Here is a 115,343-nt window from a genome sequence, read left to right on the forward strand (position 1 = left end):
TCACGTTCCTGACGTCGTCGGTTGCGATCCTGCTGGTGGTCATCTTCTTCGTGACCTCCTCGGACTCCGGCTCGCTGGTGATCGACACCATCAGTGCCGGCGGCAAGACCGATGCGCCGGTGGTGCAGCGGTCCTTCTGGGCCATCTTCGAAGGTCTGGTCGCCATCGCCCTGCTGGTCACCGGCGGTATTGCCGCACTGCAGGCGGGGGCCATCGCGCTAGGCTTCCCGTTCGCCATCGTGCTGCTGATCATGGCCGGATGCACGCTGGTCGCCATGTGGAAGGAGGCGCCGAACTACAAGCCTGCGAAGGCCTGAAGCACGGCACTCCAATGTCCCTGAAAAGCCCCGCTCCCGCGGGGCTTTTTTTGTGTTAGGTTCCGGCAAACATCGTGTGAATCCAGGGGACGGGAATGGCGGAAACCGGTAAGGCTGCGTCTGATCACCAGCGCATCGCGGAGTCCCGCATGTGGCACACGCTGGACCCACAGACGGTGGACGCCATGCTGGCGGCCGGAGAAGAAATGCGCCTGGAAGCCGGCCGGTTCCTGTTCCGCGCCGGGAATCCCTACCGCAAGCACATCTACATTCACCTAGAAGGCACCCTGGAGCAGACGGCGGCCAGCGGTGACCACCGTGAGGCGCAACCAGGAGATGTGATTGGCCTGGCCAGCTACCTGGACGGCGACAACTACCGGTCCACGGCCCAGGCACTGACCGATTGCCGGCTGCTGGCACTGGCGGGTGCAACCGTCCAGCGGCTGGAACAGGAATCCCCGTTCTTCTTCGAGGCCATTAACCGTGCCCTGGCGGCCAGGATGCGCAAGGCGCGCCAGGTCCGTGAGACCGTGCGTGGCACGCTGGCACGGCCGGTGCGCCAGTTCATGATCAGCGGACTGCCCTGCTGCCGCCGACAGGACACCATTGCTCAGGCATCCCGCCTGCTGGCCGAGCGGGATGTAGGCAGCCTCGGCCTGCTGGACGACAGCGGCCGGTTGATCGGGCTGATCACCCCCATGACCCTGCTTCTGGCACTGGCCAGCGAGCAGACCGTGCCGTCCGATGCCCTGGAGTCGGTGACCGCCGACGAGGCCCTTGCCGTGACCCCGGACACGCCGCTGTGGCAGGTGGAGGAAATTTTCCGCCGCCACCGGGTGAAAGACGTCGCCGTGGTGGACAGCCAGGAAGCGCCCGTCGGCATCATGTCCGAGACGGCGATGATCCAGGCGCTGTCCCACCCCCCCCAGACGCTGGACAGCGAGATCCGTGACGCCCCTGACGTCGATACGCTGGTCCGTCTGCGCCGCAAGATCCCCATCGCTGCGGGGGCCGTACACGCGAGCCACCGTAGCGTGGGCACCGCCGTGCGCGCCCTCACCGAAATGCATCTGGCACTCCAGCACCGGCTGGTGGAACTGATACTGAGCGCCATGGACCGTGAAGGCCTGGGCCGGCCTCCGGCGCGTTTCGCCGTCATCGTCATGGGCTCCGGCGGCCGCGGTGAAATGCTGCTGCGCCCGGACCAGGACAACGGGCTGATCATCGACGACCGCGTCACCGAGGCGGGGATGGAGTGGTTCCGGGAGTTTTCCGAACGCCTGAACCCGGGGCTGGATGAAATCGGTTATCGGCTGTGCCCGGGCAACGTCATGGCGCGCAACCCGGAGTATCGCTGCACTCTGGGTGAGTGGCAGGCCAAACTGTCCCGCCTGGTGGACAACCCCGGCCGCAAGGAGGCCCGCGCCGCCAATATCGTGCTGGATTTCGCCACCCTGTACGGCGACGACACGTTGACCGCCCGCCTGCGCGGCCATCTGAACCGGCGCCTGGAGGACGGCAGCGGCAAGATGCTGTTCCGCATGATGGTCAGCGACGACGCCAAGATCTCCCAACCCCTGGGGTTTTTCAACCGTCTGGTCACTACGCCGCACAAGGGCAGTCAGGTCATTGACCTGAAGCGCACCGGCTTACGCATCATCGTCGACGCCATGCGCGTCTTTGCACTGCGGGAAGGGATCAGCCGCTGCAAGACCATGGAGCGGATTGCTGCGCTACGGCGACTGGGGGTGTTCGACGCCGACTTCAGCGAGAGCATGCGCATCGCCTTCGAGGAACTCCAGGATCTGCTGTTTACCCATCAGCTGGACCAGGTCGAACGCGGTGAGACGCCGGATCCGCTGGTGCGCATGGAACGGCTGTCCAGCCATGACAAGGAGCGCTTGCGCGTCTCCCTGCGTGCCTGCCGGCGCATGCGCGAGCGATTGCAGTACGCCTTCGGCGTGGTGATGAGCTGACACCATGTCCTTCCGGCAGCTGAGCAAGGAACTCCGGGAAGTTCGTGAGCACCTGGGGGCCGCTCTCCGGCGACGGCTGGGTGCGCCCCTGACGGAGCGCCGGGCACGCCTGTTCCAGCGCTGCCGCGATTTTGATCCCTCTCCCCTACTGGCCACGCCCGTGAACCAGACGCGGATCATCGTCCTCGACACGGAAACCACCGGCCTGCAGCCCTACGCCGGAGACGCGCTGGTGGAGATCGCGATGCTGGAGTACTGCGGACTCGAGTTCACCGGTCAAGAACTGTGTTCGCTGATCCACCCCGGTCGGCACATCCCGACCGCGAGCACCGTCATTCACGGTCTCACGGACATGGACGTGGTTGATGCCCCGTCGCTGGAGCGCATCCTCGACGATATCCTGGAGTTCCTCGACGGTGCCCTGATCGTGGGTCACCATGTCGGCTTCGATCTGCGCTTTCTCAACCGCGCCGCTCTGCGCCACGTGCACTGCCGTCTTCCCAACCCGGCCCTGAACACCATGACGCTCTTCCAGATCTGGACCGGCCGCAGAGGTCTGTTCGGGCTCGACGAAGTGGCCCGGACCTGCGGCGTGCCCATACACGAGCGCCACAACGCGCGTGCTGACGCGGTGGTCTGCGGTGAAGTCTTCCGGCGCCTGGCCACGGAGCTGACCGGGGCGGATGCCACCGTGGGCGATCTGCTTGCGCTCAGCCCGCCTGATCCGGAATATGGCCCCGACTACAGTCGACCGCTGGAACGACCTGGCGCCGGAACGGCTCCAACCCGGGCCCGTGACTAGAAAGGAGACATGACACCGTGCGCAGGACCCTGCTTGTCGCCGAGGGCACCTTCAAGCGCCCCCTGCTCGAGATCTGTATCACCGCCCTGGGTATGAGCATGACCCTGCTGGTGGGCTTCTTCATCCTCAACCTCGGCCTGCCCGGGTGGCTGACGTTGGTGCTGATTGTCGCGCTGCTGGTGGGTGTTGCCCTGCTGAAGGGGCGTTACAGTGGCCCCCGGGAATTTCGGATCGAACGCCCCGCCGACAGCCCGACGCTGCAGCTCACCGGGCGCTTCGACGACGGTGAACTGCCGGTGAAGTCGCCGCAGCAACTCCTTGGTGTGGTGCACGACGATGATGCCCTGGTATTCCACACCCGGACCGCCGACGGTCGTCTGAAGGATTTCCGCATCGGGCGACCGGCCTTTTCCCGGGCGGGCATGGACACACTGATCAGCCTGACCGGCGAATTCCCCGACGTTCCCCAGGAGAGCCTGGAGCAGCGCTACAAGGACGGCAGGGATGGCATCAAGGCGTACCCCGCGCGCAACCTGCTGCTGCTACGCTATGCACAGTCGCCAAATTACATGACACTGACCTGGGGTACCGCTTTCGTCGTGCTGATTGTCTGGATACTGGTTCTCGGCGCAGTGGTCGGGGCGTGAGCATGTACATCGCGCGCCACCAACCTCTCCGGGATTGACTCAAATCAACCCCACCGATGAGCAGGTCACGTACGGTGGTGCAATACAGTGGAAGGAGGCCCATCATGATCAAGAAAATTCTCGTCGCGGTCGACGGCTCCAAGCACTCCGACAAGGCGGTGGACATGGCTTCGCAGATCGCCCAGCGTCTCGGAGCGGACATGGTCATCGCTCACAGTCTGATCCACGGGCCGGTGCCGCAGGAGCTCCGCAAGCTCTCCACGGAGAAGATCCCGGAACTGCCGCCCATGAGCATGGGGGGTGCATCCGTGGACTATCAGGTGCCGCGGGCCGCACTGGAGAGTATTGCCGAAGCGCTGCTCAAGAACGCCTCCGAGCGTGCCCGGGCCACCGGGGTGGCCAACGTGGAGACGCAGTGGGACGACGGTGACCCCGCCCAGGTGCTGGTTCGAATGGCCGAGCAGCAGGGGGCCGACCTGATCGTCATGGGCTCCCGCGGCCTGGGCGACTTCAAGGGCCTGCTGATGGGCAGCGTCTCGCACAAGGTGCAGAACCTGTTTGACGGCAGCGTGCTGACCGTCAAGTAAACCACGCCCCCAGCGCTCCCGGGGCCCCACCCCGGGAGCGCTTTCCTGCCTACCCCTCGCTGCTGCGGTGCCCCGCCCCGGTGGCCGCGAACCGCAAACCGTGACGCTTTTCACACCCGGCATCCTCAAGCTCCCGTGTATCCGGTCGACACAGTCTGTAGACCCGACAGGATCAAACAGGCGTTCCACACAGGGATTGCGGCAGGAGAAGCGGCATGCAGTCAGGATCAACCACGCAGGACAGCCGGCGACTGGGCTTCGGCGCGCGGCTCACTGTCATGATCGCCTCGCTGGTGCTGGGCTCCGTCGCCCTGATCACCAGCATCGTGTATGTCCAGTATCGCAATGCAGAAATCGATTCCGTCCTGCGCCTGCTGGAGGGCAGCACCGAGGCCAACGCCCAGGCATTCGACGACTGGCTGGGGGCGCGCCAGGACGAGATGCGTTATCTGGCTTCCCTGCAACCCGCCGCCGAAATGGAGCCGGACGCCCTGGAGCATCTGCTGGAACGCATTGCTGCGAGTCAGGGCCACTATGACACCATCTTCGTGGTGGATCCGGACGGCAACGGCGTGGTGGGCGTGGACGACAACGGCGAGATCATGTCCCGGGGCGACGCCAACGACTTCCAGGTCCCTGATCGTGCCTGGTTCCAGGCTGCCATTGGTGGTGATCAGGTGTTCTCGGAACCCGTCGTCTCCAGGGCCACCCGCAACCGGGTCAGCACCGTCGCCGTTCCCATCCGGCGCAACGGTGACATCGTCGGCGTCATGCGCGGCGCGGTGGACCTGGATGCCGTGGTGGAGCAGGTCCGCGCCATGGCCGACGATGCCAGTTTCGAGATTTTCCTCGTCGACGGTGATGGCAACGCCGTCACCGATGCGCCCTCGCTGGAGGGTGCCGGCGCTGGGGTGGCCAGCCAGGCCGGCAGCGCGGTCGCTGCCGGAGAGGACGGCGTCGGCCGTTACAGCAACGCCGCCGGGAATGCCGTGGTGGGCAGCTATTCCATGATCCCCCTGATCGGCTGGGGCCTGGTGATGGAGCAGGACGAGTCCACCGCCCTGGCCGAGGTTCAGCGCATTTTCTGGATCCTCCTGGCCCTGGCCAGCGCCATTCTGGTGGTCGCCATCGGCGCCAGCCTGGGCGTGGTCCGGTCGGTGACCCGCACCCTGGGTGGTGACCCCAACTACGCCGCCGATGCAGTACGCCGGGTGGCCGATGGTGACATGACCACGGAAATTCACCTGCGCCAGGGTGACAAGGACAGTCTGCTGGCCTCCATCGCTACCATGCAGGCCAACCTGCACCGGATGCTCAACGACATGAAGAGCCATGCGGACGAGGTGGCATCGGCGGCCACCGAGCTCACCCAGATCAACCAGGAGACCGACGCCGGCATCCAGCGGCAGCGGGATCAGGTCTCCAGTGCGGCCACCGCCATGAACGAAATGACCGCCACGGTGGAGGAGGTCGCCCGTAACGGTCAGTCCGCCGCCGATGGCGCCCAGCAGGCCACCAACGAAGCCAACGACGGCAAGCAGGTGGTGACGGCGACGGTACAGTCCATGGAGACGTTGTCGACGCAGATCAGCGACGCCTCCGACGCCATGAGTGCCTTGAAGCGGGACAGTGACAATATCGGCACGGTGCTGCAGGTCATCCAGGGCGTTGCCGAGCAGACCAACCTGCTGGCGCTGAATGCGGCCATTGAGGCGGCACGCGCCGGAGAACAGGGGCGCGGGTTCGCCGTGGTAGCCGACGAAGTGCGGACCCTGGCCAACCGCACCAAGGAATCCACCAGCGAAATCCAGACCATGATCGAGCAATTGCAGAGCGGCGCCGAGCGGGCTGAACAGGCCATGGTGCAGAGCCGCGAACAGACCACGCAAAGCGCCGAGCAGGCAGAGAAGGCCGGTCACTCGCTGGGGCAGATCACGGAATCAGTGACCAGCATCAACGACATGATCCAGCAGATCGCCAGCGCCGCGGAGCAGCAAAGCGCCACCGCCCGGGAGATCAACGAGAACATCCATGCCATCACGGAAGTGGCCGACGGCAGCGCCCGCAGCGTGGTCCAGTCCCGCGAGGCCAGTGACTCTCTGGCGGAGCTGGCGGAGAAACTGCGGCAGATGACCCACCAGTTCCGGTTGTAGCTAGTGTCCTTTAACCCGAGTTCATCGCATTTTGCCTGTCCTCTGGTCGGCTGAGGCAAGGCCATCGGTCCGAAGGCGTAGCGCCACTACGGCGAGGACCGATAACGCCGGCTCAGCCGACCAGAGGCAGGCCCTGCGGGAGCGGCTGTGCCGTGGGCGCGGGCCCCCGGCAAGGCCGGCATTCAGCCCCAGCCCTTCTCGCGCTTCAGGGTCAGTGGCCCCCCCGTGTAGGCGGGAAAGCCCGACCCGAACAGGGCACCGACGTCCACCAGATCGGCATCCGCAACCACCCCTTCGTCCAGACAGCGTTGCGCTTCCCGCACGATGGGCACCACCAGATCCTCGGCAATGCCCTGCATGGCGTGGTTGCCAGGCGGCACGCTGGCGGTGACGCGACGACCGCGCTTCCAGTCGTGGAACCCCTGGCCCGTGCTCAGCCCGAGCTGGCCAGCCTCCACCCGCTCACGGAGCTGTTCGGGAACGGGATAGCCGAGCCGCTCGGCAAGATGCAGGCAGACATCCAGACCCACGGAGTCGGCCATCTCCAGCGGGCCAATGGGCATGCCGAAGCGCAGCGCCGCTGTATCGATGATTTCCCGACGCGCACGCTCGTACATCTCGGCACCCTTGAGCATGTAGGGGAGTTGCAGACGGTTGATCAGAAATCCGGGCTTGCTGCGCACCGGCAGCGGCAACTTGTCCATGGCCAGGCCCACCACCTGGCCGCTGGCCACCGCCCGGTCGCTGCTGTCCGCGCCGGCCACGATTTCCACTACGGGCATACGCTCCACGGGACGGAAGAAATGCATCCCGATGAGCCGTTCGGGACGTGTCATGTCCGCCGCCAGTTCCTCGATCAGCAGCGTCGAGGTGGTGCTGGCAATCACCGCCTCGTCCGGCACCGCCTCCTCCAGGCTGGCATAGAGCGTTTTCTTCGCGGCCGGATCCTCCTGGATGGCTTCGACGATGAACTCCGCCTGACCCAGCCCCTCTGCCTCGGTGGTCGTGCTCAGCCGCGCGCGCGCCGCCTCCAGCGCGTCACCCTCGCCCAGACGCTGGCGCCACAATGCCTCCGCGCGACGATCAACCCGCTGGAGCGCATTCTCGTCGGCATCCACCAGCGTCACCTCCCGCCCGTGCAGTGCCAGCAGGACCGCAACGCCGGCGCCGATCTCGCCGGCCCCGAACACGTGGACACTCCCGGGAAACGGCACCTGCTGCCCGCGCGCATCCCGCCGCAATCGGTCCTGCAGCAGATAGGTCCGGACCAGATTCAGCGCCCCGGGCTCACTGATCAGCCGCAACAGCGACTCCCGTTCCGCCTTGAGCCGCCGGGTCAGGCCGCCGCCGCCATGATCCCGCCACAGGCGCAGCATGGCATAGGTCGCCGGGAAATTCTCGATGCTGGCCTCGCCGCGCCGCATCTGACTGTCGCGGATCTGGTAGATCAACCAGCGCATGGGCGCCCACAGCAGCGAGCGCGTCCAGATGCCGGGGTAGTGGCGGCCGGGATCGCGCCGCAGGAGTTCGCGCGCCGCATTCCGTAGTTCCTCCATGGGGGCAACGCGGTCGACCAGGCCCAGCTTGAGCGCCCTGGCCGCGTCCACGGATGCTCCGCTGGTGAGCATGTTCAGCGCCTGCCATGCGCCGATCAGCACCGGCAGACGGGCCGTCGCACCATGGCACGGGTGCAGCCCGAGCTTCACGTCCGGCAGGCCGAGTGCCGTATTGGTGCCGGCCTCGGCGACCCTGTAGCGGCACGCCAGGGCGAGCTCCAGGCCGCTGCCCAGGCAGTGGCCGTGAATCAGGGCCACTGTGGGCACCGGCAGGGACGCGATGCGCCCCATCACCGAATGCCCCCACTGCATGAGGCTGTCCACATGCTCCAGGTCGTCCATGACCTCCAGTTCGTCGTTGCTCGCGCCGGCAACAAACCCCGCCTGCTTGGCCGACAGAATGACGAGCCCCTTCAGCCCGTCCCGCGCCTCCAGTTCCTCCACGGCGTGGGTCAGGTCGCGCAGCACCCGCATGGGCACGGTGTTGGTGGAGGCGTCGGCGCAGTCCAGGTAGAGCCAGGCCACGCCTTCCTCGTCGTATTCCAGACGGCAATTGACACCGTTGTGTTCGGCCAATGGTCTCCCCCCGTTTCCGCGCCAGTCAGGGCATCATCCTAACCGCGCCGCGGGCCCGCCGGCGAATCCGGACGCCCGCCACGGGCCCGGGAGTTGACGTCAACGCCCGCGCATACCCACTATTCCGTAACCAGAGAGAGCCGGCCCGGGGAGCCCCATGCGCAGATTCGTGCTCGACACCAGTGTGTTCACCAACCCCCATGTGGCCAATCAGTTCGGCGACACCCACGTGGAGACCCTGCGCACCTTCCTGGGGATTGCGCGGCGCTGCCCGGCGGAGTTCTACATGCCGCTGTCGGTGTACGAGGAATTCCGCACCATGCGGGATCTGGAGCCGGACCTCGCCGGTGACCTGGAGACGGAGATCTGGGTGCGATCACCCCGGCGTTTCACCCTGACCATTCCCAGCGAAGTGCTCTACGAGTTCATCGACGAGGTGCGCGGGCGCATCGATCGCGGGCTGCGCATTGCCGAGGAGCACACCAAGCGTGCCGGCGCCTCGGCGGACATGCCGCCGGAACTGATCACGCACCTGCGCGAGCGCTTCCGTGAGGCCATGCGCAAGGGGCTGGTGGATTCCCGGGAGGACGTGGACGCCGTGCTCCTGGCCATGGAGCTGGACGCCGAGCTGGCCAGCGCCGATGAAGGCATGCGCAAGCTCGGCAACCGCATGGGCGTCAAGCTGGTGACCGCCAATTACCTGCGGCGGGTGATGGAGAATCTGGCCGGCGATCACGGGTAGGCAACCCTGTTTCCGGCTCAGTCGTACTGCGATGCGCCCGCCAGGGTATTGGCCAGCGTGCCGGTCATGCGCTCCAGCACCCGCTCGAACTCCAGCAGCCAGTAACCACTGCTTTCCTGCAGAGGCATGGTTTCGTCGATGAGCACTCGCTGACCGCCAGTGGCCTTGATGTGCTGCATGAACATCTCGGCATGGCGGCGCTCCCGGAAACGGCAGCGAAACCGCCGCCCCACGCGGCCGACACCCCGACTCCGGGCCACGGCCCGGGTGACACCGTCGATGAAGGCGCGCCCCAGACTGCGCTCCAGTTCCGCATCGCCGGCCTGGCCGTGCTCGGCCACGAACAGGCCCAGCCGCAGCAGCCGATTGGTGAAATACTCCGGTGGCAGGTCCAGCAACTGGTCGGCACAGATTTCGATATCGGCCACGCTGGAGCGGCCGGTGACGTACTTGGCGCGCCCCCCGTCCGTCTCGCCCTTGAACACCAGGCCTTCGCTGCCCTCGGCGTCGAGTTTCAGGATCAGCTGCTCCAGTTCTGCGACATCGCCGGGCCGGAACCGCCCGAAAATGCGGGTGGACGGCAGCCCGTAGCGCTCCAGCAGTGCCATCTTTTCCGCCTGCAGCAGAAAGCCGTCCTCCCCCTTGCGCATCATGTCGAACACGAACAGCTGCACGTCCTCGGTGACCCGGGGCGGATGCCCCTCCAGATAGGGGTTGTCCGGGCCGGCGATCTCCGCGCACAGGATCAGTTCGGGATGGTCGTCGAGGGCTGTGGTGTCCAGAAGATCCGGCAGACGGTCGGTGCTGAAGGCGCAGATGAAACCACCACGGCTGAACGCCACCGTGCGATCACCGTCGCGGACGATGCGCACGTTAAAGCCGTCCATCTTCTCCTCCGCCCAGAACGGGCCCTGATAATGGCGCTGCAGCCCCGCCGCCAGGGACTGAACGCGGCCGATGGACGGATACCCGGGAACGACGCCACCGTCAGACAGCACGGCGGAACCGCGGCGGAAGCCAGCCATGCTCTCCACCAGGCGGGCGTAGTCAATACCGTCGAAGTGGCCTTCAACGGCCTTGCCCCGTTCCAGGGCATCTTTGAGAGTCTGTTGATCCATGCCCGCAGGATAACGACTCCCGGCGCCGTACGGCAGAGGCAAAGGGAGATTTCAGCCGTCTTCGGAGAGATCCTGGAGAAGCCGAATGCGCCCGAGAAAGCGCAGATGCCCCGTGGCGTGGTGGAGAGCCTCCACCGTGGGCATTGCACCCGCGTGGGCCACAGCGGACCGCGCCAGGATCACGTCCACATGCAGTTGGCCGCCACTGTAATGCAGCACCAGCTCCGCCTCGGCAATCCCGGGCAGCAAATCCGCCCAGGCGTCTCGCAGGGACGCCTCGGCCTCCGGCCGCAGGGGCAGTTCGGCACTGCGCTGCTGCGCCTCCGGGCCCTCGTGGTCCACATGGACGAACACGTCCGCCACATGGTCGAGTTGCCCACGGACGCGCTCCAGCACGGCGTCACCGATGCGGTGCCCCTCCGAAATGGAGATATCCGGCGGCACCCGCACGCGCACGTCCACCAGCGTCTCGTTGCCCATCTGCCGGGTCCGCAGATCGTCGTGGCGCTGCACGCCGTCCACCTCGTCGATCAACTCGCCGATGGAACGCACTTCCTCGGGGTCCAGCCCGGTGTCGACCAGTTCCTGGGCGGACCGCCATGCCAGGCGCATGCCCACGGCACCGATCATCAGTGCCACCACCAGCGCAGCCACCGCATCCAGCCAGGGCAGACCGGCCATGGCACCGAGCACGCCACCGATGACCACCACCGACGACAACGCATCCGAGCGATGGTGCCAGGCGTTGGCATGCAGCAGGTCGGAACAGCAGTCGTCCGCCACCCGGTGGGTGTAGTGATACAACCCTTCCTTGAACACCACTGACAGGACCGCCACGGACAACGCCAGCAGCCCCGGATCACCCAGCAGTTCCGGGCGCAGCAGGCGCACGATGGCGTCGTAGGCGAAGCCGCCGGCGACCAGCAGCAGCAGCGCACCGACACCAACGGTGGCGGCCGTCTCGAAACGGCCGTGGCCGTAGGGGTGATTGTGGTCCGGGTCCAGCGAGGCCATGCGCGCCGCCCACACCACCAGGGCATCACTGACCAGGTCGGACAGTGAGTGAACACCGTCGACAATCAGCGCCTGGGACTGACCCACCACGCCGGCGGCGATCTTGCCCGCAGCCAGCAGCACATTGACCAGGGCACCCACGATGGTGACATGGCGCTTGGCTGCATACACCTCGTGGCGATCACCCGTGGCCGGGCCGGTTGCACTCATGAATCCGGATCCTGTTGCCCGTTGGCGTACGGCATTCTACCCACCTTGCCGGCAGGACTCACCACGGCAATCGCTCGGCGGAGAATAACGCGCTGCCGTCAGTCGTCGTCCTCCGGCAGGGCGAAGCCGTAGTGCTCCAGAATGTCCCGGGCGGCGTCACCCTGGAGATACTGATAGAAGCGCCGCGCGGTCTCCCCCGCCCCATCAACCAGAGCCATGCGCTGGCGCAGGGGTGTGTGCTGGTCCCGGGGAATCAACGCGTAGTCACTGCGCTCGGCGATCCGCTGCGCCCTGGCCAGGGAATAGGCGACAATCCCCCCCTGGGTTTCGCCGGACAGGGCGAGGCGCGCTGCCTGGGAGACATTCTCACCGAACACCAGCCGCGGCTGGATGGCATCCCACAGGTCGGCGCTCTGCAACGCCTCCATGGCCGCCACGCCATAAGGCGCGTGCTCCGGGTTGGCGATGGCGAAACGGCGGATATCGCCGGCCTGGAGCCGCTCCTGGAGCGGCTCCAGGGACTCACTGACGATCTGCGCAGGATCGCCCCTGGGGGCCATTACCACGATCCGGCCGATGGCGTACAAAACGCCCTCGTCCACCAGATGCCCTTCTCTCTCCAGCGCCAGCACGTACTCCTCGTCCGCCGACAGGTAAAGCTCGAAGGGCGCGCCCTGGGCAATCTGCCGGCGGAAATTGCCGCTGGAGCCGAAGTTGAGCCGCACCGAGAGACCAGTGTCCTCTTCGAACTGCCCGGCAACCTCTTCCAGTGCAAACTGCAGGTCCGATGCCGCGGCAACGATGGGCCGATCAGCATTGGCGACACCGCCGAGAGCGAGCCCCACCAGGACCAGCACCCCTGTCATCAGGCGGCTGCAAAGGCACTTCATCAACATCAACGACTCCGAGACCGGGAGACAAAACAAACCACCGGGTTACTCCTGAATCCTGAAGGCCAGTCCGGCGTGGGCCTCAAGGCGGTGCAGGAGCCGGTCCCCGAAGATCGTCGACGGCGTCCAGAAGCCGCCGGGCACCGAATCCCTGTCCATATCCAGCGCCAGGCAGGCCGCCGCCTGCCCGAGCATCTTGCCGGTGGAGCCATAGCCCGGATCGCGATCGCCCGTCACCTGCACCCGTAATTCCCGGCCGTCGGCGGTGCGGCCATGAAAGCGCAGATCGTAAAAGCCCCGCTCCTGGGCCTCCGGGCTCGGCCCCTCCCCCGGCCCGGGCAGCACGAAGCGTTGCAGGAGCCGGCGCAAGGGCGCCAGGGCCGCCGCCATGGCGAATCCCCCCGTTGCCAGCGCCGTCACCGCCGCCGTGAGCCCACCCCGAACACCACGTCCGGTCATCAATGCCTCGTCGTACTGCAGTCCCGCGACGCCGGCGGCACCGGCCAGCGCGTTGGAGCGCAGCACCACGCGGGTGTTCACCGGCGCCATGATGAACGGCGCCACCCAGGCGCCGAAATCGGGGTCCTGCCCGGCAAACCGAATGCGCGGCTGGGGGACACCCTGACCGTGCCCTTCCGGGCACAGTGAATAAGGGTCCGCCAGTTCCCGGCGAAGCTGACGGTCCCGCCGGGCCTCCTGGATCACGTTCATCAGGCTCGCCACGGTACCCCCGGACATGCCGCCACGGATCGCCCGCACGCGCATCTTCACCCGGGTGGCCGGCTCTCCGAACCGCGCCCGGGCCTGTTGCTGCAGAAAATACACGCCCAGATCCGAGGGGATGGAATCGAACCCGCAGCAGTGCACGATCCGCGCACCGGTCTCGCGGGCGCGCTGCTCGTAGCGGCGCAGCATGCGCCGGATCCACTGGATTTCGCCGGTGAGATCACAGTAGTCCGTGCCCGACTCCACGCAGGCCCGGACCAGCGGTTCGCCGTACAGGGCGTACGGACCCACCGTGGAGACGACAACCCGGCTGTCCGCACACAGGCGCTGCAGGGCCTCCTCGTCGCCGGCGTCGGCAACCACCACGGGCAGGGTCTGACCGCCCTCACCCAGCGCGTCCCTCAGGGCGGCCAGCTTCTCCGGCGACCGCCCGGCGACGGCCCACCGGAGCTGCCTGCCATCGGTGCCGAAGGTGGCGGCGAGATACCGCGTCAATATGCTGCCGACGAAACTCGTGGCACCGAACACCACCAGATCGTACTGCGGATCGCTCATCCTGTTTTCCTTTTGCCAACGACCAGGGCGACGATCCTACCAACCCTGGAAGCCATCATGTCGGCGGCATCGCGCGTCACTCCCGGCGCTGACTCACTTCATCCACCAGCGCCATGATCGAGCGGTACGGGATACCACCGTGCTCGGTCAGGCCGATCTCGCAGGTCCGCGAGTTCGAATAGCCCGCAACGCAGCCCTGCACCTGGCTCCGCAGGGTGCTCAGGGCAGAGGCGTTGAGCTCCGGCGTGCGAAACCCCTTGTCACCGGCGAAGGCACAGCACTGGATGTCCGGCGGCACGGTCACATTGCGCGCGCAGGCGCGGGCCACGGCAACAAACGTTGACCCCAGACCCATGCGGGTGCTGGAGCATGTGACATGCACCGCGATGGGCTCCTCCTTCGGGGTCAAGGTGAGTCGGGGCAGCACCCGTTCGTGGATGAACTCCACCGGTTCGTGCAGGTCGAGTTCGTCACTCAGGGTGGTCTGCATCCGCAGCGTGCAAGGGCTGGTATCGCACAGCACCGGGAAGCGTCCGCCGTCGCTGGCGTCCATGAGCACCTCCCCCAGTTCCTCGGCCTTGCTGTCCGCCTGTTCGAACAGGCCCTTGGACTCGAAGGCCATGCCGCAGCACAGGCCATTGACTCCCCGGGGAACGATTACCCGGAAACCGGCCTTGCGCAGCACCGCCAGGGTCAGCTCCATGGTGGAGCGGGTGTCGGACTCCTGCGTGGAGGCACCGAACATGCGGGTGGCACACGACGGTAGATAGACCACCGTGCCGCCATTCCGGGCGCCCCCGGAGTCGCGGTCCGCTTCTCGCAGCACCGCCATGGACGGCGCCGTGGGCGTTGCCGGCAACCAGTGCGGCAGGCGACCACCGCTGATCCGCCGGGCGATCCCGGTGATACGGTCCATGGACTCGGTGCCCACCAGTCGATGAACCAGGCTGCTGGAGCGCAGAGCGCCCCGGGCCAGCGCGGTGGCACCGGCGAAGTGCCGGGCGGCAAAGGCGGCGCCACGGGTTCTGCCAGCATGCGCCTCCTCCCGCAGCCGGCGCACCAGATCCCCCGTGTTGATATTCACCGGACAGGGCATGGCGCAGAGCCCCGTCGCCGCACAGGTCTCGATGCCGTCGTAGGCATAACCCGTCCGGAGGGCGGCGAGCCGCTCGGGATCGCCGCCATCACGCTCCAGCCGCGCAATCTCGCGGCGGACAACGATACGCTGCCGCGGCGTCAGCGTCAGGTCCCGGGACGGACATACGGGCTCACAGAACCCGCACTCGATGCACTTGTCGACAATGGGGTCCGCCGCCGGCAGGGGCTTGAGATTCTGCAGGTGCAGGTGCGGGTTGCGGCTGAGCATGACCTCGGGGTTCAGCAGCGTCTCCGGATCGAACAGCTCCTTGATCCGCCACATCAGCTGGTAGGCATCGGTGCCCCACTCCAGTTCCACGAACGGCGCCATGTTGCGGCCGGTACCGTGCTCCCCCTTTAACGACCCCCCGTAGCGAACACCGACAAGCTGGGCCAGTTCGTCCATCATGCCCTGATACCGCGCAACCTCGGCGGAATCATCGAACCCCTGCGGGAACACGAAGTGCAGATTGCCCTCCAGGGCGTGACCGAACAGGATGGCGTTGTGGTAACCGTGGCGGCCGAGCATGGCGATGAGTTCGCCAACGCCTTCTTCAAGGCTCTCCATGGGAAACGCCACGTCCTCGATGACCACCGTGGTCCCGGTATCCCGCACTGCACCGACGGCGGGGAACATGCCCTTGCGGATGTTCCAGTACAGCCCGTAGGTCTCGGCATCGCGGGCGAACCGTACCGCATTCACCGTGCTGATGGCATGCAGGGCTTCGTGAACCGCATCACTGCGTGCGGCCAGGGTGTCCTCGTCCTCGGCCCGCACGTCGATCAGCAGCGCCGCCGCACCGTCCGGCAGCCCCTTGAGGGTGGCCTCCATGCCCGGGGTGTCCTCCACCGACCGCAGTGCCGCCCGGTCCATCAGTTCCACCGCGGCCACGGGCGTCGCTTCCAGGCCCTTCAGCGCAGCGGTGGCGCGGCAGGCGGCAGCCATGTCTGGGAAGATCACCAGGGCCGCCGCCTTCAGCGCCTCGTCGGGCACGGTGTGGTAAGTAATGGAGTTGATGAAGCCCAGGGTGCCCTCGGAGCCGATCATCAGGTGCTTGAGAATCTCCACCCCGTCGCTGAAGTCCACCAGACTGTTCAGGGCGTAACCGACGGTGTTCTTAAGCCGGTACTTGTGACGGATCCTCGCGGCGAGTTCATCGTGGGCGCGTGTCTCCCGCCCCAGATCTTCCAGTGCCGCCACCAGATCGGCGCGGTCCCGCCGGAAACGGGAGACGCTGTCCGGATTCGCCGTATCCAGAACGGTGCCGTCCACCAGGGTGACCTTGATGTCCCGGACGGTCCGGTAGCTGTTCTGCGCCGTGCCGCAACACATACCGGAGGCATTGTTGGCGGCAATGCCGCCCACCATGCAGGCGCCGATGGATGCGGGATCCGGCCCGATCTTGCGGCCGTAGGGGGCCAGCAGGCGGTTCGCGTGGGCGCCGATGACGCCGGGATCCAGGCGAATGGCTGCACCCGACTCGAGGATGTCGTGGCTGCGCCAGGTCTGCCCCAGCTGAATCAGAATGGAGTCGCTAACCGCCTGTCCGGAGAGGGACGTCCCGGCGGCGCGGAACGTCATGGGCACCCCGGCTCGCCGACATTCCGCCAGGACCCGGGCGAGTTCATCCCCGGTATTGACGTGCACCACCGCCCGGGGAATCAGCCGATAGAAGCTGGCATCGGTACCGTAGGCCAACAAACGCACCGGGTCGGTGCTCAGACGCCCGGCCGGGACGATACGCCCCAGGGCATCGATCAGGGTGGGATAGGGGTCTTGCATGAGATCGGACTCCTGGCTGGCACGGCGCTCCAGCGATCGCGGGAGATCGGGGAATAGGCGCTCCTGCCATGCCAACGGAATCCCGAAGGGCTTGCTGCCGTGATGTGAATAACAAAGCCGGCCGGCGCCAAACTCCGCCGGCAGACACCGAACAGTCCGCAGAGCGACTCACCGGGGCTGCTCGGCGCCTCACCCGGAACATGCATTGTTACAGGGTGTGGCGCAAGTTCTCTTGACCCGGATCAAGACAGTCCCGCCCTGTCGCCGGGGTCCACAGCATGACTCAGGCGCGCGCCCGGCCTGATCCGGTGAGCGCCGTGACCACCAGGCCCAGCGCCAGGGAAATGCCACCGATCACGAACACCGGCGGGTAGGTCCCGACCACCCCGAACACGCCAGCCAGGGCGTAGCCTCCCACGGCCTGGGCAAGCGCAAAGGACGTGGTCGCCCAACCCCAGGCGCGCTGATGCTGCGCCAGCGGAACCAGCTGCGCGAGATAGCCCGAGGTCATGGAGACCAGCCCGGGCACCATGGCGCCCACCACCAGTGAACACAGCGACACCAGCAGGAACGCCTCGGCGACACTGGACAGGAGCACGGCACCGGCCATCAGGGTCACCGAAACCAACAATGCCCCGTACCAGCCGATGCGTCCGGCGAACCAACCGGAGAAAAACGGTCCGATGATGGCGCCCAGGGCGAAGATGCTCCACTGAACCGAGGCAAATCCGGTCCCGTGCCCCTGCTCCCGGGCGAGAAAATCCACCCAGAACAGTGTATGCGGCACATAGCCCACGGACTGCAATCCGTACCCGACCACCACCAGCAGCACCACCAGCGATAGACCACGCCCGGCGCGCGCCCCCTCGCTGGCTGGCGAGGCCGCGGCGGGAGACGCCTGCTTCCCCGGCCAGGCCCACCAGGTCGCTCCGGCGAGCACCAGGCACAGTGCCCCCTGCGCAGCCCAGGCCCAGCTCACCGACACGGCGGTGAGCCAGGGCACGATGTTGGCCGCAAACAGAATGCCCAGACCAACCCCGCTGAACACCATGGCGCCGGCCATGGGCCGCCGGCTCGGCGGCGTTGTCGTCAACACCGTGGAGGCGCCCACCACCATGAGCACGCCGCCGGCCCAGCCGGAGACAAATCGCCAGACAAAAAACCAGGCGAACGGCGCCGCCCACGCACACAGCAGGAAGCTCAGTGCAATCAACACCAGACTGAACCGGATGGCGGCTGCGGCACCGACGCGCTCGCCGAAGCGTGATGCCGTCAGGGCGCCCACCAGGTACCCCAGCAAATTCGAGGCGCCGAGATAGCCAGCGGCCGCCGCCGAGAACCAGCCAGCCTCCACCATGCCCGGCACCAGCGGTGGGTACCCGAAGCGCGCGAGACCAAGCCCGACCAGAATGGCCACCGAGCCCGACAGCACCCGGTAAACCGGCATTCGCTCGTCACTCACCCACTTCGTCTCCGGTCCGCGTCACTGTGAGGCCTCCGGGCCAGGGATCAGTCCTTGCCCAAGAGGGATTTCAGATCGGCGAACGGGGAATGCGTGGCACCGGGCTTCTCTTTCGTGCTGTCAGCACCAGCCGACCCATTGCCCGCCTCCAGCAATCGTTGGTGCTCATTATCATGGCAGTAAACGCAGAGCAGTTCCCAGTTGCTGCCATCGGGCGGATTATTGTCGTGATTGTGGTCCTTGTGATGCACGGTGAGCTCACGGACATTGCTGCGGTCGAACTCCCGCGCGCAGCGCCCGCACACCCAGGGAAACAGCTTCAGGGCCTGCTCCCGGTAACCACGACCGCGCTCCTCGGCGGCCCGGCGGGCCTCGGCGGAGAGACGATCAAGCTTCGCGGTATCGATTTTTCTGGTCATTCCATCTCCCCCTGCAACGTGCCCGAGCCCAACGCGGAACGGTCATCATGCAGCCATAGTAACCTTCCGGGGAAGATCGCACACACCCGGCCACCGGGGCTTCCCTGTGATTCTGAGACATGGTGCACCGCAAACACCTTGTCTCGCTGCTAACGTCGCAGAAATCGTCACCCATGCGAATGCATCTTTCCACAGACACCATCGGGGCCCTCATGGACGACTTCTCGCAACTGCTGCTGCTCCTGATTCTCGTGGGGGAAGTGGCGTTGATCGCTCTTGTGCTGGGGGCCATCGGTTGGTGGCTGTATCGCAATAAGGCCAGAGAGGCCGCTGTATTCACCTCGGAGAAACTCCATCTGGCCCGCCGCCGTGAGGCGTACTACAGGTTCCTGTCCCAGCGGCTGAACGACCAGGCCCGTCACCGCAGGCGCTCCGGCGGCAAGGAATCCGGCAAGGCGAAACTGGCACGGCGGTTCCTGGAGGAGGAACTGCGACACACCGAAGCGGCCCGGGACCGTGATGCGGAAATCTGGGATCTGCGCATGGCATCAACGCAGGCCCTGATCGGCCTGTTCAGTGACGTCGCCGGATCAGGATTCAGCGATGCGGACGCCCAGTCCGGGCAGCCCCAGGAACCGGGGACGGAAGCCCTGCGGCGTAAACTGCGGGAGCGCGAGCAGGCAGTCTCCCAGCTGCGCCAGGAGATCCAGGAGTTACGGCCGTTCCGGGACGCCTGGATGCGCCTCCACCGGCAGGCATCCCGCGAGAGCAAGGCCAACGCTGAGCTGCACACAGCGCTGCGCAGCGCCGGCACGGACCCCATGACCCGCGACCGCATCGAGACTGCGCTGCAGCGGTACGCCGGCGAGCGCGAAGTGCTGGACGACTACCTGGCCGCCACCGCGGAGAGCTACGAGCAGGCGCAGCCGGAGCAGGTGCGCCGGGAACGCCGGCAGCAGCACCGCATGAACCGCATGCACAGTGTCGTTGACGCGGCCAGCTCACGCGTCGACCGGGCCAGCCGGAAGGCGCCCCAGTTGATGGAAGATCAGCGCCAGGCCATCAGCGAGCTGGAACAGAAGCTGGAGCGAGCTCAGCAGGCGCAGGAGGTGATCAAGCACACCTATTCCCGGGAAATGCAGAAACTGAAGAAGAGCAACCGCGAGGCAAGCGACAATGCACGGATGCTGGAGAAGGAAAACCGGCGGCTACGCCTGCGCGTGCGTAACCTGATCAGTCTCAGCCGCGAGAACGAGAGCACGTTTATCCCCGGCTCCCAGGCAAGCCCGGGACAGGCCGGACGCCCGGATCACCAGACCCGTCAGGCGGAGATCGACGCCCTTGCCGCGCAACTCAAGCGGGAGCAGGCAAAGACCGAGGAGCTGGAGCAGCAGCTCAAGCGTTTCCACGATCTGGAGGCCGCCATCCAGAACACGCTGTCAGGGAACTGAGTCGATGGTCCCTGGTAATTCCCGCCGGGAAGACAGTACTATTCTCGGCCAACACCGACACCACCACACCCAAGGGTTATGACTCAGATGCTTCGTAGATCCGCACTGCTCGCCGCCCTGATGCCGATCGCCACCGGGGTCCTCCAGGCCGACCAGCTTCAGGGCCTCACCCTCCATGATCCGTGGGTCCGTGAAGTCCCTCCGGTTTCCGACCGCTCGGCGGCCTACGTGCGTATCGAGAACAGTGGCTCCGCCGACCGCACGCTGCTCGCAGCCGAAAGCGAGCTGTTCGAGCGCGTGGAACTGCACGAGAGCCGGGAGGGCGACGACGGCACCATGCGCATGATCCACCTGGACGAGATTGCCCTGCCCGCCGGCGACACCACGGTACTGGAGCCCGGCGGCTATCACATCATGCTGATTGACCGTATCGGTGAACCGCTGTCCGAGGCCGACGGTGACGAAGTGCCCATCCGTCTGCACTTCGACAACGGCGAAAATGCCCGCGTTGAAGCCACCGTTCGCAAACATGCCCCCGACAACGGACACGAGGGCCACGACATGGACCACTGAGCACCCGCCCCGGTGGCAGGAATCGTCCTGCCACCGGGGTTACTCGCCGGCTGCGTGTCCAACGCTTGACCTCGCTCAACACCCACTGCGCCGGTTTCCGCTTACTCTAGTTGTCCCCGCAGAGACAACGCCGGAGGCCGGCATGGACAAGCAGGATCACACCATCATCATTCCCGTCGACGGCTCGGAACACGCTGCCCGGGCGGTGGCCCGGGCAGCCGAGCTTGCTGGCCACCTCGGAGCGCACATGCAATTGCTGCATGTCATGCCCGCAGGCCCCGCCGAGCTGTCGGATATTCCCGGGAACCGCAGCGCGACCACCGATGCCGATCTGGCGGCAAAGCGCGACACCGCCAACGAAGTGCTGACAACCGCCCGTCGCGGCCTTGCGGAAACCGTCACCGAGAACACGGAAACGCTCGTACTCGATGACCTGCAACACCACGGCGATCCCGCCACCGTGATCACGGAACAGGCCAACCGGACTCCCGGGGCCATCGTGGTGATGGGAACCCGTGGCCTGGGGGGAATCCGGAAGCTGCTGCTGGGCAGCGTCAGCGATGCCGTGGTCCACCAGGCAGACTGCCCGGTGATGGTAGTGCATGCAGATGAACACCCCGCCAATACCGCGGGTGTGCAGCAGATCCTGGTGCCGGTGGACGGCTCCTCCAGCTGTGATCAGGCTGCACGGCTCGCCGGGGAGATCGCCCGCGGCAGCAATGCAGCGGTCCAGCTGCTGTTTGCCTATGCCCGACATCCGGCGGAAGCCGACGGCGGTTACAGTACCCTTGGCGAGGCGCCGGTCTATACCGAAGCGATGGTGGAAGAGTTCCTGCAGGCGGGACGCGAGGAAGCCGCGCGTACCTTCGCCCGGGCCCGCACCCACCTGGGCGAGATTCCGGCCGGGATTACCGAACATGAACTCGCCGGGCCGGCCGCCGACGCGCTGCTGGACCATGTCAACGATCAGCAGAAGCCGAGCATGGTGATCATGGGCCGGCGCGGCCTGAGCGGCTGGCAGGAGACGCTGGTGGGCAGCGTCAGTCATGCCCTGTTGAGCAAAGCGGCGTGTCCGGTGGCAGTGATCCACTGACGCGGCCTGGCCTTTCCGGTCCCGTTTCGTGCACGATGGCCGCTGACTTCAATCTTCAGACAGGTATAACCATGAACTCCAGTGCTTCCATGGCCCGGCTCATGCTGATCAGCGCCGCGGCGCTGTTTGCCATCGCCCCGGCAGCGGCCAACGCCAGCCTGTTCGGTGGCGCCGGTGTGGTCTACACCGATTTTGACGACGGCGGGAACGACTCCCGGTACGGTACGCGGATCTACGGTGGCTACGACTTCTTCCGCGTGCCGCTGGTATTCCGTCTTGGGCTGGAAGGTGGGTATACCCGCACGGGAAGCTTCGACGATGATGGCGATACCCGCTACAACAACTGGGATGCGGGGCTTCAGGGCACCCTCACCACCCTGCCGTTGGTCAACCTGCACGCCCGGGCGGGTTACGAATGGGGCGACAGCGATGGCGGCATGTACGCCGTTGGCGGGAGCATCGGTGTGCTCCCGCTGACGCGTATCCGCGCTGAGTACCAGGACCGCAACGACTTCCAGGCGGGTATGCTCAGCATCCAGGTGAGCCTGCCCTGACTTGTGTCCCGGCGACAGGGTCGCTACCCTGTCGCACCTGTTGGCGTTGAGGCGCCACAGGACGCACGATTCGCTCAATGGCGGCCCGTGCTGGTCCCCTCGCGACGATACACTGTGAATCCGGTCAGGCCCGGAAGGGAGCAGCCGCAGCAGTGGACTCGGGCGCCGGGGTGCGGCTGGTACGTGCCGCCTCCATCAAGACCAGACCATTCAGCTCCTGCCAGGCCCCGGATTCAGGCCCGGCATGCCGGGAAACGGCGTGACGTTGCCCTCGGCGCTGGTGACTTTCGCGGGTCCGACACGCTCCACTTCATCGATCCGCACCACCGAGTGCATGGGAATGTAGGTGCGTTTGACGCCCTCGAACTCGGACTGGAGTCTTTCCTCCGAGGGATCCACCACGACCTGCGTGCGCTCGCCGAAGCTCAGCGCTTCCACTTCCACGAAGCCCATCAGGCTGCCCTGCTGCACGCCGTGAGCGTAGACTTCGTAAATCTGCCCCTGGTTGACAAAGATGATGCGATAGATGCGTTCATCCGCCATGGTGACTGCCAGCCCTCTGGGTGACCGTTGGGTCGCTGAAACGAAACGAGCCGTGAGGGTACCATAGGTCTTTTCGCCACCATGCAGGACACCGATGTTTCCCTGGGAAGGCATGGAAATCGAGGCCATCGAGGCAATGATGGCAACGCGGGACCCGCGGCGCTACCGGACTGGTCTGGTCACGCGCAACCTGGAATCCGGCCGGCATTATAGTGCCTGGTTTTCCGGGCGCAGCGAACTCGGCCACTACCTGGCGCGCGTGGAGCCGCGGCGCCACGGCATCGAGGGGCTGGATTACGTTCGGATGCGTGACCGCCTTCAGGACACCCTGGCCGCTCTCGAGATCCGTGGCCCCGACCCGCGGCTGCGGGATGCGGTGAATGCGCTTGCCCAACCGGCATTCCAGGTGGCCTGGTGGGGTCCGCTGGAGTCCCTCCGCCACGGCGAGGACACATGGAGTCGACAACTGCTCGACACCCTGGACCCCGCGGCCACACCGCCACTGCCAGCGAAACGGACCGAGGAGTTGATCGCCGCGCTGTACCGGCTGTGCGGGCAGGACGGCGCTCCGTCGCCCTAGCGGCAGCGAGCCGGGTTTCAGCGCCGCAGGGGGACTGCCTTGGGGGCACGCCAACTGCGTACGGCCCGCTCAACCGCACGATCCACTGCATCCTGGCCCAGCGGATGGGTCAGCAGTTCCTGAACCGGAGCTGCCTCACCGACCTGGGCGGCAAGCAGTACGTCCCCGGCATCACCAATGAGCAGACGCCGCACCCCCGGATAGAGCAATCGGGTCCGGTACAGGAACGGCAACGGGTCCATTCCCTTTGGCGCCTGATGCACTACCACGGCAGCCAGCTCGCGGCTGGCCATCTCCTCGAACGCCTCCGCCGCCGTTGTGACAACGATGGGCGCCGGCGCATCGTCGGGCAGCGCGGCTGCGACCTTGCGCGGTAGCCCTGGGTTGCGCCCCACCACCAGCACCACCGGCCCACGGTCGTCCGCGCCCGCCACCCGGGCCAAGGGCCCGTTCTCCTTGACCAGGCCCTCGAACTCGGCGGACGGAAGTGGCCGAGCCAGATAGTAGCCCTGCATCCAGTCGCACCCGGCCCGGCGGAGGAAGCGGAGCTCGCCCAGGGTCTCCACGCCTTCGGCGATGAGCTGACAGCCCAGGCTGTGGCCCATGGCGATGATCGCCCGGATGATCTCCGCAGTATCGGGATCACTGGTGGCCTCGGCCACGAAGGCCTTGTCGATCTTGATGGTGTCCACGGGAAAACGCCGGAAATAACTGAGACTGGAATAGCCCGTGCCGAAATCATCCACGGCGATACTGAGCCCCAGTGCCTTGAGCGCCTCCAGGGTCCGGGCGGCTTGCGCAGGATTGTGGACCAGGGAGCTCTCGGTGATTTCCAGCTCCACACACTCGGGGCTCGCCAGCGTCTCGTCCAGAATGGCGCCGACCCGCTGCAACAGGGCATCATCCTCCAGCTGCCGGGGGGAGAGGTTCACCGAGACACGCACCCGGGAGCCGTGCTGGCGCTCCCAGTAACGCTGCATCTCGCAGGCCCGCCGGAGGACCCAGGCGCCCACGTCCAGGATCAGTTCGCTTTCCTCCAGCAGGGGGATGAAATCCCCCGGCATAATCATGCCTTGCTCGCTGTGATTCCAGCGCAGCAACGCCTCAGAGCCCTTGAGCATGCCGTCGCTCAGCGCCACCTGCGGCTGGAAATAGACCTCGAACTCCCCGCGGCTCAGGGCATGACGCAGGTCAGTCTCCAGCGCCAGCCGCCGCCGGGCCTGCTCATTCAGCCCGGCGGCGTAGTACCGGTAGGCACCGGGCCCGGATTGTTTGGCCGTCTCCAGGGCACTGGCGGCATTACGCAGCAACACCTGCGCGTCGTCACTGTCATCCGGGTACACGGCGATGCCGGCACTGGCGTTGACGAAGAACTCCTGACCGTCCAGGACCAGCGGATCGCGCAGCGCGCCGATGATCGAGCGTACCCCCTGCGGTATGGCATCGGTATCGCCAAGACCGGTGAGCAACACGACGAACTCGTCACCCCCGATCCTGGCGACGATGTCCTCGTCACCCAGTGCGTCCGCAAGCCGCTCGGACACCGCCCGCAGCAGGCGGTCCCCGAGCGCGTGACCATAGCTGTCGTTGAAAATCTGGAAGCGGGTCAGGTTCAGGTAGACCACCGCCAGGGGATTGCGCTGACCGCCATCTGACACGGTCTGCTCAAGGCGGCTGAGAAACAGATCCCGATTGGGCAGGCCGGTGAGCGCATCGAACTCCGCCAGGTACTCGAGCCGGTCCTCCGCGCGCACCCGCTCCGTGACATCCTCGAAGAACGACAGCACCGCGCGATCCCCCTCCCACAGAACGATACTGGCGCGGGCCTTCATATGCCGGACGTCACCATTGACCGTGAGGAAACGGAAGGTGATGCATTCATCCCTGGGCGCACTGTCGCGAATGGCGCGGTACCAATGGCGCACGCGTTCCCGGTCCTCCGGGTGCACAAAATCCATGGAACGGTGGCCAATGTACTCGCGGCCATCGAAACCCAGCAGCGCCGAGAGACGTGGATTGACGTAGCACACGCGGCCCTGCTGTGCGACGGCGATGCCGTCGTGGGTGTTCTCCACCAGTGAGCGGTACTGTTCCCGGGCCGCGTACAGCGCGGCATCCCGCGCTTTCCATTCGCTGATATCCCGCAGAATGAAGGAGAAACTCTCCAGTCGCCCCTGTTCATTCCGGTGTGCGATCAGTGCCTGGGACACCGGAAACTCACGGTCATCAGCGTCCAGCATGCCGGACTCCCCGGCCCAGTCACCCTTCTGCAGCGCCGCGGGCATGGCGCGTTCATCCAGCACCAATTGCGCCCAGCCAGGCATGCGGGCGCGTATATTCGCACTCTCCGGGCCATCGCCGGCGCTGACACCGAGGACCCGCTCACCGGCACGGTTGAGGTAGCTCAGCCGCCCTTTCCGGTCCATGGTGCCCACCATATCGGTGGTTGCTTCCAGCACCGCCGTCAGCCTTCGGCTTTCCGCCGCCGTCTGCTGCCATTCGCTGACATCCGTGAATTCGAACAGCAGATGCACGGTGTCGCCGACATCAAGGAACCGCCAACGGAACTGCAGGTCCACGGGCGCGCCCCGGGGCTGCTGCCCCGCCCGGGCCAGGAACATCCCTTTGCTGTCGACGTCGTTAGTCACCGCCGCACGCAGGGCCCGGCCCATGCAACGGTGCGCTTCCGTACCCTGAAGCCAGTCGCCCAGCTCCGCTCCCTCGAGTTCCTCCGCGGCAGCGCCCAGCAGCGCCTCCGCCTCCCGGTTCGCGAACACCACCCGGCCTCGCTGATCGACTTCCACGACTCCGTGAGACAGGGCATCCACCTGCCCGCGGTAGCGCTGCTCCGCACGCTCCAGATCCTCCTGGGCGCGCTGCTTCTCGGCGGTGACACGGGACAGGATCAAGTACAGCAGGGCCGCGGTAACGCCGACGAAGGCCAGCCCCTTGCCGACACTGACGGCGACCTGGCCGTCCACGTCCAGACCCAGCCACAACAGGAAAGTATCGCTGAACAGAATCCAGACTGCGGCCACGGCGGCATACATCAGGCTCACGCGCACTGGCAGGCGATCTGACCGTTTGCCGGGGAAGGGCGGCATTCTGGACCTCGGGCCGATGGGTTGGAGTCAGCACACTGACCAGTCTGCTTTGTGGCACGAACCCCGGCAGGACGCAACCACAGCCGTCACACAATCGGAAATGCCCCGCTGAACCCTCGACGAATCGCACCAGGTAGCGCTAGGCTTGTGGTGTCACTGGAGTTGTATCAGGAGGCAGGAGAATGGCCCTTTGGCGGTGCCGGGTTCCCGGCCAGAACGAGATCGACGCGGAGGAATCCGGCGTTGTCGTGGAGGCGGAAACGGAGGAACAAGCGCAGACGCTTGCCAAGCGCGAGATGGAGTTCGAAGAAGTCCAGGTGGACGAACAGGGTCACACCATCCAGTTCGAGATCAAGGACATCGTCTGCGAGCGGGTGGATGAAGACTGAGTGCGGGTCGCCGACCTTCACTTCCTGAGTTCCCCGCGCGCCGCACCTGGCGCACGGGGGCTCTGTATAAGAAGGGAGGGGCTGGCACCCCTCCAATTGCCGGTTGCCGGCTATTGCCTGACACCACAATGATGCTTGCTTGATACCGGTATAGCAGAAAGTCGGGGATTTCGCAGCCCTAACCTCCCCCGCGGCGGAAACGCCGATCGAAATGCGCCAGGAAGCTGTCACGCTCGGCGTCCGTGAACCCACGAAAAACAAGCGTCACCGGCAGTCGGGGCAGACGCACGGCGGCAATGGACCGGACGGTCTCCGGACCGTACTGGAGAAGCAGCTCGCGGTCACCGTCCACCGCACGGATCACGCTGGCCTCCCGCCGCTCCCAGACAAATCCACTCAGCACCCGAGGAAGCGTCGCCAGAAACTCGGCCTCCCGTAGCCCCATATCCTTCGCGACCCGGCTCTCACCCTGCGGCGTGCCGCCGTCCTGCGCCATCACCCGCCCGCGACCGGCGGCCATACGGCGAATGCGTCCCCGGGCACGAACACCGGCTGCTCCCGCTGCTCGGGTTTCAGGTAAACACCATTGCACAGCACCAGGTGGGCCAAATCCCGCGGGACATGCAGCCGGTCCAGCAACTCGTTGGGCGTGATCGTCGCCGGCACCTGCAGGTCCACCGCGTTGCGCATGCTGCCTTCCGGCAAATACACGTGCAGGCTGGCGAACAGCTTCACCCGCAGGGTGATCATCTCCTCGCCAGCGTCCACCGGCAACGCTTTGCGTGCATCAGAGGACATGGGCGTTATAGCCAAGCGGCTGGGTGGAGCCGATATACGCTTCCATGAGCCGCATCGGATCCTCGTGCAGGCGTTTCTTCCACTTGCCCAGGCGCACCCGGGTCTGGATCAGTCCGCGGAGGACACCCACGTGCTCCGTGAGCCCCAGGGCGCTTGCACCCACGAGACGGTCATCCTCGAACTGCAGATTCAGGTATCGGTAACGCTCGGCATCATGCAACTGCACGCTGTCGCCACCATCCTTGCCCATCCACAGGCCGAAAGAGCTGGAGATCAGCCCCAGGGTGTCCAGCACGTTCATGTTGACGCTGCCGTGATAGGCCTGGGTGTGGCCGGTCATGTTACTGGCGGCCACCCGGGCGTGGTCTGCAGCCGTGGGCTGGACGGCGTGCACCGCGTACTGCCCGGTGGAGAAATCGACACCCTGGGCCACGTCGCCAGCGGCGTAGATGTTCTCCGCGCTGGTGCGCAAGTGACGGTCCACCAGCAGCCCCGTGTCCATGTCCAGACCGGCACCATCCAGGAAACCGGTATTGGGTTTCACGCCCACCGCCGTAATCACCAGGTCCGCGTCCAGCGTCTGGCCATCGGCCAGATGCACGGAAACCTCGTGGCCGTTCGCCCCATCGTTAATGGCGTCGACGCGGTTCTCCAGGTGGACGGTCACGCCCTTGCTCTCACACCAGCGGCGGATCATGCCTCCGGCGGTATCATCCATCATCCGCGGCACCATGCGGTTATCCGACTCCACGACGGTGACGTCGGTCTTCCGCAGGGCCAGGGCCTCCAGGATGATGCAACCGATAAAGCCCGCCCCGATCAGGACCACCTTGGCACCCGGCGTGGCCAGCCGGATGATCTCCCGCGCATCCGCCAGGGTCCAGCAGGCATGAACTTCAGGGCGGTCTGCCCCGGGGATGGGCGGTTTGAGGGGCTGTGAGCCGGTGGCGATGAGCAGTCGATCGTAGCCGAGGCTTCCCCCCTCCCTGAGGGTCAGCGCATGACCGGCGGGATCGACGCGCTCCACATAGTCATGAACCACCCGGGTACGCTGCTGACTGAAATGCGCCTGGTCCTTGCGCAGATGGGTGCCCGCCTCGCCCACCTGCTCGATCAGATAGTACGGAATGGCCATCCGCGAATACGGCGGCTCCGGTTCGCCGCTGATGAGGGTGATGTCCCCGTCCGGATCCAGATGATGGATCCGATCCGCCGCCACCACACCCGCCGGGCCGGCACCAATGATCACATGTCGCATGGTCGCTTACCTTCGAAAGCTGGAACCCAGCCCCGCACGACACCGGAGACCGGCGCCGCGCGGCACGGTTGCCGTTCGCATTCACAGCCGCAGCCGCTGCCGCGTCTCCTCGGTGAGTTCGCCCTCGGGTGTCCAGCCGCGAACCTGGTAGTAAAGCGGCATCATGGCCTCCACCTCGTTGACCATGCCCTTGGCCGGCCCGACGTTGGCGGCATCCTTGCGCAAGCGCTTGGGCAGGGTGTCGTCCTTGCCGGTGAGCCCCGCCCTGAGGTTGAAGTCCCGCTCCAGGTTCCAGATGCGCTCGCCCACCTCCAGCAGATACTCGGTGGTCCACTCGCCTTCGCAGGCGGCGTCGATCTGCGGGGTGATATCGTCCAGCGTCCAGGCAAAGGTGGTAAACACGCACAGGCCGGCGGAGTCCACCACGGCGGTAGCATCCTGGAAGGCCTTGACCAGCTCCGGCTTGCCCTCGGTGACCAGCGGATCGGTCTTTTCCGGAATGCCCAGCACCTCGGAGGACACGGTGTAGCCCCGCAGGTGACAGGCACCGCGATTGGAGGTGGCGTAGGCCAGCCCCATGCCCTGGATGCCGCGGGGATCATAGGCAGGGAACTCCTGGCTCTTCACGGTCATGGACAGATCCGGGTGGCCGTATTTCTCGCACAGCCGCCGTGACCCCAGGCCGAGTTCCTTGCCGAACCCCTCCCCCCGGGCGGTGAGCTCGGCACAGGTGGTGAGCGCCTCCGCGGAACCGAACTTGAGCTCCACACCACCGGTGTCCTCACTGGTCAACGCCCCCAGTTCGTAGAGTTCCATGGCCGCCGCCACCGTGGAACCGAACGAGATCGGGTCCATGCCGTCCTCGTTGCAGAGGAAGTTGGCATAGGTCAACGCCTCGATGTCATCCACGCCGGTGTCCGAGCCCAGTGCCCAGGCGGCCTCGTACTCCAGCCCTCCGGACGCGTGCCAGTACTCGGGTTTGTTCTGCACCGTGTAGTGGCCCTGATCAATGGTGGCAATCCGGCCACAGGCGATGGTGCAGGCGAAACAGGCGGCGTTGGTGGTCAGGTTGGGCTTGCCGTCGCTCTCCCGGGGCTCGTGCATGGCCTCGCCGGAGATCTTGTGTGCGCCCTCGAACTGGACTTCGCGCATGTTCCGGGTGGGCATGGCGCCCATTTCGTTGATCACGTTCATCAGCACCTGGGTGCCGTACTGGGGCAGGCCGCCACCGGTGACGGCATTGTCCGCCAGCACCTTCTTGCCGGCCTCCGTTGCCTGCATGAAACGCATCGGGTCCTTGATGTTGCCCACACCGCGAGTGCCGCGCACCGCCACCGCCTTGAGGTGCTTGGACGCCATGACGGTGCCGACACCGGAGCGCCCCGCCGCCCGGTGCAGATCATTGACGATGGCGGAGTACAGGTTGCCGGCCTCTGCAGCCCGCCCCACGCAGGAGATACGCATGTCCGGATCCTGGTGGCGGCGATGCAGGATCCCGTCCGCTTCCCAGACCGACTTGCCCCAGATCTCGTCCGCCGGGAGCAGACGCGCCTGGTCGTTCTCGATATGCAGGTACACTGGTTTCTCCGAACGCCCTTCGAAGATCACCATGTCCCAGCCGGCCATTTTCAGTTCGGCACCGATGTAGCCGCCGGAGTTGGAACAGGCGACGGCACCGGTCAACGGACTCTTGGTCACCACGGAATAGCGTCCGCCCGTGGACGCCATGGTGCCCGTCAGCGGGCCGGTGACCATGATCAGCTTGTTCTCCGGCGACAGCGCATCGACCGTCGGGTCCACCTCCTCCGCCAGGTACTTGGTGGCCAGCCCTCGCTGACCCAGATACTCCCGCGCCCACTGCATGTTCAGGGGCTCGCTCTTGACGCTGCCATTGGTGAGATTCACCCGCAGCACGTTTCCAGTCCAGGCCATGTCTTGATCCTCCGCCTCAGCGCTCGAACACCTGCACTTCCTTCGGCTGCGGCGGATTGAATCGCGCCGGCGCCGAGGGTGCCTGCTGGGCCCAGGCCCGCATGCGTTCGTAGGTGGTATCGGTTTCGTCCACGTAGGTAATGGCCCCGGTGGGACACGCCTTGGCGCACCAGGGATCACCGCCGCAGAGGTCGCACTTGATCACCTTGCCGGAGTCGGGTTCGTAGTTGACCGTACCGAAGGGGCAGGCAATGGTGCAGACCTTGCAGCCGACGCAGACATCGGCGAGGACGTTCTTGGCGCCGGTGACCATGTCCACGACAATGGCCTCCACCGGGCAGGCGTGCATGCACCAGGCTTCTTCGCACTGGGTACACGTGTAGGGGGCGAACTTGCCCTCCTCGTGAAAGTTGAACACCTTGATCCGCGATTTGGCCGGGTTGAACACCCCTTCGTTCTCGTACGAGCAGGCCATCTCGCACTGCATGCAGCCGGTACACTTCTCCGGCTCGAGTTTCAGCGCCATTGCCATGCCATTCTCCTCCGCCCTTGTTGTTATCCGCTGCAAATTGAGAATAGGCGGGGATCAGGAGAATGTCATCGGCTTTCGTTGCTGCAACGCGGCAGGCGGGGCAGAGGTATCACCGCCGGGCGCGACGGCCGGCAGGCTGACGCCGGAGCCAGTCGCCGGAGGGAATCTCGGACAGCCGCTGGCCGCCCGGCCGGTACAGGTAGATCCAGGCGGGCCCCCACGGCGTGTCAATGCGCTCCCGGGTGTAACTGCGGGGATAGTCTTCCAGGGCATCCAGCTGGCGGAACTGCGCGGGGGTGACCTCGTAGACCTCCCCGCGGATGGCGACGCCACCGCCGGTGACGACTCCGGGATACGGACCGATATCGAGCATCCGATAGGCGGGGTCAGTGACGTGGTCGCCCAGGCAGCGCGCCCGCCCAAGCAGCCCGTGGTTACTGCCACCGCGGCGCAAGGTGCCGTAGACGAAAACCCGATCCCGCATGCGCCTCACGCTTCCTCACGAAACACAACCACCCGACCACCCTGCCAGTGTCCTTCCACCAACTGGCTCACACGCACGGCCAGTCGCACCCGGGCACCATCCCGTCGCTCCCGGGTCACATGCCAGAGCCCGTCGCCACCACTCCCGCCTTCCGATTCCAGCGCCCCGAGGACGGCACTCAGGGGCCGGCCCATGAGGTCCTCCGGGGCGGCTTCCAGCAGTCTGACGGCACTGCGGTTCACATAGTCGACATTGCCATTGGCATCGGTCACGACAATGCCCTCGGCAACGCTGCGCGTGACGGTGTTCAGGAATTCCAGTTTTTCCCGCTGATCCGCTTCCACCCGGCGCAGGCTATCCAGGGCAGCGGTCTTGTCCAGCACCGCCGCAGCCAGCTGGCCGAGTTGCAGGGCGACGGCTTCGTCGTCTTCGGTAAACGTTCCCTTGAAGCGGTCTGCAAACTGCAACAGGCCCATGAAGCTGCCGTCATGACGCATGAGCGGCACTCCCAGCCAGGTATCCACACCATGCATCGCCGGCACCTGCTCCGCCAACGCATCTCCGGTGAGTACCACGGCGCTGCCGGCCGTTTTCACCAGATTCACCAGGCCCTCGTCAACAACGTCGCCGAAGACTCCATCGTGGGCATACTTCTCCGAACGCGAGACCACATCCAGCGGCTGCTCCGACGGCTCGGCGGAGCCTGGCAGGCTCACCCTGGCAACGTGGGCATTGAGCAGCGTCCGGCCATCGGTCACCAGCGCCTCCAGGGCCCGGCGACGGCTGCGCACGGTATTCAGGGCCAGGGAGATCCTCGCAAGCTCGCGCAGCCGCCCCGCGTGAATCTGCGCGCGGGCCAGCGCCTGCTGCAGGTCGAGTTCGAACTGGAAACGCTCCGAGACGTCCATCACCAGCGCCAGCATGCTGTGCGCGTGGCCTTCGTCATCCCGGGTCAGGGACAGCGAGACCATGGCCATGAACTTGCGCCCGTGCCGGTCCTCCAGCTCCACCTGGGCCTCGTGGGTTCCGCTGCGCATCAAGGGGTCGATGAGCTTCTGGCGCAGGGAAACGTAGTCCGGCCCCGGCCGCAGCCGCCGCAGCGGCTGGCCAATCATTTCGTCACTGGCATAACCGAACAGCCGCTCTGCACCGTGATTCCAGGAACTGATGTTGCCGGCAAGGTCGGCGGCAATGACCGCGTCGTGAATCTGTTCCAGAATCTGTCCCTGGAACAGCAGTTGATCGCGAATGCGCTTGGTCTCCGTGACATCCCGGAAATGCACGGCGAGGCCTTCCTGGACCGGGTCCACCCGGAGCTCGACCCAGCGCTCGAAGCTGGCGTCCAGCACCTCGGTGCGCTCGGGCCGCCCGGTCGCCAGCACGCGCTCGTAGATGGGCCCGTAGACATCCTGATTCTCCGGGAACAGATTCCACAGCAGCTTGCCGATGAGCTGCTCTGCATCGATGCCCACCAGTTCAGCCGTCGCGCGGTTGACGTAGGTGACTCGCAACGTCCGGTCCAGGGTGAAGAAACCATCCGAGAGGGAGTTCAGCGTCTCCTCCAGACGCTGCGCAGTGGCCTGCCGGCGGCGTTCCGCCACCTGGCGTTCCTCCACCTCGCGCTGCAGCGCCTGCGCCTGCGCGGCGGAACTCATGGCCCGGGCCCGGGCCACCAGGGACAGGCGCATCACCAGCAGCGTCGCCAGTGCGAATCCAGCCCCGCCCAACAGCACGGCATCGGCATCGTACGCCTGCCTGCGGGACAGCAGAGCTGCCCCCGGCCAGGTCGCCAGTTGCCAGTGGGCGCCGGCGACATCCACGACCCGGTCCGTGCGGTAGGCACCCCCATCTGCCGGCACCGGGCCGAACAGGGGCTCACCACCGGCATCCACCACCTGATAGACAAAGCCCGGTTCGGCACCGTACTGCGCCCGGCGAAACAAGTGGCCGAGACGCCGAACGGACAGCAACACGGCGTCGGTGTCGCCGTTGCTTTGAAACGCCGTGGCCATGTAGACATACGCCGGACCATAGGGCTCACGCACAGGCAGCGAGAGACGGGTGCCACCCTCGCGGCGCACGCCGTCGATCACGGGAGCCAGGACCGGATGCCCCGAGAACCCGACTGTGGGCATGTCCGCAACCTGGACAAGCCCCTCCAGCCAGCGGGGACGCAGATCGCCATCCAGGACCGCCATGCCCTCCAGACCGCGGAAGTCATCCACATAGCGGCGGGCATCCTGACGCCATTCCGCTTCCGTGAGACCGCCGCGGTATTCCCAGCGCCGCGCCATGCGCTCCAGCGCCTCGGTTCGCAACGCCAGATCATCCAGGATGTGCTGGTGGAAGCGGTCCGCGGCCCGCTGGGAACGCTCCTGCCATAGATTCCGCTGCCCCTCGGCAACCACCTGCCACAGGGTCAGGGTTCCTGCCAGCACCACGCCGAACATGACCAGCGGGCCGACCAGGCTCGCCGTCGCCCCGGGACGTTCCGTCTCCGCTGCGGCATGGGGCCCGGACCAGGCCAGGACCGCCAGCAGGGCCAGCGCGGCAGCGCTCTCCGGTGCGCCGCTCCACGCCAGCGCCGACGCCGCGAGAGCGCCGCCCGCAGCCGCGGTGCGCCACCACCGCAAACGCCCGAACCGGGTCACATGCAGCAGCAGCATCATGGCGCCGACACCGGCAACCACCTCGCCAACCTGATCCGTGACGCCCTCGGCAACGTCGATCAACAGCAACAGGGACAACAGCAGCGCCGACACCCCGCCGGCGAGCGCCAGGCCGGGGCGGTCACAGATGCCGGCAAGAAAACCGCAACCAACCAGCAACAGTGCGACGCCCACGGCAGGGCTCAGGCCCATGAGTCGGGAGTCCATCACCGAGGCACCCGGGAGACCGGGTGAAACCAGGCCCGCCACCAGAATCATGGCGCCGTAGGCGACCAGTGCGGCAGCAAGCAGCAGGCGATAGGTTGTCCAGTCCGACGATGCCACACCACCTCCTGCTTGCAGCGGACTACCAGAAGGCCTCGAGTTCTTCCGACAGCAACTGGTAGTCCATGGCCCCACGGCTGCGAGGTGCATAGTGAATGATGGCAGAGCCCGCTTCGAAGGCCTCCGCGAGGCGTATATCCGCCCGGATGCCCCGCAGTACCCGGAAGCCGCCGAATTGCCGTGCGAGGTCGTCGACCACCCGCCGGTGCAGCCGCACCCGGGCATCGCGCATCACCGGCACGATGGCCAGATGCTGCAGCCCCGGGTTGACGGTGCTGGCCGTGCGGAAGAACAACTGTACCAGTTGCCGCACGCCCTCCGCCGCCAGGGCATGCGGCTGCAGCGGCACCACCACACCGTGGGCGGCCGCCAGGGCGTTGTCCAGCAGAGCGCCCGCCGACGGTGGCGTATCCACGATCACCCGGTCCCAGCGCTCGCCCTGCCCCCGAAGCAGCGCCGCCAGTCGCCGTGAATCCACGTCCGGCTCACGCGGCATGCGGGTGTCCGCCGGCAGCACATCCAGGCCGGACTGCGAAGTGGCCACCAGGGCCTCCTCCAGCCTGGCCACCTCGCCGGCCAGGCACTGCTGGCTCCCCGCCTGCCCCCGGGCCGGCCGCACTCCCAGACCAAGACCACCGTGCCCCTGACTGTCCAGGTCCACCAGCAGCGTTCGGCGCCCCTGTTGCGCCCAGAGTGCGGCGAGATTCACTGCAGTGGTGGACTTGCCGGTTCCGCCCTTGCGGTTGGCCACGGCCACAACGAACGGGTCAGCCATGCTCCCCGCCGCCGGATTGGTCAAGCGCCGGCATCACCCAGCGCGCCAGGAAGGGGTCTTCCGGTGCCGCCGACAGGGCCGGGCGCAGGGCCATCAACACCTGCAGCACGGCCGCGTGGAGGTGGTCACAGCCCTTGAGGTTCACCTTGCCGCGGGGGTTGGCCTGCAGCCACTGCAGCAGTTCATCGGCCTCCTCCACACCGCAGGAGCCCTGGAGTTTTGCCACCGTCTTGCCGTATTCAATCGCCATGTCACAGCAACTCCCTGAGATTGAGCACCAGCAGCACGCGGCCATCACCCAGCAGCGCAGTGCCGGAGTAGGCGCGGATGCTCGCCAGCACCCCCTCCATGGGCTTGACGATCACATCCAGGCCTTCCTGGAAATCATCCACCACCAGACCCAGGGGGCCATCATTGTGACGCACCACCAGCACGCTGACCTGGGGTTCGTCATAGTTGGCGTCCACCCGCGTCCGCCGCTCACTGGCCTCCGCCTCGAGCATCAGCAACCGGTCCAGGCGCCGCAGTGGCACCACCTGATCCCGGAGCACCACGGCTTCCTCCTGTTTCACCTTGCGCACCGCCGACTGCGGCAGGCGCACGGTCTCCACGATATTCTCCATGGGCACGCCGAACAGCTGCCCGGCCACTTCCACCCCCATGACGTAGGACACGGCCATGGTCAGCGGCATGGACAGCCGCAGTCGCGTGCCCGTGCCATGTTCGCTGGCAACACTCACCGTGCCGCCATAGCGGTGCACGGTACTGCGCACCACGTCCATGCCCACACCACGGCCGGAGAGATCGGAAACGGCGTCGCGGGTGGAGAAGCCCGGGGCGAAAATGAGCTGCAGACTGTCCTGCTCGCTCAGGCGCCGGGCTTCGTCCTCGCCGATGAGCTCCCGGCTCACCGCCTTGCGGCGAATCGCCTCCGGGTCGAGCCCGCCGCCGTCATCCTCCACTTCGATGATAACGTTCTCGCCCTCCTGCCGCGCTGCCAGGCGCACCGTCCCCTGCCGCGGCTTGCCCGCCGCCTCGCGCTGGTCAGGCAGTTCGATGCCGTGGTCGATGCTGTTGCGCACCATGTGGGTGAGCGGCTCACCCAGGACCTCGATCACCGTCTTGTCGGCCTCGGTCTGCTCCCCTTCGAGCACCAGCTCCACGTCCTTGTCCAGGCGCCGGGACAGATCCCGCACCAGGCGCGGGAAGCGCTGGAAGATCTGCTGCATGGGCAGCATCTGGACCTGCATCACGGCGCTCTGCATGTCCTGGGCGATACGGCTGATGACGTTGAAACGATCCTTGAGCTCCCGCGCCAGGTCACGCACGCCGTACTGGTGTTCCGCCCGCTCGGCCAGGAACGGGAAACTGTTCTTGGCCACCACCAGCTCGCCCACCAGGTCGCCGAGCAGATCAATGCTCTCGGCGTCCACGCGGAAGCTCTTGGCAACGCGCTCGCCGCCGTCACCGGCGCCCGGGGCACCAGCGTCCATCGTCGGCATTGGCTCGCCGCCGCCTTCCGTCTCGATGAGACCGCGCAGCCGACCCAGCTCCCCACGGCCCGCCTCGGCCAGGGCACCATCGAGCCCCTCGGTGGACCTGCCCAGGGCCTCCAGCCCGCGGCGGATGACGCGGCCGGCCGCAGCTACCCGACCGGCGGCATCCGCGGCATCGGGGTCGGTGGCACCGAGCATGGCCAGCTGTTCCTGCATGATCGCCTGAACGGCGCGTGGATCCACCCCCACGCCTTGCTGGCCCCCGGAGGCAGACGCCGATTTCGCGGACCCGGCGTCCACCGTCGCCGGCTTCGGCGGGGCAGCTGCCACGGTCGACGCGTCATCGACGTCGGCGCCCAGCTCGCGCAGCAACAACGTCGCCAGATCACCCCGCCCGGCGTCCAGCACCAGCTGCAGCCAGGCCAGGGCGCTGCCCTCGCGGGTGTCGATACTGAGCATCCGGCCCATGGCCTCGGCACTGCGGCGCAGGGCCTCCAGGTCACCCCGCGCGAAGTCCTCCGGTGCCGAAGCCAGAAACTCCTCCAGCAGGGCAACGTCGCCGGATTCCCCGGCGGGGAACACCAGCGCATCCTGCGGCACACGCAGGCACTGGAAGGTATTCTCGTCCTCGAAGGCGAACGCATCCGCCACCACGCCGGGCTCCGCGGCCACCAGACCACGGAAGCGCAGGCGACAGTCGTAGGGGTCGAGATTGTCCACGTCGGTCCACGGCTGCCGTGGCGCGATATCAAGCCATGCCAGCCCCTCCAGGTCGCGGACCAGCAACAGCGGATCGCCGCCACTGAAGAACACGCCGGAGTCCGGCGTGAACTCGAACGCCGTCACCGGCGCCCGCTCCAGCAGCAGGCGCTGCGCCAGTTCCCGGCGCTGCTGATCCGGCACCACCTCCAGCCATTCCGGAGCCAGGGCGTCGGCGGCATCCTCGGGCACCGGGGAATCGTCGGACGCATCTGGCGAAGCGCTGGTCCCCCCGGCGGCAGCATCCTCGCCGTCCGCCGCCTGGCGCAGCGCGGTCACCAGGGCCTGGCTGCGCTGGGGCGCATCGGCGGGCAAAACCTCGTCGCGTTCGATGGCATCGATCCAGCGGGTCACCTGATCCAGCACGTCCAGCAGCTGGTCCGCCAGGACCGCGGACATGGCCCGGTCGCCGTGACGCACTTCGTCCAGCAGGTTCTCCGCCTCGTGCACCAGGTCGGTCATGGGATCGAAGTCGAACAGCCCGGAGCCACCCTTGGTGCTGTGCATGGCCCGGAACACGCGGCCCATGGCATCGCTGTCGTCCGGGTTTTTCTCCAGGGCGAGCAACCCGCTGGCCGCGTCTTCCAGGAACTCCCGGGTCTCCTCGACGAATTGTTTCAGTAACGGGTTCATGACAATGCTCCACTCATCAGGCGCACCTGGAACAGCAGCGCCTCGGGCTGGACCGGCTTGACCACGTGCAGGTTGGCGCCGGCGCGCAGCGCCTGCTCGCGATCGGTGGCGGCACCTTCGGTGGTCACCATGATCACCGGCACCCCCGGGTCGCTGCTGTCCTCGCGAACGCGTCGGACCAGGGTGTAGCCGTCCATGCGCGGCATGTTCACGTCTACAAGCAGCAGGTCATACGGGGTATCGGCAAGCCGCTCCAATGCCTCAAGCCCGTTCACTGCCTCTTCCACCTGGAAACCGTCCTGCTCCAGCAGTTCGCGGTGGTACAGGCGCACGGTCTGGGCATCGTCCACCACCAGCACACGTGTCATCGGTCGGCCTCCTCGGGTTTCTGGTAGACAATGGCCTCGGCGAAACGCGCGGGCCGGAACAGCGACGAGATGCGGCTCATGAATTCCGAGTGCCCAAGACAGATGTAGCCCCCGGGGTTGAGCGCATCGAACAGCGTCTCCGCCGCCCGGCGGCGGGCGGCATCGTCGAAATAGATCAGCAGGTTACGGCAGAACACCACATCGAAGCCCCGGTATGCGCGGGTCTCCAGCGGGTCCTGCAGGTTGACCCGCGTCAGGCGGACGGAGTCGCGGATACTCTCCAGGACCTGGTGGCGCCCATCGGCTAGCTGCCGGAAGTAGCGGCGCAGAACCGCCTCGGGCAGCGCGTGGACGGGACGACGGTCGTAAACGCCTTCCCTGGCGCGATCCAGGGCGGCGGTGTCGATGTCCGAGCCGATGAGTTCGACGTCGTAGTCGTCCACCTGCGGCCAGTACTCCAGCAGGTAGAACGCCAGGGAGTAGACCTCCTCACCACTGGAACAGGGCAGGGACCAGATCCGGATGGTGTCGCCGGGGCGCTTGCGTCGCGCGATTTCCGGCAGCATGGAGCGCACCAGGCACTGGAACTGGTACTCCTCGCGGAAAAAATAGGTCTCGTTGACCGTCATGCTGTTGATCAGCGCCTGCAGCTCGCTGCCATCGGCGTCGAAGCGCAGGCGGACAAAGTATTCGCGGAAGGAGTCGCAGCCGGTGATGCGCATGCGGGCCAGCACCCGCTTGTCCACGTAGTAGCGCTTGGCTTCGTCGAACCAGTTCCCGGTCTTGCGGTAGTAGAACTCGCGGAACCGGGCGAAGTCCTCGCCGCTGAGTTGGGGCGACGTCACCCCCTGCCGGAGCTCACCGCCCATCGTCGGCCTCCGTCCCGCGGATCCGGCGCACGGCAGTCCGCACGGCGAAATCGACGAAGGGCTCGTCCGGGAACCGGTACGGCAGTGCCTCCAGCGCCGGCAGGCACTCCGGCCCGCCCACCTCGGTGAGCACATCCACGGCGGCGGCGCAGACATTGACGTGGTCGTCGTTGTGCAACACCTGCATCAGCCACTCCGGCACACGGTCGTGACACAGGGACTCGAGGATGTTCACGGCGAAAATGCGCACATCGGAGTCCGGGTCGGCCAGCAGGCCGTCCATGTACTCGCCGGCGAGCCCGGGCATCCCCTGCAGCACCTCGATGGCGCCGTTGCGCAGGCCGGCATCCTCGCTGCGCAGCAGCTGCAGCAAGCGCGCCTTGGCCCGCTCCCCGCCGGTGACCAGCAGGGCCGTGAGCATGGCATGGCGACAGCCCGCGTCGGTCTCGACTTCCAGGGCGTTGCAGATGGCGTCCACGGCTGCGGCGTCGCCGGCAAGCTCACGGGCAGCGCGCCGGCGGGCCACCGCCCGCGTGTCCTGCAGCTGCTCCAGCAGCCCTGCCCCTTCGCGCTGGTTCTCACGGCGCTCTTCCCGGGGTTCCCCGTCGTGGTCGTCGCGGCGCACCAGCGGCATCAGGCACTCTCCCCGGTTCGTGTCCACGCGACCAGCCGGTCGCCGATCTGGTGGGACGGCAGGATGTCCGTGGCCCCCTGGTGGTTGATCAGCTCCTGGGGCATGCCGAACACCGTCGCGGTTTCTTCGGCTTCGGCAATGGTGCGCGCCCCCTTGTGGTGCCAGTCGGCCAGGTCCCGGGCACCGTCATCGCCCATGCCGGTGAGCAGCGCGCCGATCAGGTTCCCGGGCGCCAGCAACCCCTGGGCGCTCTGCAGGAAACGGCTCACGGACGGATGCCACAGGTGCTGGTCATCCAGCGGAGTGGGCACCAGGGACAGCCCCGCCGCACGCCGGCTGAGGGTGATGTCCGCATCGCCCCGGGCGAGATGGATCACGTCGTCCTCCAGGCGGGTGGGCCGATCCACCTCGCGTACCGGAAGCTGGCAGAGACCGTCCAGGCGCCGTGCGAACACGGAGGTGAAACTCGCCGGCATGTGCTGGATCACCAGCACCGGCCAGCCGGCACCGGTGGGCAGCAGGGGCAGGATCTGTTCCAGGGTGCGGGGGCCGCCGGTGGAAACACCGATCATCAGCAAGCGGTCGTGTCCCGCGGATGCGGCGGATGCGGCGGGCGCCGCCGGCGGTGGACCGCGTCGCGGCGGGTGCTGCCGGGTGGACATCGCCGGCGTTCCGGTGGCCGCGCGGATTTTCGCGACCAGGTCGCGACGAATGCCGTCCAGATCCGTCGATACGGTGCCTCCCGGCTTCGCCACGTAGTCGAATGCGCCCAGCTCCATGGCCTCGAAGGTTGCCAGCGCCCCCTTCTCGGTCAGCGACGACACCATGATCACCGGGCAGGGAGAATCCACCATCAGGTGGCTCAGGCAGGTCAGCCCGTCCATGACCGGCATGTGAATATCCAGGGTCATCACGTCCGGCCGGACCCGCGCCACCTGCTCCAGGGCATCCTGGCCGTCGCGGGCGATCTCCACGCGGATGTCGGATTCCGCTTCCAGGGCGTCCCGCAGGGCGCGGCGCATGAGGGCAGAGTCATCGACCACGAGAACGGTCAGCATGCCGGCTCCCGGGTGGCCAGGGTGGTCATGGTCATTTCCTCGGCGGCGGCCTCCACCCGCGCGGCCAGCCCTTTCGGGTCCAGCAGCAGGGTCATGCGACCGTCGTCACCGGTGGCGACATGGGAAAGCAGATCCGTGTGGCGGGTGGCACTCGCGGGTGCCGGCCGAATACTGTCATCGGCGATGCGCTCCACCCGCAGTACCGCATCCACGCCGAAGCCGAGCCAGGCGGTTTCCCGACGCAGTACCAGCACGCGCGCCGCATCCTCGTCGGGCACCGGACCCAGGCCGAGATAGCGGCGCAGCCCCACCAGCGGCAGAATGCTGCCGCGCAGATTGAGTGCGCCTTCCACCACGGCCGGCGCCCGCGGAACCCTGGTCAGGGCCTCCGGAGGCCGAATGATTTCCTTCACCGCCGCAATGGGCACACCGTAGGCCTGGCCGGCCAGGTCGAACAGCACGAACTGATCGCCATCCTCCAGCGCCGCATCCGCTTCGGCAGCAGCGGCGGCATTCCCTGCCTCCCGCAGCTGGCGCTCGCTGACCAGCCGCCGTGGCTCGAGAACGGATACCAGGCGGCCGTCTTCGAGCCTCGCGACGGCGCGGCATTCATCCAGTTGCCCGGAGGCACGCATGACCTCCGGAACCGCGTCCACCTGCTGGTCGGGGATCCGCAGCACTTCCCGCGCCGCATCGGCGACCAGCCCGACCAGTGGCCCCTCCAGATCACCACGGTCACCGCTCAGCGGCACCACCAGCACTCTGCGGGCCTGACCATCAACACCGGTGGACAAGCCAAAACGGCGGCCCAGGTCCAGCAACGGCAAAGGCCGGTCCCGCCAGTCAGCAATGCCGATCATCGCCTCCGGTCCGTCAGGTACTGGGCTGAGTTCGTCGGGTTCCTGCAGGATTTCCACCACCGAGTCCAGCGGCAGCGCGAAGGTCTGATGGCCCACCGCGACGCCGAGCAGTTCGTGTCGCGATTCCGCAGGCCCCGGCGCAGCCGTCTGCTGCAACGCCGTGCTGCCACCGGAATCGCCGGACACCGCCGGCATCACCTCGATATTCCCGGCATCCACCAGTCGTTCCAGATTCAGGCACTGCACCAGCCCCTGGTCGCAATGCACCACCCCGTCCAGCCAGGGCAGTGCAGCCAGTTCCGTGACATTGGTGGCCACACGGATCTGTTCCGGCGTCAGCACCGTTGTCTCCAGCACCGCATCGGCGAGGAGGCCAAGTCCACCACGGACGCGGGTCACGAAAATCCGCCGGTCGTCCCCCGTGTCACGTTCGGGGTAGCCCAGCAACGGGCGCAACGCCGCCACCGGTACCACTCGACCGCGCAGGTTCACCGCGCCCACCACGGCATCCGGGCTCAGCGGCACCGGCGTCATGTCGGGCACACGGATGATCTCGTCCACCGGCTCCATGGGCAGCGCGTATCGCCCGTCCCCCACGGCGAAGATCAGGTACTCCCGGGCGCCCCCGGCGGAAACCGCCTCCGGCTCCTGCCCATGACTGGCCGCAGTCATGTTCAGCCCCCCGTCTGCAGCTGATCCGCCAGGGAGGCGATCTCCTCCGCGGCCGCAGCCAGTTCCTCACCGGCCTGGCTTTGCTGCCGGGAGGCGGTCGCCGCCTCGGTGGTGGATTGCTCGGCCTGAGTCGCGGCAGCGGCGATCTGTTCGATATCCGTCTTCGCCTCGCGCACCGAGTCGGTGATGTTCCTGGACGCCTGGGCAATCTCCTGGTTGGCATCCAGCACCTGTTTCACCGCCTCTTCGACCTTGCCGAGATCGCGGACAATGGCCTCGTTGCTCTGGGTCTCTTCCTCGGCACTGGTGGCAAGCTGCTCCATCAGCGAGCGCACATCGGCAATGTCGTCCTGGGCCAGCCCCACCACCTCCTCGATGCGTCCGGCGTTCTCGGCGGCATCCCGTGCCAGGTTGCGGATATCCGTGGCCACCACGGTGAAGCCCTTGCCGTGCTCGCCGGCACGGGCGGCCTCGATGCCGCCGTTGACCGCCAGCATGCTGGTCTGGACGTTGACCATGTTGATCCCGCCCATGGTCTTGTCGATGCGCCGGGTCACCAACTCCAGCTCACGCACGCGCTTGCGCACGTCCCGGGATTGCTCGGCGCCGCTGGCGACGCTGCTGGCCAGCTCTTCCACCGTCCGGCGGTTCTCCGTGAGTTTCTCGAACGCCTCGTCCCCCAGCTCGATGATCCCCTGAGCCGCTTCCGAGGCCTTGGTGGCTCCCTGCTCCAGCTGAGCGATCGCCGCGGCCGCATTCTCACCGGCCCTGCTCTGCTGTCTCGCCCCCTTGTTGATCTGCTCGATGGCCACCGCCACCTGGGAGGAGGCGCGATGGATCTGCTCCACCGACGTGGATAACTGCTCCGCCGCGGCGGCCACTTCCTCGGCACTGCGATCGATGTCGGTGTTGTCCCGCAGCCCTTCGGCCAGCTCCGAGAGATTCTCCGTGGCCTCCTGGCACTGGTTCAGGGCGGTGGTCTGCTCGTTGGCCATACGCACCGCCTCTTCGCAGGCAGAGGCCTGTTCCTCGGCGGCGCTGGCGATGGTCTCCGCTTCTTTCTGCACCCGCTCTGCCGCCTCGGCGGATTCCTCCACGATGCCGAGGATGGTGCGGCCGCTCTCCCGCATCTTCTGCATCCCCGCACGCACGTGTTCCAGCTGCTGGCTGATACGGTCGCCGGCGTCGGCGTTGCTCTGGCCCTGCTCCGCCGCCTGGCGAATCTCGCCAGTGATGGACTCCACCTCACCCTGAATCCGGTTGACCAGTTCCTGGATCTCGGCGGCGCTCTTCTGGGAGAGCTCCGCCAGGCTGCGCACTTCATCCGCCACCACGGCGAAACCCTGGCCATGCTGCCCGGCGCCCGCGGCCTCGATGGCCGCGTTCAGCGCCAACAGGTTGGTCTGATCGGCGATGCGGGTGACTGCCTTGACGATGTCCCCCACTTCTTCGGCCCGCCGGGACAGGGTGTCGGCGCCCTCCACGGCACGCCCCTGGCGTTCGATACCGCGCTTGACCACGTCCACCAGATCCTCGATGCGGTCACCGGTGCTGATGACCTGGTCGGTCATGTTGTCCAGGCGCTGGGCGCCGGCGCGGGTGTTGTCACGCTGCTGGGCCACCGCGCTGGCCACCTGGGTCACGGAGCCCAGGGCCTGCTGCGACGCCCCGGACGCTTCCTCGGCACCCACCGCGATCTGGTTCATGGAACGCTTGAGCTGCTCCGCCGCGGACGACGACTCCGTCACGCTGCTGCCGAGCTGCGCGACGGCCGCGGCAATGCGCTCTGCCGCCTGCTGGCGCTTCGCCATGGTGCGCGCGCGTCGCCGGGCCGCCTCCGCCTCACGGCGGGACTGCTGTTGGCCGCCATCCTGTCCGGCACCCTGCGAGGCGTGTTCCTGCTCGCCCGATTCCAGATCGGACTTCTTTACCAGTGCCATGCGTTCTCTCCCCTGACTGGGACCCAATCGTCGGTGTTGACCATGCAACATACCGGCACACACGCCCGGTTTGCTGCGGTCTGGTTGGCAGATATCGGCACTGTGGGCGGAAGCTTTACCCACACGCTGCACATTCTCGCGTGTCGCCGGTCGGTCAGTAACCCGCGGTTCGCGGGTTGCGGCAATACGGGCGCAACCCTAGAATCGACCAGCAAGGCCCGGCCTCGAGGCTGGCATCCAACCGCCGGTTTCCCCGTGCGCAGCAGCAGCAGCAGCGGCGGCACGTCCGCTCGAGGTATACGTCATGTCGGACATCACCGGCGACCGCGACAGCACCGAGCCATCGCCCCCGGAGAAAGGAACGTCTCAACAAGGCGATAACGCCGTCATGACCGTCGCCGGGATCGGCGCCTCCGCCGGTGGTCTCGAAGCCCTGCGCACGCTGGTCGGCGCACTCCCCACGCGCACGAACATGGCCTACATCATCGCTCAGCACCTCTCGCCCAAGCACGAGAGCATGCTGGTGCAACTGCTGAGCCGGGAGACGGCCCTGCCGGTGGAGCAGATCAGCGACGGCATGGCGATCCGCCCCAACACCATCGCCATCGCGCTCGCCAATGCCAACCTGGTGGTGGACGACGGTCTGCTGCGCCTGACCGAACCCGAAGATCGCCCCATCCCCAAGCCGTCGGTGGATGCCTTCTTCCGCTCCCTGGCCGACGAGTTCGGGGACCACGCGGTTGCCGTGGTGCTCTCGGGCACCGGCAGCGACGGCAGCCACGGCATTCGCAGCATCAAGGCCGCCGGCGGCTTTACGCTGGCACAGGCACCGGAGACGGCCAAGTACGATGGCATGCCGCGGGCCGCCATGGAAACGGGCTGCGTGGACCTGGTGATGCCTCCGGACCGGATCACCGGTGAACTCCAGCGCATCGCCGAGATGAGCGGTCGCACGCTGCTGATCCAGCCGGAGGAGAAGGAGGCACCGGTTTACGACCGCATCACCCGCCTGGTGCACCAGCAGACCGGGCTGGACCTGGCGGCCTACAAGGAGAAGACCATCCAGCGCCGGTTGCGACGGCGCATGGCAGCACGACACCTGACCACCCTGGACGACTATCTGGCGTTGCTGGAGACGGAGCCCGCCGAGGTGCAGCAGTTCTGCCAGGACGTGCTCATTTCCGTGACATCGTTCTTCCGCGACCCGGACGCCTTTACCGCCCTGCAGGAACAGATCGGGGCCATGCTGCGCAAGCGCCGGCCCGGAGACGACATCCGCATCTGGGTGCCGGGGTGCGCCACCGGTGAAGAGGCCTACAGCCTGGCCATCCTCCTGAGCGAGATGCTCGGCCCCTCCGTCGGCGACTACCGCATCCAGATCTTTGCCACTGATCTGGACGACACCGCCCTGGGCGTTGCCCGCCGCGGCATCTACAACGTCACCTCGCTGGCCGAGCTGCGAGCGGAGACAGTGAATCGCTATTTCGAACCCGCAGGGGATCGGTACAAGGTCAACAAAGCGCTGCGGGAAATGCTGGTGTTCGCCCGCCAGAACCTGCTGCATGATCCGCCGTTCCTGCGCCTGGACATGATCAGCTGCCGCAATCTGCTGATCTACTTCAACAACGACGCGCAGCGGCGGCTGTTCGAGCTGTTCCACTACGCCATCAACCCCGGTGGGCTGCTGTTCCTGGGCAAGTCGGAGAACGTCACCCGGCATGAACATTTGTTCACGGCCCTGGACAGCCGCTGGAAGATCTTCCAGCACCGGGGCAACCGCACCCCCCGTGCGGCACCGCCCTATCCCGCCGGGGCGATTGCACCGCTGGACGATCCACCGACCACAGCGGCGCCGCGCCCGCGGCTCAGCGCCTACGACCGCATGGTCCGCGCTACCCTGGAACACTACGCGCCCCCGGGCCTGCTGGTGGATGACGAACTGGTGATCCAGCACATTCTCGGTGACACCTCGGGGTACCTGCGCATCCCCCACGGCGAACCGGACTTCAGCGTACGCAACCTGGTCCGGCACGAGCTCAGCATCGACCTCGCCGCCCTGGTGGCACGCGTGAAAAAACACGGCGAGTCCGTCAGCAGCCGACTCATCGAATTGTCGGATAGTAACGAGCGGGTGCGGGTGTCCATGCATCCGGTGACCGGCGAACTGGACCAGGATCTGCTCTACCTCATCAGTTTCGATCGCCAGTCTGCCGCCGAGCCCGTGCCGAGGCGCGACACCGACGCCGCCGATGGGACCGGTGCCCTGCACGCGGAGTCCGCCGAACAGCATATCGAAGACCTCGAGGACGAGCTGGCAACCACCCGGGAACACCTGCAGACGGTCATCGAGGAGCTGGAAACCACCAACGAGGAGCTGCAGTCCTCCAACGAGGAACTCCAGTCAGCCAATGAAGAGCTGCAGTCCTCCAACGAACGGCTCGAGACCACCAATGAGGAACTGCAGTCCACCAACGAAGAGCTCGCTACCGTCAACGACGAGCTCAGCAGCAAGACGGATGAGCTCAATGCCGCGTACACGGATCTTGCCAACGTCAAGGACAGCCTGACCGACCCCGTGGTCGTCGTGGATGAGAACCTGCGCATCAAGTTCTACAACCCCGCCTGCGAGCGGATTTTCGCCAGCGGCGAGCCGCTTGAAGACTGCCCGATGCTGGACGTCGACCTCAGAGTCCAGGTGCCGCGGTTCCGGCAGCGCTTGATGCGGGTGGTCCAGAAAGGCGAACAGATCGAGGTCCAGCTGTCCCAGTCCATGCACACGACGGAGGAAGGCGGCGAACGCGGTGGCAGCGCGGTACAGCGCTTCTACCTCCTGCGCATGCAGCCCTACCTGGACCAGGATCGCGCCGTGCGCGGCGCCGTCATCACTTTTTTCGACAACACCAGTATCAAACGCGCCGAACGGGATGCGCGCGAGAGCGAAAGCCGGCTCCACGCCATCGTCAACCGCTCACCGGTGATCACGACGGTCAAGGACCGGCAGGGGCGTTACGTGATTGCCAACCACGCCTTCGAGTCGCTGCTCGGCCTGCAGCCCGGGGGCGCCATCGGCCGCACGGATGAGCAGCTGTTCCGGCAAGGCATTGCGCACCAGAACGCCGAACGGGAGCGCGCAGCCTGGCACAGTGACACCAGCAGCGAGCATGAGGAGACAGTCACGCTTGCCGGTGAATCCCGGACGTTCATCGTCGAGCGGTTCCCGTTGCTCGACGAGGACGGGCATGCGTACGGGCTGTGTACGAAGGCGCTGGACATCACCGCACGGCGCCGGGCGGAAGCAGAGATCCGCCTGCAGTCCAAGGCACTGGATGCCTCCATCAACGGCGTCCTGCTCGCCGATGCCCGACAGCCCGACATGCCCAGCGTCTACGTCAACCCGGCGTTCCAGCGCATCACCGGCTATCGGCCTGAAGAAGCAATGGGCGCCAACTGCCGCTTCCTGCAGGGGCCCGACACCGATGCGGAAGCCGTGGCCAGCATCCGTCACGCCTTGCGTAACGGCACCTCCGGCCGCGCGCTACTGCTGAACTATCGCGCCGACGGCACACCGTTCTGGAATGATCTCTCCGTCGCCCCGGTTCACGATGACCAGGGTGAGGTCACCCACTTCGTGGGCATTCAGCAGGACGTCACCCAGCGTGTTCGCGCAGAGCAAGCCGGGCAACAGAACGAGGAACGCCTGAGGACCGCGCAGGATTACGCCGCCGTGGCCAGCTTCGAGTGGCATCCCGGTAACGCCTCTCTGGGCACACCCGAGCAGCTCAACACGGTCTTCGGCATTACGCCCCCGGACCGCGAGTTGACCATCATGCAGCTCCTGCGACGGGTGCATGGCCAGGACCGCCATGCGCTGCTGCGAGCCGCACGCGCCTGCCTGCGGGCACAGGAAGAAATGGATCTGGAGTTTCGCGTCAACGGCGACAACGGACAACAACACTGGTTGCAGATCCGCGCCGACGCCGAACGCGATTTCCGCGGCCGGCCCATTCGCCTGCTCGGTCTGGTCATGGACATCAGTCGGCGCAAGGATGTCGAACATGCCCTGCTGAGCGCCCGCGTCGAGGCGGAACAGGCCAACCGCGCCAAGTCCGAATTCCTGTCGCACATGAGCCACGAGCTGCGTACGCCGCTGAACGCCATCCTGGGCTTCGGCCAGTTGCTGGAGAGCGACCCCGATGCCCCTCTGAACGAGACGCAGAGCGAGAACGTCCAGCACATCCTGCGGGCGGGCTGGCATCTTCTGGACCTGATCAGCGAAGTGCTGGATCTGGCGCGGATCGAATCCGGCAGGCTGAACGTGGAGTATCAACCCACCGACCTGCGCACCGTGGTGGAAGACAGTATTCGGACCGTGGCACCCATGGCCGATCAGCGCCGGATCACGCTGGAGCACGACGTCCAGTTCCACGGCGAATTCATGTCGGACACCACCCGGCTGACCCAGATCCTGCTCAATCTGCTGACCAACGCCGTGAAGTACAACCACGACGACGGCCATGTACGACTGGTGGCCTGGGACCAGGAACAACGGCTCCATATCGCGGTAAGCGACACCGGCATCGGCATCAGCCATGACAACCGGGACGGGCTGTTCGAGTCCTTCAACCGCCTTGGCCAGGAGGGTGGCCGCATTCAGGGCACCGGCATCGGGCTCGTCCTGGTACAGCGGCTCCTGGCGCTGCTCGGCGGCGAGATCCAGGTGGCGAGCACGCCTGGCGAAGGCAGCACCTTCACCATCAGCCTGCCCTTCGTGTCGGCCGACCATGTGAGCGATCTGGTCGCCGAAACCGACAGCGCGGCGGGTACTGCCACCACCGCAGTGGAGACGGTAAACCGAACGCTCCGCATTCTCTATGTGGAGGACAATCCCAGCAACATGGCCCTGGCCAGGGAGATTTTCCGGCGGGACCCGTCCATCGAACTGCTGGAGGCGACGGAGGCGGAGAGTGGCATTGCCAGGGCGACAAGCGAACAACCCGACCTGATTCTCATGGATCTGCACCTGCCCGGCATGCATGGCCAGCAGGCGCTGGATGCATTGCGCCGGGACGCCCGCACGGCGCGGATCCCCGTTGTGGCCGTCAGTGCCGATGTGGCCACCAGTGGCGAGGACATTCGCGCCGGCGGTTTTGCTCAGGTACTCACCAAACCGCTACGGCTGCCGGATCTGCGCCGGGCCCTGACACAATGCGTCCGCGGCGATGAACCGTTCGAGGCTTAACCTCGCGGCTGCCAACCGAAGTTAGTCGATGAAAGGCTCGGGCTTGTGGACACCGAAGCCCTGGGCATAGCGCACGCCGATGTCGCGGAGCCGGTCCATGACCTCCTCGTTCTCGACGAACTCGGCGATGGTCTCGATCCCCATGACCGTGCCGATGCGCTGCATGGCCTCCACCATGGCCTGGTCGAAGGAGTCCAGCAGCAGTTCCCGCACGAAGCGGCCGTCGATCTTGATGTAGTCCACCGGTAGCGTCTTCAGATAGCCGAAGGACGACAACCCGGCACCGAAATCGTCCAGGGCGAAGGAACAGCCCAGGGCGCGAATGCGCTGGATGAACTCCACGGCAGTCTCCAGACGGCGAATGGTGGCCGTCTCGGTGATCTCGAAACACAGCCACTCCGGCGGCACTCCGGTGTCCCGCACCCGCGCCTCGAGAAAATCCGCGAACCCCTTCTCGCCCACGGTGGTGCCCGACAGGTTGATGCTGTAGCGGGCCGGTTGTCGTTGTTCCAGGTGCATCTGACGAATGCCCTGCAGTGCGCGGCGCACCACCCAGCGATCCACCCGCGGCATTACCTGGTAGCGTTCCGCCGAGGGAATGAAACTCCCCGGCGCGACCAGTTCGCCATCCTCACCGAGCATGCGGACCAGCACCTCGTAGTGCGGCATCTCGTCAGCCCCGGGAAACAGCGGCACGATCTGCTGGCGATAGAGCACGAAGCGGTCTTCCTCCAGGGCCCGGTTGATGCGGGGCACCTGCTGGATCAGCTCGGATTCCTGCAGCACATGGCCGTCCTCGTCGCGGTAGACCTGCACCCGGTCACGGCCATTGGACTTGGCCGAGTAACATGCGGTATCCGCCGCACTGAGCAGATCCTCGGCGCCGACGCTGTCCGCGGTAACCGCCACCAGGCCGGCACTGGCACCGACAAAGAACGCCTGATCCTGCCACACGAACACGTAGTTGCGCGCCGCCTCCACCAGCTTCTCGGCAACACCCACGGCGTCTTCCAGGCCGCAGTTCTGCAACAGGACACCGAACTCGTCGCCGCCCAGCCGGGCCACCATGTCACGCTCACGGACCTGTGCCGCCAGAACCCGGCCCAGGCGCGCCAGGAGTTCGTCGCCCGCACCGTGGCCACAGGTATCGTTGACGATCTTGAACTGGTCCAGATCCAGGTACACCAGGGCGTGCTGCACGCCGCGGTCACGCGCATCGTCCAGCAGGCCGTTGAGACCCTCGTTGAAGCTGGCGCGGTTGGGCAGGCCGGTCAATGCGTCGTGATAGGCCAGGTACTTGATGCGCTGGTGACGCTCCCGGGACAGCGCCATCTGGCGCAGGCGTTGCCGCAGCACCGGTAGAAAGATCGGTTTGGTAGTGAAATCCGTGGCACCGGCACGGATCGCCTCGCTGGCAGACGCTTCGTCATTCAACGCGGTAATGATGAGCACCGGCAGGTCGGCAAACTCATCACGCTGCTTGATGCGGCGACACGCCTCCAGGCCGTCCATGCCGGGCATGACACAGTCCATGAGGATCAGGTCGGGAACCTGGTGTTCCAGGTGCTGCAGGGCCCGCTCCCCGTCTTCCACGGCGAAGACCCGATACCCGTCCCGACGCAAGAACTCTGTCAGCATCAGGCGGGTATCCGCGGCGTCCTCCACCACCAGCACCGACAGCTCGGCCACCTCCGCTTCCACGCGCCGGTCCTCCCGGCGCTGTTCGTTCACCAACTCGCGCTGGTCGCGGGCATCCAGCGCGGACTCCGCCCATTCCGTAAATCCGGCGACCGCGTCTTCCAACAGCCGCAAAGTCGCACCAGCTTCGACCATCTGCTGCCGATCAATCTGGTCATGCAGGGCGTTGGCGAGGCCCACACCTTCCAGGGCACTGAAATTGGAGAGCCCACCCTTGATGGTGTGCGCCAGGAAGCCGGCCTCGGTGGTGTCACCCTGCTCCAGGGCCGTCTGCAGATTGCGGACCCGTTCGGGGAAATCCCTTGAAAACGCTTCCAGCATGTCCCGGAACAACGGCACGTCGTAATCCAGCGCTCGCAGCGCCCGATCCAGTTCCGCCTGTTCGGCGGCGGCCGCATCTCCGGCCTGCTCACCGTCGCCGTCACCACCACGCCGGCCCACCTGTTCCCAAAGCACCCGCCGCAAGTGTTCATGACTCACCGGCTTGGTGACGATGGCATCCATGCCCACGGACAGGCTCTGCTCCCGGGCTTCTTCCATTCCTGCCGCGGTAACGGCAATGATCGGCAGCCCCGGCAACTCCTGATCCACCTCCCGTTGCCGCAGGCGGCGCGCCGCCTCGAAACCATCACACCCCGGCATGTACAGGTCCAGGAAGACCACATCCGGCCGTTGCTCGGCCACGGCGGCCAGCACCTGCTCGCCATCCTCGGCCACGCGAACGCTGTGACCGTCACGCTCCAGTAGCCCGCGCAACATCTTCCAGTTGACCGGATTGTCCTCGCCCACCAGCACCTGCAACGGCCGTGCGCCGTCGCGCGCAGCCCCGCCGTGGACATCGTGCAGCGAGATCGTGTGCTCCAGCCGCAGGGTAAACGTGAACTCGGGATCGACACTGAGCACGGCACCGCCCAGTCGCGCCTCGCGGGCCATCTCGACGAAGCTCATGGCGGCCAGCGCACCCCAGGCCGCATCGTCCCGGACCTCGGAAACACTGGCCTCGACATTGCCGGTCAACGAGGGGCTCACCGTCAGCAGCGGCGCCATTCCGCCTTCCTGGCCGCGTTCCAGCCCCAGGTCCACCCGCACCTCCGAAACCGGATGGAACCGGCACAGCAGCCCGAGGACACCGGCAAGCACATCGGTGAGCACCTGGAGCACGCCGTGGACATGCTCGGGAAACCGGGACTCACGGGTGACTTGCAGCCGCAACCAGGGCGCCGCACGCTCCGCGCGGCGACGCACCTGGGCCAGCAGATCGTCCGGCGTGAACGGGTGCGCCTCACGCCACTGGGACTCGAACTCGAGGTGCTGATCCAGACACCCGGCAAAAATCCGGTCCGCCGGTGTGGCCGCCACCTGGAGCCAGTACCGCCGGGCCGGAACCTGGTCATCGACGGCGCCGCCGCCATGGCGCTGCACCAGGGTCTCGATCCCCTGCTCCCGGCGCCGCTCTGTCACCATCGGCATGCCATCGCTGCGCTGCCCCTGGAGCGACGATACGTCCCGGAGAAACCCGGCGAAGCATTCCGGTTCACCGGGTGATCCACCCAGCGGCAGCACCGTCATTTCATTGATGAACGCCCGACCGTGACGATCATAGTTGCGCATCAGGCCACGCATGGCCCGTGCGTCGCGAATCGCCTCGCGCATCAGCCATCGTGCCGGTTGATCGAACTCTTCGCCCTGGAGGACCCGGCAGTTACTGCCCAGGATGGCGTCTGCCGGCCAGCCACTGAGCCGTTCGAATTGCGGGTTCACGTAGACCACTGGCTGATCTGGCGCGCGCGCGTCGGCAACTGCCAGGGATTCGCCGGCAATAGCGGCCAGGTCATCGACGATTTCCTGAAGACCTTCTCGCATGCATTCAGCGCTGATGGCGTACTACCTCGGATGTTGGGGGCAATCCGTGCCGGGCACTGTCCTGATCTCAGTCGCCATACGTGGGCATGGCGGCTCGCAGGTCCGCATCGGGGACCATCAACGGCCCGTGGGCAGCCGGTACACCGCTTCGACCTGATTGCCGCGCCCGTAGTACCGGAGCGACTCGCACATGCCCTGGATCAGCGTGAGCCCCCGGCCACGCAGCGCGGAGTGATCCGACTCGCCCCCGGCCAGCAGGCCTTGATAGTCGAATCCACTGCCCGAATCCGTCATGCGGATCAGGAGAAACGGGCCGGCGTCGTCGGAGCGCCGATCCAGCTGAATCCGCACGCGGCCGACGCGGAGCGCCTGAAGCGCTTGTTGCCGCCCTTCGTAGTAGGCGGTAAACCCGTCCGGGGAATCCTTCATCCCGGAGTCCAGCCCGAGCACGCCGTGCTCGAGACCGTTTGAGTAGAGTTCGGCCAGCACCGTGAGCAGCGCCTGCCGCGACTCTTCGTCCATCGCTTCCATGCGGGCCACGCCGTCGCCCACGGGTTGCAGCGGCGACACCTCCCGCAGGGCCCGGGCGTCCAGCTCCAGGCTGAACGACCAATCCCGGGGCGCCTGACGGCTGACATCGGCGACCCCCGGTGCGGCGAAATCCGCCGGCCGCACCTCCAGCATGGTCATGTCATCCCTGGTTCCATCCCGGAAAGCCGCCACGGCGTCGTCCAGCGCCCCGACGCCACCGGCATGGAGCGCCGCCTCGGCACGCGCCACGCCAAACTCCTCGCCGTCGGCGTCGCGCTCTTCCAGGGCGCCGTCACTGACCGCCCAGACAGCCTCCGGCGCCGACAACACCGTGGTTCCCGCGGAGCCGAAACTCCGTTGTACCCCCAGCGGCAGGTGGCTGGAAGTCACGCGACCGTGGCAGCCGTCCGCCGCACGGTAGAGGACATCGGGCATGCCGCCGTTCCAGACCTCCACGCTCTGCTGGCGCGGATCCAGCACCAGCAACGCACCGGCCATGAAGAGATTCGCCGGCAGATACTCGAAGAGCTTGCGGTTGATCCGCGCCAGCACCTCCTCGGGGCCGGCACCGGCGGCAACCGCGCCGTAGAACAGATCCGCAGCGGGCACGGTGCCGATGCTCGCGGCGATACCGTGCCCGGTGAAGTCTGCCAGCAGAAAGAAACACCGCCCGTCCGGACCCTCGGCAGCGAGCAGCATGTCACCACTGAGGATCTCCGCGGGATGATACCGATAGGCGACACCCTGGCGATGAAGAACCTCGGAGGCGGTCGCCCGCTGCATTACGTCGCGGGCAATCCACTGGTCCATCTCGTTGCGCCGCTGATAGGCGTCCAGTTCGTCCCGCTGCCTGCGCAGGGTCCGGTACACCTGGCTGATCCGCAGCCAGGAATCCACCCGGGCGTTGAGCTGTACACGGCTCACCGGCTTGGCAATGAAATCATCGCCGCCGCAGGCCACGCACCGGGCCAGTTGCTCGTCATCGTTCAGGGCGGTGACGAACAGCACGGGTATGTAACTGTCGCCATCCAGGGCCTTGATGCGCCGAGTGGCCTCGTAACCATCCACCCCGGGCATGAGCACGTCCATGAGCACCAGGTCCACACGCCGCTCCGAGACGCGCTGCACCGCCTCCTCGCCGTCTGCGGCCGTGAGGAACTCCAGGCCCGCGCGGTGGCGTAGCATACCACGAAGCAGTTGCAGATTGACCGGCTCATCGTCCACCAGCAGCACGGTGGCAAGCGTGCCGTTATCGCCTTCCGGCGTTGCCCCCTCCGTGGCGTCGTTGCTCGTCGCCGAACTCATGACGCCCCGGGGTTAGTTGCGCATGGGGAAGAGCTGGTGGAAATTGGCGATGCGCAGGATGCGCTCGAGCTCACCGCTGACGTTGCGCAGTTCCACCTGCGAGCTGTGGGACTCCGCGTGTTCCCGTAACAGGAGCAGCATGCCCAGGGCAGAGCTATCCATGTACTCGGTGTCCGCCAGATCCACCACGAATCGCCGCACGCCGGTGGCGTTGCGGTAGGCATCGCGGAAATCGCGGTGCAGGCCGAAGTCGAACTGGCCGCTGATACGGATGATCAGCTCACCGTCCTCGTCGGAATAACTGGTGGTCAATGGCATGCCGATCTCCTCCCCGGACTGGATCATTGCCGCGGCCCCATGGGGGCCGCGGAACACTAGAATAATTCAACGTCGCCGGCGTCCATGTCACTCTGGGACACCGAGCGCAGCGACTGGCGCTCTTCCTGCCGGCGCTGGCGCTGCACCTCCAGCCCCGCGCGCGCCTCACTCAGCCGCGTCGCCAGATCCCCCCGGGAATCGGCGCCACTGACTTCCTTGACCACCGACCGGATACCCGACAGGTAGCTGTCCAGGCCGTCCACGCCGCGGGCGGAATTATCCAGTAGTTGCGTGGAAATGTCCTCGAATTGCAGCGCCCGCACGGCGTCCTGCACATGAGTGTCGATATCGCCGGTGAGCGTCGAGATGCGTGCCAGGCCGGCCTCTACTTCCTGGTCGAGTTTCTCCAGCCCCTGCATCATGGACGTGATCCGGTTCTTGGCGTTCAGGGAATCGTTCATGTCCTGGGACGCCATCTCGCTCACCGACGCCCGCGCCTGGTCAATGACGGCGCGGGCGCTGCCCACCTGCTGGCCGATCTGGTCGTTGAAACTGTTGGCCTGCTCCGCCAGGGCGCGCACCTGCTCGGCCACCACCGCAAAGCCCCTGCCGGCCTCCCCGGCGCGTGCCGCCTCGATACTGGCATTGAGGGCCAGCAGGTCGGTCTGCTTGGCAATGCCGCGGATGTCATCCAGCAGACTGTTGACCGTATTCATCTGCGCGACGATGTCGTCCATGCTGTGGGCAGCATCGACGCTGTGGCGGCTCATCTCCACCACCATCTCCACGTAATCGGAGAGGATGGACTCCGTTTCCTTGACGAAGGACTGGATACCCAGCTGATCGTCGCCGGCTTCATCCCGGGAGAATTCCATGACCCGCGATGCCAGATCGGCCTGCTCCCGGGTCTTCTCGTTCACACCGACGAAGCTGCCATTGAGTTGCTGGACCGCATCGGTGACCAGGGAGCGGATCTGGGCGAGGTCATCGCGGACGTAGCCAAACTCGGCGTTGAGGCTTTCGTCCATGTCACCGAGAAAGCCGCGCAGCTCCTGCTCCAGCTCACGCTGGCCACCGGTGTCTGCCACGCTCCAGCGCGCAGCGCTGCCCTGACCACGGGCACCCAGCCACCAGCCCGCGGTGGCCGCGGCAAGCACCGCCGGCACTGCCAGGAAGGTCTGCCACCAGGCCAGCAGAGCCAGAGCCAAGGTCAGCACCACCGCCGCGGTGACGCGCATGCCCAGGGCAGTCATCGCAGCACCTTGCCCACTGTTGCCAGCAACTGGTCGGGCTTGAACGGCTTCACCAGCCAGCCGGTGGCCCCCGACGCCTTCGCCTGCTGTTTCATGTCCGCACGGGACTCCGTGGTCAGGAACAGAATGGGCGTGAAGCGGTAACCGGGAAGACCACGGAGTTCCTTGATCAGCGTCAGGCCGTCCATGTTCGGCATGTTCACATCGGTGATCACCAGATCGAACCGCTCCCCCTGCGCCTTGCGCAGGGCTTCCGTGCCGTCGGCCGCTTCGCTGACTTGATGCCCGGTCTCCTTCAGAGCGGTCGCCACCATTTGCCGCATGGTGGCCGAATCATCCACCGCCAGTACTTTTCCCATCTGCTGGACCCCGAATTTATTGTACGATAATTGTACATTTATGTGCGAACGGTACAACCTGCATTGGATGTATCGGCCGGCCCGGCGATCCCTTGAACCCGACCAATTACTCAGCATCCAGGGCCAACTTCCGTTTCAGCTGCTCGAGCTCCGGCCGCAGCGTCGCCAGCATGCCTTCGGCCTGCAGGTACGGCCCCTGCGCCTGCGTCAGGCCATTGGCGTCATTCAGCGCCCGCTCCAGAGCGGCGCATTGCCCGGCCGCCCGCTCCATGCCCATGTTCGCGAACATGCCCTTGAGGGTATGCGCCTGGCGCCGCAGCGCCTCGGTGTCGCCGCGCATCCATGCATCGCGAAGTTCCCCGCGCCGGTCCTGGAGACCGTCCAGCATGGTATCGATGAGTTCCCGCGCCAGCGTCGCGTCGCCGCCGAGGCGCTGGAGCAGGGATGCCGTCTCCGGCACAAGCTCGTCGCCCGCTTGCCGCTCGCCGGGCTCACCGTCACCACGACCGTGCCGCAGCAGAGCCCGCCGCAGTTCCACCTGCTGAATCGGCTTGCCGAGGAAATCATCCATGCCGGCCTCCATGAACCGGTCCCGGTCGCCCTCCATCATGTGCGCGGTGGCCGCAATCAGCGGGATCGCACATCCACCGCGCCGCGACTCCTCCTGACGCAACTGCCGCGCGACCTCCAGGCCACTCAATTCCGGCATCTGCACGTCGAGGAGGGCCAGATCAACCGCGCCGGAGAGCAGGGCATCCAGGGCAGCGCGCCCGTCCTCCACGGCGATGACCTCATGGCCGTCGCGCTCCAGGAACGAAACCGCCACCAGGCGGCTCACGGAGTCATCCTCGGCCACCAGCACGCGCTGGCGCGGGGACGGCCCGGGAAGGTCCACCACCGCCTCATCCTGGCCCACGCTCAGCGCCTGTTCGGCCAGCTGGTAGGGCAGGCTCACCGAGAACACGCTCCCCTGCCCGACCTGGCTCTGCAAAGCAATGCCGCCACCCATGCTCTCCACCAGACGCCGGGTAATGGAGAGCCCCAGCCCGGTGCCGGAACTCTCGCTTCCGGCACCGCCCTCCAATTGCGCAAAGGCCTCGAAAATGCGTCCCTGATCCGCCTCGGGAATACCACCACCGGTGTCCTCGATCCGGAATTGCAGGCGTGTCTCCGTGGGGCCGGGCGTCTCGACCGCCACCGCCACCAGCACATGCCCACGCGCCGTGTACTTGATGGCGTTGTTCACCAGATTGATCAGGATCTGATGGCATCGCTGTGGATCACCGCGCAAGACATCCGGGACATCCGCATCGGCGCACACCCGGAAGTCCAGCCCCTTCCTGCTGGCCAGGGGGCGCATGAGCTCCTCCATGTGCTCAAGCAAGGTACGCAGGCTGAACGCCTGATCCTGGAAGGTGATCTTGCCCGCCTCGATTCGGGAGAGGTCGAGGATGTCGTTGACCAGGCTGAGCAACAGATCACCGGAGGTGCGCGCTACATGCAGCAACCGCCGTTGCTCGCCGTCGAGCGATGAGTCTTCCAGAAGCTGGAGCATGCCGAGAATACCGTTCATGGGCGTGCGGATCTCGTGGCTCATGCGCGCCAGGAACTGGCTCTTGGCACGGTTAGCGAGCTCGGCTTCGCGCTTGCGCCGCTCGAACTCCTCCACGCGCCTGTGTTCCGCGGCAAGCGCTTCGCTCATGTCGTCCATGGCCAGTTCGCGCTCCGCCAGAACAGCGAGTTCCGTCAGATCCTCCCGCTGATCCGGCGTCAACGCACCGGGTCGGGTACTGAAAACGCAAAGCGTACCAAGGGTGGTGCCATCGGGGGCATGAATGGGACACCCGGCGTAGAAGCGGATCCTTGCTCCCCCCAACACGTGGGGGTTATTCATGAACCGGGGATCTGCACTCGTATCCCGGACTTCCAGGATTTCCGGGCGATCCAGTGCGAACTGACAGAAGGATTCGTTTTCGGGGATCTCGGGAAAGTCGATTCCGAAACAGGATTTGCACCACTGCCGTTCGCCATCAAGCAGCGTGACGGCACCGTACTCGGCGTCGCACAGGCGTGAAGCCAGCCGCGTGAGGCGGTCGAACCTTGGCTCCGCGGGCGTATCCATGACACCCAGCGCCTGCAGCGCCAGCCGGCGGGCATCGTCGTCGTGCCGCTTTTGCGGTTCAGTCATTCGCGCACCCTAAAAGCCACGCCCAGCCACGCATCTCGATTCCCTGGCGATTGTCGGACGCCGGATGCAACTGCGCCCATGGTAGCGAATGCGCCGAACGAGAAAAGGACCCAGGTCACACACAACGCCAGGAACCCACGGAAGATCCGCGCGCCACGGCTGACTAAGGGGGAATCGTCGGTCTGGACGGGGGGCACGAACCCGGACAGCGTAGCCGCGTTAGGGCCGCACTGGCGAGTCGGGTCGTAAAAGGCTTATAAGCTGCGGGAAGAAATGGCGTCCCCAAGGGGATTCGAACCCCTGTTACCGCCGTGAAAGGGCGGTGTCCTAGGCCTCTAGACGATGGGGACGCTGCATCTCGACTTGGTCAAGATGGCGCGCATGATACGAAGCGCTCCCGGAGGTGTCAACTCCCCTGTTGACCCCGGTTGATCCCCCGGGAACACCGCTTGGCCCAGACGCCCGGGGCACGCACAATGGCGGGCTATGGCACGGAGTGAGGAGTAAAGAGGAATCCATGGCCGGCGGCGTTGATGATTCACAAGTGGGCGGCGCGCTGCGTGCCACGTTCCACTACACCGATGGCGAGCGGGAAACCCGCGCCAACCTGCTTCTGCAGCACCTGCAGTCCGCTGAACAGGTGGTGGTGCTGCAGGGTGATCCCGGCAGCGGCCGCACGCACCTGCTGCGCAGAATCCTGGCCCGCAGCGACCATGGGTTGCGCATCTATGCCGTGCATTCGGAAGCGGGTCTCACGCTGACCGATTTGCTGCTGGGGCTGCTGGAGCATCTACAGCTGCCAGCCCCGCCCTCGGAGGCGCCGGACCGCATCCGCGCGCACGCCGTCGAGCGGTTAACCGCGCTCGCCAGCGCCGGTGAACATGCCGTGCTGGCACTGGACGACGCCGACCTTCTCGGCGATGACCTTCTCGAAGCACTGCTTTCACTGCGGGACGACACCCGGGCGGACGGCGTGCCGCCCCTGGGGCTGTTACTCGTGGGTTCGCCACGGGTCGCCCTGCGGCTTACCGAGCTCGCCGGGCTGGATCACGACCGCACTCCCGTGACCGTGGCTCTGCATGGCCTCGACCGGGCCGCGACCCGTGCGTTTCTGGCGCAGGCCTTCAAGGCGGACGGCGATGTCGACGGCCACTTGCTGGGGAGCCTGAATATCGATGTCATCGCGGAATCCAGCGGCGGTCGCCCGGGGGCCATTCTGGAGGCGGCCCGACAGCAGCTCGCGGGCGAGCGGCCCGCCGCGCCGGCGGCACGCCCGTCGCGGTCCATTCCCTGGCCCGAGGGTCTGCTGCCCAGCGGTTCCCGGCGCAGCATCGGGCTGGTGTCCGCAGCCACGGTGGTCCTGGTGGGCACGCTGTTGGCTTTGACTTTTATCGCCGACGACCCGTCAGAGGACGATCCGGAAAGGATCGAAAGCACCGACATCACCGCCGCCGAGGAACCTGCCGCAGCGCCGGAATCCGATGACACGGCCGGTCCCGACACGGATGCCCCCGACACCGGCATGCCGGCGGAAGCTGAACAACCGGAGATGGTGGACACCCCCGAGACCTATGGTTTCGGAGACGACGACGAGTCGCGTGGTGACGCTTCCGCTGACCAGACCGAGGCTCCCCCGGAAGCGGACGCGGAGGCTCCGGAGGAACCCGTTCCCGAGACAGACACCGAACCGGACCTGGCAGACACCGAGGACGCTCCGCAGGCACCTGCACCGGGCACGACTGACGAGGACACCGACGACACCGCCGCGACTGACCCGGACCAGGAAAGCGCGCCGGAGCCGGAGCCGGAATCGGAACTGGAGCGGACCCTGGCTGCAGGTCGTGACTGGCGCGGCGGGCACGACGAAAACATGTGGACCATCCAGCTGGTGGCAGCCCACGACCCGGAGACAGTCCGGCGCTGGATGGAACGTCACGCCGACCTCGCCGAGCTTTACCTGCTTCGAACGCAACGCGACGGCGAGGACTGGTACCTTGTGGTGACCGGCGCCGATGGTGACCGTGACGCGGCGCGGGAACGCCGGGACGGACTGCCGGAGGAGCTCCGGGAGGGTGGCGCCTGGATACGCCAGCTCCAGGGGATAGACGACTCCTGACGCGCCCCCGCAATCACCAGAAAGCGACCTGGTTGCGCCCCGCGCGCTTGGCCTCGTACAGCGCTTCATCGGCGCGCTCGAGCAGACTGTCAACGGTATCCCCGTCAGTCAGCGCGGTCACGCCGATGCTCACGTACACCGGCAACTCCTCGCCGTTGTGACGGAACACGTTGCGATCCACTGCACGGCGCAAGCGCTCCGCCAGCAACCTGGCACCGGCCAGGCTGGTGTGGCTGAGGGCGATGAGAAACTCGTCACCACCGGTGCGATAGATGAGATCGCTTTCCCGGGCACAGCGCCGCAGAAGCGTTGCCAGATCCCTCAGCACCTCATCACCGGCCGCATGACCGAAGGCATCGTTGACGGTCTTGAAGTCATCCAGGTCCACTGAAACCATGCAGAACTCCTCGCCATGGCGACGGGCCAGGCCCAGCTCGCGGCACAGGCTCTGCTCCATGGTGCTGCGATTGAGCACCTGGGTCAGCGGGTCCGTCCGCGCCTCCCGCAGTGCCGCCTCGTACTTGAGGGCATTGCGTAGCGGAGTAACCACCAGGCCGATACACTGCTCCGCCACGGCAAGATCGCCGGAGCTGAATGGCCGCCGGGCGTGGAGCGTCAAGGTCCCAAGGGAGTCGCCCTTGACGGTGAGGCGATACTGGGCCTGGTGTTCCGCCAGTTCACCGTGCTCCAGCACCTCACCGCCCTCCGGCGGCTGGTAGGTGACGCCGGCACAGTCAAAATACTGACTCGCGCTTTCGCCGAACGCCTGGATCAGCGCATCCAGTTCCAGACTCCCCATCCAACGGGACACCAACTGCCAGACCTGCTCCATGGGAAGCTGCTGCTCCGTGCCCAGGGGCACCACGGGGCCGACCTCACCCGGGTGCTGTTGCAGAGAATCGCTGTGCTGAGCCATTGCGTTATCGCCTCGTCGTGTCGTCGCCGTGTCAGCCCCACATGCGAGAGCCATGCCAACCGAGAAAACTGCCCGTACGGATAGGGCACTGGTATCATCGATCCAGTTCACCGGAGACGACTGTCATGCTGCCCCCTCCCGTTGCCCCACAGGCCGCGCTGCTCCGCGTGGCGGAGCCTCCGGCCGGCGCGGCCCGCGCGCTGCAGCCCGGCCAGGTGCTGGACGCCGTGGCGCGCTCCGTGACGCGGGACGGTCAGGTGACGCTGCAGCTCGGCAACCAGGCCCTGCAGGCACGCACCGACCAGCCCCTGCAGGCGGGCCAACCCTTGCAGGTCCAGGTGGTGCGTCAGGATTCTGACACCCTGATGCTGCGTGTGTTGCCCACCCAGCGCGCCAGCGAATCGTCGGAAGCCATGCGCGGACTGCTGGCCCGGCAGGCACCGCCCAATGCACTGGCCGCCAATGCCGCGCTGGCGACGCAGGAACCCTCCACGGTCCGGCAGTTGCCGGACCAGGTCCAACAGGCCCTGCGCCAGTATTTCCAGGCCCTGCCGGAGGCCTCCCAGGTCAGCCGCAGTGACGGGCTGCGCCAGGCCGTCGCCGATAGCGGCCTGCACCTGGAACGCCGCCTCGCCGCGGTGGCCACCGGCGCCGAGCCGCCCACCACGATCCGGGGTGATCAGAAGGGCCAGCTCACTGCGCTCGTCAACCAGGTGTTCAAGGCCCTGGACGCCCGGCCCCGGACCACGGGCAGCGGCGATCAGCCATTGCCGCCCGCCGCCCAGGGGCGCACCGCACCCGCCACGCCACCGCCTCCACCACAACTCCCCAGTCTGGCCACGCCCGGAGGCATGGGCGAGGCGCTGACGGAACTGGCCCGACAGGCCGACGGCGCCCTGGCCCGAACGCAACTGCATCAACTGGCCCTGCTCGCCGGCGACGCCCTGCCCTTCTTCTTCGAACTGCCGGTGCGTGACGGCCGCGGCATGGACCTGCTGCAGTTCCGCATGGACCGTGACGGCGAGGGCGACGACCAGGACGGCGAGCGGACCTGGCGGGTGATGGTGAGCTTCAACTTCGAACGTCTGGGGCCCATGCACGCGGTCATCCATCTCTCCACGGAGGCTGTTGCCACCACCTGGTGGGCGGAACACCCGGCAACCGCTCGTTTCCTGGAGCGGCACATGGAGACGCTGACGGAGCGCCTGCAGGACGCCGGACTGCGGGTGGCTAACATGACCTGCGCGCAGGGGCGCCCGCCCATGGCCGACAACGCGCCGGGGGAATACGGACGGGAGGGATTCATCAATGAGCAGGCCTGACAGCACCCGCCACCGCCTGGCCGTGGCGCTGGAATACGATGGTGACGGCGCACCGACGGTTAGCGCCAAGGGGGCGGATGCCCTGGCCGAGGCCATCGTGGCGCTGGCACAGGATCACGACGTGCCCGTGCATGCCGATGAGACGCTGGCGCAACTGCTGTCACAGCTGGAGGTGGACGAGGAAATCCCGGAGCGGCTCTACCGGGTGGTTGCGGAGGTGATCGCCTTCGCGTACCTGATCAAGGGCAGGACGCCGGAGGATCTGCGCTGAGCCGCGGAACCGCAATTGCGTAGGCGGACCCGTAGGGCGGACCTTCAGGTCCGCCGTCGCGCGACATGCAAGCCAAGGCGGTTGATCGAGGCATCAACGGCGGACCTGAAGGTCCGCCCTACGGCCTCGATCTTCCGCAATGACGCAGATCATCTTTCGTCACCCTCCTGGTGAATCAGCACCACCAGGTCGGCTTCCACCTTGCTGAGGCCGCAGGCGTCGGCGATATCTTCGGCGGGCAGGCCCTTGCGGGCCATGCGGATGGCCTGATCGAAGGCGGCATTGCCGCTTTCCCGGGAACCCAGCATGCTCAGGCGCTCCTTGAGCCGCTGGAGCTCCTGTTCCACGCGGGCGATGCGCTCCCCCTGGGCAACGGCGCCGGAGGACAGGCCTTCGACGGTTTCGAGAAGGCGGCGGCGCTCGTCCCGCAGCCCGGCGACGCGGGCCTCAGCGCGACGAACCTGGTACAGGGCCATGACCGCCGCGGCCACGGCCACTGCCAGCGCGGCCACTGCAACAATCAGGCTCAGCGTCATGCCGTTGTCCTGTCCGGTGTCAGAGGGATGACACCTCCTCCCATTCTTCACGGCTCAGGAGCTTGTTCACGTCCACCAGGATGAGGAGCTCCTCGCCACGGCTCACAACGCCGTAAATATACTTGGACGACTCCTCGTTGCCTACATTCGGCGCGGTATCCACCTCGTCCTCACGGACGTTGATCACCTCGGCGACGCTGTCCACAAGGATGCCGGCCACCTGATCGCCGGTTTCGATGACCACGATACGGCTGGCACTGTCCGACTCCCGCGACGGCAGACCGAAACGCATGCGCGTGTCGATCACCGTGACCACGTTGCCGCGCAGGTTGATGATGCCCAGCACATAGGGCGGCGCCCCCGGCACGGGAGCGATTTCGCTCATGGGCAGGACTTCCTGGACCCGCATCACGTCGATACCGTAGGTTTCCTGCTCCAGGGAGAAGGTCACCCACTGCGTCAACGCGCCCTGGTGCTCCTGCCGTTGCTCCTTGTCAGCCTGCTGCTGCGCCATTGCTGGCCTCCACTTGCGTTGTACCGTCTCGTTTAGTTATCGGCGGCGCTCGCCGTCACATGAGTTATTTCTGCCCGGCACCCTGCTGCAGCATGCGCGCAAAGGCGCCGGTATCAATGACGGCGCTGAGATGGCCGATGACCGTGCCCGCCAGCCACGGCCGGGCGCTGCCGCGTCGCCGCCACTTCACTTCGTCCGGCCCCAGGCGGAGCACATCGCCGATGCCGTGGCAGGTGATGCCCCAGGTGCCATCGCCCACCACCAGGATGTGCTGCGGCTCGGCCTGTGCCTCCGGCGTCTGTCGCTTATCCGGCGGCAGCACCATGGTCACCGTGTCCACCACGCGGACGTGACGCTCGCGGTAGCGCATCAGCCCGAGCTGCCAGTCCGGCTGGCATGGCATGGGCGTGACATCCACATCGCCCCAGGGCACGACGCTGTGCAGTTCCGTCAGTGGCACTGCGAGCCTGAGGCCGCCCACGTCAAAGAAAAGCGCCTGCAACGCACCGCGCTCCAGCTCCTGCGCTTCCAGCTCGGTGTCCGCGTGATGCGGGTCCGTTGCCACGGGCTCCGGCTCCAGCTCCGTTTCCGCCGGCGCCGGACGGTGCGGCTGCTGCTGCACTTCGGCAACCGGCTCCGAAGCCGCTGTCCCGGTCGCCGGCGCGAGTTCCTCGCGGGCCGGCTGCGATGCGGTCTCCCCGGGCTGCGCCTGAACCTGCTGCGCAGACGCATCGTCGAAATCCGGAATCTCCTGCAGCAGCGCATCCAGGTAGTCCCGGATGGCTTCCTGCTGTTCCGCCAGTGCGTGTCGTGGCTGGTTGCGCCGATCAGTCATGGGCCGCGACCTCCCCCGCCGTGGACTCATCCTCCTGCAGCGACTCCAGCAGCTTGCGATAGGCCTGACTGCCGCGGGACCAGGGATACGACACCGTCAGGGGAACGCCCTGGCGGCTGGCGTCGCGGAAGCGGGTATCCACCGGGATGGCACCGTCCCAGACGGCGTCCCCGTAGCGCTCCCGCAGTTCCCGCAGCGCTTCCACCGACTCCCGGGTGCGGCGGTCGAACATCGTCGGCACCACGCGATACGGCAGGCTCTGGCGCCGTGAACGCTGGATCATTTCCAGGGTGTGCAGCATCCGCTCCAGGCCCTTGATGGCCAGGAACTCGGTCTGCACCGGCACCAGCAGTTCGTCACAGGCCGCCAGGGCATTGACCATCAACACGCCCAGCATGGGCGGGCAATCAATGCAGACGGTATCGAAGCGGCTGCTCAGGGCGCGTGTGGCGTTGCGAACCACCAACCCTTTGCCGTGGCGCGAGCCCAGCTGGCGATCCAGTGTCGCCAGGGCCGTGCTCGCCGGCAGCAGACTGATGTTGTTCACCCCGGTGTCCCGCAGGAGCATGGGAATGTCCCCGGCATCCACGGAGTCGTGGAAGAGGTCGTAGACACTGGGCGAGATGTCATCCGGGTCGTAGCCGAAGTGGGCGGTCATGGACCCGTGGGGATCGAGATCCACCAGCAGCACCGACTGGCCACGGTTGCTCAGCAACCCGGCGAGACTGACGGCGGTGGTGGTCTTGCCGACGCCGCCCTTCTGGTTGGATATCGCCCATGTCCGCATCGCTTCAGCGTCCTCAGGCCAATCGGGCCAGTGCCTGGCCAATGTCCGTCAACGGCATCTCGCGATCCGTCAGCCCCGCTTTGGCCACCGCCCCGGGCATGCCGTAGATCACGCTGGTTGCCTCGTCCTGGGACCAGACATGCCCCTGGCGGCCCTTGAGTTCACGCGCGCCCTCGCAACCGTCCGCTCCCATGCCGGTGAGAATCACTCCCAGCACGCGGCCACCACAGGCCTGGGTCGCTTCCCGCAGGGCCACATCGACACTGGGCTTGTAGAATTCACCATCCCGCGGCTCGATGGCACGCACGCTCAGCGCACTGCCCCGCCGACGCACGCCCATGTGCTGCCCGCCCGGCGCCAGCAGTGCAGTGCCGGCCTCCAGGGTGTCGCCGTCCACGGCTTCACGGACGCGCAGCTTCGACATGCCGTCAACCCGCTGGGCGAAGGCCGCGGTGAAATTGGCCGGCATGTGCTGCACCAGCAGAATCGGCAGCGGGAATGACGCCGGCAGTGCCGACAGCACCCGCTGCAAGGCCACAGGCCCACCGGTAGAGGCGCCGATCACCACCAGGTCCAGATCACTGGCGCTGGGGCCGGCGCTGGCGCGTCGGGCCGGAGCGGCACTCTCCCGGGTCGCAGCGCCAGCGGCCGTGGATGAACGCGTCGCCGTCGGCGGCGGCGTTGGCCGTGTCCGCGAGGTTGCGGCTCCGGGCCGGGCGCCTGCGGCCACGGTGCGAACACGCTCCTGGAGCTGCTCGCGGGCCTTGTCCGCATTGGAGGAGATGTCGGAGAAGCGTTTGGGCAGGAAGTCCACCGCCCCGGCCTCCAGCGCGTCCAGCGTGGCGCGAGCGCCATCGAACGTCAGCGACGAAAACATCAGCACCGGCGTCGGCTGGCGCTGCATGATCTCGCGCACCGCGGAGATGCCGTCCAGCACCGGCATCTCGATGTCCATGGTGATGACATCCGGCTTCAGGCGCACGGCCTCTTCCACGGCCTGTCGGCCATCGGCCGCCTCACCGACGACCTCCAGCCGCGGGTCCGACGACAGCATCTCCTTGATGCGTCGGCGGAAAAACCCGGAATCGTCCACGATCAATACGCGCTTGGCCACGCACCTCTCCTCATCAGCCCCGCCAGCGGCGCACTACATCTGCGAGCCGAAGGTCTTCACCAGGCTGGGAATATCAATAATCAGTGCAATACTGCCATCGCCGGTGATCGTGGACCCCGCCAGGCCGGGCAGGCCCTGCAACATGCTGCCCAGCGGCTTGATGACCACTTCCTCCAGCCCGATGACATCATCCACCACAAAGCCCACCGTCTGGTTGCCGACGTTGACGGTGACCACCTGCTGCTCCTCCCGGGCGGCATCCGGATCCCGGGTTTCCAGACTGCCCAGGGCATCGATCCAGCGCTCCAGGAAGAACAGCGGCATGGCCTTGCGGCGCACCATGATCACGCGCCTGTTGTCCACCACCTTGGTCTTGTCCATTTCCAGCTCGAAAATCTCGCTGACCACGGACATTGGCAGGGCGAACTTGCGTCCGCGCATGCGCACCATCAGCGTCGGCAGAATGGCCAGGGTCAGCGGCACCTTGATCTTCAGGGTCGTACCCCGCCCCGGCGCCGAGTCGATGTCCACGGTGCCGTTGAGCTGGGAAATCTTGGTCTTGACCACATCCATGCCCACGCCACGCCCGGAGACATCGGAGATCTCCGCCTTGGTGGAGAACCCGGGCATGAAAATGAGGTTGAAGCAGTCCTTTTCGTCCAGCCGGTTGGCGGACTCCCGGTCCATGAGCCCCTTCTCCACCACCTTGGTGCGCAGGGCTTCCGGATCCATGCCCTTGCCGTCATCGGCGATGGTCAGCAGGATGTGATCACCCTCCTGCTCGGCGGACAGGCGCAACACCCCCTTGCGGGGCTTGCCGGCGGCCTCGCGGTCCGCCGCTTCCTCGATGCCGTGGTCCACGGAGTTGCGCACCAGGTGGACCAGTGGATCGGCCAGGGCCTCCACCAAGTTCTTGTCCAGATCGGTTTCCTCGCCGGACATCTGCAGATCCACCTCCTTGCCCAGGCTGCGGGCGAGGTCGCGCACCTGGCGCGGGAAACGCCCGAAGACCTTCTTGATGGGCTGCATGCGCGTCTTCATGACCGCGTTCTGCAGGTCCGAGGTGACCAGTTCCAGGTCCGCCACCGCCTGGCTCATGCGCTCGTCATCGTAGGTGGAGCGGATGGTGCTGAGGCGATTGCGCACCAGCACCAGCTCGCCCACCAGGTTCATGATGTCGTCGAGCTTGCCGGTATCCACGCGCACCGACGTCTCGCCGCTGCCTCCCCCCTTGGCTCCGCCAGCGCCCCCGGCGCCGCCGGCATCACTGCCGCCACCGCCGGACCCACCGCCTGCGGCGGCGGGCTTGTCCTCGGCGCGGCCTGGCTCCGGCGGGGTCGTTTCCGGCTTCTGCGGTTCGGCTTTCGCCGGCGCCGGCGGCTCGGGGCTTACCGACCCCGCATCCGTGGACGTGGGGCCCTTGCCCTGCCCGTGGATCTGGTCGAGCACCGCATCGAATTCATCGTCGGTGATGAGATCATCGCCGTCGCCTGCCTCGGCCGACTGGCCGGCATCCGCCCCGTCGGGCACGCCCTTGTGCGTGCCGGGGCCGTGGAGTTGATCGAGTACCTTCTCGAACTCCTCGTCGGTGATCTCGTCATCACCGCTGCTCGGCGGCGCGGCCTGCGACGACGCAGCCTCCGCCTTGCCTTCGTCCATGGCATCCAGCAGGGCCTCGAACTCCTCCTCGGTGATGTCATCGTCGGCGGGCGCGCTGCCGCTGGCCGCGGGCTGCGGCTCGGCTGCAGGCTCGGCTGCAGGCTGGACTGCAGGCTCGGCAGCCGGCGCGGCGCCGGGCGCGGAATCCCCGAGGTGCTCTTCCTGCTGCAGCCGCTCCAGGGCCTCCAGCAGATCCGCCGGCGCACCGCGGGCATCCTCACCGTTCTGCAGGTCCGTAAACTGGTTGTTGACCACATCCAGCGCGCGCAGGACGTAATCCATGAGTTCCGAGGTCACCTGCCGCTCGCCGTTACGCAGCAGATTGAAGAGGTCTTCGGTGCGGTGGCAGACGTCCACCAGCGGATCGAACCCGAGGAAACCGGCGCCACCCTTGATGGTGTGGAAGCCACGGAAGACCGCGTGCAGCAGGTCCTTCTGATCCGGCTGCTGCTCGAGCTGCACCAGCTGTTCGCCCAGCTCATCGAGAATCTCCCGGGATTCCACCAGGAAGTCCTGGACGATCTCGTCCTGTGTGTCAGTTGCCATAATGCCCCCAAGCGCTTCCCGGGTGGGCGCTGCCCGTGGCGCGCCCCTTCACCCGCTTACCCATGCTCCCGTGCCGCCTTCCGCCTCAGAATCCCAGGCTGGAGAGCAGGTCATCCACCTCGTCCTGCCCCTGCACGGCGGTGTCGGACTCCTGGCCCGGTACCTGCGGCCCCTCGAGTTCCATCGGGTCCGTGACCGGCTTATCGGCCGGTTTCCGCTGTTCCGTAGTCCGCTCCGGCGCGGAGATGGAGATCAGCGACACCAGCCCGTCCTCCACCTCCTTCACCAGTTTCATCACGCGCCGGATGATCTGGCCGGTGAGGTCCTGGTAGTCCTGGGCCATGAGGGCGTCGGTGAGCTTGCTTTGCACCGTGGCGCCCTCGGTCTCCAGGCGCTGGAAGAACCCGTCCATGCGCCGACTGAGGTCACGGAATTCGGTGGCGGAGAGTTCACGCTGGCGGAAGCGCTTCCACTCCGCGGCCAGTTCCCGGCCCTCGCTGCCGAGGCCCGACAGCGACTCCAGTGATTCCTCAAGGGCCGTCAGCGTGCGGTGCGCGGCATTGTCGGTGAGTTCGATGACGTGGTTGAGCCGATCCTGGGCATCCGGGATCTCGCTGGCGAGTTCGCTCAGACGGTTATCCGTGCGGAACGACTTCAGCGCTTCGTGAAGCTCCCGGGTGAGCTTGCCCACTTCGCGGAACAGCTCGGTCTCCCGCAGGCGGGTCAGCTCGTCCAGAACCTCGCCTACCGCCTCGTGGTCACCGGCCTCCACATGGTTCAGGAGTTCCCGCGCCTTTTCTGCATAACGATCGAGATCGCTGGCTTCAGTGCTCATGCGTCACTCCTCAGCCGGCCGATCCGATACGCTCGAAGATCTTGTCAATCTTCTCCTTCAGCGTGGCGGCGGTGAACGGCTTGACGATATAGCCGTTGACGCCGGCCTGGGCCGCCTCGATGATCTGCTCGCGCTTGGACTCGGCGGTCACCATCAGCACCGGGAGATCCTTGAGCTCCTCCTCGGCGCGCACGTTCTTCAGTAGCTCGAGCCCGTCCATCCCGGGCATGTTCCAGTCCGTAATCAGGAAATCGAAGCCGCCCTTCTTGAGCATCGGCAGGGCGGTATTGCCGTCGTCCGCCTCGGCAGTGTTGTTGTAACCGAGATCGCGGAGCAGGTTCTTGATGATCCGCCGCATGGTGGAGAAGTCGTCCACGATCAGGATTTTCATGTTCTTGTCGGAACTCACTGTGAATCACCTTTGCTGTAGTCAGGGCCGTTCCCGCGGATAACGTGGCCTACCCTGCCCGACCATTGCGTCGGGTTCTGCCAAACAGGGCGCAGTTCGTGAACTTGTCCGCCGGCCGCTATTGTGTCCAGTCGGCAAGATGGTCGCGTAACTTGAGCATGATGCGGCCATGGATCTGGCTGACCCGGGATTCGGTCACCCCGAGCACTTCGCCGATCTCGCGCAGATTGAGCTCCTGCTCGTAGTAGAGGGACATCACCAGTTGCTCGCGCTCCGGCAACGTGCGAATGGCCGCGGCCAGGGCCTGGCGGAAGCCGGCGTCCTCCAGACGGCTCACCGGGCCGGCGTCGTCGCTGGCGGGCTCCCGCGCCTCACCGGTGGTGAGAGACACCTCGTCCAGGCTGAACAGCCGTGCCGTTGAAGCGTCGTTGAGCACCTGGTGGTACTCATCGGCGCTCATGTCCAGAGCGTCCATGATCTCGTTGTCCCGGGCTTCACGGCCGGTGCGGTGTTCGATTTCCCGGCTTGCCTGGGCCACCTCCCGGGCACGGCGATGAACGGAACGCGGCGTCCAGTCCAGCCGTCGGATCTCGTCCAGCATGGCACCGCGGATGCGGATACCCGCGTAGGTGGTGAAACTGGCGCCATGGGCGGTGTCGTACTGCCGCGCCGCCTCCAGCAGGCCGATGGTGCCGGCCTGGATCAGATCCTCCAGCTGCACGGTGTCCGGCAGCCGCGCCAGGAGATGATGGGCGATGCGCTTGACCAACGGCGCATGCTCCACCAGCACGTCGTGTTCGCTGCTCTGCTTCTGGACCTCCGTGTAAGCGGCGGCGCGCGGCTTCATGGCATCACCTCCCCGCCGGACGCGTTGTACTGCACCAGGCGCTCGACAAAGAATTCCAGGTGCCCCTCCGCCCGGGTGGGCAACGGCAGTTTGTCCACGCGCTTGGCCATTTCCGCGTAGGCACGGCCCGACGGACTTCCGGGGTAGGCATTCACCACCGCCTGCTGGCGCTGCACAGCCTTGCGCATGGCATCGTCCCGGGGAATGGCGCCCATGTAGGCAACGGTGAGATCCAGGTAGCGCTCGCATACCCGGGCGAGCTTGTCGTACAGCGTCTTGCCTTCCGCCGCGCCGGAGACCATGTTGGCCACCACATGCACCCGCTCCACACCGTAGTCCCGGTGCAACACCTTGATCAGCGCATAGGCGTCGGTGATGCTGGACGGCTCGTCGCAGACCACCACCATCACCTCCCGCGCTGCCCGCGCGAAGCTGATGACGCTATCGGCGATACCCGCCGCCGTGTCGATGATGAGATAGTCCCAGTCGCCGCTGAGCTCACTGAAGCTGCGGATCAGGCCGGTGTTCTCCGCCGGCCCCAGTTCCGCCATGCGCTTGGTGCCCGACGAGGCGGGGATGATCTGTATGCCCCCCGGCCCCTCCACCAGGATCTCTTCGAGCTCGGCCTCGCCATCCATGACGTGAGCCAGGTTATAGCGCGGACTGAGCCCCAGGAGCACGTCCACGTTGGCCAGCCCCAGGTCGGCATCCATGAGCAGCACACGGTTGCCGGCGGTGGATAGCGCCACCGCCAGATTGACGGACACGCTGCTCTTGCCCACCCCGCCCTTGCCGCTTGCAACCGCAATGACCTTGACCGGTTTCGGGTTGCTCATTCGCCTCAGCCCCGCTGCCTGATCCATGCGTTGTTCGATCTCTTGTTCCGACATGGCATCCGCGTCCCGCACGCGGTTCCATGACTCCGATTGTTCGATGCGGCGCGGCCTACTGCCCCTGACCGGCACCGCCCCCGAAGGCGACCGCCAGCTGGTCGTCGTCGGCGGCCTGACCATACTGCTTCACCAGGCCCACGGCTTCCTGCACCAGTCTATCACCCCGTGCCGGCGCAAGATCCTCGGGCACCCGCTGGCCATTGCCCAGGAAGCTCACCGGCAGCCGCTGACGCAGCAGCACCGTGATCACCGCGCCAAGACTGGTTGCCTCATCGGTCTTGGTGACGATGCAACCCGCCGGGCGCGCCCCGGCATACGCCTTCACCGTCTCGTTCAGCGTTGCCAGCTGGGTGTTCGCCGACAGCACCAGATAGCTGCGAATGCGATCCCCCAGCGCCTTCAGGGTGCTGAACTGCTCCGCCAGGCGCATGTCGCGCTGGCTCATGCCGGCGGTGTCCACCAGTACCAGACGCTTGTCCGCCAAGTCGCCGAGCACCTCTTCCAGTTCCTCCGTCGAGCCGGCGGTATGCACCGGCACGTTGAGAATCCGGGCAAAGTTGCGCAGCTGATCCTGCGCGCCAATGCGGTAATTGTCCGTGCTGACCAGGGCCACGGTCTGCCGACCATGCCGCAAAGCGAAACGTGCGGCCAGTTTCGCCACGGTGGTGGTCTTGCCCACCCCGGTGGGGCCGATCACGGCCACCACGCCACCACGGTCCAGCAGATCATCCTTCTTCACCGGCAGATGCCGCGCCACCGTATGCATGGCCTGGCGCAGCGCCACGTCCGGAGCCAGGGACTCGTCCACCCGGTCCGCCAGCTTGCGACACACGTCCGGCCCCAGGCCGATCTCCGTGAGCTGGCGTAACAAGGTGGTCCGGGTCGGGCGATTGCGGCCCTGCTGCTGCCACTCCATCACGGAAAGCTGGTTCTCGAACAGGGTCCGCAGCGTCCGCAGTTCGCTGCGCATGGCCTCCACCGAGGCGTCGTCCCGGGGTGCGGCGGTCGCTGCCTCCTGCTCCCGACCGGGCCTGGCCCGGCTTGCGGCTGCGCGCCGGGGAGCAGGTTCCGGACGCGCGGGGGCGGGCCGGGCATGCGATCGGGGCGCCTCCATCCCCGTCAAGTCCAGGTCGTCCTCCGTCAACGGATCGTCCACATGGACGTCAATCCGCTGACGACCGCTATCGTCCTCGCGGGTGGCGGCGATGTCATTGGCCCGCTCCAGCATGGCGGCGAAATCCGCGGGCTCGGCCAGGGACGGCGCCTCCCGACGGCGTGGCGCCGGCGTTTCCGCCGCCGGGGGCACGCGCCGCTCGTCCCGCTCCGCCTGCTCGCGCACCGCCTCCTCGTCGAAGTCCAGGGCAGCGATGACCTCGACACCGTCATCCAGCTCCCGCGACGAGAGAATCACCGCCTGGGGCCCGATCTCGTCACGGACGCGGCGGATTCCCTGGCGCATGGTCTTGGCGTGGATGCGTTTGATCTTCATGAACTTTCCGCTCCTGGTTGCCGTTCACTAGCCCTGGGCGACCTGCTGTTGCCCGATGGACGCGACAATCTTCACCTGTTTCTCATCCGGTACTTCGTTGTACGACAGAACGTTCAGGCCCTGGACGCTGTGCCGTGTCAGCCGCGACAGCCAGCCCCTGAGCTGCGGTGCCGTGAGCAGCACCGCGGGCTGGTTGGCCATCTCCTGCCGCTGGGCCGTCTCCGCCAGGGAGCGCTGCAGGCGATCCGCCAGCCCCGGCTCGAACCCGGCGGCGCCGTCGCCACCGCCCTGCACGGTATTCAGCAATAACTGTTCCAGTTGCGGGTCCAGGGTAATCACCGGCACCTCCCGCGACATGCCGGCGACGTTCTGGATGATCATGCGGCCCAGGGCCTCCCGCACCGCCGAGGTGAGCGCCGAGGGGTCCTTGGTGGCCTGCCCGTGCTCCGCCAGCGTCTCGACAATGGTGCGCATGTCGCGGATGGGGATGCGCTCCTCCAGCAGGTTCTGCAGCACCCGGACCACCGTGGACAGCGGCAGCGTATTCGGCACCAGCTCCTCCACCAGCTTCGGCTGCTTGCGGCCGAGCATGTCCAGCAGCTTCTGGACCTCTTCGTGGCCCAGCAGCTCGTGGGCATGGTTCTGGATGATCTGGCTAAGATGGGTGGCCGCCACGGTGCTGGCATCCACCACGGTGTAACCCATGGTCTGGGCGTAGTCCCGCTGGGATGGCTCGATCCACACGGCCTCCAGGCCGAAGGCCGGGTCCTTGGTGGCCATGCCCTTGATCTCGCCCTGGACCGTGCCCGGATTGATGGCCATCTCCTTGCTGGGCTGCAACTCGGCCTCGCCCATGGGCACGCCGAGCACGCTGATGCGGTAGGTATTCGGCCCCAGATCCAGGTTGTCGCGGATATGGACCGTGGGCACCAGGAAGCCGAGATCCTGGGAGACCTTCTTGCGCACGCCCTTGATACGGCTGAGCAGTTGCCCGCCCTGGTTCTTGTCCACCAGCGGAATCAGCCCGTAGCCGACTTCCAGACCGATGGTATCCACCGGCGGCACGTCCTCCCAGGTGAGCTCCTGGGTCTCGCCGGACTGCGCCGGCGCCGCGGACTGGCCCTGGCCGGCGGGCTCCCGGGTGGTCTTGCCGGCGCTGGCGCTGCGCTTCTGCTCGGCAGCCGTCTCCACCTCCGGCTCCGTCTCCAGCTTGCGGTGGATGCGCCAGGCGGCGAAACCGGCGATGGCCGCAAGACTGAGGAACGCCAGATTGGGCATGCCGGGGATCACGCCCATGATGCCCAGCACCACGGCGCTCACCGCCAGCGCCCGCGGCTTGCCGAGGAGCTGGCGGATCACCTCGCCCGCCATGTCCTGGGACGAGGACACCCGGGTGACCAGGATGGCCGCGCCCGTGGACAGCACCAGTGAGGGGATCTGCGCCACCAGACCGTCACCGATGGTGAGCAGCGTGTAATTGTTGACGGCGTTGCCGAAGGGCATGCCGTGCTGGAGGATGCCGATGAACAGCCCGCCGATGATGTTGATGAACAGGATCAGGATGCCGGCGATGGCGTCGCCGCGGACGAACTTGCTGGCGCCGTCCATGGAACCGTAGAAGTCCGCTTCCTGCCCCACCTCCTCGCGGCGGGTGCGGGCGGTCTCCTGGTCGATCAGGCCGGCGTTGAGGTCGGCGTCGATGGCCATCTGCTTGCCCGGCAGGGCGTCCAGGGTGAACCGGGCGGTGACCTCGGAGATGCGCCCCGCCCCCTTGGTGACCACCACGAAGTTGATGATCACCAGGATGGCGAACACCACCAGGCCGACGGCGTAGTTGCCGCCCACCACGAACTCGCCGAAGGCCTGGATGACGTTCCCCGCGGCATCGGTGCCGGTGTGCCCCTCCAGTAGGATCACGCGGGTGGAGGCGACATTCAGCGCCAGGCGCAGCAGGGTGGCCACCAGCAGCACCGTCGGGAAGACCGCGAACTCCAGCGGCCGCGGCGTGTACACCGCCACCAGCATGATCACCAGCGACAGGGTGATATTGAAGGTGAACAGCATGTCCAGCGCCAGCGGCGGCAGCGGCACGATCATCATCGCCAGCAACGCCATGAGCAGCAGCGGCGTGCCCAGGCCGTTGCGGCTCAGCTCGCGGATGTTGTCGAACACTGCCGTGGCTGTCGCCATGCCGTCTTCCCGTCATGCCCGCAATCGCGGGGTGGTTGCCATGGTTGCGCCTGCCGGCGACGTCAGAATTCCGTCGCCGCCCGCCCGTCGGTGTCGTTCCGGCCGTCCGGTTGTGCGTACTTCCGGAACTCCTCCGGAACGTCCGGCTTTGGTCGCGTGGGACGCTGCCCGCCGTGGCGCTGCGCCGCCTGAAGCTGGTAGATGTAGGCCAGGACCTGGGCCACGGAAAGGTAGAGTCCCGCCGGTATCTCCTGCTCCAGCTCGGCAGTGTGATACAAGGCCCGTGCCAACGGCGGTGCCTCGAAGCGCGGAATGCGGTTTTCGTCGGCGATCTCACGGATGCGCGCTGCCAGCACGTCGGTGCCCTTGGCCACCACCTGCGGAGCCTTCATGCGGCTCTGGTCGTAGCGCAGGGCGATGGCGTAGTGGGTCGGGTTGGTCACCACCACATCGGCCTTGGGCACGTTCTCCATCATACGGCCCTGGGCAATCTGGTTCTGCAGTTGCCGGATCTTGCTCTTCACCTCCGGCTTGCCCTGGGTCTCCTTGTTCTCGTCCTTGACCTCCTGCTTGGTCATCTTGAGCTTCTGGGTGTGGTCCCAGATCTGGTAGGGAATATCCACCGCGGCGACGATGATCAGCGCCGCCGACAGGGCGAAGAACGCCCAGAAGAACAGGGTCGCGCCGTGGAGCAGCCCCTGGCGCAGCGGCTCCTGGGTGATGCCGGCAATGCGGTCATGCATGGCCCAGAACAGCAGCAGCGCCACGCTGAACACCACCAGCACCTTCGCCAGGGCCTTCACCAGCTCGATCAGCGCCTTGGTGCCGAACATGCGCTGAATCCCCTTCAGCGGGCTCATCTTCTCCAGCTTCGGCGCCATGGATTTGGCACTCATGGTCCAGCCGCCGAGCAGCGCGGGAGTGAGCAACGCCGCCACCAGCATGATCCCGGCGAAGGGCATCACCGCCTTCAGTCCCACCCAGAAGGCCTCGCGCAGCATGTGAAACGGCGCTTCCGGATCGAAAATCGTTTCCCGGTCGACACGAAAAGCAAGATGAAACGCTTCGAAGAGCTGCCCGGCCATATAGCTACCCAGCAGCAACAGCCCGCCGGCGCCGAGCACCATCACCATGGTGGTGTTCAGCTCCTTCGATCGGGGAACCTGCCCTTTGTCCTTGGCGTCCTGGCGCCGTTTGGGGGTAGGTTCTTCTGTTTTTTCCTGCCCGTTCTCGCTTTCCTCAGCCACGACGGCTCTCCGACGGTGGTTTGGCGGTCAGGAAGGGGATTGCAAGGTGCGGGCCAGGGGCCCTGGAGGGGGCGGCAGGCGGTAGGGCGGACCTGTAGGGCGGACCTTCAGGTCCGCCGTCAACAGACATGCAAACCGGGGCGGCCGATCAAAGCCCCACCGGCGGACCTGAAGGTCCGCCCTACGCGGGCTTCGTTTTATGGGGATCTAAGCGCCACCGAGAATCTGCCCGATGGTGTTGAAGGCATCGCTCCAGATGCCGGAGAGCCGCCCCGGCAGCGACGGCACCACCAGCGTCATCAACGCCAGGAAGCCCACCAGCATGGTCACGGGAAAGCCCACGGAGAAGATGTTCATCTGCGGCGCGGCGCGGGTCATGACACCCAGGGACAGGTAGACCAGCAGGAGCAGCACCACCGCCGGCAAGGCGATCAGCACGGCGCCCGCGTACATCTGCGCCCCCCAGCCCGCCACGGTCCGGAACTCCTCCTCCATCAATCCATCGGTACCCACCGGCAGCATGACAAAGCTCTCCGCCAGGAGCTCGATGAGCATGAGATGGCCGCCAACGGTGAGGAAAATCAGCGTGGCAATCACCAGCAGGAACTGGGAGACCACCGGCGTGGACTGCCCGGTGACCGGATCGACCATGTTGGCGAAACCAAGCCCCATGGACAGCGCCACGCTCTCCCCCGCCAGGCTCGCCGTCTGCAGGGCCAGGGCCAGCAGCAGCCCCATGGCCATGCCGATGACCACCTGCTGCATGCTGATCAGCAGCCCCTCGGCGGACAGGGGCTCCACCCCCGGGGCCAGCCCCACCACGGGCATGACGCCCACGGTGAGCGCCACGGCCAGCAACAGCCGCAGTCGCACCGACACCTGCTGATCACCCAGCACCGGTGCCACCAGCATCATGGCGCCGATGCGCATGAACGGCCAGAAGAAGGCGCCGAGCCACGTCATGATCTCGGCGGTGGTAACGGTCATGCCCGCTCCCTCAGCTCACCCAGGACGGCACGTTCATGAACAGCGAGCGGGTGAAGTCCAGCAGCACGCTCAGCATCCAGGGGGAGGCCACAAACAGCGTGATCACAAGCGTGCCCAGCTTGGGCACGAAGCTCAGGGTCTGCTCGTTGATCTGCGTGGCCGCCTGGAACATGCCGATGATCAAGCCGGTGATCAGCGCCACCAGCAGGATCGGGCCGGCCAGCAGCACTGCGACCCAGAGGGCCTCCATACCGAGTTCAATCGCAAAGTCAGGACTCATTGCCAGGCTCCTGAATAACTAGAAGAAACTTGCCGCCAAGGTGCCCATGACCAGGGACCACCCGTCCACCAGCACGAACAGCATGATCTTGAAGGGCAGCGAGATGATCATGGGCGAGAGCATGAGCATGCCCATGGACATGAGGGTGCTGGAGACCACCAGGTCCACCACCAGGAACGGCAGATAGAGAATGAAGCCGATCTGAAAGGCGGTCTTCAGTTCGCTGGTCATGAACGCCGGCACCAGCACGGTAAAGGGCACGTCCTCGATGGACTCCACGCCCTGGTTGTCGGAGATGCGCAGGAACAGCGCCAGGTCCTCGTCCCGGGTCTGGCTGGCCATGAACTCCCGGAAGGGCTCCTGCGCGGCCTCCAGTGCCTCTTCCGGAGCCATTTCCTCGGACAGGTACGGATCCACGGCGTTGGTGTAGACGTCTTCCAGCACCGGGGTCATCACGAATAGGGTGAGAAAGAAGGCCAGACCGATGATCACCTGGTTGGACGGCGTCTGCGCGGTGCCGATGGCCTGCCGCAGAATGCCCAGCACGATGACGATTCGGGTGAACGCCGTCATCATCAGCACCGCCGCCGGCAGCAGCGTGAGCAGCGTCATCAGCAGCAGCACCTGCAGCGTCACGCTGTAGGTCTGGCCGTCCTCGCCGTCCTGAACGGTAATCGCCTCCACGCCGCCGATCTGGGCGTGGGTCAGGGCAGGAAACAGCAGTAGAAAGAGTAGGAGAAGTACGCTCCGTGTCATTGCTGTCGCTTCTCGTCGGGCTGCATCATCTGACGCAGACGTTGCGCAAACGGGTGTCCCTGCTCCGCAGGACCGCCGTGGCGGTCCCCGGTACCGGACGCCCCATCCAGGGGTTTGTCCAGCACGTGCAAGGTTTGTACCCGTCCGGGCGCAACCCCGACGAGAAGCTGTTGCTCGCCCACCTGGACGAGCACGACACGTTCGCGCGTGCCGACGGACACACCGCCGATGACGCGCAGTTGCCCGGCGGCCGGGCTGGAGTACCGGCCCACCCGACGCATGACCCAGCCCAGAGCCACGATCAGCAACAGGACCACAAGCAGACCGATCACCACCCGCACCAGCGCCGCCGTATCGACACCCGGTGCCGCAGTTTCACCGGCCTCGTCCGCCAGCAGGGTCGCCGACGCCAGAAAATTGGCGCACAGCACCATGACGCCGGGGAGCAGGCGCTTGAGGTGACAGAGTTGGCGGGTCAGATGTCGGATGGTGATTGTCCGTGTTCCAGTGTGTACAGAGTTCCGGCGTTGTCTCGGTGCATCAAGATGCACCCTACGGCGACGCCCGGCATTGAGCTTTCCCGTAGGGCGGACCTTCAGGTCCGCCATTCCGGCTTTGATGAGCCGCATTGGCTTGCATGTCTTTTGACGGCGGACCTGAAGGTCCGCCCTACGGTCCGCCCTACGTTCGCCGTCCGTCCTACTTCAGTTTTTTCACGCGCTCCTGGGGGCTGATGACGTCGGTGAGGCGGATGCCGAAGCGCTCGTTGACCACCACTACTTCACCGTGGGCAATGAGCGTTCCGTTCACCAGGACATCCAGCGGCTCGCCGGCCAGGCGGTCCAGTTCCACCACGGAGCCCTGGTTGAGCTGCAGCAGATGACGAATGCTGATCTTGGTGCGGCCGATCTCCATGGCCAGGGTCACGGGAATGTCCAGGATCACGTCCAGGTTGACGTTCTCATCCCCCTCGGCACCGCCCTCGTCCTGCAGTGCCGCCATGGCTGCACGCTGGACGCTTTCGCCGCCCGCCTCCTTTTCAGCGGACTTGCCGCCATCGCCGGCATCATCAGCGCCACCGGCAGCATCGTCGCCGCTGCCGTCCCAGGTCTCGGCCTGTTCCTGCTCCTGCAGCGCCGCTTCCCAATCCGCGGCCGCCGCGTCCTCGTCACTCTTCGTTTCGTTCTCGTCGCTCATCGTTTCCTCTCCTTAGCGGCAGCGGCACTTCGGCCTCCTGGGAGCGGATCTGCTCCAGGACCTTGATGGCCATCTGGCCATTGGACACGCCGTAGCTGCCCCGCAGCACGGGAATGCCCTCCGCCTCCACCACGACTTCATCCGGGATCTCGCAGGGAATCACGTCCCCCGCCTTCATCTGGCGCAGATCCCGCAGGCTGACCTGCACCTCCGTGAGCTTGGTGCTGAGCTCCACTTCCGCGCTCTTCATCTCCTCGCGCAGGGAGCGGGTCCAGCGCTCATCCACCTCGTTGCGGTCACTCTGCACGCCGGCATTGAGCTGGTCACGGATGGGCTCGATGTTGGTGTAGGGAATGGTCAGGTGGAACTCCCCGGCGCCACCGTCCAGCTCCACGTTGAAGCGGCAGACCACCACCACTTCCGAGGGGCTGACGATGTTGGCGAATTGCGGGTTCACCTCGGAATTCATGTACTCGAACTCCACCGGCAGCACCGGCGCCCAGGCCTCCTGCATGTCCGCGAAGGCCTGATCGAGCACCATGCGGATCACCCGCCACTCGGTGCTGGTGAACTCCCGGCCCTCGATCTTGGTGTAGTAACGCCCGTCGCCGCCGAAGAAGTTGTCCACCACCACGAACACCAGCTTCGGGTCCACCACGCACAGGCTCATGCCGCGCAGCGGATGCATGCGCACGATGTTCAGGCTGGTGGGCACGAACAGCGTGTGCACGTACTCGCCGAACTTCATCATGTCCACGCCCTGGACGGAGACTTCCGGCGTGCGGCGCAGCATGTTGAACAGTCCGATGCGAAACAGCCGCGCGAAGCGCTCGTTGATCATCTCCAGCGTGGGCATGCGCCCGCGGACGATGCGCTCCTGGTGCTGGAAATCGAACTGGCGCGGCTCGCCGTCCGGCCCGGTGTCCGAGCCGGCATCCACGTCGCCGTCATCCACGCCGTGGAGCAGGGCGTCGATTTCGTCCTGACTGAGGATATCCTCCTGGGCCATGGCTATTGCGTCACCAGGTGGGTGAAAAAGACGGCTTCCACGTTCGGCTGCTCGCCTTCCTCACGGAGAATGTCGTTGATCTCTTCCAGCGCCTGCTCCCGCAGGGCGTTCTTGCCGTCGCTGGAGGTGACTTCCTCGTAGCGCTGATCACCGAACAGGCTGATGAGGTTGTTGCGGATCATCGGCAGATGCCGGTCGACCCCTTCCAGCACCGCCTCATCCCGCGCCATGAGCTCGATACGCGCCTGCAGGATGGCGTTGCGTCCGCCCTCGCGACTGATGTTCACCGTAATGGCGTCATCCAGCCTCATGTACTGCGCCGGCCCCGAAGGCGCACTTTGTTGCTCCTGCGGCTCGTCCTGCTCGGCCACTTGCTGCTGATCGTCGCCGTTGCCGCCGGGCGGGGACACGACGCCAGTGAGATACAGCGCAGCCGCCGTGCCCACCGCAAGCAGGATCACGATCAGCAGCACCAGGAGAATCACGACCAGCTTGCTGACGCCGCGCTGATAAGCCTTGCCGGTGAAGTGCATCCGTTGTCCTTTCTGCAATTCGATGTCATCAGCCGGCCTACCCCCGACCGATTGTCTGGCCTCCATGGTATCGGCCGCACCCCGCCGTACAAGACCCCGAAACTGTGCAGGCGTCGCAAAACCGGGAAAAACTCACGTCTGCAGCCTTACGCGTAGTGATCCACCAGACCACGCGGCCTCATGTCCGCATCCGCCGCACCGGCGGTATCATCACCACCCTCGCCATCTTCGGTATCCCCCCTGGCATAGCCCTCCGGACGCTCGCCTTCATCGTTCTGGGTCATGGTCTCCTGCTGGTCGACGTTGACCTCGGCATCCTCGATGCCGTTATCGCTCAACATCATGCGCAGCCGCGGCAGCTCGGCTTCCAGCGCCTCGCGGGTCACCGCATTCTGGGCCTGGAACACGATACTGGTCTTGTCCTCGCCCATCTGTATGCGCACATCCAGCGGCCCCAGCTCACGCGGATTCATCTGAATGCGCGCATGCTGCACATCCTGCTTGGCCATCATTGTCAGGCGCTCACCCAGCGCCTGCCCCCAGCCGGACTGATCCATGGGTTGCGACACGGTATAGGTGGGAACCCCGCCGGACTGCGGCATGGCGCTCTGCAGCGTCTGCTGGAACTGGGCCTGGGCACCACGGCCACGCTCGGCGCTGATCGGCGTCTCCGCGTCCGCGCGCGCCTGGGCTGCGTCGTTACCCAACTGCTGGAACTGCAGGTGCCGCGACCGCCCCCCTGTCTGCACCAGATCCTCCTGCTGCTTCAGCGCATCACTGCCCTGACCCGCCAGCGGGTTCATGCCGCCCATGGCAAGCAGGTCCTGCAACAGCGCCTCATCCTGCTCGGCCTGCTGCACACCGGCGCGGTCTTCCAGGCCGCCCTTGAACTCCACCGCCGGCTCCACACCGTCCGTCTTGGCACCGCGGGCCAACGCGGCGCTTTCACCGCCCTGCCCCTGCGTCGGCAAGTCGTGTCCGCCCAACGGCAGGCCCTTGCCGCCCTGACTGGCCAGCCACGCCTCCAGGTCCTCCAGCGTCAGCCCGCTGTCCTTGAGCGCGTCGGTCTCCAGCAAGGCCTCCAGAAACGCCCGGCTCTCCGGCGCGTCCGGCGCCGCCGGGTCCAGTTTGCCGCCATCCAGATTCCTGAACGCGGTTTCAATCAAATGCAGCCCCTGCATGCCATTCTCCCGGATGTTCATGGTTCTGAGGGGGGCACTAGCAAGACCGGGGCCAACTTGGGGAGATCGGCCTGAACCACTGTTTTTCGGGGCTGAAGCCCCTCCCACAGCAACGCAAGGCCACGGGAGACAACAATTGTGGGAGGGGCTTTAGCCCCGACAACGCATCAAGCCCGGATAATTCACCAGCAGGGTAAGAAAAGGATGACGCAGCGCCGTAATCCCTTCAAAATCAGTGTTGTGACGACATTGATCAAGAGAGGGGACGCTGCGCCATGGGTGAAACGCTATCGCTGTTCGAGCCGTCGTTCAATGGCTCCGTGCGGGTGGAGACGCGCTCGGAGCGTCTCAGTGGCGATGCCGGTTTCCTGCTGTTGCGCGAAGTCCTCGATGACACCGGCCTCATTGACCACCTCGTCGGGCGGCTGCACGACCCGCGCTGCCCGGAGCGTGTCGTGCATTCACTCCCGGAGCTGCTGCGCGAAGCCGTTGCCATGATCGCCCAGGGCTGGGGCGATCAGAGTGATGCGCAGCGCCTGCGCGACGACCCCTTGCTCGCGCTCGCCGGCAGTGACCGGCGTGGTATGGCTGCCGCCGGCAAGACGCTGGCTTCGCAGTCCACGTTCTCGCGGTTGCTGGACCTCCTCGCCCAGCCCGCCAACCAGGCGGTGATCGACACCGCGGCGCTGGAGCTCGCCACGCGGCGGCGGGCCGCAGCCGGTGCGCCGCCGGCGGCTGTGATGACCGTCGATGTCGACGGTCTGCCGCTCACTGCCCACGGTGAACAGCCAGGCAGTGAGCACAACGGCCATGTCGGTGACCGGATCCACTACCCGCTGATCGCCTCCTGTGCCGAGACGGGCGACATGCTCGCCGGGCTGCTGCGCCCCGGCAACGCCGCCCCTGGCGCGCAGGCCGCAGCGTGGATCCCGCAGCTTGTCGCCACCCTGAGCGAGCGCGGCCTGGCCCGGCAGGTGTGCTGCCGGCTCGATGCCGGGTTCACCGATGGCGCCACACTCGAGGCGCTGGACCAGGCGGGGATCGGCTACCTGGGGCGGCTGCGCGATAACGCCGCGCTGGACCGCCACTTCGACCCGCACCGCCGGCGCGGCCCGGGGCGCCCGGCCGAGCGGCCCCGGGAGTGGACCGAGGAGACGGTCTACGGGGCCGAGAGCTGGCAGCGCAAGCGCCGGGTGGTCATGGTCATCCAGGAGCACCCGGCGGAGCTCTTTCGCAGGTGCTTCTACATCGTCACCAACCTGCCCGCCTCGACCCACAGCGGCGAGCAGGTCCTGGCGCTGTACCGCCGCCGTGGCAAGGCCGAGGGGCACATGGGCGAGTTCAAGGACACCATCGGCACCTCGCTGCCGTGCACCTCGCGGGGACGGGCCAGCGAGGCCGAGGTCTTCGCCCGGGCGCAGGCGCTGCTGTCGCTGCGGCTGCTTGCCTATGAGCTGCTGCACGTGCTGCGTGCGCAGATGGAGGCGGCCACGGGACAGGGCTGGAGCCTGCGACGGCTGCGCGAGCGCGTGCTCAAGGCCGCCGCCCGCGTGCAGTGTCATGCACGCCGGCTGCACGTCATCCTGGAGCGTCGCGCCGCGACGATGTGGCGCAAGCTCTTGGGGCGGCGTCACCGATGGCGACTGGCCGCATGACGGCGTCCGGCTCAACGCGAAAAGCCAGCCCCGACACGCTGGAACACGTCGGCGATGGTGGCGCTCGTCCAGAGCGTGGCCAACGGGCTTCGAGAGCCCCTTGTGAGACCGCTTATGCAGGCCTCGCACCCGGTTCGGAACCGTGGAATCCGCCACCGGCTTCATCAATGAAGGTGATCCGCGCATAAACAGCCAGTCAGCCAGGCCAAATCACTGCCTGGTGCATTAGCCGGGATCAAGGGCGGTTGCGCCGATGGGCAAACATTCGCGCCGCCAGCTCGTCCGCCTGGCTCTGCTCGCGCTTCTGCTCCCTGCGCGCCTCCGTCTGGCGTTCCTGATCCACCACCTTGCCCAGGGCATCGGCGCGGGTGCGCTCCTCGTTCCACTGCGCCCGGGCGCGCTCGAGCTTCTGCTCCACTTCCCGGATCTGCCCCCGCTGCTGCTCGATGGCGGCATCGATCCGCAGAATGAACGCGTTGAAATCCCGCAGCCGGAAGGCGTCCATGGGTTCACTGGCATCGCCGGTAAGCCGGCCCTGGTACTCTGCCCGGAACTGCTGCAACTGCTCCAGCCGCTGCTGCTCCTGCTGCAACTGCTCCTGCACCCGCCCGAACTCCCGCGCCGCGCGATCGGCCTTGTCGCCCATCACGCCTTCGACCGTCTGCAAGCGCTTCAGTCGGGACATGCACCCCCCGGAAACCAGTGAAAACAACGCCTCCGTGCAAGATACGCCATCTTGGGCCGTGCAGCGATACAGAAGCTTAGGGTGGACCTTCGGGTCCACCGTTGTGGGCCTGGATCACCCGTTGCGCTACGCGTTTCGGCGGACGGCGGATCTAAAGATCCGCCCTACGGGCTGCCGTCGCGTTTGCGCCCTGCAGGAGCGTAGGGTGGACCTTCAGGTCCACCGTTGCGGGGCTGGATCACCCGCCGTGCTCCGCGTTTCGGTGGACGGCGGATCTAAAGATCCGCCCTACGGCGTGGACTGGCGCGGCGGTTTGCGCCTCGCGGTGACGAGCCCCCGTCATTTTCCTCCATCGCCCGGCAATACCTCTTCCAGCCTGGCAACACTGGCTTCCAGCGTCTCCGACGCATGCAAATCCTGCTGCAGAAACTCCAGCAAGCTTGGCCGCATCTCGATGGCCTCGTCGACGCGCGGATCCGACCCCCGCTGATACGCCCCCACGTTGATCAGATCCCGGTTCTGCCGCCAGACGCCGTAAATCTGCTGGAACCGCTGCGCCATTTCCCGATGCCGCACGTCGACAATGTTCGCCATGGCCCGGCTCACCGACGCCTCAATATCGATGGCCGGATAATGGCCGGAGTCCGCCAGATCCCGGCTCAACACCACATGCCCGTCCAGGATCGCGCGCGCCGCGTCGGCGATGGGATCGTTCTGGTCATCACCCTCCACCAGCACCGTGTAGAAGGCCGTGATCGAACCACCACCCACCGGCCCGTTCCCGGCACGTTCCACCAGCCGCGGCAGCCGTGCAAACACCGACGGCGGATAACCCTTGGTCGTGGGTGGCTCACCGATGGACAACCCGATCTCCCGTTGCGCCTGGGCGTAACGGGTGAGCGAATCCATGAGCAGCAATACCTGCTTGCCCTGATCGCGGAAATGCTCCGCAATTGCCGTCGCCTGCATGGCGCCGTGCAGCCGCATCAGCGGCGAGGCATCCGCCGGGGCGGCCACCACCACCGAACGCTTCAGCCCATCCTCGCCGAGAATGTCCTCGATGAACTCCTTCACCTCGCGGCCACGTTCACCGATCAGGCCCACCACCACCACATCGGCGTTGGTGTACCGGGTCATCATGCCGAGCAGCACGCTCTTGCCGACGCCACTGCCGGCAAACAGCCCCATGCGCTGCCCGCGACCGACGGTGAGCAGACCATTGATGGCACGCACGCCTGTATCCAGCGGCTCGCGGATGGGCGCCCGGGAGAGCGGATTCACCGACTCCCCCAGCAACGGCTTGCGCTCGGTCACATGCAGTGGCCCGGCGTCGTCAATCGGGCGGCCGGAGCCGTCCAGAATGCGACCCAGCAGATTCTCGCCCACCTCCGCCTCGTAGACCCCCTCCTGGGGCGTCACCGTGGCATTGGGCGTAAGACCGTGAATATCCCCCGTGGGCATGAGGAACAGACTGTCGTCACCGAAGCCGACGACCTCGGCCTCCACCTCCGTGCCATCCGGAGTCGCGATCAGGCAGCGGGCGCCCACCGGCGCCACGCACCCCTCCGCCTCCAGGGTCAGGCCCACCATGCGCCGCAGCACCCCGGTGGGCACCATCCGCGGCGGCTCGACCCGCTCCTCAAGCCCGCGCAGGCGGTCCAGCCAGATGTTCCGGCGCTCGGCGGCAGGGTCACTCATGGTTCGCGGCGCTCCTCCGGATCGGCATTGTCATCATCCGCGTCCGGCTCACCCTCCGCCGGGGTGTCATCCGCCGCGGCACTCTGATCGACATCCTCACCAGCCGGTTCCTGCGCGTCAAACACGTCTTCGGAGACCTCTGAATCCGCAGAAGAGGCGTCGTCCGGGGTATCGGCCTCCGGCGCGGCCGGCGCCCCGGTGCCTTCAGTATCCCGCGGCTGCGTCGTCCCGGCGTCACTCCGGGTCAAATCCCGCACCAGGTCATCCTCCCGTCCACCCAGGAGCTGACTGGCCAGTTGTGCCAGACGTCGCTCCAGCGTGGCGTCCACCCGCGAACGCTCGGCCTGCACCACACAGCCACCGCGGCTCAGGGCCGGATCGTCCACCAGACGCCAGGCGCGACCACTCTCGTCTTCGCCCAGGAGTTCATTGAGAAACCGGTGATCGTCCGGGTGCACGTGCACGCGCACATCCCGCGCCGACATGGGCAGCAGGGCCACCGCCTCACGAATCACCGGCAATATCTCGCCGGGCTGGGTCTGCAGCTCGCGACGGATCACCTGTCGGGACAGTGTCAGCACCAGGCGGACCATCTGCTCCTGGACCTCGTCGTCCAGCTGCGCCAGCGGCTCCGCCTGGGCATGGATGAGCGCCTCCAGCGTCTGCAGCCGCTTCTTCTGCTCCTGCTCGAGCTTCTTTGCTTCCTTTTCGCCGGCCTTGTAGCCCTTGTCGCGCCCTTCCTGATGCCCCGCCTCACGGCCCTCGGCAAAACCCTCGTCGTGGGCCTGCCTGCGGATGGTTTCCAGCTCCTCGACAGTGGGCCAGCGGGGCCGGACCTCCTCCTCGGGCTCCGCCTGCGCCTCCTCAGCCTCGCGGGTCTGACTGTCGGACTCCGCCCGCCCGTCGACATGAGGCAGTTCCCAGCGACTCATGGCATCCGCTTCGTCGCCGCGAAGGACCCTAGACAAACTCATCGCCGCCTCCGCCCAAGGAGATCTGGCCCTCGTCGGCCAGGCGCTTGGCAATGCCCAGCACTTCCTTCTGCGCCTGCTCCACCTCGCTCAGGCGCACCGGCCCCTTGGCCTCCAGGTCGTCCTGGAGCATCTCCGCGGCACGCCGGGAGAGGTTGCGGAACATCTTGTCCTTCACCGTCTCGTCGGCGCCCTTGAGCGCCAGCACCAGGTTGTCCGAGGTCACTTCGCGGAGGAGCGTCTGCACGCTGCGGTCATCCAGGTTGCCCAGGTCATTGAACACGAACATGAGATCCTGGATGCGATTGCCAAGATCCTCGTCCATCTCGCTGATGGACTCCATCACCGAACCTTCCACCGAGGTGTCCAGGAAGTTGAGGATATTGGCCGCGGCCTGCAGACCACCGATGGACGACGACTTGAGACGCTGCTTGCCGGAGAACTGCTTCTCCATCATCTCATCCAGCTCCTGCAACGCGGCGGGCTGGACCCCATCCAGGGTGGCAATGCGCATGACGATGTCGTGGCGCATGCGCTCGGGTATCTCCGCCAGCACCTCGGCGGCGTGGTCGGAATCCAGGTACGACAGCACGATGGCGGTGATCTGCGGATGCTCCAGGCGCAGCATCTCGGCGACGGTACGCCCGTCCAGCCACTTGAGCTGCTCCAGGCCACGGGTGTTGCCGCCCATGAGGATGCGGTCGATGATGCCGCCGGCCTTGTCCTCGCCCAGCGCCTTGACCAGCACCGAGCGGATGTAGTCCGTGTTGCCGATGCCCAGCGAGGTGTGCTGGCCCACCGTGACCACGAACTCCTCCATGACACCGCCCACCTGCTCGCGGCTCACATTGGTCAGGCTGGTCATGGTGGTGCCCAGTACCTGGACCTCCCGCGGCCCCAGATGCTGCAGCACCGACGCGGCTTCGTCCTCGCCCAGGCTCATGAGGAAGATGGCGGCCCGTTCGGCACCGCTGAGCTTGCGTACTGCCTGCTGATTCTCTTCACTCATCTTCGTTCAGCCAGTTCTTGATCACGTTCGCCGCCAGTGCCGGGTCGCTTTCCACCATTTCCCTGGCAGCCTGCACCTTATCATCGCTCTGATCCGGGGCAGCCGTCGCAGTCTGGGCAATCGACCCGCTCTCGACGTCCGGTCCGGTCAGGCGCTGCTGCTCGTCGCCGGCATCCGCGTGTGCGCCACCGGGCGGCAGCCGCTCGCCGTCCGTGGAGGCCAAGGCCTTGTCATCGTCACCCGGACGGCCGACCAGCGCGCGCACCAGCGGGCGGATCACGAACAGGATCAGTGCCAACGCCACCAGTCCGGCGATCATCCAGCGCAGCAATTCCTGCATCCACGGCTGCTCCCAGATGGCGGGCTCCACCATCTCGGCCTCCGCATCCACTTCCTGGAACGCGGCATCCACGACGTTGACGCGATCGCCGCGGGCCTCGTCGAAGCCCACGGCATCCTGCACCAGCGCGGTGATCTGCTCCACCTGCTCCGCGGTCATGGCCTCACGGACCATTTCGCCCTCTTCCTCACCTTCCACCATGGGCTGATCCACCAGCACCGCGACGGTAAGCCGCTGCACCGCACCTTCCGGGCGTTGCAGATGCCGCAGGGTGCGGCCGACCTCGTAGTTCCGCGTGGCGGTGTTGGTCATGTCCAGCGGCTCGGGCATGAATCCGCCGCCGTCCTCGCCCTCGCCGTCACCGCCGATCACCCCGGCGCCGGGGGGCTGATTCGTGAGTGCCCCGGGGATGCCCTGGGCCAGCTCCCTGCCGGCCCCCTGCTCCTCGCTGGTCTGCTCGCTACGGATCACCGTGGCGTCGGGATCGAACATCTCCTCGGTCAACTCCTCCCGGGAGAAATCCACGTCGGCGTTGACCTTCGCCTTGACCCGGCCGTTACCCACCATGGGCGTCAGCAGGTCCTCGATGCGGCGCTGGTAGTCCCGCTCCAGGCGTTCCCGCACTTCGAACTGCGAGGAGGACATGCCGTCGCCGCTGTCGTCGTCACGGGTGAGCAGGTTGCCGCTATTGTCGACCACGGAGACATTGCCCTCGGTCATCTCCGGCACGCTGCTGGAGATCATGTGCACGATGGCCTGCACCTGGCCGTCGGTGAGGCTGCGGCCACCGTGGAGATGCACCGTCACCGAGGCGGTCGGCTGGGTGGTTTCACGGATAAAGACCGAATCCTCGGGCACCGCCAGATGGACCCGTGCGTTCTGCACCGGCCGCAGGGAACTCACCGAGCGGGCAAGCTCCGTCTCCAGGGCACGCTGGAACCGGGCGGATTCCATGAACTGGCTGGTGCCGAAGCGCTGATCTTCATCCAGCATCTCGAAGCCGGTCCCCTGGCCTTCCGGCAGGCCACGACCGGCCAGGAAAATGCGGGCCTCGTGGACCTCGCCACGGGGCACCTCCACGGCGCCGGTGTCACGATTCAGGCGCACGGTCACGTCACTCTCGCGCAGCGCCTCCACCACCTGGGCGCGGTCCGATTCGCCGAGGCCGCTGTAGAGCGTCTGGTAGCTGGGCTGCTGGGCCCAGAAGAACAGACCCACGCCCAGCCCCACGGCCCCCAGTATGGCGGCGATGAGCCCGATCTGACGCATGTCCATGGGGCCACGCATGAAACGCTGCCAGGGGCGCTCACCGCTGCTGCCACCCATCTCTTCCGGATCCGCGGTGAGATCCTGGCTGTCCCGTGGGCTCAGTGCCTGTGACTCGGCCATGACTCGATTACCTCAGATCAGACGGGCATGTTGTAGATGTCCTGGTAGGCTTCCACCAGCTGGTTACGCACCTGCTTGGTGGCCTCGAAGGCGACCTGCGACTTCTGCAGCGACACCATCACTTCCGTCAGTTCCACATCTTCGCCGCTGACGAAGGCATCCTGCATGGCACTGGCCTGAAGCTGGGTCTCGTTCACCGTCTCCACGGCATTGCGCAACGCTTCGGCGAACTGGGGCCCCTCCTGCGGATTGCCCTGCGCCTCCCGGGCGCCGCCGGCCTGCTCGGCCATGGCTTGCATCTGCTGGAGCAGTTGCGCCGCACCATTGTTGTTGACCGGATTCATAGCACACCTCCGTTACCGTGCCCCATGAACGGGGCCGCAATTCCGTTAACCCGCCTGCACCTGGGCCGTGCCGGCGCTGTCCGGCACCGACACGCCCTCGTCACGCATGCGGGCGATCTTGTATCTGAGCGTGCGCACGCTGATGCCCAGACGATCCGCAGTCGTCTTGCGACTGCCATTGGTCTGGCGCAGGGTGTCAAGAATCAGACGGTGCTCGCTGTCCCGCAGGTTCTCATCCAGGGAACCGTCGGCATCCGCCGCCCCGTCCGCGCTCAGCGGCGCCACCTCGAACTGCAGATCCTCGGCGTCCACGTGTTCGCCGTCGGCGAGGATCAGCGCGCGCTGGACCACGTTCTCGAGTTCCCGGACGTTGCCCGGCCAGTCGTGTTCCAGCAGCCGGCGGCGCGCCCCCGGCGAGAGGGTGGCGCTGCCGTTGCCCAACCGCTGCAGAAGCTCCTCGGCCAGCGGCAGCACGTCGTCACGGCGCTCCCGCAGCGGCGGCAACTGGATGGGGAAGACACACAGGCGGTAGTAGAGATCCTCGCGGAAGGCGCCGCTGGCCACGGCCTCGCGGAGATCGCGGTTGGTGGTGGCCACCACGCGGGCGTCCACGGGAATGGGCCGCGAACCGCAGAGGCGTTCCACCTCCCGCTCCTGCAGCACCCGCAGGAGTTTCGCCTGCAGGGCGCCGTCGATCTCGGAGATCTCGTCCAGCAGTAGCGTGCCGCCGGCGGCCTGCTCGAACTTGCCGGCGTGGCTGCGGACCGCACCGGTGAAGGCGCCCTTCTCGTAGCCGAACAGCAGCGCCTCCAGCATGTTCTCGGGGATGGCCGCGCAGTTCACGGCCACGAAGGGGCCCTCGGCGCGCTCGGAGTGATCGTGGAGATACCGGGCGAACACTTCCTTCCCGGTACCGCTCTCGCCGTTCAGGAGCACCGTCACCGGCTTCGACGCCACGCGACGGGCGAGATCCAGCACGCCGCGGGTGCGCTGATCCACCGCCACCAGACCCTCCCCCGAGGCGGGGATCGCATGGCGCCGGCTCACGGTAACCACGGCGGCGGCGTCCTCGGGAGCCGCCAGAAAATCGACGGCGCCGTAGCGAATGGCCCGCACCGCCCGCGGCACATCGGCCCCGGGCTCCATCACCACCACCGGCGGCGCCCCGGGCCGGCGGCGCAGACGCCGCCAGTCGCCGACGCTGCTGGCATGCACCAACGCCAGGCCCACCGGGGCTGTATTGACGGCGTCACAGGCGGCATCCATGGACGCAACGGACAACACCTCGAAGCCCGCATCGCCCAGCGCCTGGACCGGCGCGGCCCGCATGGCCTCGTCCGCTGCAACCACGAGAATCTTCGTCTCCGACACGACGCACCCTCCCACTCACAGGCCGACGACGACGATTCCCCGACGGCCCTGTTATTCGTGTGGGAGGGGTTTTGCAGTAACCGTGCCAGGAGGGTGGATGCGGGGCCTCGTAGGGCGGACCTTCAGGTCCGCCGATCGGCTCCGATGGGCCACGATGGCCTGCATGTCGGGAAAACGGCGGACCTGAAGGTCCGCCCTACGGCGGGCGAAGGCAAGCGAAGGCGGGTGACGGCGGGGCTTTACGCCTCCTCGGGGCGCTGGATGTCGTACTTGCGCAGTTTCTCCACCAGGGTCGTGCGGCGCAGGTGCAGCAGCTTGGCGGCCTGGGCGACGACGCCGTCGGATTCCTGCAGGGCCTCGCGGATCAGCCGCTGCTCCAGATCCGCCAGATGTTCGCGCAGATCGATGCCGCCGTCCGCCCAATCCACCATCAAGCCATTGGCGTCCGAGGCGGCATGGCCGTTGGTTTCGGGCACTGCGTGGCCGTTCACCGCGGCAGCCTCCGATGGCGTCTCCAGGGGTTCGGCCGCGGCGCCCTCCTCCTGCGACGCCGCCGTGTCCTCGCCCTCGTCGCCGACTTCCCGCAGGATCTTCTCCGGCAGTTCCTCCACCACCACCTCGCCGTAGGGGCAAGTGATGGCCAGGCGCTCGATCATGTTGGCCAGTTCGCGCACGTTGCCGGGCCACTCGTACCGGCTCAGCGTCGACAGCGTTGCCGGGGACATCTGCACCGATCCACGGCCGTCATCCTCAATGCGCTTGGTCAGCTCCTCCACCAGCACCGGGATGTCCCCGGGGCGGTCGCGCAACGGCGGCATTTCGATGGGAAACACGTTGAGCCGGTAGAACAGATCCTCGCGGAACGCGCCATCACGGATTCGCTCCTCCAGATCCCGGTGGGTGGCCGCCAGCACCCGCACATCCGCCTCCATGGACTTGTTACTGCCCACCCGCTCGAAGGTGCGCTCCTGCAACACCCGCAGCAGTTTCACCTGCATGTTCGGGCTCATGTCACCGATCTCGTCCAGAAAGATGGTGCCGCCCTGGGCCAGCTCGAACCGCCCCTGGCGGGCGGTGATGGCGCCGGTGAAAGCGCCCTTCTCGTGGCCGAACAGCTCACTCTCCAGCAGCTCCGGGGGAATGGCGCCGCAGTTGATGGGCACGAACGGCCCGTTGCACCGCTCTGAGAGGGCATGGATGTTCTGCGCCACCACCTCCTTGCCGGTGCCGGATTCACCCAGGATCAGCACGCTGGCATCGGTGCCGGCCACCTGATCGATGAGCTTCTGCACCCGGCGCATGGCGCGGCTCTCACCCACCAGGCGCGGAGCGCCGGCCTTGCGGGCCTGACGCGCGCGGCGGCCGGTGTTATGGCTCATGGCCTGTTTCAGTGCCGATGCGAACTGCTGCTGGCGCAGCGGCAGATCCAGGGTACCCAGGACGTTGGCCGTCAGACTCTCCGCAGCCACGCGGTTGACGGCATCGGGATTGAGCAGGAACACGGGGAGGTCTTCCGCCAGCCGGTTCACCCGCTCCAGCGCCGCCCGCCAGCCGGCCTCGTCTGCCGCGCCGGCCAGCAGGGCCAGCGCCGGCTCGCGCGCGGCGAAGGCCGAATCCAGGGACTCCGGGCTGGAACACACCACCGCCTCGTGGTCCTGAAACCGCAGCACCGCCTCCACGCCCGAAGCCCGCTCCCGGTCTTCGTCAAAGATCACCACATGAACCACGCGCACCCCCACGCTATAACCGCCGCTGCCCGGCGGGCGTTCGTTCTTGATTACTTATTGCGGCGTCCTGCCCGGGAAATTCCTGTCAACCCGTCGCACCCCGGCGACGTCAATAACCCGACAGTAGTTGGCCCTCAGCTACAGTGTCAACGAACCGTCGCCGAGATTGGGAACCGGTTCACGTAATGGCGGGAAGGGGGGAACGACGCGCGGAAAGAACGTAGGGCGGACCTTCAGGTCCGCCGTGCAAGATATGCAAGCCAAGGCGGCTCAATCGACGCCCGATCGGCGGACGTGAACGTCCGCCCTACGAAGCGACACAACCGCCCTGCGTGCTACCTGCGTAGCTCCGCCCACACCATGACATCCTACTTCGGGATGCAGGCGAGCGTCTCCCGGGCCCTGCTGGCACCTGACGGCACAACCAGCGGCACCGCCGCAGACATTATATTTCTTGACCGCACCTGTTCACCGGTGCTATCGATAGCACTCTCCGGTTGAGTGAGCGGTCCCCATGCCAGTGAAATTTTCCGAGGATGTCATCCCTCTTTCAGACTTGAAGATCAATCCCGGCAAGGTGGTTGGTCGGGCGCAGGATACGCATCGTCCGATACTGTTGACCAGTCGAGGCCGCGGCATCGCTGTTGTTCAGGGGCTCGAGGATTATGAGAAAACCGCGGAGGAATTGCGGTTCGTAAAAGCGGTGGCGCAAGGGCTTATGGATGTGCGTGAGGGCAACACCGTATCGCTGGAGGACGCCAAGGCAACGCTGGGCATGAAGTAAATGGAATTACGCATCGCACAGTCCGCCCTTGAGGACTTGCAAACGATTCAGGAGTACTACGCGGAGCAGCAGGTACCACACATTGGTGATGAGTACCTGACTGCCATTCTGCAGCACTGTGAATTGCTTCAACGTCACCCGGATGCAGGCCGAATCGTCCCTGAATTCAATCTGGACCACATTCGCGAACTGATTCACGCACCGTTTCGCGCGGTCTACCTCAGGCATGCCACGGAGGTTGTGCTCATACGAGTATGGCGGAGCGAGAGGCAGCTCGAATTACCGGGTAACGAAATATAACCAGCTTTCGTAGGGCGGACCTTCAGGTCCGCCGTGCAAGATATGCAAGCCAAGGCGGCTCAATCGACGCCCAATCGGCGGACGTGAACGTCCGCCCTACGAAGTAAGAGCACCCGCCCTGCGTGCATGTGGGTTCGTTATCTGGAATAGCGGCGGTAGGCGGAGAGGGCCGCCTTGCCGGTCTGGGTCTTGCGCACGGCGTCGCCGGCTTCATCGCGGGCGGCGGCGGCGAGGCGCTGGAGTTCCGGGTCGATCTCCAGGAGTTCGCTGATGCAGCGGCGGACCACCTCCACTGCCTCATCCGGCACGGGTTCCGCAAACAAAGCTTCACTCAGTTCACGGCGCTGCCCTTCCATGGCGGCCACCGCGGCCCAGTCCTCCTTGCGCGCTTCACGGAGCATCTGCTCCGTGAGGCCCAGGAGGCGACGGGCGGCCTGTTTCTTGTCGTCGGGGGTCATGCGTCCATACTGCCGGGGCTCAGCCGGTCACGCTGATGCGCGGCTGGGCCGGGGCCTCCTGTTCCGCCGAAGCGGTGGTGCCACCGGACTGGGCCTGCGGCGAGACGCCGTCCCAGCCGGTCTTGATCTCGCGCATGAGCTGGGCGACGTGATCGAACAGCTCCACGTCCTTGCGCGCCGACGCCAGCAGCAGCTGACGCTGCATGTAGTCGTACAGGGCTTCCAGGTTGCCGGCCAGTTCACCACCGTGCTCGTGATCCAGGGTGCCCTGCAGGGCGTGGAGAATGCCCAGGGCCTTGTCCACTTCCCGGCCTTTCGCCATGTAGTCCTTCTGCTCCAGCGCGGCGGTGGCCCGCACCATGCGCTGACAGAAGTTGTCCATCAGCATGCCGACCAGGGTGTACGGGTCCGCATACTCCGCCGACTGCGCCGTGGTCTGCTGGTAGGCCTTCAAGTTGCCGTAGGTCATGGTTCTTCTCCTCGACCGCGGTCCGGGCATGCCGGGGGCGCGGGGTCAGGGTTATTGCTGGTTCAAGCCGGCGAGCTGCTGTTCCAGGAACTCACCGGTCTGCTGAAGCTCCGACACCAGGCCGTCCAGGCGGCCGAACTGCTGGTTGTAGCGCGCCTCCACCTGCTCCATGCGGTCGTCCAGGCGCTCGCGGCCCTGCGCCACGCGCTCCAGGCGATTGTTCAGGCTGTCCGTCTGGCTGCCGATGACACCATCGGCGCCAAGGAACCGGTCCAGGACCCGATCCACCCCCGCCAGTGACCCCCGCGAGAACGCCAGAGTCCCCAACTCACCGAAAGCATCCGGCTGGGTATCCAGGCTCAGGCCGGCCGCGGGGCCGTCAAAGGCGGTGAGCTGCAATCCCTCGCCGGTGGCCTCCACGCCGCCGATGGTGCCCTGGACATCGCTCCCCGCCGTGCTGGTGGCGTCATCCAGGGACAGCCGATCGCGCAGATCCGCCCCCACGTCCTCGAAGGCGATGGTGGACTCTTCACCAAAGCTGTTGGAGCGGATGCGCAGGGAGCCATCCTCCAGGGCCTCCACCTCGACACCCAGGCCGCCGCTGCGCACCGCCTCGGCACCGTTGATGGTACGGGCGAGTTCGGCGGCCAGCTCGTCGGCGGAGTTGATCTCGCCGCCGGGCAGGTCAAGCAACTCGGTACGTTCGCCGTCCACGATCACGCGGAAACTGCTGTCAGCATCGTCCGGGTCGAAAGGGAATTCACCCGTGGTCAAATTCTCCAGGGAACCGCGGGTGGCGGCCTCGGTGACTTCCACGTCGAACCGCCCCGGTTCGGCGCTGCCGCTGGCGCTACGCAGACTGAAGCCGTCGCCCTCGACCAGCCCGGTGGACTGGGAAAACAACGCCTCCACCGCGCGCGGGTCCTCCTGCAGGGCATCTTCCAGCCGTGCCTCGTCCAGTTCCAGGGTGCCCTCTCGGGTGGTGAGAATGCCCACGTCCGCCAGGGAACGAACGGCGCGTCCCTCCAGCTCATCCAGGGGCTGAGTCAGTTCATTACGCAACTGGCTGGTGAGGCCGCGCAGCAGCGGGTCACCGTTGAGTGGGCCGCTTTCCTCGGTTTCGGGGTCGAAACGCGTGAGCTCGTTGATCTGGGTCTGCAGCTCGTTGAAACCTTCAACAAAGGCTTGCACGCCCTCGGCCGCCCCGCTGCTATCCTCGGAGACGCTCACCGTGGCCGGGCCATCGGTGGTGCCGTCCAGGGTGATGCTGGTCCCGGGGAGAATATCGTCCAGTTCGTTGGAGCTGCGGGTGATGGCCAGGCCGTCCACGCTGAGCTCCGCGTCCTGTGCACTGCGATTCAGCAATGCCGATGCGGCGTTATCCTCGTTGAACGCGAGGGCTTCCAGCTGACCACCAGCGTCGTCCGCATCGACATCCACCACGAAGCCGCTGTCGGCACCGGTATCCGTGGAGTTGAACACCAGCCGGTCCTGGGTGCCGTCATTGACGATACTGGCGCGCACGCCACCATCGGCCGCGTTCACCGCGTCGCGGATCTCTTCCAGGCTGCTCTCGGCGGGATCAATGTTGATGGAGACGGTGCCGCGGCTATCGCTGGGCGTGAAGTCTTCAACCCCCCCTTCCTCACCCGGCGTGACTTCACCGAAGCGGAAGGTCAGGCTGCCGCCGCCGAGCTGCTCGTCCCGCTCGACGCCCTCGGGCCCCACGGCGAGGCTCTGGCCCCGGGCGAGCTGTTGCACGTCCAATTCCACACTACCCGGCTCCGCATCATCGCCGGCGCTCACGGAGACGGCGTCACTGGTGCTGTCGGCGGCGATGGTCTCGAAGCCGCCTTGGGCGGCCTGCACCGCCTCGCGGAACTGACCCAGCGCGGATTCCACCTGCCCCATGGCGGAGAGCTCCGTCTCCAGGCGCTCTTCCTGACGGTTGAGCCGGTTTTCCTGGGGCGCGCGTTCCGCCTGCACCAGATCATCCACGATGCCGCGGATATCCAGCCCAGAACCGACGCCCAGCGAGCTAATGGTGGACATGCAAACCTCCTCTCGTGACCGGCGGCAATCGCCTGCCGGTCGCCGGCATGTTACTGCCGCGGGATGCGGCGTCGATGCCGGGTATTGCTGTCGCTACCGACCCGGCAGCCGTCTTTCTGCAAGACCCCTGCCGCCTCGGCAACGCGATCTGTTCAGGCTTCCGCCTCGAACAGCAGACCGCGGACTTCTTCCAGGCTTTCCGCCACGGCCATGAGCTTCTCCGGCGGAATCTGGCGAATCACTTCCTCGGTGGCGGAGTCCTTCACGGTGACGATGATGCGGCCGGACTGATCGCTGACCTCGAATTCGAGATCGCGGCTGACCATCTGTGCATTCTCGTTGAGGCGATCCACCGCCTCTTCCACCTGGTCCGGGTCCATGGGCTCGACGGGCCCCTGATTACCAAGCTCCGGAGAGGCACTCCGGTCACCGCTCTCGTTGCGGCTCACCGCGCCCGGATTGACCAGACCGGCACTGACGAATTCAAGCTTGTCCATCCTTCCATTCTCCACAGGAACCGAAGGGAGCGGTACCCGGTCATCCCGGGTACCGCCCATTCACCCCGAAGGGCTTTACTGCAGCAGGCTCACCACGTTCTGGGGAATCTGGTTGGCCTGGGCCAGCACCGAGGTACCGGCCTGCTGGAGGATCTGCGCACGGGTCAGATCCGCCGTCTCGGAGGCGAAATCGGCATCCACGATGCGGGAGCGGGCGGCCGACAGGTTCTCCGACCCGACACTCAGGTTGGCGATGGTGGACTCGAAGCGGTTCTGGGTCGCACCAAGATCCGCCCGCAACCCGTTCACCTGGTCAATGGCGAAGTCCACGGCCACCAGGGTCTCGTTGGCCGCGTCGCGGCTGATCACGCCCAGGTCGTTGAGCGAGCGCCCGTCCGCCTCGGCATCGGCATTCAGTTCGACATCGACCACCTGCTCACCGTCGACATCCGCGGCCAGGGACACCGAGAAGTCCTGCCCGCGCTCACCGGAGAAGACAATGTCGTTACCATCCGCCGTCAGATTCGCCTGGACGCCCGTCTCGGCCGATTCGGCGTTGATCTGGCCGATCACGTCGTTCAGGGAACTGGCGTCCTCGATGGCAACCGCTGTGCCGTTGACATCCGCCTCGAAGGTCACCGTCTCGCCCGCGGCAAAGCGGTCGTTCAGGGTCTCGATCTCGGCGCTGCTCAGATCCGTCTCGGCAGTGACCTGGTTCTGCCCATCCTCAATGTCCAAATCGAAGTCGAACTGCTCCAGACCGGCGTTCGTAATGGTCAGTTCATCTCCGGAGCCTGAAACGCTGATCTGCTCATTGCCGGCTTCCTCCTGCACGGTGGCCTCGATGGCAGCTGCCAAGTCGGTAATGCTGCTGCCTTCTTCGACGGAGAACTCGAACTCACCAACACCATCGATGGTGATTGTTCCCGTGGCTCCGGTCGAGATATCGAAGTCCGCGTTCTCAGCGGCAAGATCGAGTTCAGTTTCCTGTGCGGCCGCAGCATCCAGCGTCAGATTAAAGTCGTCGCCCGTCGTGCCATCCTGATCGAGCTGAAGCGAATCGAGAGAGAATTCCTCGAGGGTTGTATTTTCAAAGGTGATATTATCACTAGTGCCAGTATCTCCGTCTACCCCGAAATTCTCGATTCCGTCGATATCCTGGAGCTCCGAGGCATCACGAATTGCTGCCTGCAAAGCGCCAGCCAGGTCATTGGAATCATCGAACTGTTGTCCGTCAATACCGGCTGCATCGGCAAGATCCACTGTCACGCCACCGAGGGTGACTTCAAAGCTTTCGACGGTTACTGGATTCTCAGCTCCTCCCTGATCGAAATCCCCATCATTCGTATTGATCCCGCCAGCGGAAACATCAACTGTGCCTGTCTCCGCCTCAGCTCCATCGACGTCCTCGTTATTGAAGTTGACTTCTTCACCATCACCGGTGCGAAGGTCGGCCCCGAAATCGACGGAGTCCGTTGTCAGGTTCGTGACCGAAACGGTGTTGAGAGAGGGGTTAGAAGTTACTTCGAAATCGTCGGCATCCAGAACACTGTCATCAGCGATTCCATCGCGGATCGCATCGGCGATAAGGCCCATTTGCGTTTCCGAATCCTCACCATCGAGATCCGCCTGCGCAATTTCGATATCGATCGTCCGACCGTCGATCTCCACGCTACCGGTCAGGTCGCCCTCGTCAAAGGCGACGTCACTGAAATCCAGCGACGCTTCTCCTCCAGCAACGCGGTCCACCTCGGTTTCACCCAGGCTCACGGCGTCGCCGGCACCGGTCTGGGTCAGCACGGCTCCGAGCTGGCTACCCCGGGAGTCCGCACCGTCCACACCGATGGTCTGCCCGGCATTCGCGCCCACCTGGAAAATGAGCTCTTCGAGATTGCCGTCCAGGACATTCTGGTCGTTGAACTGCGTAGAGGCGGCGATCCGGTTCACCTCTTCGATCGCCTGCTGCACCTCCTGATCCAGCGCCTGCCGGTCGGAGTTGGAGTTGGTGTCGTTGGCCGCCTGCACCGAGAGTTCGCGCACCCGCTGGAGCAGGTTGCCGATCTCGTCCAGGCCGCCCTCGGCGGTCTGGGCAAACGAGATACCGTCGTTGGAGTTGCGCTGCGCCTGTTCCAGGCCACTGATCTGGGCGCTGAAACGCTCGGAGATGGCCAGGCCGGCGGCGTCGTCACCGGCGCTGTTGATGCGCAGCCCGGAGGACAGGCGCTCCAGGGAGGTCTGCAGGCCGCCCTGGGACTCGTTCAGATTGCGCTGCGCGTTAAGCGACGCAATGTTGGTGTTGATTACCTGAGACATGTTGTTTCTCCTGCGTTTGTCCTGCGGTGCTGCTGCACCGGTTCATCGGTTTGTAACCGCGAGATGTTGTCTCTCGGGCGGGTTAACGGCAGGGGTTGGGGGGACTTTAGGGGTTGCGGGCGGTTTTTTGTGACGGGGCTCACAAAACCGGGGTTGGAGAGGTCGCGGCCTGCGCCGCTCCTACGGTGGGGCATGGTCGTGACCGGGCTCGTAGGGCGGACGTTCACGTCCGCCGTCAATCGACATGCAAGCCGAGGTGGCTCATCGAAGGCCGGATCGGCGGACGTGAACGTCCGCCCTACGCGGGTGGTCGAGATGCCGGCCGCGCGATTCATTCGCGGGTGCCGGGATCCGGGGTGACGGTGAGGATGCGGCCTTGGGTGGACTGGACGCGGATGGGGGTGCCGTTGCGGATGGGGTCTGCGGCGCTGCGGGCGCGCCAGAATTCGCCGTTGACCAGGACCAGGCCGCGGTCGGTGATGTCGGAGTGGGCGCGGCCGCGGGCGCCTTCCAGGGTGGGCACGGGCTGGCCGCGGATGCCGGACTGGAGCGCGGGGCGGTAGAGGGGGTAAAGCGCGGCGTCCTTGGCGACCCAGATGACCATGACCCAGGCGGCAGTGCTCCGGGAAATCCACCCCCAGCCCAGCAGCATGTAAAGGCCCGCACCGAGGACCAGAATGCCGGGAACCTGGATCAGAATGTAACGAATCAGTGGTCCGTAACCGGATGTTCGGTTTCGTGACTCAGGTCCGGGCATGAATCATCCTGTTCTGTTCTAATGCGGCACTGGAGAAGCATATTCACGCACACGCACAGTCACGCATATAACGAGCGGCCATAACAAGAACAGCCGCCGGGAGAGCGTTCGTGACGGATCGGCCCGAATCCAGCACGCAGCAACGTCACACCATCGTACGCCGGCTGGGTGAACTGGATGAGCGCACGATGGCGCTCATGAGAGATATCACTGGCCTCGCCTCGCGACTGGCCGGTACCGAATTCGCCACCATCACGCTGGCTGACGTGGAGGCCATGCGTGTGCGTGCCTGCGTCAGCCTGCAGGACCACGACCTCCCCCACGAGGAAAGCTTCTGCGCGCGAACCGTCACCGACGACGACCTGGTGATTGTGCCGGATGCGCGCAACGACCCCCGTTTCCGGGATCTGCCCCTGGTGCAGCAGCAGGACGGTCTGCGGTTCTACGCCGGTGCGCCGCTGCGCAGCCCGGAGGGCCTGCCCTTCGGCACCCTCTGCGTCCTCGACCGAACGCCTCGGGACGGCCTTAACGAAATCGGTCAGCACGTTCTTGACCACCTGGCCCGCCTCGCCGCGGCGTATCTGGACAACTACCTCGCCCTCCAGGATGCCCGCCACCAGCGCCAACACCAGGCGGAGCAGGAGCAGATCCTGGACGCCTTCTCCAGGACCAGCCACAGCGGCTACAGCCTTGCTGATGCCGAGGGCCGTATCCGGCGCATCAGCGGTTTCAGCAGCCACATTCTGGGCTACTCCCCGGAGGAACTGGTGGGCACCCAGGTCGTCCGGATGGTGCCCGAAGAGCTCCGGGGCACCGTCCGGGAGCAGCATGAGGCGGTGATCCGCGACGGCAAGCCGCGCTCCGGTGTGTGGAAGTTGATGCACCGCCGTGGCCATTTTCGCTACATGCACATCTCCGGAGAGCGGGTGACCGGGGCAGACGGAGAACCACTGGTGTTCTCCAGCCTCACGGATGTGACCCAGGACCACCTGCGCACGCGGCTGCGCAACGAGCGCTCGCGACTGCTGGAGCGGCTGGCGCGCAGCTACTCGGTGGCCGACGTGCTCTCGGAACTCCTGGGCACGTTGCCCCGCTACAGCTCCAACGCCGTGGCGGCCATCGCGGAGTTGAACGGCGAGGGTCTGCAACTGCTTTCCGCGCCGGCGTTGACGGCAGAGCAGCGCGAGCTGTTCCAGGCGCTGCTGCAACTGCCGGGCAGCCCCGTGGAGGTTATGCGCCAGCGCGACTGGCTCACCGCCACGCCGGACCTGCAGCGCAGCAGCACTTACGCGGGCGGGGAACTTGCGGCCCGCGCCGGCTGGCAGGCCATGATCTGGTTCCCCCTGCGCCACCCGGACGGCAGCCAGCGGGGGGCCATGGCGATCCTGCGCGACCAGCCGGAGCCGTTCGGCGACGATGAGACCGAACTTCTGGCCGATGTGGTGGCTTTGGCGTCTACCATCCTGGAGACGGGCTCGTTGCTGGAGCGCATGCACTACCAGGCCAACCACGACATCCTCACCGGCCTGGCGAACCGGCGACTGCTCAGGGAGCGCACCACCCGGGCGCTGGCGGGAGCGCGGCGGGGACGATCCCAGCTGGCCGTGTTCATGCTGGACCTGGACAACTTCAAGATGGTCAACGACAGCCTGGGGCACGATGCCGGGGACGAGCTACTGAACGACGTCGCCAGTCGGCTGCTGGACTGCACCCGGGACGAGGACACCGTGGCCCGGCTGGGTGGCGACGAGTTCGTGGTGGTCGCCCCGGAGGTGGACCGGGCCGGCGCGGAGCGGCTGGTGGAGAAACTGATGGCCGCCCTGAGCAACCCGGCCCGCCTCGGCGGCCAGGCGGTCACGGTGCGGCCCAGCATCGGCATCGCCCTCTCCGGCGTGGACGGTGATTCAGCGGATGCGCTGCTGAGCGCCGCCGATGCCGCCATGTACGACGCCAAGGCGTCCGGGCGGAACACTTACCGGTTTCACGGGCCGGACATGGACCGGCCCATCGCAACGCGGTTCCAGCTGCAGCAGGAACTCTACCAACCCGAGGTCCGCTCGCAGCTGGCCACCGAGCTCGACCCGCGGGTCGACCGGCAAGACCGGCTGGTGGCCATGGAGTACATCTCGGTCTGGCATCACCCGGTGCAGGGCTACATCGACCGCGCCCAGTTGCTGGAGCTGGCCGAGGAGACGGGGCAGCTCCATGTCATGGAACGCCTGATCGTGGAGAAGATGGCGGCAACCCTGCCCACGGTACTGAGCCGCAATGCCAACGCGGTGCTCTCCGTGCGCCTGGCCGAGATCACGCTCAAGGACGAGACGTTCCCGGAGCGGCTGGAGCAGTACATGGACACCTTCGGCATCGGTCCGCGGCAAGTGGAAGTGGATGTGACCCGCGCGTTCCTGCATCACGACCCGCAACTCATGCAGGGGATTACCGCCCTGAAGTCGCGACTGCCCGGCCTGCGCCTTGCCATGTACGACTTCGGCGCCCGCGCCGTGCCCATGATCGAGCTCGCCCGGCTGGGCGTGGACACGGCCAAGCTCGCCCCCGAGTGGCTGAGCCTGCTGACCGGCACCAACACCTCCGAGCGCCGTCGGGCAGAGACGGTTATCACGCACTTCCGCGGCCTTTGCCAGGACATGGACATGACCCTGGTGGCGGAAGGTGTGGAGACGCCGGAGCAGCGGGATGCGGCTTGGGCGGTCGGGGTGCATCAGTGTCAGGGGGCGTTGTTCCTTGAGGGGGCGCCGCTGGAGTCGGACGGTACGTCCGGGTAGGTGTTGGATTCGTAGGGTGCATCTTGATGCACCATGAGAACCTTTCTCGAAGCCGTTGAAGGTGCATCAAGATGCACCCTACGCGTCCGGGGTGTCGGCTTCATTGATCTTCATTGACGATGAGGGTGTAGCCCGCGCGGGTCAGGGTCTGCCGTTCCAGTTCCAGGTCCGCCAGGGTGAGCGGGTGGCGGTCCAGCCACACAGGGGGGAAGGTCAGGGTCAGGGTGGCGTCTTCGGCCTCCAGGCGCACGGGCGGGGCCTCTTCGTCCAGGCGGCTGCGGTGCAGGACCACCGCCAGGCGCAGCAGCGGGATCAGGCGCCACGTTCTCTGCTGCCGCCCGTGCGGGACGGCCGATAACGCCGAGCGGGCGATCTTGCGGCGGTGGCACCGGATCAGCGCCGCCAGCACCGCCTGATCCTGGGCCGAGAAACCGCCCAGATCGCCGTGGCGGGCGATGTACTCGCCGTGGCGGTGATAACCGCTATGGGCAACGTCCAGGCCGATCTCGTGCAACCGCGCCGCCCAGGCCAGCCAGTTCCGCGCCTCATGGTCCAGGCCCCAGTCGTCCGTTACCTGGCCCAGCAGCGACAGCGCGGTGCGCTCCACCCGGGCGGCATGCCCCGCGTCCACATGGTATCTGCTGGCCAGGGCGGCGACGGTCTGGTCACGGACGTCGTGGTAGTCCATGCGCCCGACCAGGTCGTGGAGCACGCCTTCCCGCAGTGCGCCGTCGGAGACCTGCATGCTCTCGATGCCCAGCGCCCGGAACAGCCCCGTGAGGATCGCCACGCCAGCAGGGAACACGGGCCGCCGATCATCCTCAAGCCCCGGAAGGTCGAGTCTGTCCATGGTCCGGGCGGCAGCGATCCGCTGACTGAGATCCATCAGGGCATCCCGCCGGATGCACTCCTCGGCCTGGCCGCCGGCGGTCAGCACACGATGCACGGCCTTCACGGTCCCCGAGCCACCCACCGCATGGGCAAAGGCCGGCGCCCGGAACCGGGCCACCACGGGCTCCAGCACGCGCTCCGCCTCCAGCGCCGCTTTTTCCATCGCCTTCGCCCCAAGGCGACCATCGGCAAAGCAGCGGCGAGTCAGGTTGACGCAGCCCACCTCCAGGCTCTCCATGCGCAGCGGCCGCACCCCCTCGCCGATGACCACCTCGGTACTGCCCCCGCCGATATCCACCACCAGTCGCCGTCCACCCTCCTCGCCGAGACTCCGCGCCACACCGAGGTAGATCAGGCGCGCCTCCTCCATGCCGGAAACCACTTCCACCGAATGCCCGAGGGCCGCCTCGGCCGCCGCCATGAAGGCGTCGGCATCACGCATCTCCCGCAGGGTGTTGGTGCCGACCACCCGGACATGGCTGGACGGCAGCCCCTGCAGGCGCTGGCCGAAGCGCTCCAAGGCCTGCAGAGCGCGGCTGCGTACCGCGTCACCGAGCGCACCCGTGTCATCCAGCCCTTCGCCCAGGCGCACCATGAGTTTCAGGCGATCCAGGATCTGCAGATCACCGTGGTGGCGCCGCGCCACCACCATGTGGAAGCTGTTGGAGCCGAGATCCACCGCGGCCACGGTTGCCGTGGTGTCGCTCTGCGCTCCGCTCATCTGCGCGCTCACCCCGCCGACACGGCCGGTGGCAGGAAGGCTTCAAGGCGGCCGGCACCTGGCTCCGGGATACCGGGGAACTCCACCACAGCCACGCCGGCCTTGCGGAAACGCGCCAGACCCACCGTCTCCCCGGTCAGTGCCAGCCCCAGGAGCAGATTCATCTGCGGTTCATGGCCCACCAGCATGGTGGTCTCCACCGCCGGTTCGCCGTTGAGCCATGTGTAGACTTCCCGGGGAGCGCCTTGCGGCGCCAGGCCCGGAAACTCGGCGCGCTCCGACGGCGACAACGCCTCGGCCAGCAGGTCGGCGGTCTGCCGCGCCCGCAGCAGTCTGCTGCTCACCAGCCGGTCCACCGGCCCCAGCAGGGTCGCCAGCGTCCCGGCTACTGCGCTTACCCGGTCGCGCCCACGCCGGGTAAGCGCCCGGTCGGCATCCGCCTGGCCCGGCGCCGGATCCTCGGCAATGCCGTGACGCACCAGTATCAGTTGTGGCATGCAATCGCCTCGCTGTGGGAGTGTCCGCCGAGTGTGCCACAGCCGTGGGGCGGGGCCATGACATCGTAGGAGCGACGTCAGTCGCGATGCCGAAGCCGCATGCTCTGCAACATCGCGACTGACGTCGCTCCTACGGTCGGGTGGCAGAGGGCCGCGAGGACGCGCAGCGGCAGGCAGGCGTGGTTCAGCGATTCCGCTTGAGTCTGAGGGACATCACGCGGATAATGCGCGCACCGTAGCCGGGGGCACCCCCGGCAGGAAGGATTGCTTCGTGTCTTCCGGGCCCCGCGCCCGTCCCCGAACGTTCTCACCTCCTGCCGCAGGTGTCCGGCGGCTGTTCCGATTCGCCGACCTGACGGACGACCAGACGTGATCGACAATCTTCGTAACATCGCCATCATCGCCCACGTGGACCACGGCAAGACCACCCTCGTGGACAAGCTGCTGCAGCAGTCCGGGACCCTGGACAGCCGCGCCGCGCCCACCGAGCGCATGATGGACTCCAACGACCTGGAAAAAGAGCGCGGGATCACCATCCTGTCCAAGAACACCGCCATCCGCTGGCAGGACTACCGCATCAATATCGTCGACACCCCCGGCCACGCCGACTTCGGCGGCGAGGTGGAGCGGGTGATGTCCATGGTGGATTCGGTGCTGCTGCTGGTGGACGCCGTGGACGGCCCCATGCCGCAGACGCGCTTCGTCACCCAGAAGGCGCTGGAACAGGGCCTGAACCCGATTGTGGTGATCAACAAGATCGACCGCCCGGGTGCGCGCCCGGACTGGGTGCTGGACCAGACCTTCGACCTGTTCGACCGGCTGGGCGCCAGCGACGAACAGCTGGATTTCCCGGTGATCTACGCCTCGGCCCTCAACGGCTACGCCAGCGAGGATTCCGAGCGCCGCGACGGCGACATGCAGCCGCTGTTCAAGGCCATTGCCGATGGCGTCAAGGCGCCGGACGTGGACCCCGAAGGCCCGCTGCAGCTGCAGGTCTCGTCGCTGGACTACAACGCCTACGTGGGCGTGGTGGGCATCGGCCGCATCAAGCGCGGCAAGCTGCGCACCAACACCCAGGTCACCGTCATCGACCGCCACGGCAAGAAGCGCAATGCCCGGGTGCTGCAGGTACTGAGCTATCTCGGCCTGCAGCGCACCGAAGTGCCCGAGGCCAGTGCCGGGGACATCATCGCCTTCACCGGCGTGGATGATCTGCACATCTCGGATACGCTTTGCGATCCCGCCAACGTCGAGGCGCTGCCGGCGCTCACCGTGGACGAACCCACCGTGAGCATGACCTTCGTGGTCAACAGTTCGCCCTTCGCCGGCCGCGAGGGCAAGTACATCACCTCGCGCCAGATCCGCGAACGCCTGGACCGGGAGCTGCTGCACAACGTGGCGTTGCGGGTGGACCCCACTGACGACCCGGAGAAGTTCCGCGTCTCCGGCCGCGGCGAGCTGCACCTGGGCGTGCTCATCGAGAACATGCGCCGCGAGGGCTACGAGCTGGGCGTCTCCCGGCCGGAAGTGATCGTCCGCGAAGTGGACGGCGTGCGCCAGGAGCCTTATGAACAGCTCACCGTGGACGTGCCCGAGGACTGCCAGGGCGCGGTCATGGAAAAACTCGGCGAGCGCGGCGGGGAAATGACCAACATGACCCCGGACGGCAGGGGCCGGGTGCGCATGGACTACACCATGCCGGCGCGCGGCCTGATCGGCTTCCGCACCGAGTTCCTCACGGCCACCTCCGGGGATGGCCTGATGTATCACGTGTTCGACCACTACGGCCCGTATCGGGGCCGGCAGCTGGGCCAGCGCCCCAACGGCGTGATGATCGCCAACGCCGCCGGCAAGGCCGTGGCCTATGCCCTGTTCACCCTGCAGAACCGCGGCAAACTGTTCGTGGGCCACGGTGACGAGGTCTACGAGGGCATGGTCATCGGCATCCACGCCCGGGACAACGACCTGGTGGTCAACCCCATGAAGGCCAAGCAGCTCACCAACGTGCGCTCCGCCGGCAACGACGAGAACCTGGACCTGACCCCGCCCCTGCGGCTGACGCTGGAACAGGCGCTGGAGTTCATCGACGACGACGAGCTGGTGGAGGTGACGCCCAAGGCCATCCGCGTGCGCAAGAAGCTGCTCAAGGAGCACGAGCGCAAGCGGGCGAGTCGGGCGGCGGCGAACGCGTAGGCGCTGTGGGAGCGACGTCAGTCGCGACGACCGAAGGCGTCTGCTCTGCAATTTCGCGACTCACGTCGCTCCCACGGGCTCTCTCGGACAACCCCTGCAGGGGTGCACCTTGATGCACCTTCCCGAGGCCGGCCAACCGAGGCGGCGCGATCCGGCGGTGTCGCGGTGCATCAAGATACACCCTACGCGGGCGTATGCCGCGGCGGTGCCGGGTTCGTAGGGTGCATCTTGATGCACCTTCCAAGGCCGGACCACGAAGGCGGCTCATCCGGCGTTGTCGCGGTGCATCAAGATGCACCCTACGCGCCCCTCTGACCGAGGATGTCATCCCCATTGCTGCTGGTGGTGGCGGAGCTGCTGGCGGCGGGTTCGCCAGTCCGGGAGGATGCGGTCCATGTGGGCGTGGAAGCGGGGGCCGTGGTTGAACTCCAGCAGATGGCAGAGTTCGTGGACGACCACGTAGTCGATGCAGGCCAGCGGTGCGCGGATCAGCCACAGGTTGAGATTGACCCCGCCGCGGCTGGAGCAGCTGCCCCAGCGGCTGCGCATGGCGCGGATACGCAGGGACGGCATCTGCGCCACGGGTAGGCCCAGAGCCGGATACCAGTGCGCCAGGCGCTCCTCGAACAGGCCTCGCGCGCGCTGCCGGTACCACTCCCGCAGGGCCCGCTCCACCGCCGCCGGCTCCCCGGGGCGGGGCAACCCCATGAGCAGCGCGCTCCCCTCGCGGCGACAGTGGCGCCGCCCCCGGGGATAGATCCGCAGGGTCAGCGCCTCGCCCAGGTAGGGGTGGACCGCGCCGTCCTCGTACGCCGGGGCCGCCGGCGCTTCCGGCAATGCCTGCAGCGTATCCCGCAGCCACGCGCGCCGCTCGGCGGCGAACGCCAGCGCCTGTTCACGGCTGGTGCCGTGGGGCACCCGGATCTCCACCCGGCCGTCCGGGAAGACATACAGACCCAGGGTGCGGCGCCGCGTCTGCCGCACCCGCACGGGGATGGCGCTGTCGCCAATGCGCAGCTTGGCGTTGTGCTGGTCTCCCGTCATCCTCGCGACCCGAACTCGAAGCGGTAGAGCAGATCAATGGCGCTCTCCAGGCTGGTCACCGCCTCCAGGTACAGGTTGGTGGCCAAGCGGTAGCGCAGGGTCAGGGTATTCACTGGTGTGAACACGCCAACACCATAGCCCAGATACAGATTGGGGTTGATGTACCCGCCCACCACCACCTGGGTGTCATCGCCATCCCCCTCGGTGTCGATGGTGAAATCCTGGATACCGATTTCCTCGGCCAGGGCGGTGGCGTAGCCGCTGCCTCCGGCCATGCCCAGCGCCAGGGCGGCACGGCCCAGCATGTTGTCGTCGCCGCCGCCCTGCCCCGCCGGCCTACCAAGGATGATATAGGAGAGCACGTCCTCTTCACCCATGGCCGGTTCAGAGAACAGGCTCACGCGGGGCTCTTCCGGGTTGCCCTCCAGTCGTAGCCCGGCGGTGACGTCATCGCGCTCGATGCGGCGCACCGCCTCGACGTAGAGCTGCGGCCGGTCCAGCGGCCCCGAGAACAGCAACTGCCCTTCACGGATTCGCAGGCGCTGGCCGTAGGCGCGGTACTCGCCGTCCATGATGCGGATCTCGCCGAAGCCCTGGGGCTCGTCGCTGCCGCTTTGCTGCAGGCGCAGATCCCCGGTCAGGCGCCCGGTGATACCGAATCCGGAGAGGTTGACGCGATTGCCGAGCACGATCTGTATGTCGGTTTCCAGGTTCAGCCCTTCCGGGGCTCCCGCCAGTGCCTCCTCGGCCTCCTCCAGGTCCTGGTCGTCTGCGGGCCCCGGTGCCTCGGGCTGGTCGTCAATGATCACCACATCGCCGGAGACCCGGACTGCGGATTCCGGCAGCTGGACCAGCGTGATTTCGCCGCGCGGCACGCGCAGCTCCCCGCCCAGACTCAGGGTATTGTCGGTGAAGGTGACATCGATATCCGGGTTCACCCGCAGGTCCGCAAGGGGGTCATACACCACCTGCAATGCCGACCCGGACAGATTCACCGCCGCGCTGAGCTCGTCCGCCCAGTCCGCTTCACCGGTGATGGTTGCGGTCCCGTCACCACTACTGAAACCGCCGGTGAGCGTCGCGTTGTCACCGTCGACTCCCAGCTCCAGGCCAATGTCCCGCAGTTCCATGCCGATGGCCACAGGCTCCACTCGGCCGTCGGTGAGCGAGACCGTGCCGTGATAACGGGGATCCATGACCTCGCCGGCCAGCTGACCCTGCGCGCTGATGGTGCCCCGTAGGGTCCGCAGTTCGGGGAAAAACGGCTCGATCACGCCGAGTTCGATGGCGCGGATATCCACTTCGCCGTCCAGCGGCCCGAACGGCTGATCACCGCCGACCACCGCGGCGTTGGCACTGAGATCCACCGTCCCGAGATCGTCCGAGCGCAGGGAAATGGCCGTGCGCAGGCGGTCTTCGTCCAGGTCCAACCGCAGGCCAAGGCGCTCGTAATCGAGCACCAGATCCACCTGGTCGTCGTCCATGTCACTCTCGGGATCGATCACGCGGATCTGACCGTCATCAATGCGGGCAGCCAGCGCAACGACGGGCAGCGGGGTCTCGCCCCAGCGGGCATCCACCTCGGCACCGATGCGCCCGTCCAGCTCCACCGCCTGGGGCAGCCAGGGGGCCAGCAGGGCCAGGTCGAAGCCTTCCAGGGCCACGGACGCCTCGCCGCTGGCACCGGCCAGGATCGGTTCCCCGGCGCACAGGCTCGCGCCGTCATACCGCCAGCAGTGCGGGTCGATCCGGGCCTGCTGCGCCGCCATGTCGAAGCGCACCGGCGTTGACGCATCCAGTTGCCAGCGCTGATCCGCGGCGCTGAGTTCCGCCCGCTCCAGGGCACCATCCCAGTCCAGCGCCTCACTCAGGGCACCAGCCACCGTCACGGATGCGGCGGCGCGCCTGGCGTCCACATCCAGGCTCAAGCGGTGGTCGCTGCGATCCCCCTCCAACAGGACATCAACGCTGTCAACGGTCTCTGCCTCCAGCTCCACCCCACGCACGGCCAGCCGCAGCCGGCTGGCCTGCTCGCCCAGCCCGGCCACCGCCGCATCCAGATCCACGCTGTCCACGCTGACCAGATCGCCGTACCGGATCTGTCCGGCCTCGATGGCGGCGGTGATGTCCGGCGCGGTCAGCGCCCCGCTGGCGGCGAAATCGCCGTGGACGCTGCCGGCGGCATCGGGCAGAAATGCGCCGAGGTCGGCAACGTCCAGGGACCCTTCCACATCCAGGGTCTCCGTCCCCACCCGGCCGGCCAGGCTCACCAGGCTTTCGCCGGTGCGCAGCTGGATATCCTGCAGGTTCCAGTCACCACCCACTGGCTTGTGCACGGCCCCCGAGAGCACCAGTTCGTAACCTTCAACGGCGGCCTGAATCCGGTCGATCTCCACATCCAGCGCCAGGTCGTCCTCGGCCAGCCGGCCGCGGGTCCGCAGCGCGCCGCTGACCGACTCCGGCGCCTGTTCCACGATCCTGCTCGCAGCCAGCCCCTGCAGTTCCACGCTGGCGTCCCATTCCACATCCGGGTGCCAGGCGGCGGTGCCGGTCACCTCCAGCCAACCGTCCAGGAGTTCACCGCGCAGACGCTCCAGCTGCGCGCCCTGGAGATCCCCGGCGGCATCCACCTGCCAGCGCCCCTCGGGGATGTCGGCGCCATCCACGGTGGCGCCCAGCTCCAGGCGGTAGTCGGTGAGATCGCCCTGGAGGCTGAGCCGGCCGTCGCGGGCAGCCACCAGATCCCGGGTATCCAGGGGCCAGCCCAGGGTGTCCCACTGTGCCTGGACGTTCATGGGCATGTGCTCGCGCCCCGGCGCCACGGTCCCCTCCAGCGCCAGGTTCGCCAGGCCGCCGGCCTGCAACCGGAACTCCAGATCGCCGATGCTGTTCCACAGCGAGGCGTCCAGCGTCAGATCGCCGACCTCCGGCAGATCCCGGGCCTCCACCTGGAGCTCCAGGTCCACGGGCCAGTCATCGCGCATGGTCAGGCTGCCGTCCGCCCTCAGCCGACCCTGTGCATGCACCACCTCCAATTGCCGCAGGCGGGCACGACTGTCACGCAACTCGCCGGCGACACTGAAGCGGTCCAGGGCCAGGAGTTCATTGTCCGGCCCCTGGACCACCCGCAGATCGTGCAGCCGGAGGTCGTCGACGACGATGTTCAGCGGCAGCTCAACCTCGGGCAGTTCCAGGCCCTCCCAGCCGGTTTCCAGAAAACCGGGACCGGCGTCGGGGTCCTCTGTCACCACCGCCTCGGCGTCATCGCCTTCCGGCAGTTCCACCAGGATGGATTCCCAGTTGAACCGGCTCAGGGTCAGGGTTCGCCCCTCCAGCGTGCCGCCGAGCCGCAGATCGCTCCAGCGTGCGCGGTGTCCGTCCACGGTGACGTCCACCTGCTGCGCCCGGACCTGCGGAAACGCGATGTCCACCGGCAGCGGGAAGGGATCCCCGCCGTCCGCCGCCGGCTCACCGTCATCCTCGGCGACGGGCATGGCGTCGGTGTCCACCCGGGCGTCAACGCCGCGCACCAGGGCTGCGTTCACGCACACCCGCGCCCGGAGCAGGCACAGATGGTTCCAGCGCAATTCCGCCTCTTCCACGGTGACGGCGACACCCTCGTCCCGCCACTGTACCGCGCGGACGTCCAGGCCGTTCCACAGGCTGCCGCCGGTGATCTCCAGCTGCAGGCGCTGTTCCTCCGCCATGGCTCGCTCGGCCAGCCACTGGGCGCCACTGGTGGTGAACACCAGCCACAGCACCACCGCCGCAAGGGTGATCAGGACGACGTAGAACAGCCGCGAGAGGCTGTTCACCAGCACCCGCAAACCACGCCCCAATCGTGCCAGCCAGCGCCAGAGCACGGTCATATCTCCGGCCCCATGGAGAAGTGGATGCGGAACGGGGTATCCGGCTCACTAACACCCCAGGCCAGGTCCAGCCGGATCGGCCCCACCGGCGACGACCAGCGCACGCCCACCCCGGCGCCTTCGCGGAAATCCTCGTCCAGATCGCTGAAGGCGTTACCCACATCATAGAAGGTGGCCAGCGTCCAGCGCTCGAAAATCCGGTAGCCGTACTCGACACTGCCCACCAGCAGGTAACGGCCACCAATCAGGTCACCATCCTCGTTGCGCGGCGCCAGGGACTGATAG

The 115,343-nt window shown here is 66.5% G+C and carries 95 protein-coding genes, 1 tRNA gene and 1 other RNA gene (2 of these 97 only partly in view); 23 read left to right on the top strand and 74 right to left on the bottom strand.

Annotation, left to right across the window (positions count from 1 at the left end; genetic code table 11):
- The 6 genes from KU884_RS10710 to KU884_RS10735 form a co-directional block, all read left to right on the top strand.
- A protein-coding gene (locus KU884_RS10710; RefSeq protein WP_167782635.1) for a BCCT family transporter crosses the window boundary here: on the top strand, positions 1-317 show its 3' end. 1,282 nt of this gene lie to the left of the window's left edge; 317 of the gene's 1,599 nt are visible here — the last part of the coding sequence; its start codon lies off the left edge, out of view; the stop codon is at positions 315-317.
- Positions 318-412: 95 nt separating this feature from the next.
- Positions 413-2,293 carry a DUF294 nucleotidyltransferase-like domain-containing protein gene (locus KU884_RS10715; RefSeq protein WP_167782636.1) on the top strand — a complete coding sequence of 627 codons (1,881 nt, stop codon included), beginning with the start codon at positions 413-415 and terminating at the stop codon, positions 2,291-2,293.
- 4 nt (positions 2,294-2,297) lie between these two features.
- A complete protein-coding gene (locus KU884_RS10720) occupies positions 2,298-3,095 on the top strand; it encodes a PolC-type DNA polymerase III (RefSeq protein ID WP_167782637.1) in 798 nt (265 codons plus the stop codon).
- Between the two features lie 17 nt (positions 3,096-3,112).
- Positions 3,113-3,742 (top strand): hypothetical protein, encoded by a 630-nt coding sequence (locus KU884_RS10725; RefSeq protein ID WP_167782638.1) that lies wholly within the window; start codon positions 3,113-3,115, stop codon positions 3,740-3,742.
- Positions 3,743-3,846: 104 nt separating this feature from the next.
- On the top strand, positions 3,847-4,329 hold the full coding sequence (locus KU884_RS10730) for a universal stress protein (protein ID WP_167782639.1): 483 nt from the start codon (positions 3,847-3,849) through the stop codon (positions 4,327-4,329).
- Positions 4,330-4,544: 215 nt separating this feature from the next.
- Positions 4,545-6,482: a methyl-accepting chemotaxis protein gene (locus tag KU884_RS10735; RefSeq protein WP_167782640.1), complete on the top strand. Its 1,938-nt coding sequence runs from the start codon at positions 4,545-4,547 to the stop codon at positions 6,480-6,482.
- 182 nt (positions 6,483-6,664) lie between these two features.
- Here the strand turns inward: KU884_RS10735 and KU884_RS10740 are convergent, their stop codons facing one another.
- A complete protein-coding gene (locus KU884_RS10740) occupies positions 6,665-8,614 on the bottom strand; it encodes a 3-hydroxyacyl-CoA dehydrogenase NAD-binding domain-containing protein (protein WP_167782641.1) in 1,950 nt (649 codons plus the stop codon).
- 157 nt (positions 8,615-8,771) lie between these two features.
- Between KU884_RS10740 and KU884_RS10745 the strand changes: the two genes are divergently transcribed.
- On the top strand, positions 8,772-9,356 hold the full coding sequence (locus KU884_RS10745; RefSeq protein ID WP_167782642.1) for an RNA ligase partner protein: 585 nt from the start codon (positions 8,772-8,774) through the stop codon (positions 9,354-9,356).
- Between the two features lie 17 nt (positions 9,357-9,373).
- Here KU884_RS10745 and KU884_RS10750 read toward each other — a convergent pair whose 3' ends face one another.
- From KU884_RS10750 to KU884_RS10780, 7 genes are all read right to left on the bottom strand, one after another.
- Positions 9,374-10,474 (bottom strand): RNA ligase, encoded by a 1,101-nt coding sequence (locus KU884_RS10750; RefSeq protein ID WP_167782643.1) that lies wholly within the window; start codon positions 10,472-10,474, stop codon positions 9,374-9,376.
- Between the two features lie 51 nt (positions 10,475-10,525).
- On the bottom strand, positions 10,526-11,698 hold the full coding sequence (locus tag KU884_RS10755) for a cation diffusion facilitator family transporter (RefSeq protein WP_167782644.1): 1,173 nt from the start codon (positions 11,696-11,698) through the stop codon (positions 10,526-10,528).
- A gap of 98 nt (positions 11,699-11,796) precedes the next feature.
- Positions 11,797-12,594, bottom strand: coding sequence for a molybdate ABC transporter substrate-binding protein (gene modA / locus KU884_RS10760; protein ID WP_217351348.1), 798 nt, complete (start codon positions 12,592-12,594; stop codon positions 11,797-11,799).
- 39 nt (positions 12,595-12,633) lie between these two features.
- Positions 12,634-13,869: a trans-acting enoyl reductase family protein gene (locus tag KU884_RS10765; protein ID WP_167782645.1), complete on the bottom strand. Its 1,236-nt coding sequence runs from the start codon at positions 13,867-13,869 to the stop codon at positions 12,634-12,636.
- Between the two features lie 76 nt (positions 13,870-13,945).
- Complete coding sequence (locus KU884_RS10770; protein ID WP_167782646.1) at positions 13,946-16,789, bottom strand: FAD-binding and (Fe-S)-binding domain-containing protein; 2,844 nt, start codon at positions 16,787-16,789, stop codon at positions 13,946-13,948.
- A gap of 283 nt (positions 16,790-17,072) precedes the next feature.
- Positions 17,073-18,251 carry a YbfB/YjiJ family MFS transporter gene (locus tag KU884_RS10775; RefSeq protein ID WP_167782647.1) on the bottom strand — a complete coding sequence of 393 codons (1,179 nt, stop codon included), beginning with the start codon at positions 18,249-18,251 and terminating at the stop codon, positions 17,073-17,075.
- 47 nt (positions 18,252-18,298) lie between these two features.
- The gene (locus KU884_RS10780; protein ID WP_174813735.1) at positions 18,299-18,670 is read right to left on the bottom strand and encodes a YajD family HNH nuclease; all 372 of its coding nucleotides are present in this window, start codon (positions 18,668-18,670) and stop codon (positions 18,299-18,301) included.
- Positions 18,671-18,843: 173 nt separating this feature from the next.
- On the opposite strand from KU884_RS10780, the gene KU884_RS10785 reads away from it, so the two are divergent.
- The 5 genes from KU884_RS10785 to ffs all read left to right on the top strand — a co-directional run bounded on the left by KU884_RS10785 (position 18,844) and on the right by ffs (position 22,526).
- Positions 18,844-20,121, top strand: coding sequence for a hypothetical protein (locus KU884_RS10785; RefSeq protein ID WP_167782648.1), 1,278 nt, complete (start codon positions 18,844-18,846; stop codon positions 20,119-20,121).
- 87 nt (positions 20,122-20,208) lie between these two features.
- Positions 20,209-20,694, top strand: a complete 486-nt coding sequence (locus KU884_RS10790) for a copper chaperone PCu(A)C (RefSeq protein ID WP_167782649.1) — start codon at positions 20,209-20,211, stop codon at positions 20,692-20,694.
- A gap of 142 nt (positions 20,695-20,836) precedes the next feature.
- Entirely contained in the window at positions 20,837-21,787 is a 951-nt protein-coding gene (locus KU884_RS10795) for a universal stress protein (protein ID WP_167782650.1), read from the top strand.
- Positions 21,788-21,858: 71 nt separating this feature from the next.
- The gene (locus tag KU884_RS10800; protein ID WP_167782651.1) at positions 21,859-22,341 is read left to right on the top strand and encodes an outer membrane beta-barrel protein; all 483 of its coding nucleotides are present in this window, start codon (positions 21,859-21,861) and stop codon (positions 22,339-22,341) included.
- A gap of 88 nt (positions 22,342-22,429) precedes the next feature.
- Positions 22,430-22,526: signal recognition particle sRNA small type (ffs, locus tag KU884_RS10805), an RNA gene on the top strand.
- 25 nt (positions 22,527-22,551) lie between these two features.
- On the opposite strand, the gene KU884_RS10810 is transcribed toward ffs, so the two are convergent.
- Positions 22,552-22,884 (bottom strand): DUF1820 family protein, encoded by a 333-nt coding sequence (locus KU884_RS10810; RefSeq protein ID WP_167782652.1) that lies wholly within the window; start codon positions 22,882-22,884, stop codon positions 22,552-22,554.
- A 94-nt stretch (positions 22,885-22,978) separates the two neighbouring features.
- On the opposite strand from KU884_RS10810, the gene KU884_RS10815 reads away from it, so the two are divergent.
- A complete protein-coding gene (locus tag KU884_RS10815) occupies positions 22,979-23,464 on the top strand; it encodes a hypothetical protein (RefSeq protein WP_167782653.1) in 486 nt (161 codons plus the stop codon).
- Positions 23,465-23,481: 17 nt separating this feature from the next.
- Here KU884_RS10815 and KU884_RS10820 read toward each other — a convergent pair whose 3' ends face one another.
- On the bottom strand, positions 23,482-26,568 hold the full coding sequence (locus KU884_RS10820) for an EAL domain-containing protein (RefSeq protein WP_167782654.1): 3,087 nt from the start codon (positions 26,566-26,568) through the stop codon (positions 23,482-23,484).
- A gap of 182 nt (positions 26,569-26,750) precedes the next feature.
- Here KU884_RS10820 and KU884_RS10825 point away from each other — a divergent pair, with 182 nt between their 5' ends.
- Positions 26,751-26,957 (top strand): hypothetical protein, encoded by a 207-nt coding sequence (locus tag KU884_RS10825; protein WP_167782655.1) that lies wholly within the window; start codon positions 26,751-26,753, stop codon positions 26,955-26,957.
- Positions 26,958-27,135: 178 nt separating this feature from the next.
- Here the strand turns inward: KU884_RS10825 and KU884_RS10830 are convergent, their stop codons facing one another.
- The 16 genes from KU884_RS10830 to KU884_RS10905 all read right to left on the bottom strand — a co-directional run bounded on the left by KU884_RS10830 (position 27,136) and on the right by KU884_RS10905 (position 45,018).
- On the bottom strand, positions 27,136-27,477 hold the full coding sequence (locus KU884_RS10830; protein WP_167782656.1) for a hypothetical protein: 342 nt from the start codon (positions 27,475-27,477) through the stop codon (positions 27,136-27,138).
- Complete coding sequence (locus KU884_RS10835) at positions 27,453-27,755, bottom strand: MoaD/ThiS family protein (RefSeq protein WP_167782657.1); 303 nt, start codon at positions 27,753-27,755, stop codon at positions 27,453-27,455. Before KU884_RS10835 ends, KU884_RS10830 begins: the two co-directional genes overlap by 25 nt.
- Positions 27,745-29,013, bottom strand: a complete 1,269-nt coding sequence (locus KU884_RS10840) for an NAD(P)/FAD-dependent oxidoreductase (protein ID WP_167782658.1) — start codon at positions 29,011-29,013, stop codon at positions 27,745-27,747. Before KU884_RS10840 ends, KU884_RS10835 begins: the two co-directional genes overlap by 11 nt.
- Positions 29,014-29,094: 81 nt before the next feature.
- Positions 29,095-30,945 (bottom strand): aldehyde ferredoxin oxidoreductase family protein, encoded by a 1,851-nt coding sequence (locus KU884_RS10845; protein WP_167782659.1) that lies wholly within the window; start codon positions 30,943-30,945, stop codon positions 29,095-29,097.
- Positions 30,946-30,961: 16 nt separating this feature from the next.
- Positions 30,962-31,477, bottom strand: coding sequence for a 4Fe-4S dicluster domain-containing protein (locus KU884_RS10850; RefSeq protein ID WP_167782660.1), 516 nt, complete (start codon positions 31,475-31,477; stop codon positions 30,962-30,964).
- A gap of 109 nt (positions 31,478-31,586) precedes the next feature.
- Positions 31,587-31,961: a gamma-glutamylcyclotransferase gene (locus KU884_RS10855; RefSeq protein ID WP_167782661.1), complete on the bottom strand. Its 375-nt coding sequence runs from the start codon at positions 31,959-31,961 to the stop codon at positions 31,587-31,589.
- A 5-nt stretch (positions 31,962-31,966) separates the two neighbouring features.
- Positions 31,967-34,954, bottom strand: coding sequence for a PAS domain S-box protein (locus KU884_RS10860; RefSeq protein WP_167782662.1), 2,988 nt, complete (start codon positions 34,952-34,954; stop codon positions 31,967-31,969).
- A gap of 22 nt (positions 34,955-34,976) precedes the next feature.
- A complete protein-coding gene (locus KU884_RS10865; RefSeq protein ID WP_167782663.1) occupies positions 34,977-35,729 on the bottom strand; it encodes a ParA family protein in 753 nt (250 codons plus the stop codon).
- Positions 35,722-35,979: a hypothetical protein gene (locus tag KU884_RS10870; protein ID WP_167782664.1), complete on the bottom strand. Its 258-nt coding sequence runs from the start codon at positions 35,977-35,979 to the stop codon at positions 35,722-35,724. Before KU884_RS10870 ends, KU884_RS10865 begins: the two co-directional genes overlap by 8 nt.
- 1 nt (position 35,980) lies before the next feature.
- Complete coding sequence (locus KU884_RS10875; protein WP_167782665.1) at positions 35,981-38,617, bottom strand: chemotaxis protein CheA; 2,637 nt, start codon at positions 38,615-38,617, stop codon at positions 35,981-35,983.
- The gene (locus KU884_RS10880) at positions 38,614-38,985 is read right to left on the bottom strand and encodes a response regulator (RefSeq protein WP_167782666.1); all 372 of its coding nucleotides are present in this window, start codon (positions 38,983-38,985) and stop codon (positions 38,614-38,616) included. The genes KU884_RS10875 and KU884_RS10880 overlap by 4 nt, the downstream gene beginning before the upstream one ends.
- Positions 38,982-39,854, bottom strand: a complete 873-nt coding sequence (locus KU884_RS10885) for a protein-glutamate O-methyltransferase CheR (RefSeq protein WP_167782667.1) — start codon at positions 39,852-39,854, stop codon at positions 38,982-38,984. Before KU884_RS10885 ends, KU884_RS10880 begins: the two co-directional genes overlap by 4 nt.
- Complete coding sequence (locus tag KU884_RS10890) at positions 39,844-40,488, bottom strand: HEAT repeat domain-containing protein (RefSeq protein ID WP_167782668.1); 645 nt, start codon at positions 40,486-40,488, stop codon at positions 39,844-39,846. Before KU884_RS10890 ends, KU884_RS10885 begins: the two co-directional genes overlap by 11 nt.
- Positions 40,488-41,546: a chemotaxis-specific protein-glutamate methyltransferase CheB gene (gene cheB / locus KU884_RS10895; protein ID WP_167782669.1), complete on the bottom strand. Its 1,059-nt coding sequence runs from the start codon at positions 41,544-41,546 to the stop codon at positions 40,488-40,490. The genes KU884_RS10890 and cheB overlap by 1 nt, the downstream gene beginning before the upstream one ends.
- Positions 41,540-43,078, bottom strand: coding sequence for a chemotaxis protein CheW (locus tag KU884_RS10900; RefSeq protein ID WP_167782670.1), 1,539 nt, complete (start codon positions 43,076-43,078; stop codon positions 41,540-41,542). The genes cheB and KU884_RS10900 overlap by 7 nt, the downstream gene beginning before the upstream one ends.
- Before the next feature lie 2 nt (positions 43,079-43,080).
- On the bottom strand, positions 43,081-45,018 hold the full coding sequence (locus KU884_RS10905) for a methyl-accepting chemotaxis protein (protein ID WP_167782671.1): 1,938 nt from the start codon (positions 45,016-45,018) through the stop codon (positions 43,081-43,083).
- 304 nt (positions 45,019-45,322) lie between these two features.
- Here KU884_RS10905 and KU884_RS10910 point away from each other — a divergent pair, with 304 nt between their 5' ends.
- Positions 45,323-50,257: a chemotaxis protein CheB gene (locus KU884_RS10910; RefSeq protein ID WP_167782672.1), complete on the top strand. Its 4,935-nt coding sequence runs from the start codon at positions 45,323-45,325 to the stop codon at positions 50,255-50,257.
- 21 nt (positions 50,258-50,278) lie between these two features.
- On the opposite strand, the gene KU884_RS10915 is transcribed toward KU884_RS10910, so the two are convergent.
- The 7 genes from KU884_RS10915 to KU884_RS10945 all read right to left on the bottom strand — a co-directional run bounded on the left by KU884_RS10915 (position 50,279) and on the right by KU884_RS10945 (position 60,122).
- Positions 50,279-53,818, bottom strand: a complete 3,540-nt coding sequence (locus tag KU884_RS10915) for an EAL domain-containing protein (protein WP_167782673.1) — start codon at positions 53,816-53,818, stop codon at positions 50,279-50,281.
- Positions 53,819-53,935: 117 nt separating this feature from the next.
- Positions 53,936-55,654 carry a SpoIIE family protein phosphatase gene (locus KU884_RS10920; RefSeq protein ID WP_167782674.1) on the bottom strand — a complete coding sequence of 573 codons (1,719 nt, stop codon included), beginning with the start codon at positions 55,652-55,654 and terminating at the stop codon, positions 53,936-53,938.
- A 12-nt stretch (positions 55,655-55,666) separates the two neighbouring features.
- The gene (locus KU884_RS10925) at positions 55,667-55,972 is read right to left on the bottom strand and encodes an STAS domain-containing protein (protein ID WP_167784220.1); all 306 of its coding nucleotides are present in this window, start codon (positions 55,970-55,972) and stop codon (positions 55,667-55,669) included.
- 56 nt (positions 55,973-56,028) lie between these two features.
- On the bottom strand, positions 56,029-57,225 hold the full coding sequence (locus KU884_RS10930; protein ID WP_167782675.1) for a methyl-accepting chemotaxis protein: 1,197 nt from the start codon (positions 57,223-57,225) through the stop codon (positions 56,029-56,031).
- Entirely contained in the window at positions 57,222-57,584 is a 363-nt protein-coding gene (locus KU884_RS10935) for a response regulator (protein ID WP_167782676.1), read from the bottom strand. The genes KU884_RS10930 and KU884_RS10935 overlap by 4 nt, the downstream gene beginning before the upstream one ends.
- A 106-nt stretch (positions 57,585-57,690) precedes the next feature.
- Complete coding sequence (locus KU884_RS10940; protein ID WP_167782677.1) at positions 57,691-59,772, bottom strand: GAF domain-containing hybrid sensor histidine kinase/response regulator; 2,082 nt, start codon at positions 59,770-59,772, stop codon at positions 57,691-57,693.
- A gap of 274 nt (positions 59,773-60,046) precedes the next feature.
- A tRNA-Glu gene (locus tag KU884_RS10945) sits at positions 60,047-60,122 on the bottom strand.
- Positions 60,123-60,289: 167 nt separating this feature from the next.
- Between KU884_RS10945 and KU884_RS10950 the strand changes: the two genes are divergently transcribed.
- A complete protein-coding gene (locus tag KU884_RS10950) occupies positions 60,290-61,888 on the top strand; it encodes an SPOR domain-containing protein (protein ID WP_167782678.1) in 1,599 nt (532 codons plus the stop codon).
- Positions 61,889-61,901: 13 nt separating this feature from the next.
- Here the strand turns inward: KU884_RS10950 and KU884_RS10955 are convergent, their stop codons facing one another.
- Positions 61,902-62,804: a GGDEF domain-containing protein gene (locus tag KU884_RS10955; protein ID WP_167782679.1), complete on the bottom strand. Its 903-nt coding sequence runs from the start codon at positions 62,802-62,804 to the stop codon at positions 61,902-61,904.
- A gap of 125 nt (positions 62,805-62,929) precedes the next feature.
- Between KU884_RS10955 and KU884_RS10960 the strand changes: the two genes are divergently transcribed.
- On the top strand, positions 62,930-64,126 hold the full coding sequence (locus KU884_RS10960; RefSeq protein WP_167782680.1) for a flagellar hook-length control protein FliK: 1,197 nt from the start codon (positions 62,930-62,932) through the stop codon (positions 64,124-64,126).
- Positions 64,113-64,397 (top strand): EscU/YscU/HrcU family type III secretion system export apparatus switch protein, encoded by a 285-nt coding sequence (locus tag KU884_RS10965; protein WP_167782681.1) that lies wholly within the window; start codon positions 64,113-64,115, stop codon positions 64,395-64,397. Before KU884_RS10960 ends, KU884_RS10965 begins: the two co-directional genes overlap by 14 nt.
- A gap of 149 nt (positions 64,398-64,546) precedes the next feature.
- Here the strand turns inward: KU884_RS10965 and KU884_RS10970 are convergent, their stop codons facing one another.
- From KU884_RS10970 to KU884_RS11070, 21 genes are all read right to left on the bottom strand, one after another.
- The gene (locus KU884_RS10970; protein WP_167782682.1) at positions 64,547-64,933 is read right to left on the bottom strand and encodes a DUF2802 domain-containing protein; all 387 of its coding nucleotides are present in this window, start codon (positions 64,931-64,933) and stop codon (positions 64,547-64,549) included.
- A 19-nt stretch (positions 64,934-64,952) separates the two neighbouring features.
- A complete protein-coding gene (locus KU884_RS10975) occupies positions 64,953-65,447 on the bottom strand; it encodes a chemotaxis protein CheW (protein ID WP_167782683.1) in 495 nt (164 codons plus the stop codon).
- Positions 65,448-65,511: 64 nt separating this feature from the next.
- Entirely contained in the window at positions 65,512-66,282 is a 771-nt protein-coding gene (locus KU884_RS10980) for a chemotaxis protein CheW (RefSeq protein ID WP_167782684.1), read from the bottom strand.
- A complete protein-coding gene (locus KU884_RS10985; RefSeq protein WP_167782685.1) occupies positions 66,275-67,069 on the bottom strand; it encodes a ParA family protein in 795 nt (264 codons plus the stop codon). Before KU884_RS10985 ends, KU884_RS10980 begins: the two co-directional genes overlap by 8 nt.
- A 13-nt stretch (positions 67,070-67,082) precedes the next feature.
- Positions 67,083-68,183, bottom strand: a complete 1,101-nt coding sequence (locus KU884_RS10990) for a chemotaxis response regulator protein-glutamate methylesterase (protein ID WP_167782686.1) — start codon at positions 68,181-68,183, stop codon at positions 67,083-67,085.
- A 33-nt stretch (positions 68,184-68,216) separates the two neighbouring features.
- Positions 68,217-70,388 carry a chemotaxis protein CheA gene (locus tag KU884_RS10995; RefSeq protein WP_167782687.1) on the bottom strand — a complete coding sequence of 724 codons (2,172 nt, stop codon included), beginning with the start codon at positions 70,386-70,388 and terminating at the stop codon, positions 68,217-68,219.
- An 85-nt stretch (positions 70,389-70,473) separates the two neighbouring features.
- Positions 70,474-71,223 carry a protein phosphatase CheZ gene (locus KU884_RS11000; protein WP_167782688.1) on the bottom strand — a complete coding sequence of 250 codons (750 nt, stop codon included), beginning with the start codon at positions 71,221-71,223 and terminating at the stop codon, positions 70,474-70,476.
- Positions 71,224-71,233: 10 nt separating this feature from the next.
- Positions 71,234-71,614: a chemotaxis response regulator CheY gene (cheY, locus tag KU884_RS11005; protein WP_167784221.1), complete on the bottom strand. Its 381-nt coding sequence runs from the start codon at positions 71,612-71,614 to the stop codon at positions 71,234-71,236.
- A 136-nt stretch (positions 71,615-71,750) separates the two neighbouring features.
- Positions 71,751-72,479, bottom strand: coding sequence for an RNA polymerase sigma factor FliA (locus KU884_RS11010; RefSeq protein WP_167782689.1), 729 nt, complete (start codon positions 72,477-72,479; stop codon positions 71,751-71,753).
- Positions 72,476-73,369, bottom strand: a complete 894-nt coding sequence (locus tag KU884_RS11015; protein ID WP_305793261.1) for a MinD/ParA family protein — start codon at positions 73,367-73,369, stop codon at positions 72,476-72,478. The genes KU884_RS11010 and KU884_RS11015 overlap by 4 nt, the downstream gene beginning before the upstream one ends.
- 55 nt (positions 73,370-73,424) lie before the next feature.
- On the bottom strand, positions 73,425-74,861 hold the full coding sequence (flhF, locus tag KU884_RS11020) for a flagellar biosynthesis protein FlhF (protein WP_167782690.1): 1,437 nt from the start codon (positions 74,859-74,861) through the stop codon (positions 73,425-73,427).
- Between the two features lie 27 nt (positions 74,862-74,888).
- On the bottom strand, positions 74,889-77,051 hold the full coding sequence (flhA, locus tag KU884_RS11025) for a flagellar biosynthesis protein FlhA (RefSeq protein ID WP_167782691.1): 2,163 nt from the start codon (positions 77,049-77,051) through the stop codon (positions 74,889-74,891).
- Between the two features lie 62 nt (positions 77,052-77,113).
- Positions 77,114-78,298, bottom strand: a complete 1,185-nt coding sequence (flhB, locus tag KU884_RS11030) for a flagellar biosynthesis protein FlhB (RefSeq protein ID WP_167782692.1) — start codon at positions 78,296-78,298, stop codon at positions 77,114-77,116.
- Between the two features lie 207 nt (positions 78,299-78,505).
- Entirely contained in the window at positions 78,506-79,285 is a 780-nt protein-coding gene (fliR, locus tag KU884_RS11035; protein ID WP_167782693.1) for a flagellar biosynthetic protein FliR, read from the bottom strand.
- A 10-nt stretch (positions 79,286-79,295) separates the two neighbouring features.
- Entirely contained in the window at positions 79,296-79,565 is a 270-nt protein-coding gene (gene fliQ, locus KU884_RS11040) for a flagellar biosynthesis protein FliQ (protein ID WP_167782694.1), read from the bottom strand.
- 18 nt (positions 79,566-79,583) lie between these two features.
- Positions 79,584-80,321, bottom strand: a complete 738-nt coding sequence (gene fliP / locus KU884_RS11045; protein ID WP_167782695.1) for a flagellar type III secretion system pore protein FliP — start codon at positions 80,319-80,321, stop codon at positions 79,584-79,586.
- Positions 80,318-80,950 carry a flagellar biosynthetic protein FliO gene (gene fliO / locus KU884_RS11050; RefSeq protein WP_254432022.1) on the bottom strand — a complete coding sequence of 211 codons (633 nt, stop codon included), beginning with the start codon at positions 80,948-80,950 and terminating at the stop codon, positions 80,318-80,320. The genes fliP and fliO overlap by 4 nt, the downstream gene beginning before the upstream one ends.
- Before the next feature lie 70 nt (positions 80,951-81,020).
- Positions 81,021-81,518: a flagellar motor switch protein FliN gene (gene fliN, locus KU884_RS11055; protein ID WP_167782696.1), complete on the bottom strand. Its 498-nt coding sequence runs from the start codon at positions 81,516-81,518 to the stop codon at positions 81,021-81,023.
- Complete coding sequence (gene fliM, locus KU884_RS11060; protein WP_167782697.1) at positions 81,490-82,527, bottom strand: flagellar motor switch protein FliM; 1,038 nt, start codon at positions 82,525-82,527, stop codon at positions 81,490-81,492. The genes fliN and fliM overlap by 29 nt, the downstream gene beginning before the upstream one ends.
- Before the next feature lie 2 nt (positions 82,528-82,529).
- Entirely contained in the window at positions 82,530-83,060 is a 531-nt protein-coding gene (gene fliL, locus KU884_RS11065; protein WP_167782698.1) for a flagellar basal body-associated protein FliL, read from the bottom strand.
- Positions 83,061-83,206: 146 nt separating this feature from the next.
- Positions 83,207-84,241, bottom strand: a complete 1,035-nt coding sequence (locus KU884_RS11070; RefSeq protein WP_167782699.1) for a flagellar hook-length control protein FliK — start codon at positions 84,239-84,241, stop codon at positions 83,207-83,209.
- A 275-nt stretch (positions 84,242-84,516) separates the two neighbouring features.
- Between KU884_RS11070 and KU884_RS11075 the strand changes: the two genes are divergently transcribed.
- Positions 84,517-85,896, top strand: a complete 1,380-nt coding sequence (locus KU884_RS11075; RefSeq protein ID WP_167782700.1) for an IS1380 family transposase — start codon at positions 84,517-84,519, stop codon at positions 85,894-85,896.
- A gap of 235 nt (positions 85,897-86,131) precedes the next feature.
- Here KU884_RS11075 and fliJ read toward each other — a convergent pair whose 3' ends face one another.
- The 8 genes from fliJ to KU884_RS11115 all read right to left on the bottom strand — a co-directional run bounded on the left by fliJ (position 86,132) and on the right by KU884_RS11115 (position 95,442).
- Positions 86,132-86,581 carry a flagellar export protein FliJ gene (gene fliJ / locus KU884_RS11080; protein ID WP_167782701.1) on the bottom strand — a complete coding sequence of 150 codons (450 nt, stop codon included), beginning with the start codon at positions 86,579-86,581 and terminating at the stop codon, positions 86,132-86,134.
- Positions 86,582-86,920: 339 nt separating this feature from the next.
- A complete protein-coding gene (gene fliI / locus KU884_RS11085) occupies positions 86,921-88,279 on the bottom strand; it encodes a flagellar protein export ATPase FliI (protein ID WP_167782702.1) in 1,359 nt (452 codons plus the stop codon).
- The gene (locus KU884_RS11090) at positions 88,276-89,253 is read right to left on the bottom strand and encodes a flagellar assembly protein FliH (protein ID WP_167782703.1); all 978 of its coding nucleotides are present in this window, start codon (positions 89,251-89,253) and stop codon (positions 88,276-88,278) included. The genes fliI and KU884_RS11090 overlap by 4 nt, the downstream gene beginning before the upstream one ends.
- Positions 89,240-90,259: a flagellar motor switch protein FliG gene (gene fliG, locus KU884_RS11095; protein WP_167782704.1), complete on the bottom strand. Its 1,020-nt coding sequence runs from the start codon at positions 90,257-90,259 to the stop codon at positions 89,240-89,242. Before fliG ends, KU884_RS11090 begins: the two co-directional genes overlap by 14 nt.
- Positions 90,252-91,988, bottom strand: coding sequence for a flagellar basal-body MS-ring/collar protein FliF (gene fliF / locus KU884_RS11100; protein ID WP_167782705.1), 1,737 nt, complete (start codon positions 91,986-91,988; stop codon positions 90,252-90,254). The genes fliG and fliF overlap by 8 nt, the downstream gene beginning before the upstream one ends.
- Positions 91,989-92,005: 17 nt before the next feature.
- A complete protein-coding gene (gene fliE, locus KU884_RS11105) occupies positions 92,006-92,332 on the bottom strand; it encodes a flagellar hook-basal body complex protein FliE (protein WP_167782706.1) in 327 nt (108 codons plus the stop codon).
- Positions 92,333-92,377: 45 nt separating this feature from the next.
- A complete protein-coding gene (locus tag KU884_RS11110) occupies positions 92,378-93,703 on the bottom strand; it encodes a sigma-54 dependent transcriptional regulator (protein ID WP_254432023.1) in 1,326 nt (441 codons plus the stop codon).
- A 239-nt stretch (positions 93,704-93,942) separates the two neighbouring features.
- Entirely contained in the window at positions 93,943-95,442 is a 1,500-nt protein-coding gene (locus tag KU884_RS11115) for a sigma-54 dependent transcriptional regulator (RefSeq protein ID WP_254432024.1), read from the bottom strand.
- A 502-nt stretch (positions 95,443-95,944) separates the two neighbouring features.
- On the opposite strand from KU884_RS11115, the gene KU884_RS11120 reads away from it, so the two are divergent.
- Both KU884_RS11120 and KU884_RS11125 read left to right on the top strand, forming a co-directional pair.
- Positions 95,945-96,214: a type II toxin-antitoxin system Phd/YefM family antitoxin gene (locus tag KU884_RS11120; protein ID WP_167782707.1), complete on the top strand. Its 270-nt coding sequence runs from the start codon at positions 95,945-95,947 to the stop codon at positions 96,212-96,214.
- Positions 96,215-96,514 (top strand): type II toxin-antitoxin system RelE/ParE family toxin, encoded by a 300-nt coding sequence (locus KU884_RS11125; RefSeq protein ID WP_167782708.1) that lies wholly within the window; start codon positions 96,215-96,217, stop codon positions 96,512-96,514.
- 137 nt (positions 96,515-96,651) lie between these two features.
- Here the strand turns inward: KU884_RS11125 and KU884_RS11130 are convergent, their stop codons facing one another.
- The 6 genes from KU884_RS11130 to KU884_RS11160 all read right to left on the bottom strand — a co-directional run bounded on the left by KU884_RS11130 (position 96,652) and on the right by KU884_RS11160 (position 103,060).
- Entirely contained in the window at positions 96,652-96,972 is a 321-nt protein-coding gene (locus tag KU884_RS11130) for a flagellar protein FliT (protein WP_167782709.1), read from the bottom strand.
- 19 nt (positions 96,973-96,991) lie between these two features.
- The gene (gene fliS, locus KU884_RS11135; protein WP_167782710.1) at positions 96,992-97,441 is read right to left on the bottom strand and encodes a flagellar export chaperone FliS; all 450 of its coding nucleotides are present in this window, start codon (positions 97,439-97,441) and stop codon (positions 96,992-96,994) included.
- A gap of 51 nt (positions 97,442-97,492) precedes the next feature.
- Complete coding sequence (fliD, locus tag KU884_RS11140; RefSeq protein WP_167782711.1) at positions 97,493-99,493, bottom strand: flagellar filament capping protein FliD; 2,001 nt, start codon at positions 99,491-99,493, stop codon at positions 97,493-97,495.
- A gap of 152 nt (positions 99,494-99,645) precedes the next feature.
- A complete protein-coding gene (locus KU884_RS11145) occupies positions 99,646-99,990 on the bottom strand; it encodes a flagellar protein FlaG (RefSeq protein ID WP_167782712.1) in 345 nt (114 codons plus the stop codon).
- Positions 99,991-100,065: 75 nt separating this feature from the next.
- Positions 100,066-102,303 (bottom strand): flagellin, encoded by a 2,238-nt coding sequence (locus tag KU884_RS19115; protein WP_167782713.1) that lies wholly within the window; start codon positions 102,301-102,303, stop codon positions 100,066-100,068.
- A gap of 331 nt (positions 102,304-102,634) precedes the next feature.
- Positions 102,635-103,060 carry an NfeD family protein gene (locus tag KU884_RS11160; RefSeq protein ID WP_167782714.1) on the bottom strand — a complete coding sequence of 142 codons (426 nt, stop codon included), beginning with the start codon at positions 103,058-103,060 and terminating at the stop codon, positions 102,635-102,637.
- A 110-nt stretch (positions 103,061-103,170) separates the two neighbouring features.
- On the opposite strand from KU884_RS11160, the gene KU884_RS11165 reads away from it, so the two are divergent.
- Entirely contained in the window at positions 103,171-105,843 is a 2,673-nt protein-coding gene (locus KU884_RS11165) for a diguanylate cyclase domain-containing protein (protein ID WP_167782715.1), read from the top strand.
- 100 nt (positions 105,844-105,943) lie between these two features.
- Here KU884_RS11165 and KU884_RS11170 read toward each other — a convergent pair whose 3' ends face one another.
- Positions 105,944-107,455, bottom strand: coding sequence for a Ppx/GppA phosphatase family protein (locus KU884_RS11170; protein ID WP_167782716.1), 1,512 nt, complete (start codon positions 107,453-107,455; stop codon positions 105,944-105,946).
- Between the two features lie 8 nt (positions 107,456-107,463).
- Positions 107,464-107,952, bottom strand: a complete 489-nt coding sequence (locus tag KU884_RS11175; protein ID WP_167782717.1) for a histidine phosphatase family protein — start codon at positions 107,950-107,952, stop codon at positions 107,464-107,466.
- A gap of 369 nt (positions 107,953-108,321) precedes the next feature.
- Here KU884_RS11175 and typA point away from each other — a divergent pair, with 369 nt between their 5' ends.
- The gene (typA, locus tag KU884_RS11180; protein ID WP_167782718.1) at positions 108,322-110,145 is read left to right on the top strand and encodes a translational GTPase TypA; all 1,824 of its coding nucleotides are present in this window, start codon (positions 108,322-108,324) and stop codon (positions 110,143-110,145) included.
- A gap of 324 nt (positions 110,146-110,469) precedes the next feature.
- Here typA and KU884_RS11185 read toward each other — a convergent pair whose 3' ends face one another.
- The 3 genes in view from KU884_RS11185 to KU884_RS11195 are tightly spaced (at most 2 nt apart) and all read right to left on the bottom strand, a layout consistent with a single transcriptional unit that may run on beyond the window.
- The gene (locus tag KU884_RS11185) at positions 110,470-111,189 is read right to left on the bottom strand and encodes a M48 family metallopeptidase (protein ID WP_167782719.1); all 720 of its coding nucleotides are present in this window, start codon (positions 111,187-111,189) and stop codon (positions 110,470-110,472) included.
- Positions 111,186-115,052, bottom strand: coding sequence for a translocation/assembly module TamB domain-containing protein (locus KU884_RS11190; protein ID WP_167782720.1), 3,867 nt, complete (start codon positions 115,050-115,052; stop codon positions 111,186-111,188). Before KU884_RS11190 ends, KU884_RS11185 begins: the two co-directional genes overlap by 4 nt.
- Before the next feature lie 2 nt (positions 115,053-115,054).
- Positions 115,055-115,343, bottom strand: partial view of an autotransporter assembly complex family protein gene (locus KU884_RS11195; RefSeq protein WP_167782721.1) — the final stretch only. It continues 1,463 nt past the right edge of the window; 289 of the gene's 1,752 nt are visible here — the last part of the coding sequence; the start codon falls outside the window, past its right edge; the stop codon is at positions 115,055-115,057.

The sequence above is a fragment of the Aquisalimonas sp. 2447 genome (assembly GCF_012044895.1).
GTDB lineage: Bacteria > Pseudomonadota > Gammaproteobacteria > Nitrococcales > Aquisalimonadaceae > Aquisalimonas.

Excerpts from the sequence above, each read along its gene's own strand:
- KU884_RS10890 (WP_167782668.1), bottom strand. The coding sequence starts at position 40,488 with ATGCCGCTGGTGCGCCGCGACGACCACGACGGGGAACCCCGGGAAGAG.
- flhA (WP_167782691.1), bottom strand. The coding sequence starts at position 77,051 with ATGGCGACAGCCACGGCAGTGTTCGACAACATCCGCGAGCTGAGCCGC.
- KU884_RS11000 (WP_167782688.1), bottom strand. The coding sequence starts at position 71,223 with ATGAGCACTGAAGCCAGCGATCTCGATCGTTATGCAGAAAAGGCGCGG.
- flhF (WP_167782690.1), bottom strand. The coding sequence starts at position 74,861 with ATGAAGATCAAACGCATCCACGCCAAGACCATGCGCCAGGGAATCCGC.
- KU884_RS10815 (WP_167782653.1), top strand. The coding sequence starts at position 22,979 with ATGTTTCCCTGGGAAGGCATGGAAATCGAGGCCATCGAGGCAATGATG.
- KU884_RS10855 (WP_167782661.1), bottom strand. The coding sequence starts at position 31,961 with ATGCGGGATCGGGTTTTCGTCTACGGCACCTTGCGCCGCGGTGGCAGT.
- KU884_RS10980 (WP_167782684.1), bottom strand. The coding sequence starts at position 66,282 with ATGACTGATCGGCGCAACCAGCCACGACACGCACTGGCGGAACAGCAG.
- KU884_RS10845 (WP_167782659.1), bottom strand. The coding sequence starts at position 30,945 with ATGGCCTGGACTGGAAACGTGCTGCGGGTGAATCTCACCAATGGCAGC.
- fliP (WP_167782695.1), bottom strand. The coding sequence starts at position 80,321 with ATGACACGGAGCGTACTTCTCCTACTCTTTCTACTGCTGTTTCCTGCC.
- KU884_RS10810 (WP_167782652.1), bottom strand. The coding sequence starts at position 22,884 with ATGGCGGATGAACGCATCTATCGCATCATCTTTGTCAACCAGGGGCAG.
- KU884_RS10905 (WP_167782671.1), bottom strand. The coding sequence starts at position 45,018 with ATGGCACTGGTAAAGAAGTCCGATCTGGAATCGGGCGAGCAGGAACAC.
- fliG (WP_167782704.1), bottom strand. The coding sequence starts at position 90,259 with ATGAGTGAAGAGAATCAGCAGGCAGTACGCAAGCTCAGCGGTGCCGAA.
- KU884_RS10820 (WP_167782654.1), bottom strand. The coding sequence starts at position 26,568 with ATGCCGCCCTTCCCCGGCAAACGGTCAGATCGCCTGCCAGTGCGCGTG.
- KU884_RS11010 (WP_167782689.1), bottom strand. The coding sequence starts at position 72,479 with ATGAAGCCGCGCGCCGCCGCTTACACGGAGGTCCAGAAGCAGAGCAGC.
- KU884_RS11130 (WP_167782709.1), bottom strand. The coding sequence starts at position 96,972 with ATGACCCCCGACGACAAGAAACAGGCCGCCCGTCGCCTCCTGGGCCTC.
- KU884_RS10835 (WP_167782657.1), bottom strand. The coding sequence starts at position 27,755 with ATGTCCTCTGATGCACGCAAAGCGTTGCCGGTGGACGCTGGCGAGGAG.
- KU884_RS10875 (WP_167782665.1), bottom strand. The coding sequence starts at position 38,617 with ATGAACCCGTTACTGAAACAATTCGTCGAGGAGACCCGGGAGTTCCTG.
- KU884_RS10840 (WP_167782658.1), bottom strand. The coding sequence starts at position 29,013 with ATGCGACATGTGATCATTGGTGCCGGCCCGGCGGGTGTGGTGGCGGCG.
- cheY (WP_167784221.1), bottom strand. The coding sequence starts at position 71,614 with ATGAAAATCCTGATCGTGGACGACTTCTCCACCATGCGGCGGATCATC.
- modA (WP_217351348.1), bottom strand. The coding sequence starts at position 12,594 with ATGTTGATGAAGTGCCTTTGCAGCCGCCTGATGACAGGGGTGCTGGTC.
- KU884_RS10800 (WP_167782651.1), top strand. The coding sequence starts at position 21,859 with ATGAACTCCAGTGCTTCCATGGCCCGGCTCATGCTGATCAGCGCCGCG.
- fliE (WP_167782706.1), bottom strand. The coding sequence starts at position 92,332 with ATGAATCCGGTCAACAACAATGGTGCGGCGCAACTGCTCCAGCAGATG.
- KU884_RS10965 (WP_167782681.1), top strand. The coding sequence starts at position 64,113 with ATGAGCAGGCCTGACAGCACCCGCCACCGCCTGGCCGTGGCGCTGGAA.
- KU884_RS10920 (WP_167782674.1), bottom strand. The coding sequence starts at position 55,654 with ATGAGTTCGGCGACGAGCAACGACGCCACGGAGGGGGCAACGCCGGAA.
- KU884_RS10780 (WP_174813735.1), bottom strand. The coding sequence starts at position 18,670 with ATGACCAGAAAAATCGATACCGCGAAGCTTGATCGTCTCTCCGCCGAG.
- fliD (WP_167782711.1), bottom strand. The coding sequence starts at position 99,493 with ATGTCCACCATTAGCTCGCTGGGCGTCGGTTCTGGGCTGGATATCCGC.
- KU884_RS11170 (WP_167782716.1), bottom strand. The coding sequence starts at position 107,455 with ATGAGCGGAGCGCAGAGCGACACCACGGCAACCGTGGCCGCGGTGGAT.
- KU884_RS10885 (WP_167782667.1), bottom strand. The coding sequence starts at position 39,854 with ATGGGCGGTGAGCTCCGGCAGGGGGTGACGTCGCCCCAACTCAGCGGC.
- KU884_RS10850 (WP_167782660.1), bottom strand. The coding sequence starts at position 31,477 with ATGGCAATGGCGCTGAAACTCGAGCCGGAGAAGTGTACCGGCTGCATG.
- KU884_RS10750 (WP_167782643.1), bottom strand. The coding sequence starts at position 10,474 with ATGGATCAACAGACTCTCAAAGATGCCCTGGAACGGGGCAAGGCCGTT.
- KU884_RS10765 (WP_167782645.1), bottom strand. The coding sequence starts at position 13,869 with ATGAGCGATCCGCAGTACGATCTGGTGGTGTTCGGTGCCACGAGTTTC.
- KU884_RS10735 (WP_167782640.1), top strand. The coding sequence starts at position 4,545 with ATGCAGTCAGGATCAACCACGCAGGACAGCCGGCGACTGGGCTTCGGC.
- KU884_RS10975 (WP_167782683.1), bottom strand. The coding sequence starts at position 65,447 with ATGGCGCAGCAGCAGGCTGACAAGGAGCAACGGCAGGAGCACCAGGGC.
- KU884_RS10865 (WP_167782663.1), bottom strand. The coding sequence starts at position 35,729 with ATGGCTGACCCGTTCGTTGTGGCCGTGGCCAACCGCAAGGGCGGAACC.
- KU884_RS10715 (WP_167782636.1), top strand. The coding sequence starts at position 413 with ATGGCGGAAACCGGTAAGGCTGCGTCTGATCACCAGCGCATCGCGGAG.
- KU884_RS10935 (WP_167782676.1), bottom strand. The coding sequence starts at position 57,584 with ATGGGAAAAGTACTGGCGGTGGATGATTCGGCCACCATGCGGCAAATG.
- KU884_RS10825 (WP_167782655.1), top strand. The coding sequence starts at position 26,751 with ATGGCCCTTTGGCGGTGCCGGGTTCCCGGCCAGAACGAGATCGACGCG.
- fliI (WP_167782702.1), bottom strand. The coding sequence starts at position 88,279 with ATGAGTGACCCTGCCGCCGAGCGCCGGAACATCTGGCTGGACCGCCTG.
- KU884_RS10955 (WP_167782679.1), bottom strand. The coding sequence starts at position 62,804 with ATGGCTCAGCACAGCGATTCTCTGCAACAGCACCCGGGTGAGGTCGGC.
- KU884_RS11075 (WP_167782700.1), top strand. The coding sequence starts at position 84,517 with ATGGGTGAAACGCTATCGCTGTTCGAGCCGTCGTTCAATGGCTCCGTG.
- cheB (WP_167782669.1), bottom strand. The coding sequence starts at position 41,546 with ATGCTGACCGTTCTCGTGGTCGATGACTCTGCCCTCATGCGCCGCGCC.
- fliL (WP_167782698.1), bottom strand. The coding sequence starts at position 83,060 with ATGCACTTCACCGGCAAGGCTTATCAGCGCGGCGTCAGCAAGCTGGTC.
- KU884_RS10785 (WP_167782648.1), top strand. The coding sequence starts at position 18,844 with ATGCGAATGCATCTTTCCACAGACACCATCGGGGCCCTCATGGACGAC.
- KU884_RS10830 (WP_167782656.1), bottom strand. The coding sequence starts at position 27,477 with ATGGCCGCCGGTCGCGGGCGGGTGATGGCGCAGGACGGCGGCACGCCG.
- KU884_RS10995 (WP_167782687.1), bottom strand. The coding sequence starts at position 70,388 with ATGGCAACTGACACACAGGACGAGATCGTCCAGGACTTCCTGGTGGAA.
- fliF (WP_167782705.1), bottom strand. The coding sequence starts at position 91,988 with ATGGCCGAGTCACAGGCACTGAGCCCACGGGACAGCCAGGATCTCACC.
- KU884_RS11145 (WP_167782712.1), bottom strand. The coding sequence starts at position 99,990 with ATGGACAAGCTTGAATTCGTCAGTGCCGGTCTGGTCAATCCGGGCGCG.
- KU884_RS10970 (WP_167782682.1), bottom strand. The coding sequence starts at position 64,933 with ATGACGCTGAGCCTGATTGTTGCAGTGGCCGCGCTGGCAGTGGCCGTG.
- fliJ (WP_167782701.1), bottom strand. The coding sequence starts at position 86,581 with ATGTCCCGACTGAAGCGCTTGCAGACGGTCGAAGGCGTGATGGGCGAC.
- fliO (WP_254432022.1), bottom strand. The coding sequence starts at position 80,950 with ATGCGGCTCATCAAAGCCGGAATGGCGGACCTGAAGGTCCGCCCTACG.
- fliN (WP_167782696.1), bottom strand. The coding sequence starts at position 81,518 with ATGAGCGACGAGAACGAAACGAAGAGTGACGAGGACGCGGCGGCCGCG.
- KU884_RS10985 (WP_167782685.1), bottom strand. The coding sequence starts at position 67,069 with ATGCGGACATGGGCGATATCCAACCAGAAGGGCGGCGTCGGCAAGACC.
- KU884_RS10870 (WP_167782664.1), bottom strand. The coding sequence starts at position 35,979 with ATGGCGATTGAATACGGCAAGACGGTGGCAAAACTCCAGGGCTCCTGC.
- KU884_RS11185 (WP_167782719.1), bottom strand. The coding sequence starts at position 111,189 with ATGACGGGAGACCAGCACAACGCCAAGCTGCGCATTGGCGACAGCGCC.
- KU884_RS10795 (WP_167782650.1), top strand. The coding sequence starts at position 20,837 with ATGGACAAGCAGGATCACACCATCATCATTCCCGTCGACGGCTCGGAA.
- KU884_RS10880 (WP_167782666.1), bottom strand. The coding sequence starts at position 38,985 with ATGACACGTGTGCTGGTGGTGGACGATGCCCAGACCGTGCGCCTGTAC.
- KU884_RS19115 (WP_167782713.1), bottom strand. The coding sequence starts at position 102,303 with ATGTCTCAGGTAATCAACACCAACATTGCGTCGCTTAACGCGCAGCGC.
- KU884_RS10745 (WP_167782642.1), top strand. The coding sequence starts at position 8,772 with ATGCGCAGATTCGTGCTCGACACCAGTGTGTTCACCAACCCCCATGTG.
- KU884_RS10900 (WP_167782670.1), bottom strand. The coding sequence starts at position 43,078 with ATGACTGCGGCCAGTCATGGGCAGGAGCCGGAGGCGGTTTCCGCCGGG.
- KU884_RS10940 (WP_167782677.1), bottom strand. The coding sequence starts at position 59,772 with ATGACTGAACCGCAAAAGCGGCACGACGACGATGCCCGCCGGCTGGCG.
- fliM (WP_167782697.1), bottom strand. The coding sequence starts at position 82,527 with ATGGCCCAGGAGGATATCCTCAGTCAGGACGAAATCGACGCCCTGCTC.
- KU884_RS10915 (WP_167782673.1), bottom strand. The coding sequence starts at position 53,818 with ATGCGAGAAGGTCTTCAGGAAATCGTCGATGACCTGGCCGCTATTGCC.
- KU884_RS10960 (WP_167782680.1), top strand. The coding sequence starts at position 62,930 with ATGCTGCCCCCTCCCGTTGCCCCACAGGCCGCGCTGCTCCGCGTGGCG.
- KU884_RS10720 (WP_167782637.1), top strand. The coding sequence starts at position 2,298 with ATGTCCTTCCGGCAGCTGAGCAAGGAACTCCGGGAAGTTCGTGAGCAC.
- KU884_RS10910 (WP_167782672.1), top strand. The coding sequence starts at position 45,323 with ATGTCGGACATCACCGGCGACCGCGACAGCACCGAGCCATCGCCCCCG.
- KU884_RS10950 (WP_167782678.1), top strand. The coding sequence starts at position 60,290 with ATGGCCGGCGGCGTTGATGATTCACAAGTGGGCGGCGCGCTGCGTGCC.
- fliS (WP_167782710.1), bottom strand. The coding sequence starts at position 97,441 with ATGACCTACGGCAACTTGAAGGCCTACCAGCAGACCACGGCGCAGTCG.
- KU884_RS11120 (WP_167782707.1), top strand. The coding sequence starts at position 95,945 with ATGCCAGTGAAATTTTCCGAGGATGTCATCCCTCTTTCAGACTTGAAG.
- KU884_RS10930 (WP_167782675.1), bottom strand. The coding sequence starts at position 57,225 with ATGACTGCCCTGGGCATGCGCGTCACCGCGGCGGTGGTGCTGACCTTG.
- KU884_RS11175 (WP_167782717.1), bottom strand. The coding sequence starts at position 107,952 with ATGCCACAACTGATACTGGTGCGTCACGGCATTGCCGAGGATCCGGCG.
- KU884_RS10730 (WP_167782639.1), top strand. The coding sequence starts at position 3,847 with ATGATCAAGAAAATTCTCGTCGCGGTCGACGGCTCCAAGCACTCCGAC.
- KU884_RS11070 (WP_167782699.1), bottom strand. The coding sequence starts at position 84,241 with ATGCAGGGGCTGCATTTGATTGAAACCGCGTTCAGGAATCTGGATGGC.
- KU884_RS10790 (WP_167782649.1), top strand. The coding sequence starts at position 20,209 with ATGCTTCGTAGATCCGCACTGCTCGCCGCCCTGATGCCGATCGCCACC.
- fliR (WP_167782693.1), bottom strand. The coding sequence starts at position 79,285 with ATGACCGTTACCACCGCCGAGATCATGACGTGGCTCGGCGCCTTCTTC.
- KU884_RS11160 (WP_167782714.1), bottom strand. The coding sequence starts at position 103,060 with ATGCCCGGACCTGAGTCACGAAACCGAACATCCGGTTACGGACCACTG.
- KU884_RS10925 (WP_167784220.1), bottom strand. The coding sequence starts at position 55,972 with ATGCCATTGACCACCAGTTATTCCGACGAGGACGGTGAGCTGATCATC.
- fliQ (WP_167782694.1), bottom strand. The coding sequence starts at position 79,565 with ATGAGTCCTGACTTTGCGATTGAACTCGGTATGGAGGCCCTCTGGGTC.
- KU884_RS11125 (WP_167782708.1), top strand. The coding sequence starts at position 96,215 with ATGGAATTACGCATCGCACAGTCCGCCCTTGAGGACTTGCAAACGATT.
- KU884_RS11090 (WP_167782703.1), bottom strand. The coding sequence starts at position 89,253 with ATGAGTTTGTCTAGGGTCCTTCGCGGCGACGAAGCGGATGCCATGAGT.
- KU884_RS11015 (WP_305793261.1), bottom strand. The coding sequence starts at position 73,369 with ATGTCGGAACAAGAGATCGAACAACGCATGGATCAGGCAGCGGGGCTG.
- KU884_RS10770 (WP_167782646.1), bottom strand. The coding sequence starts at position 16,789 with ATGCAAGACCCCTATCCCACCCTGATCGATGCCCTGGGGCGTATCGTC.
- KU884_RS10755 (WP_167782644.1), bottom strand. The coding sequence starts at position 11,698 with ATGAGTGCAACCGGCCCGGCCACGGGTGATCGCCACGAGGTGTATGCA.